Annotated in this window: 66 protein-coding genes, 2 pseudogenes and 1 riboswitch; of the genes and pseudogenes, 42 read left to right on the top strand and 26 right to left on the bottom strand. The window is 72.3% G+C overall.

Features of this window, described 5'->3' with window-relative positions; all coding sequences use genetic code 11:
- The first annotated feature begins 74 nt into the window (after positions 1-74).
- Both HZS56_RS12015 and HZS56_RS12020 read left to right on the top strand, forming a co-directional pair.
- On the top strand, positions 75-1,289 hold the full coding sequence (locus tag HZS56_RS12015) for an acetyl-CoA C-acetyltransferase (protein ID WP_216720665.1): 1,215 nt from the start codon (positions 75-77) through the stop codon (positions 1,287-1,289).
- 184 nt (positions 1,290-1,473) lie between these two features.
- On the top strand, positions 1,474-3,714 hold the full coding sequence (locus HZS56_RS12020) for a 3-hydroxyacyl-CoA dehydrogenase NAD-binding domain-containing protein (RefSeq protein WP_216720666.1): 2,241 nt from the start codon (positions 1,474-1,476) through the stop codon (positions 3,712-3,714).
- Between the two features lie 143 nt (positions 3,715-3,857).
- On the opposite strand, the gene HZS56_RS12025 is transcribed toward HZS56_RS12020, so the two are convergent.
- Positions 3,858-4,634, bottom strand: a complete 777-nt coding sequence (locus HZS56_RS12025; RefSeq protein WP_216720667.1) for a MerR family transcriptional regulator — start codon at positions 4,632-4,634, stop codon at positions 3,858-3,860.
- A gap of 418 nt (positions 4,635-5,052) precedes the next feature.
- Here HZS56_RS12025 and HZS56_RS12030 point away from each other — a divergent pair, with 418 nt between their 5' ends.
- Both HZS56_RS12030 and HZS56_RS12035 read left to right on the top strand, forming a co-directional pair.
- Positions 5,053-6,522, top strand: a complete 1,470-nt coding sequence (locus HZS56_RS12030) for an amino acid permease (RefSeq protein WP_216720668.1) — start codon at positions 5,053-5,055, stop codon at positions 6,520-6,522.
- Positions 6,523-6,593: 71 nt separating this feature from the next.
- Positions 6,594-7,079 (top strand): macro domain-containing protein, encoded by a 486-nt coding sequence (locus HZS56_RS12035; RefSeq protein WP_216720669.1) that lies wholly within the window; start codon positions 6,594-6,596, stop codon positions 7,077-7,079.
- Positions 7,080-7,088: 9 nt separating this feature from the next.
- Here HZS56_RS12035 and HZS56_RS12040 read toward each other — a convergent pair whose 3' ends face one another.
- Positions 7,089-8,588 (bottom strand): M1 family metallopeptidase, encoded by a 1,500-nt coding sequence (locus tag HZS56_RS12040; RefSeq protein WP_216720670.1) that lies wholly within the window; start codon positions 8,586-8,588, stop codon positions 7,089-7,091.
- A 651-nt stretch (positions 8,589-9,239) separates the two neighbouring features.
- On the opposite strand from HZS56_RS12040, the pseudogene HZS56_RS12045 reads away from it, so the two are divergent.
- Both HZS56_RS12045 and HZS56_RS12050 read left to right on the top strand, forming a co-directional pair.
- Positions 9,240-9,638: pseudogene (locus HZS56_RS12045) on the top strand (carboxypeptidase); the annotation flags it as partial.
- Positions 9,639-9,718: 80 nt separating this feature from the next.
- Positions 9,719-11,461 carry a BCCT family transporter gene (locus HZS56_RS12050; protein WP_216720672.1) on the top strand — a complete coding sequence of 581 codons (1,743 nt, stop codon included), beginning with the start codon at positions 9,719-9,721 and terminating at the stop codon, positions 11,459-11,461.
- A 152-nt stretch (positions 11,462-11,613) separates the two neighbouring features.
- On the opposite strand, the gene HZS56_RS12055 is transcribed toward HZS56_RS12050, so the two are convergent.
- The gene (locus HZS56_RS12055) at positions 11,614-12,576 is read right to left on the bottom strand and encodes an FAD-dependent oxidoreductase (protein ID WP_216720673.1); all 963 of its coding nucleotides are present in this window, start codon (positions 12,574-12,576) and stop codon (positions 11,614-11,616) included.
- 102 nt (positions 12,577-12,678) lie between these two features.
- On the opposite strand from HZS56_RS12055, the gene HZS56_RS12060 reads away from it, so the two are divergent.
- Positions 12,679-14,322 carry an ABC-F family ATP-binding cassette domain-containing protein gene (locus HZS56_RS12060; protein WP_216720674.1) on the top strand — a complete coding sequence of 548 codons (1,644 nt, stop codon included), beginning with the start codon at positions 12,679-12,681 and terminating at the stop codon, positions 14,320-14,322.
- 99 nt (positions 14,323-14,421) lie between these two features.
- Here HZS56_RS12060 and HZS56_RS12065 read toward each other — a convergent pair whose 3' ends face one another.
- The 3 genes from HZS56_RS12065 to HZS56_RS12070 all read right to left on the bottom strand — a co-directional run bounded on the left by HZS56_RS12065 (position 14,422) and on the right by HZS56_RS12070 (position 18,099).
- The gene (locus tag HZS56_RS12065) at positions 14,422-16,791 is read right to left on the bottom strand and encodes a Tex family protein (protein ID WP_216720675.1); all 2,370 of its coding nucleotides are present in this window, start codon (positions 16,789-16,791) and stop codon (positions 14,422-14,424) included.
- Between the two features lie 116 nt (positions 16,792-16,907).
- Positions 16,908-17,039, bottom strand: a complete 132-nt coding sequence (locus HZS56_RS38150) for an LPFR motif small protein (protein WP_308408061.1) — start codon at positions 17,037-17,039, stop codon at positions 16,908-16,910.
- A 178-nt stretch (positions 17,040-17,217) separates the two neighbouring features.
- On the bottom strand, positions 17,218-18,099 hold the full coding sequence (locus HZS56_RS12070; RefSeq protein ID WP_216720676.1) for an SCO6745 family protein: 882 nt from the start codon (positions 18,097-18,099) through the stop codon (positions 17,218-17,220).
- A 111-nt stretch (positions 18,100-18,210) separates the two neighbouring features.
- On the opposite strand from HZS56_RS12070, the gene HZS56_RS12075 reads away from it, so the two are divergent.
- Positions 18,211-19,173: a GlxA family transcriptional regulator gene (locus HZS56_RS12075; protein WP_216720677.1), complete on the top strand. Its 963-nt coding sequence runs from the start codon at positions 18,211-18,213 to the stop codon at positions 19,171-19,173.
- Between the two features lie 184 nt (positions 19,174-19,357).
- Entirely contained in the window at positions 19,358-19,993 is a 636-nt protein-coding gene (locus HZS56_RS12080) for a DJ-1/PfpI family protein (RefSeq protein WP_216720678.1), read from the top strand.
- Here the strand turns inward: HZS56_RS12080 and HZS56_RS12085 are convergent.
- Positions 19,980-20,735 (bottom strand): enoyl-CoA hydratase/isomerase family protein, encoded by a 756-nt coding sequence (locus tag HZS56_RS12085; RefSeq protein ID WP_216720679.1) that lies wholly within the window; start codon positions 20,733-20,735, stop codon positions 19,980-19,982. The two genes, HZS56_RS12080 and HZS56_RS12085, sit on opposite strands and share 14 nt — an antisense overlap.
- Before the next feature lie 204 nt (positions 20,736-20,939).
- On the opposite strand from HZS56_RS12085, the gene HZS56_RS12090 reads away from it, so the two are divergent.
- A complete protein-coding gene (locus HZS56_RS12090; RefSeq protein ID WP_216720723.1) occupies positions 20,940-21,401 on the top strand; it encodes an ATP-binding protein in 462 nt (153 codons plus the stop codon).
- Between the two features lie 40 nt (positions 21,402-21,441).
- Here HZS56_RS12090 and idi read toward each other — a convergent pair whose 3' ends face one another.
- Together idi and HZS56_RS12100 are read right to left on the bottom strand one after the other, a co-directional pair.
- Complete coding sequence (idi, locus tag HZS56_RS12095) at positions 21,442-22,035, bottom strand: isopentenyl-diphosphate Delta-isomerase (RefSeq protein WP_216720680.1); 594 nt, start codon at positions 22,033-22,035, stop codon at positions 21,442-21,444.
- Between the two features lie 422 nt (positions 22,036-22,457).
- Positions 22,458-23,396 carry a cation diffusion facilitator family transporter gene (locus HZS56_RS12100; RefSeq protein ID WP_216720681.1) on the bottom strand — a complete coding sequence of 313 codons (939 nt, stop codon included), beginning with the start codon at positions 23,394-23,396 and terminating at the stop codon, positions 22,458-22,460.
- Between the two features lie 479 nt (positions 23,397-23,875).
- Between HZS56_RS12100 and HZS56_RS12105 the strand changes: the two genes are divergently transcribed.
- The 20 genes from HZS56_RS12105 (at position 23,876) to HZS56_RS12195 (ending at position 45,160) form a co-directional block, all read left to right on the top strand.
- Positions 23,876-25,702 carry a DUF5941 domain-containing protein gene (locus HZS56_RS12105; protein ID WP_216720682.1) on the top strand — a complete coding sequence of 609 codons (1,827 nt, stop codon included), beginning with the start codon at positions 23,876-23,878 and terminating at the stop codon, positions 25,700-25,702.
- A complete protein-coding gene (locus HZS56_RS12110; protein ID WP_216720683.1) occupies positions 25,699-26,451 on the top strand; it encodes a phosphocholine cytidylyltransferase family protein in 753 nt (250 codons plus the stop codon). Before HZS56_RS12105 ends, HZS56_RS12110 begins: the two co-directional genes overlap by 4 nt.
- Entirely contained in the window at positions 26,439-27,500 is a 1,062-nt protein-coding gene (locus HZS56_RS12115) for an iron-containing alcohol dehydrogenase family protein (protein WP_216720684.1), read from the top strand. Before HZS56_RS12110 ends, HZS56_RS12115 begins: the two co-directional genes overlap by 13 nt.
- Positions 27,478-28,257, top strand: a complete 780-nt coding sequence (locus HZS56_RS12120) for a CDP-alcohol phosphatidyltransferase family protein (protein WP_216720685.1) — start codon at positions 27,478-27,480, stop codon at positions 28,255-28,257. The genes HZS56_RS12115 and HZS56_RS12120 overlap by 23 nt, the downstream gene beginning before the upstream one ends.
- Before the next feature lie 8 nt (positions 28,258-28,265).
- Positions 28,266-29,138: a glycosyltransferase family 2 protein gene (locus HZS56_RS12125; RefSeq protein ID WP_216720686.1), complete on the top strand. Its 873-nt coding sequence runs from the start codon at positions 28,266-28,268 to the stop codon at positions 29,136-29,138.
- A 98-nt stretch (positions 29,139-29,236) separates the two neighbouring features.
- Positions 29,237-30,166 carry an ABC transporter permease gene (locus tag HZS56_RS12130; RefSeq protein ID WP_216720687.1) on the top strand — a complete coding sequence of 310 codons (930 nt, stop codon included), beginning with the start codon at positions 29,237-29,239 and terminating at the stop codon, positions 30,164-30,166.
- Positions 30,159-30,944: an ABC transporter ATP-binding protein gene (locus HZS56_RS12135; protein ID WP_216720688.1), complete on the top strand. Its 786-nt coding sequence runs from the start codon at positions 30,159-30,161 to the stop codon at positions 30,942-30,944. The genes HZS56_RS12130 and HZS56_RS12135 overlap by 8 nt, the downstream gene beginning before the upstream one ends.
- A 359-nt stretch (positions 30,945-31,303) precedes the next feature.
- Positions 31,304-32,233 carry a squalene synthase HpnC gene (gene hpnC / locus HZS56_RS12140; RefSeq protein ID WP_216720689.1) on the top strand — a complete coding sequence of 310 codons (930 nt, stop codon included), beginning with the start codon at positions 31,304-31,306 and terminating at the stop codon, positions 32,231-32,233.
- Complete coding sequence (gene hpnD / locus HZS56_RS12145; RefSeq protein ID WP_374201131.1) at positions 32,230-33,180, top strand: presqualene diphosphate synthase HpnD; 951 nt, start codon at positions 32,230-32,232, stop codon at positions 33,178-33,180. Before hpnC ends, hpnD begins: the two co-directional genes overlap by 4 nt.
- Positions 33,180-33,338 carry a DUF6380 family protein gene (locus tag HZS56_RS38155; protein ID WP_253914112.1) on the top strand — a complete coding sequence of 53 codons (159 nt, stop codon included), beginning with the start codon at positions 33,180-33,182 and terminating at the stop codon, positions 33,336-33,338. Before hpnD ends, HZS56_RS38155 begins: the two co-directional genes overlap by 1 nt.
- The gene (gene hpnE, locus HZS56_RS12150; protein ID WP_216720690.1) at positions 33,335-34,771 is read left to right on the top strand and encodes a hydroxysqualene dehydroxylase HpnE; all 1,437 of its coding nucleotides are present in this window, start codon (positions 33,335-33,337) and stop codon (positions 34,769-34,771) included. Before HZS56_RS38155 ends, hpnE begins: the two co-directional genes overlap by 4 nt.
- 68 nt (positions 34,772-34,839) lie before the next feature.
- The gene (locus HZS56_RS12155; RefSeq protein WP_216720725.1) at positions 34,840-35,904 is read left to right on the top strand and encodes a polyprenyl synthetase family protein; all 1,065 of its coding nucleotides are present in this window, start codon (positions 34,840-34,842) and stop codon (positions 35,902-35,904) included.
- 112 nt (positions 35,905-36,016) lie between these two features.
- Positions 36,017-38,128 (top strand): squalene--hopene cyclase, encoded by a 2,112-nt coding sequence (shc, locus tag HZS56_RS12160; protein ID WP_216720691.1) that lies wholly within the window; start codon positions 36,017-36,019, stop codon positions 38,126-38,128.
- Positions 38,128-38,769 (top strand): phosphorylase family protein, encoded by a 642-nt coding sequence (locus HZS56_RS12165; RefSeq protein WP_216720692.1) that lies wholly within the window; start codon positions 38,128-38,130, stop codon positions 38,767-38,769. The genes shc and HZS56_RS12165 overlap by 1 nt, the downstream gene beginning before the upstream one ends.
- A gap of 6 nt (positions 38,770-38,775) precedes the next feature.
- Complete coding sequence (gene hpnH / locus HZS56_RS12170) at positions 38,776-39,798, top strand: adenosyl-hopene transferase HpnH (RefSeq protein ID WP_216720693.1); 1,023 nt, start codon at positions 38,776-38,778, stop codon at positions 39,796-39,798.
- Positions 39,799-39,802: 4 nt separating this feature from the next.
- Positions 39,803-40,957 carry a flavodoxin-dependent (E)-4-hydroxy-3-methylbut-2-enyl-diphosphate synthase gene (gene ispG / locus HZS56_RS12175; protein ID WP_216720694.1) on the top strand — a complete coding sequence of 385 codons (1,155 nt, stop codon included), beginning with the start codon at positions 39,803-39,805 and terminating at the stop codon, positions 40,955-40,957.
- A gap of 28 nt (positions 40,958-40,985) precedes the next feature.
- The gene (gene dxs, locus HZS56_RS12180) at positions 40,986-42,950 is read left to right on the top strand and encodes a 1-deoxy-D-xylulose-5-phosphate synthase (protein ID WP_216720695.1); all 1,965 of its coding nucleotides are present in this window, start codon (positions 40,986-40,988) and stop codon (positions 42,948-42,950) included.
- Positions 42,951-44,336, top strand: coding sequence for an aspartate aminotransferase family protein (locus tag HZS56_RS12185; protein WP_216720696.1), 1,386 nt, complete (start codon positions 42,951-42,953; stop codon positions 44,334-44,336).
- A gap of 84 nt (positions 44,337-44,420) precedes the next feature.
- The gene (locus HZS56_RS12190) at positions 44,421-45,035 is read left to right on the top strand and encodes a helix-turn-helix domain-containing protein (protein WP_216720697.1); all 615 of its coding nucleotides are present in this window, start codon (positions 44,421-44,423) and stop codon (positions 45,033-45,035) included.
- Positions 45,032-45,160 (top strand): DUF6126 family protein, encoded by a 129-nt coding sequence (locus HZS56_RS12195; protein WP_216720698.1) that lies wholly within the window; start codon positions 45,032-45,034, stop codon positions 45,158-45,160. The genes HZS56_RS12190 and HZS56_RS12195 overlap by 4 nt, the downstream gene beginning before the upstream one ends.
- Positions 45,161-45,166: 6 nt before the next feature.
- Here the strand turns inward: HZS56_RS12195 and HZS56_RS12200 are convergent, their stop codons facing one another.
- Positions 45,167-45,964 (bottom strand): tyrosine-protein phosphatase, encoded by a 798-nt coding sequence (locus HZS56_RS12200; RefSeq protein WP_216720699.1) that lies wholly within the window; start codon positions 45,962-45,964, stop codon positions 45,167-45,169.
- A 425-nt stretch (positions 45,965-46,389) separates the two neighbouring features.
- Positions 46,390-46,549, top strand: a riboswitch (cyclic di-AMP (ydaO/yuaA leader).
- Positions 46,550-46,553: 4 nt separating this feature from the next.
- Here HZS56_RS12200 and HZS56_RS12205 point away from each other — a divergent pair.
- From HZS56_RS12205 to HZS56_RS39260, 4 genes and pseudogenes are all read left to right on the top strand, one after another.
- The gene (locus HZS56_RS12205) at positions 46,554-47,501 is read left to right on the top strand and encodes a M23 family metallopeptidase (protein ID WP_216720700.1); all 948 of its coding nucleotides are present in this window, start codon (positions 46,554-46,556) and stop codon (positions 47,499-47,501) included.
- Between the two features lie 203 nt (positions 47,502-47,704).
- The gene (locus HZS56_RS12210) at positions 47,705-48,490 is read left to right on the top strand and encodes an SGNH/GDSL hydrolase family protein (RefSeq protein ID WP_216720726.1); all 786 of its coding nucleotides are present in this window, start codon (positions 47,705-47,707) and stop codon (positions 48,488-48,490) included.
- Between the two features lie 153 nt (positions 48,491-48,643).
- A complete protein-coding gene (locus HZS56_RS12215) occupies positions 48,644-49,837 on the top strand; it encodes an MBL fold metallo-hydrolase (protein ID WP_216720701.1) in 1,194 nt (397 codons plus the stop codon).
- Between the two features lie 360 nt (positions 49,838-50,197).
- Positions 50,198-50,338, top strand: a pseudogene (locus HZS56_RS39260) (YopA family protein); the annotation flags it as partial.
- A 39-nt stretch (positions 50,339-50,377) separates the two neighbouring features.
- Here the strand turns inward: HZS56_RS39260 and HZS56_RS12220 are convergent.
- Genes HZS56_RS12220 through HZS56_RS12255 form a run of 8 tightly spaced genes read right to left on the bottom strand, consistent with a single transcriptional unit; the run spans position 50,378 to position 59,561 of the window.
- Positions 50,378-51,910, bottom strand: a complete 1,533-nt coding sequence (locus HZS56_RS12220; protein WP_216720702.1) for an amidohydrolase — start codon at positions 51,908-51,910, stop codon at positions 50,378-50,380.
- Positions 51,907-52,542, bottom strand: a complete 636-nt coding sequence (locus tag HZS56_RS12225) for an FMN-binding negative transcriptional regulator (RefSeq protein ID WP_216720703.1) — start codon at positions 52,540-52,542, stop codon at positions 51,907-51,909. The genes HZS56_RS12220 and HZS56_RS12225 overlap by 4 nt, the downstream gene beginning before the upstream one ends.
- Before the next feature lie 51 nt (positions 52,543-52,593).
- On the bottom strand, positions 52,594-53,643 hold the full coding sequence (locus HZS56_RS12230) for an ABC transporter ATP-binding protein (RefSeq protein WP_216720704.1): 1,050 nt from the start codon (positions 53,641-53,643) through the stop codon (positions 52,594-52,596).
- On the bottom strand, positions 53,633-54,658 hold the full coding sequence (locus HZS56_RS12235) for an ABC transporter ATP-binding protein (protein WP_216720705.1): 1,026 nt from the start codon (positions 54,656-54,658) through the stop codon (positions 53,633-53,635). Before HZS56_RS12235 ends, HZS56_RS12230 begins: the two co-directional genes overlap by 11 nt.
- A gap of 4 nt (positions 54,659-54,662) precedes the next feature.
- Positions 54,663-55,571, bottom strand: a complete 909-nt coding sequence (locus HZS56_RS12240; protein ID WP_216720706.1) for an ABC transporter permease — start codon at positions 55,569-55,571, stop codon at positions 54,663-54,665.
- On the bottom strand, positions 55,564-56,487 hold the full coding sequence (locus HZS56_RS12245; protein ID WP_216720707.1) for an ABC transporter permease: 924 nt from the start codon (positions 56,485-56,487) through the stop codon (positions 55,564-55,566). Before HZS56_RS12245 ends, HZS56_RS12240 begins: the two co-directional genes overlap by 8 nt.
- The gene (locus HZS56_RS12250) at positions 56,484-57,944 is read right to left on the bottom strand and encodes a M14 family zinc carboxypeptidase (protein ID WP_216720708.1); all 1,461 of its coding nucleotides are present in this window, start codon (positions 57,942-57,944) and stop codon (positions 56,484-56,486) included. Before HZS56_RS12250 ends, HZS56_RS12245 begins: the two co-directional genes overlap by 4 nt.
- A gap of 57 nt (positions 57,945-58,001) precedes the next feature.
- Positions 58,002-59,561, bottom strand: a complete 1,560-nt coding sequence (locus HZS56_RS12255) for a peptide ABC transporter substrate-binding protein (RefSeq protein ID WP_253914114.1) — start codon at positions 59,559-59,561, stop codon at positions 58,002-58,004.
- A 204-nt stretch (positions 59,562-59,765) separates the two neighbouring features.
- Between HZS56_RS12255 and HZS56_RS12260 the strand changes: the two genes are divergently transcribed.
- The gene (locus HZS56_RS12260; RefSeq protein ID WP_216720709.1) at positions 59,766-60,719 is read left to right on the top strand and encodes a transposase; all 954 of its coding nucleotides are present in this window, start codon (positions 59,766-59,768) and stop codon (positions 60,717-60,719) included.
- Between the two features lie 487 nt (positions 60,720-61,206).
- Here HZS56_RS12260 and HZS56_RS12265 read toward each other — a convergent pair whose 3' ends face one another.
- The 3 genes from HZS56_RS12265 to HZS56_RS12275 form a co-directional block, all read right to left on the bottom strand.
- Positions 61,207-62,997 carry a caspase, EACC1-associated type gene (locus HZS56_RS12265; RefSeq protein WP_216720710.1) on the bottom strand — a complete coding sequence of 597 codons (1,791 nt, stop codon included), beginning with the start codon at positions 62,995-62,997 and terminating at the stop codon, positions 61,207-61,209.
- A 2-nt stretch (positions 62,998-62,999) separates the two neighbouring features.
- A complete protein-coding gene (locus HZS56_RS12270; protein WP_216720711.1) occupies positions 63,000-63,380 on the bottom strand; it encodes an effector-associated constant component EACC1 in 381 nt (126 codons plus the stop codon).
- 105 nt (positions 63,381-63,485) lie between these two features.
- Entirely contained in the window at positions 63,486-65,069 is a 1,584-nt protein-coding gene (locus tag HZS56_RS12275; protein WP_216720712.1) for a glycosyltransferase family 39 protein, read from the bottom strand.
- Between the two features lie 126 nt (positions 65,070-65,195).
- Between HZS56_RS12275 and HZS56_RS12280 the strand changes: the two genes are divergently transcribed.
- Together HZS56_RS12280 and HZS56_RS12285 are read left to right on the top strand one after the other, a co-directional pair.
- Complete coding sequence (locus HZS56_RS12280; protein ID WP_216720713.1) at positions 65,196-65,876, top strand: response regulator transcription factor; 681 nt, start codon at positions 65,196-65,198, stop codon at positions 65,874-65,876.
- Positions 65,863-67,416, top strand: a complete 1,554-nt coding sequence (locus tag HZS56_RS12285) for a sensor histidine kinase (RefSeq protein ID WP_216720714.1) — start codon at positions 65,863-65,865, stop codon at positions 67,414-67,416. Before HZS56_RS12280 ends, HZS56_RS12285 begins: the two co-directional genes overlap by 14 nt.
- A 68-nt stretch (positions 67,417-67,484) precedes the next feature.
- Here HZS56_RS12285 and HZS56_RS12290 read toward each other — a convergent pair whose 3' ends face one another.
- The 3 genes from HZS56_RS12290 to HZS56_RS12300 form a co-directional block, all read right to left on the bottom strand.
- Positions 67,485-68,378 (bottom strand): endo alpha-1,4 polygalactosaminidase, encoded by an 894-nt coding sequence (locus HZS56_RS12290; protein WP_216720715.1) that lies wholly within the window; start codon positions 68,376-68,378, stop codon positions 67,485-67,487.
- A gap of 267 nt (positions 68,379-68,645) precedes the next feature.
- Positions 68,646-68,984, bottom strand: a complete 339-nt coding sequence (locus tag HZS56_RS12295) for a chorismate mutase (protein ID WP_216720716.1) — start codon at positions 68,982-68,984, stop codon at positions 68,646-68,648.
- Positions 68,985-69,059: 75 nt separating this feature from the next.
- Positions 69,060-69,905 (bottom strand): methyltransferase domain-containing protein, encoded by an 846-nt coding sequence (locus HZS56_RS12300; protein ID WP_216720717.1) that lies wholly within the window; start codon positions 69,903-69,905, stop codon positions 69,060-69,062.
- A gap of 198 nt (positions 69,906-70,103) precedes the next feature.
- On the opposite strand from HZS56_RS12300, the gene HZS56_RS12305 reads away from it, so the two are divergent.
- The 4 genes from HZS56_RS12305 to HZS56_RS12320 are packed head-to-tail and all read left to right on the top strand — an operon-like array spanning position 70,104 to position 75,007.
- Positions 70,104-71,612: an ABC transporter substrate-binding protein gene (locus tag HZS56_RS12305; RefSeq protein ID WP_216720718.1), complete on the top strand. Its 1,509-nt coding sequence runs from the start codon at positions 70,104-70,106 to the stop codon at positions 71,610-71,612.
- A 4-nt stretch (positions 71,613-71,616) separates the two neighbouring features.
- Complete coding sequence (locus tag HZS56_RS12310; RefSeq protein ID WP_308408062.1) at positions 71,617-72,591, top strand: ABC transporter permease; 975 nt, start codon at positions 71,617-71,619, stop codon at positions 72,589-72,591.
- Complete coding sequence (locus HZS56_RS12315) at positions 72,588-73,535, top strand: ABC transporter permease (RefSeq protein ID WP_216720719.1); 948 nt, start codon at positions 72,588-72,590, stop codon at positions 73,533-73,535. Before HZS56_RS12310 ends, HZS56_RS12315 begins: the two co-directional genes overlap by 4 nt.
- Positions 73,532-75,007: an ABC transporter ATP-binding protein gene (locus tag HZS56_RS12320; RefSeq protein ID WP_216720720.1), complete on the top strand. Its 1,476-nt coding sequence runs from the start codon at positions 73,532-73,534 to the stop codon at positions 75,005-75,007. The genes HZS56_RS12315 and HZS56_RS12320 overlap by 4 nt, the downstream gene beginning before the upstream one ends.
- A 196-nt stretch (positions 75,008-75,203) precedes the next feature.
- Here HZS56_RS12320 and HZS56_RS12325 read toward each other — a convergent pair whose 3' ends face one another.
- Together HZS56_RS12325 and HZS56_RS12330 are read right to left on the bottom strand one after the other, a co-directional pair.
- Positions 75,204-75,401 (bottom strand): ferredoxin, encoded by a 198-nt coding sequence (locus HZS56_RS12325; RefSeq protein ID WP_216720721.1) that lies wholly within the window; start codon positions 75,399-75,401, stop codon positions 75,204-75,206.
- Between the two features lie 129 nt (positions 75,402-75,530).
- Entirely contained in the window at positions 75,531-77,198 is a 1,668-nt protein-coding gene (locus HZS56_RS12330) for a (2,3-dihydroxybenzoyl)adenylate synthase (protein WP_216720722.1), read from the bottom strand.
- Between the two features lie 121 nt (positions 77,199-77,319).
- On the opposite strand from HZS56_RS12330, the gene HZS56_RS12335 reads away from it, so the two are divergent.
- On the top strand, positions 77,320-82,313 hold a 4,994-nt coding region (locus HZS56_RS12335), incomplete at its 3' end, for a non-ribosomal peptide synthetase (RefSeq protein ID WP_308408063.1).

The raw sequence follows: 82,313 nt of genomic DNA on the forward strand, positions 1-82,313 counted from the left end.
GGTACGGAGCCGGGGCCCCGCCCCGGCTCCGTACCCGACCCCGCAGAGCACAACTCCCAGTGAAAGGCCTGCCAGTGAGCACCGAAGCGTACGTGTACGACGCGATCCGCACCCCGCGCGGACGCGGCAAGGCGAACGGCGCCCTGCACGGCACGAAGCCGATCGACCTGGTCGTCGGCCTCATCCACGAGATCCGCGCCCGCTTCCCCGGCCTGGACCCGGCCGCCGTCGACGACATCGTGCTCGGTGTGGTCGGCCCGGTGGGCGACCAGGGCTCCGACATCGCGCGCATCGCGGCGATCGCCGCGGGTCTGCCGGACACGGTGGCGGGCGTCCAGGAGAACCGCTTCTGCGCCTCGGGCCTGGAGGCCGTCAACCTGGCGGCGGCGAAGGTCCGTTCAGGCTGGGAGGACCTGGTGCTCGCGGGCGGTGTCGAGTCCATGTCCCGCGTCCCGATGGCCTCGGACGGGGGTGCCTGGTTCAACGACCCGATGACCAACCTCGCCACCAACTTCGTCCCTCAGGGCATCGGCGCCGACCTGATCGCCACCCTGGAGGGCTTCTCCCGCCGCGACGTCGACGAGTATGCCGCCGTCTCCCAGGAGCGCGCGGCCACCGCCTGGAAGGAGGGGCGCTTCGACCGCTCCGTCGTGCCGGTGAAGGACCGCGCCGGCCTCACCGTCCTCGACCACGACGAGCACCTCCGGCCCGGCACCACCGCCGACTCCCTCGCGAAGCTCAAGCCGTCCTTCGCCGACATCGGGGAGCTCGGCGGCTTCGACGCCGTGGCGCTGCAGAAGTACCACCGGGTCGAGAGGATCGACCACGTCCACCACGCGGGCAACTCCTCCGGCATCGTCGACGGCGCCTCCCTCGTCGCCATCGGCTCCAAGGAGGTCGGCGACCGCCACGGCCTCGTCCCGCGTGCCCGGATCGTCTCCGCCGCCGTCTCCGGCTCCGAGCCCACCATCATGCTCACCGGACCGGCCCCGGCCACCCGCAAGGCACTGGCCAAGGCAGGACTGACCATCGACGACATCGACCTCGTCGAGATCAACGAGGCGTTCGCCGCAGTCGTCCTGCGCTTCGTCAAGGACATGGGCCTGTCCCTGGACAAGGTCAACGTCAACGGCGGCGCGATCGCGCTCGGGCACCCCCTCGGCGCCACCGGCGCGATGATCCTCGGCATGCTCGTCGACGAACTGGAGCGCCAGGACAAGCGCTACGGCCTCGCCACCCTGTGCGTGGGCGGCGGCATGGGCGTCGCCACGATCGTCGAGCGCCTCTGACCCCCGCCGGCCTCTCCTGACGGCCTCCCGGCGGCTTCGCCCGATGGTCTTCCCCGACTGCCTCGCTCGCGCCTCTTCCGACGGCCTCACTTCCGACAGCCTCAGTTCCGACGGCCTCACTTCCGACAGCCTCTCCCGACGGCCCTTCCCGACGGTCACGACGGATCACCTGGAGCACACCCTCATGAGCACCGAGCCCACCACCATCCGCTGGGAACAGGACGACACCGGCGTCGTCACCCTCGTCCTCGACGACCCCGACCAGTCCGCGAACACCATGAACCAGGCGTTCCGCGAGTCGCTGGCCGCGGTCACCGACCGCCTGGAGGCCGAGAAGGACTCGATCCGCGGCGTCGTCGTCACCTCCGCCAAGAAGACCTTCTTCGCCGGCGGCGACCTGCGCGACCTGATCCGCGTCACCCCGGAGACCGCCCAGGACCTCTTCGACGGCGGCATGGCCATCAAGCGGAACCTGCGCCGCATCGAGACCCTCGGCAAGCCCGTCGTCGCCGCCATGAACGGCGCGGCCCTCGGCGGCGGTTACGAGATCGCCCTCGCCTGCCACCACCGCGTCGCCCTCGACACACCCGGCTCCAAGATCGGCTGTCCCGAGGTCACCCTCGGTCTGCTCCCCGGAGGCGGCGGCGTCGTCCGCACCGTCCGGATGCTCGGCATCGCCGACGCCCTGCTGAAGGTCCTCCTCCAGGGCACCCAGTACAACCCGCGCCGCGCCCTGGAGAACGGCCTGGTCGACGAGGTCGCCGACAGCCGCGAGGACATGCTCGCCAAGGCCCGCGCCTTCATCGACGCCCACCCGGAGTCCGCCCAGCCCTGGGACAGGCCCGGCTACCGCATCCCCGGCGGCACGCCCAGCAACCCCAAGTTCGCGGCCAACCTCCCCGCCTTCCCTGCCAACCTGCGCAAGCAGACCAACGGCGCGCCCTACCCGGCGCCGCGCAACATCATGGCCGCCGCCGTCGAGGGCGCCCAGGTCGACTTCGAGACCGCCCAGGTCGTCGAGGCCCGCTACTTCGTCGAGCTGGCCGCCGGACAGACCTCGAAGAACATGATCCAGGCCTTCTTCTTCGACCTCCAGGCGGTCAACTCGGGTGCGAACCGCCCGAAGGGCTTCGAGACCCGCGAGGTCACCAGGGTGGCCGTGCTGGGCGCGGGGATGATGGGCGCGGGCATCGCCTACTCGTGCGCCCGCGCGGGGATCGACGTGGTCCTGAAGGACGTCTCCACGGCGGCGGCCGTGAAGGGCAAGGGCTACTCCGAGAAGCTGTGCGCCAAGGCCGTCGCGAAGGGCCGTACGAGCCGGGAGGAGGCGGACGCCCTGCTCGCCCGGATCACGCCGACCGCCGAGGCCGCCGACCTGGCGGGCTGCGACGTGGTGATCGAGGCCGTGTTCGAGGACACCTCGCTCAAGCACAAGGTGTTCCAGGAGATCGAGCATGTGGTGGCCCCGGACGCGCTGCTGTGCTCCAACACCTCGACGCTGCCCATCACGGCGCTGGCCGAGGGTGTCGAGCGGCAGGGCGACTTCATCGGGCTGCACTTCTTCTCGCCCGTCGACAAGATGCCGCTGGTGGAGATCATCAGGGGCGGACGGACCGGGGACGAGGCGCTGGCCCGCGCCTTCGACCTGGTCCGGCAGATCAGGAAGACACCGATCGTGGTCAACGACTCGCGCGGCTTCTTCACGTCCCGCGTCATCGGGCACTTCATGAACGAGGGCGTGGCGATGGTCGGCGAGGGCATCGAGCCCGCGTCCGTGGAACAGGCGGCGGCGCAGGCCGGTTACCCGGCGAAGGTGCTGTCCCTCATGGACGAGCTGACCCTCACCCTCCCGCGCAGGATCCGGGGCGAGACGAGGCGCGCCGTGGAGGAGGCGGGCGGCACCTGGACCCCGCACCCCGCCGAGGCCGTCATCGACCGCATGGTCGACGAGTTCGAGCGGCCCGGTCGCGCCGGGGGCGCCGGGTTCTACGAGTACGGCGAGGACGGGAAGCGCGCCGGGCTCTGGCCGGGGCTGCGGGAGCACTTCACCCGGCCCGGACACGAGATCCCCTTCGCCGACATGCAGGAGCGCATGCTCTTCTCGGAGGCGCTCGACACCGTCAGGCTCCTGGAGGAGGGGGTACTGACCTCCGTCGCCGACGCCAACATCGGCTCGATCTTCGGCATCGGTTTCCCGGGCTGGACCGGCGGCGTCCTGCAGTACATCAACGGCTACGACGGCGGTGCCGATGCCGATGCCGGAGCCGGAGCCGGAGCCGGAGCCGGAGCGGGGGCCGGGGTGGGCCTGCCCGGCTTCGTTGCACGCGCCCGCGAGCTGGCCGACCGCTACGGCGAGCGCTTCGCGCCGCCCGCGCTGCTGGTGGAGAAGGCCGAGAAGGGGGAGGTCTTCACGGACGGCCGCTGAGGCAGCCGCGGCGGGGACCCGGACGACGCCGCTCCGGTCCCCGCCACCTCCGCTCCGGTCCCCGCCGTCTCAGTTCCTCGCCACCTCCGCCCCGGTCCCCGCCGCGTCAGCCCTTCGCCACCGCCGCCGCGGCCCTCGCCGCCTCAGCCCCCGTCGCCTCCGCCTCGGTCCTGGTCGTCTCGGCTGCCCTTGCCCTCTGCTCCGTCCGCGTCCAGCCACTCCCGCAGTGCCTCGCGCAGCGACCGCTGGAAGGTCGTCAGAAGTGCCTGCACCACCAGCGGGTGCATGTGCGCCGACAGGGACCGCACCTCCGGCGCGTCGCGTTCGGCCACCGCGTCGCGCAGCAGCCGCGACAGATCACGCGCCGCGGCCCGCGAGTGCTCCAGCAGGGCGCTGCGGGCGGCGAGCACCGTCTCGGGGGAGAAGGGCACGTCCAGCAGCTCGACGCCGAGCCTGAGCAGCCCGGCGTCGACCCGGTACGCGTCGCCGCCCGGCGGGTCCGCCTCCGTGACGCGGGTGACGACGTCCATCGCCGCCAGCCGGTCCACCTCCGCGTCCGTCAGCGGCCGGCCCGCCCGCCGGTGCAGCTCGTCACGCGTGACGAGCTCGACCGTCTCCGGCGCCCAGGAGGCGACCACCGCGCGGTGCAGCGCCAGCTCGTGGGGGCTCAGGCCGTCCGGCAGCCGGTTGAGGTAGCGCTCGATGGCGGCCAGGGTCATGCCCTGGTGCTGCAGCTCGTCGATCAGCGCGAGCCGGGCCAGGTGCTCCCTGCCGTAGTGGCCCACCCGGCGCGGACCGAGCACCGGCGGCGGCAGCAGCCCTCTGGTGCCGTAGAAGCGGACCGTCCGCACCGTGACGCCGGTCCGCGCGGCCAGCTCGTCGATCGTGAGGGTCGGCTCCTCGGTGTCGGTCGTCGTCATGTGCAGCAGTATCGCTGTCTCACCAGCACTGTGAAACCTCTCGCGCCCCTCCGGATCACCTCCTGCCGCGTCGTCGTCGGTTGCCGGGGCTCCGCCCTTTCGCCCTCCTCCGCCTTACAGCCGCACGCTCCCGCCATGTTCGGCTTCGCTCGCGCGGGAGGGACCCCCGTCGCCCCGCTCGGGTCGGCAACAAGGCACCGCAGCCTGGAGCCGGCCTGATCCAAGCGACGCCCCCTGGTGCAGGCGGTGGGCGGATCTTGTGAGAAGTCACGCTGTGTGGCACGCGACACCGCATGCGCTTGCGGCGTCGTGGGAAGGTGCCGTCCTGGTCTGTGCCGTCACTGGGTGGTGCGGGCCCGCAACAGGTACGGACGACTCGGGCGCACCCTGCCCGAGGCACCAGAGAGTGGAACCACCCGTGAGCAAGGACGCCGTCGACACGGCACAGGCCGCCGCCCCTCCGCAGGCGGCCGGGACCATCCCCGCGGACGCGGGCGACGCCGGTTACAGCAAGGACCTCAAGGCCCGCCACGTCAACATGATCGCCATCGGCGGCGCGATCGGCACCGGCCTCTTCCTCGGCGCCGGCGGGCGCCTGCGCGACGCGGGCCCGGCACTCGCGATCGCCTACCTCGTCTGCGGCGTCTTCGCCTTCTTCGTCGTCAGGGCCCTCGGTGAGCTGGTCCTCTACCGTCCCTCCTCCGGCTCGTTCGTGTCGTACGCGCGCGAGTTCCTCGGCGAGAAGGGCGCCTACGTCGCCGGCTGGATGTACTTCCTGAACTGGTCGACCACCGGTATCGCCGACATCACGGCGATCGCCCTCTACACGCACTACTGGAGCATGTTCACGAGCATCCCGCAGTGGGTGCTCGCCCTGGTCGCCCTCGCGGTGGTCCTCGCCGTGAACCTCATCTCCGTGAAGATCTTCGGCGAGATGGAGTTCTGGTTCGCGATCGTCAAGGTGGCCACGCTCGTCGGCTTCATGCTGATCGGCGTCTTCCTGCTCGCGACCCAGCACGATGTGGGCGGTCACACCCCGGGCCCGAGCATGATCACCGACCACGGCGGTCTCTTCCCGCAGGGTCTGATGCCCGTCATCGTCGTCATGCAGGGCGTGATCTTCTCCTACGCCGCCCTGGAGCTGGTCGGCGTCGCCGCGGGCGAGACCGCCGAGCCGGAGAAGGTCGTCCCGCGCGCGGTCAACTCCATCATGTGGCGCGTCGCCCTGTTCTACGTCGGCTCGGTCGTCCTGCTGGCCCTGCTGCTGCCGGGCTCGCTCTACTCCGGCGACGAGAGCCCGTTCGTCACCGTCCTGTCGAAGATCGGCGTCCCGGCGGCAGGGGACGTGATGAACCTGGTCGTCCTCACCGCGGCGATGTCGTCCCTGAACTCCGGCCTGTACTCCACCGGCCGCATCCTGCGCTCCATGGCGACCGCAGGCTCCGCGCCGAGGTTCACGTCCGTCATGAGCCGCAGCCAGGTCCCCTACGGCGGCATCCTGCTCACCTGCGCGGTCTGCGTCCTCGGCGTCGGACTGAACTACCTGGTGCCGAGCAAGGCCTTCGAGATCGTGCTGAACGTCGCCTCGCTCGGCATCATCAGCACCTGGGTGATCATCATGATCTGCCACCTGGTCTTCGTCCGCCGGGCGCGCTCCGGGCTCGTCACCCGCCCGCGGTTCCGGCTGCCGGGCAGCCCCGTCACGGAGAGCGTCACGATCGCCTTCCTGCTGGCCGTGCTGGTCCTGATGTGGAACGACGCCGAGGTCGGCCGCAAGACACTCCTCCTCGTCCCGGTCATCGCGGTGATGCTGGTCGCGGGCTGGTTCGGCGTCCGACGCCGGGTCACGGAGAACGCCCGACGCGAGCGCGCCGGGCGGCCCGAGTAGCACGAGGACCGGGACGGAGCAGCACGAAGACTGCGGGGGGTGCTGTCGGTGGCGGCCTCTACGGTGGCGTCATGTCAGGAATCAGGTATGTCCGGGGTGATGCCACCGTGCCGTCGGTCAAGGGCGTCAAGCTGATCGCCCACGTCTGCAACGACCTCGGCGGCTGGGGCAAGGGCTTCGTCCTGGCGGTCTCCCGCCGCTGGCCCGAGCCGGAGGCGGCCTACCGCGTCTGGCACCGCGACCGCGCGGCCAACGACTTCGGTCTGGGCGCCGTGCAGTTCGTGCAGGTCGAGCAGTACGTGTGGGTGGCCAACATGATCGGCCAGCGCGGCACGCGCACCGGAAGCAAGGGCGTCCCCGTGCGCTACGAGGCCATCGACAGGGCCCTCGGCCACGTGGCCGACCGGGCGGCCGAGCTGAAGGCGTCCGTGCACATGCCCCGCATAGGCTGCGGCCTGGCCGGCGGCAAGTGGTCCCGTGTCGAGCCGCTGATCACCGGGCGGCTGACGGAACGCGGTGTCCCCGTGACCGTCTACGACCACGGGGACGGCGTCTAGCTCGGAGCGTCAGTGTCCGTGCTCGTGGATGCCGTTCGTCGCGGCGATCTTCCGCCACGAACGGGGCTGGGCGGGCGTGCCGGACGCCTTCGCGAGGGACTGTGCGCGGGCGGTCGCGGCGTCCGGCTTCGACGGCTGGAACAGCCAGGTGTCGAACAGCGCGGCCAGCGGTGTGCCGGACACCTCCTCGGCGTACCGCTGGAAGTCGGCGACCGAAGCGTTGCCGTGGGCGTACTTGGCGGGCCATCCCTTCAGGACCGTGAAGAAGGCCTCGTCGCCGATCTCGTTGCGCAGCGCCTGCACGGCGAGTGCGCCCCGGTCGTAGACGGCGGTGTCGAACTGGTTCTCCGGCCCGGGGTCACCCGGCTTCACCGTCCAGAACGGGTCGTCCGCCGGGTACGAGGCGTACGTGTAGTCCGCCAGCTCCTGCGCCGTGCCCTCGCCCTCGTGCTCGGACCACAGCCACTGGGCGTAGCGCGCGAAGCCCTCGTTGATCCAGATGTCCTTCCAGCCGCGCAGGGAGACCAGGTCGCCGTACCACTGGTGGGCCAGCTCGTGCACGACGACGGACACGTTCGACCCGTTCGCGAACTGCCGCGGGCTGTAGAACGGCCGGGTCTGGGTCTCCAGCGCGTACCCGGTGTCCGTGTTCGGCACATAGCCGCCGAGCGCGTCGTAGGGGTAGGGGCCGAAGTACCCGCTCAGCCAGTCGGCGACCTCCGCGCTCCGCTCGACGCTGGCCCGCGCCGCGCCGTCGTTCGCGCCCAGGTCCTTGCTGTAGGCGTTGACGACCGGGATGCCGCTCTCGGTGGTGCCGGTGGTGAGGTCGAACTTGCCGATCGCCAGCGTGGCGAGGTACGTGGCCTGCGGCTGGTCCGAGCGCCAGTTCCAGCGCGTCCAGCCCAGCCGCGAACTGGTCGACTGGAGGGTTCCGTTGGAGATCGCCTGGGTGCCGTCCGGCACCTGCACCGACACGTCGTAGGTGGCCTTGTCCAACGGGTGGTCGTTGCTGGGGAACCACCAGGCCGCCGCCTCGGGCTCGTTCGCGGCGACCCCGCCGTCCGGGGTGCGGTGCCAGCTGGTGAAGCCGAACGCCTGCTTCGAGGACGGCACACCGCTGTAGCGGACGACCACGGTGAGGGGCGTGTCCTTGTCCAGCGGCTTCGCCGGGGTGATCTCCAGCTCCTGCTCGCCCGAGGTCGTGAACGACGCCTTCGCACCGTTCACCCGGACCTCGCCGACGTCCAGCAGGAAGTCGAGGTTGAACCGCGACAGGTCCTCGGTGGTGCGGGCCAGGATCGTCGCCGTCCCCTCCAGCCGGTCCGTGTCCGGCTGGTACTTCAGGCGCAGGTCGTAGTGCGAGACGTCGTATCCGCCGTTGCCGTAGGCCGGGTAGTAGGGGTCGCCGATGCCCGGAGCGCCGGGGGAGTGGGCCGCCGCCGACGCGGGGACCGCCAGCATGAGGGTGGCGGCGCCCAGTGCGCCCGGCACGATGAATCTGAGGTGCACGAAAGCTCCAAGTCGTAGGGGCACGAAGACTGTTCGGAGCCTATTCAGCTCCCCTGCACGTCGTCATGTCCACGGTCACCTCTGTCACACGATCGCCATCCGGCCGTCATCGGTCACTTCCTGCCCCCTTCTGTACAGAAGTCGGCCGATGTACCGTCCCGCGCATGCCGGTACGCACGCGCCGAAAGATCCGGAGGCCCCTCGGCAGGGGATCCTGACGCCGTCACGCCGTCACGCCGTCACGCCGTCACGCCGTCACGCCGTCACACCGTCACGCCGTCACACGAGGCGGGGCGCGCCGCGCCGGCACATCGGCCCGCCCGCCGTGCATCCGCGGCACCGCCGCGACTGCGCCGCCCGCCGCCCCTGCCCGCCGCCGCGAGCCGGCCCCCGTACGACCCACCGCGCACCGAAGGGAGCACGATGCACCGCCCGAGTGCTCTCGCCGTGACACCGCGGCCCTCGTCGCGCCCCCGCTCACCGCGCCGGCCCACCCGGACGACACACCGCACGCCACCCGCCCCGCACCGGCTTCGAGAAGACGCACGGCGCCCGCTGGACCACCCAGCCCGAGGAGCAGACGCCGGCCGCCGCGGCCGACCGGGCGAGCGACCGGGTCACCGTCGACCGCATCGGCACCACCCGGCACTTCCTGGAGCGCACCGCTGTGCGGTGGACTCCCTGCTCGTGGCCCTGGACGCCGTCCTCCGCCTCGCCGACCGGCGCCGCGGCCGGATCGAGGCGGCGACCGCGGCGGCCCGGCGGGCCGGAGGCCGGGACAAGGGGGTCGTGTACCTCGGCGGCGCGGACAACGACCCGGCCGGACCCGCCGAGGCCGTCAAAGACCCGACCTGCGGCCACCCGCGGACGTCTTCCCAGTACACAGCGATTCGGGAACAACTCGCCCTGCACGGTGTACATGTGCGTCCGGCCGGGGAGAAGGGCGCCTATGTGCCGCTGCGCCAGCCGCTGCGGGCGCTGGTGCCTCTGCTCCTGGACGAGCGGGCGACGTATCACCTCACGGCGGGGGAGCCGGACACCCACTGCTGAGAAGGTGAGATGCGCGTCGCGCGTGGTAACGGGGCGGCGGAGGACTATTTTCTGCCTGACCGACTTGAAAGGTGCCGCCTGTGACGCAGGATCGACCAAGTGAGCGACCAAGCGACAAGGAACAGCACGAGCGAGGCACACTGCCGGGCTCGGAGGCAGGCCTGCCGGGGCAGGAGCACAAGCCCCACACCGACCGCATCGTCTTCGGTGTCACGGCCGCTCTGACGCTCGCGTTCGTCGTCTGGGGCGGGGTCGCCACCGACTCGCTGGAGGACGCCTCCAGCAGCATGCTCAGCGGGCTGATGCACAACGGCGGCTGGGCGTTCACCCTCGCCGCCTCCGGTTTCGTGGTCTTCGCCCTCTGGCTCGCGGCCAGCCGGTACGGCCGCATCCACCTCGGCGCGGAGGGCGAGGAGCCCGAGTTCCGCACGGTGTCGTGGATCGCCATGATGTTCAGCGCGGGCATGGGCATCGGCCTGATGTTCTGGGGCGTCAGCGAGCCGCTGGCGCACTACACCACGGCCCCGCCCGGCACCAGCCCCGCCGACTCCGGCGAGAGCATGGAGTCGGCCATGGCCACCACACTGTTCCACTGGACGCTCCATCCGTGGGCGATCTACGCGGTGGTCGGGCTCGGCATCGCCTACAGCACCTTCCGCAGGCGCCGCAGGCAGACCATAAGCGCCGTGTTCACCCCGCTCATCGGTGAGAAGCACGCCAACGGCGCGAGCGGCCGGGTCATCGACATCCTCGCCATCATCGCGACGATCTTCGGCTCGGCGGCCTCCCTGGGCCTCGGCGCGCTCCAGATCGGCTCCGGCGTGGAGAAGCTCGACTGGATGGACAAGGTCAGCACCGGACTGCTGGTCGGCATCATCGCGGTGCTGACGGTGGCGTTCGTGGCGTCCGCGATCTCCGGTGTCGAGAAGGGCATCCAGTGGCTGTCCAACACCAATATGGTGCTGGCCCTGCTGCTCGCCGTGTTCGTCTTCGTCGCGGGCCCGACCATCCTCATCCTGGACCTGCTGCCGACGTCGATCTTCGGCTTCCTCGGCGACCTGCCCCAGCTGGCCGGCCGCACCGAGATCAGCGGCGGCGAGGGCGTCGCGGACTGGCTGGGCAGCTGGACGGTCTTCTACTGGGCGTGGTGGATCTCCTGGACGCCCTTCGTCGGCATGTTCATCGCCCGCATCAGCCGGGGGCGGACCATCCGCCAGTTCATCGGCGGCGTCATCCTCGTCCCCAGCGTGGTCAGCCTGATCTGGTTCGCGATCTTCGGCGGCTCGGCCATGAAGCTGCAGGAGCAGAACCGGCTGGGCGACGACACGAGCCCCGAGGGCCGGCTCTTCGCCGTGCTGCAGGAGTACCCCATCGCCACGGCCAGCAGCCTGCTGGTGATGATCCTCGTGGGCATCTTCTTCGTCTCGGGCGCCGACGCGGCCTCCATCGTGATGGGCACCCTCTCGCAGAAGGGCGCGCTCGAACCCAGCCGATGGGTCGTGGTCTTCTGGGGTGTGGTGACCGGTGCGGTCGCCGCGATCATGCTCCTGATCGGCAGCGGCGAGGCGGACGCGCTCACCGGTCTGCAGAACCTCACGATCCTCGCGGCGGCGCCCTTCGTCATCGTGATGATCTTCATGTGTATCGCACTCATGCGCGACCTGCGCCGTGACCCGCTCATCGTGCGCGGCGAAATGGCGTCCGAGGCCGTCGGACTGGCCGTCATCGAGGGACACAAGCAGTACGAGGGCGAGTTCGAGATCCGGATCGGCCCCGGCCCCGGCACGGACGTGGAGGGCGACCCGATCGGCCGGCACGACTGACGCGGCCGGCACCGACGGGTGCGGGAGGCGGGCGATCGAGGGCGGACCCCGGACGGGGCCCGGACCTCGATCGCCCGCCTCTGTCAGTACCTCGATCGCCGGCCCCGGTCGGTTGCGCCGGTGCGCCGGTCCTCCCCCTTCTGCCGCCTCCGTCAGTTCTGCCGGCGGTCGGCGAGCCCGGCAGCCTCCTGCGCGCAGCCCCAGGCCACGGTCACGCCCGCGCCGCCGTGACCGTAGTTGTGCACCAGCAGCCGCCCGTCGGGCAGCGTCTCGCGCTCCAGCCGCACCGCGTGCCGGGCCGGCCGCAGCCCCACCAGGTGCCGCAGCACCCGTGCCTCCGCGATCTCGGGCCGCAGGGCCGCGCACCGGCGCAGGATCGCCTCCGCGACACCGGGGTCCGGCTCGGCGGACCAGTCGTCCTCCTCGGCCGTCCCGCCCAGCAGGAGCCGGCCGGGCTGCGGAAGGAAGTACGTCGTCGCACCGGAGGACTGGTCGGCCGAGACCAGCCAGGTGCGGATGCCGGGATTCTCGACGACGACCAGTTGTCCGCGCACCGGGCGCACCGCAGCATCGGGCACCAGCTCCCGCGCGCCCAGTCCGGTGCAGTTGACCACGACCGGAGCCCGCACCTCGTCCAGACCGGCCACCGCGCGCGTCTCGACCACCCCGCCCGCCGCCAGCAGCCGCTCGCGCAGCCACGGCAGATGAGTCGACATGTCGATGAGCGGCAAGCGTGCCCACAGGCCCGTACCGGCGTACTCCGCGGCCGTCGACGCGCGCAGCCCCGGCAGCCGGGCGGAAGCCCAGGCACCCACCTCGTCCAGACCGGTCTCGCCGAGCACCCCTTCGACCATGCGCACGCCCGTCCGGCCGGGGCTGGCCGCCAGGTCCTCGTACACGTCCAGGGAGTGCAGCGCCCACGTCTGCGCCAGCGCGACCGGCTCGATGCGGTACGGCCACCACAGTCCGCCCGCGACCACCGAGGTGGTCCGCTCCACGGGCTCCCGCGTCCACAGCCGTACCCGCCTGCCGCGTTCGGCGAGCACGACGGCGGTCGTCAGCCCGATCACCCCGCCGCCGACCACGACGACCTCGTCATCCAGTTCGGTTTCCACACCGGCGACGTTAAGGCCTGCCCGGCGGATCATGCCACGCCGGAACCGGGCAGAGAGCGGGCACCCGCCACGATCCGGGCACCCTCTAAGATCTACGGTCTGATGACTGCCACCCTCGTCGCCAAGAACCTCGCCGCAGGCCACGGCGACCGCTCCCTGTTCACCGGGCTCGACCTCGTGGTCGCCCCCGGCGACGTCATCGGGCTCGTCGGGGCCAACGGCGCGGGCAAGTCCACCCTCCTGCGGATGCTCGCCGGCCTCACCTCCCCCGACCGGGGCGACCTGAGCCTGTCCCCGCCGGCCGCCACCGTCGGCCACCTCCCGCAGGAGCCCGAGCGCAGGCCGGGGGAGAGCGTCCGGGCGTTCCTGGCCCGCCGTACCGGCGTCACCGAGGCCCAGCGCGCCATGGACGACGCCACCGCGGCCCTGGTCGACGGCGCTCCCGGCGCCGACGACGCCTACGCGACGAGCCTGGAGCGCTGGCTGGCCCTCGGCGGCGCCGACCTCGACGACCGGGCGGCGGAGGTGGCCGGCTCCCTGGGCCTGGCCGTCGGCCTGGACCAGCCGATGACGTCCCTGTCCGGCGGCCAGGCGGCCCGCGCGGGACTCGCCTCCCTCCTGCTGTCCCGCTACGACGTCTTCCTGCTCGACGAGCCGACCAACGACCTCGACCTGGACGGCCTGGAGCGCCTCGAACGCTTCGTGACCGGACTGCGCGCGGGCACCGTCGTGGTCAGCCACGACCGCGAGTTCCTCACCCGCACCGTCACCAAGGTCCTCGAACTCGACCTCGCCCAGCAGCAGATCAACCTCTACGGCGGTGGCTACGACGCCTACCTGGAGGAACGCGCGGTGGCCCGCCGGCACGCCCGGGACGAGTACGAGGAGTACGCCGGCAGGCGCGCCGCCCTCCAGGACCGCGCCCAGACGCAGCGGGCCTGGATGGACAAGGGCGTCAAGAACGCGCGGCGCAAGGCGGGGGACAACGACAAGATCGGCCGCAAGTTCCGCAGCGAGGCCAGTGAGAAGCAGGCTGCCAAGGCCCGTCAGACCCAGCGCATGATCGAACGCCTGGAGGTCGTCGAGGAGCCGCGCAAGGAGTGGGAGCTGCGCATGGAGATCGCCTCGGCGCCCCGCTCGGGGTCGGTGGTCGCCACCCTGCGGGAGGCGGAGGTCCGGCGCGGCGGGTTCACGCTCGGACCGGTCTCCCTCCAGATCGACTGGGCGGACCGGGTGGCGGTGACGGGAGCCAACGGCGCGGGCAAGTCCACCCTCCTCGGTGCCCTCCTGGGCAGGGTCCCGCTCGACGCCGGACACGCGGCCCTCGGCTCCGGCGTGCTGCTCGGCGAGGTCGACCAGGCCCGGGGGCTCTTCCACGGCCCGGAGATCCTGCTGGACGCCTTCCGCGCCGCCCTCCCGGACACGGACCCGGCCGACATCCGGACCCTCCTGGCCAAGTTCGCCCTCAAGGCCGACCACGTCGTGCGTCCGGCGTCGACCCTCTCACCCGGCGAACGCACCCGGGCCGCCCTGGCCCTGCTCCAGGGCAGCGGCGTCAACCTGCTGGTCCTGGACGAGCCGACCAACCACCTGGACCTCCCGGCCATCGAGCAACTGGAATCGGCCCTGGACAGCTACGAGGGCACGCTCCTCCTGGTCACCCACGACCGCCGCATGCTCAACGCGGTGAGGGTGACCCGCCGCCTGGAGGTGGCGGAGGGCAAGGTCACGGAGCTCTCCGCCTAGGGGGCGTCGTTTGGAACAGGTCGGCTCCAGGCAGCGGCATCCGACCCGGCGCCTCAGCGCCGGGTCGGCCCGCCCGCGGGCCCGGTCTCAGGTTCGTACCTACGCCAACCCGGCCCGCCGCAGGGCGTCAGCCATCGCCCCGTTCGCCGGAGCCGTGCCACCGCCCGAGGGCCGGCCCTTTCCACCGCCGGCGGCCTTCCGCTGCCGGGGCGGCTTACCGCCCCGCTCCCGCTTCTGCTCCCCCCGGGGCCCCTGCGCACCCTGCGGAGCAGCCTCGTCGTCCAACCGCAGCGTCAACGAGATCCGCTTGCGCGGGATGTCGACGTCCAGCACCTTCACCTTGACGATGTCCCCGGGCTTGACCACGTCCCGCGGGTCCTTCACGAACGTCTTCGACATGGCCGACACGTGCACCAGCCCGTCCTGGTGCACACCGACGTCCACGAACGCCCCGAACGCCGCGACGTTCGTGACGACGCCCTCCAGCACCATCCCGGACGACAGGTCGGCGATCTTCTCCACGCCCTCCTTGAAGCTGGCCGTCCGGAACGCGGGCCGCGGGTCGCGCCCCGGCTTCTCCAGCTCCTTGAGGATGTCCGTGACCGTCGGCAGCCCGAACGTCTCGTCCACGAACTCGTCCGGCCTCAGCGACCGCAGCACGGCCGTGTTGCCGACCAGCCCGGCCACCTCCTGCCCGGTGGTCCGCACCATCCTGCGCACCACCGGATACGCCTCGGGGTGCACGCTGGACGCGTCCAGCGGATCGCTGCCGCCCCGGATCCGCAGGAACCCCGCGCACTGCTCGTACGCCTTGGGGCCGAGCCGCGACACCTTCTTCAACTCGGTGCGGGAGCCGAACGGCCCGTTCGCGTCACGGTGCGCGACGATGTTCTCGGCGAGGCCGGAGGTGATGCCGGAGACCCGGGAGAGCAGGGGGGCCGACGCCGTGTTGACGTCCACGCCCACCCCGTTCACACAGTCCTCGACCACCGCGTCCAGCGAGCGCGACAGCTTCACCTCGGACAGGTCGTGCTGGTACTGACCGACGCCGATGGACTTCGGGTCGATCTTCACCAGTTCCGCCAGCGGGTCCTGCAGCCGCCGGGCGATCGACACCGCGCCGCGCAGCGAGACGTCCATGTCCGGGAGCTCCTGCGAGGCGAAGGCGGACGCCGAGTACACGGAGGCCCCCGCCTCGGACACCATCACCTTGGTGAGCTTCAGCTCCGGGTGCCTGGAGATGAGCTCCCCGGCCAGCTTGTCGGTCTCCCTGGACGCCGTGCCGTTGCCGATGGCGACCAGGTCGACGGCGTGGTCCTCGGCGAGCCGTGCCAGCTTGGCGATCGCCTCGTCCCACCGGTTGGCCGGGACGTGCGGGTGGATCACGTCGGTGGCCACCACCTTGCCGGTCGCGTCGACCACGGCGACCTTCACGCCCGTACGGAAACCGGGGTCGAGGCCGAGCGTCGCGCGGGTGCCGGCCGGGGCGGCCAGCAGCAGGTCGCGCAGGTTGGCGGCGAAGACGTCGACCGCCTCGTCCTCGGCGGCCGTGCGCAGCCGCAGCCTGAGGTCGATGCCGAGGTGCACCAGGATGCGGGTGCGCCAGGCCCAGCGGACGGTGTCCCCGAGCCACTTGTCGGCGGGCCGCCCCCGGTCGGCGATGCCGAACCGGTTCGCGACGATGCCCTCGTACGACGACGGCCCGTCCGTGGCCTCCTCCGGCTCCAGGACGAGGTCGAGCACGTCCTCCTTCTCGCCGCGCAGCATCGCGAGGATCCGGTGCGAGGGCAGCGCGGTGAAGGGCTCGGCGAAGTCGAAGTAGTCGGCGAACTTGGCACCGGCCTCCTCCTTGCCCTCCTTGACCCGGGCGGCGAGCCGGCCGCGCCCCCACATCCGCTCCCGCAGGTCGCCGATCAGGTCGGCGTCCTCCGAGAACTTCTCCGTGAGGATCGCCCGGGCACCGTCCAGCGCGGCCTGCGGATCGGCCACTGCCTTGTCGGCGTCCACGAACGCGGCCGCCGCGGCGAGGGGTTCGACCGTCGGGTCCGTGAGCAGGCCCTCGGCCAGCGGCTCCAGACCCGCCTCCCGCGCGATCTGCGCCTTCGTCCGCCGCTTCGGCTTGAACGGCAGGTAGATGTCCTCCAGGCGCGCCTTGGTCTCCGCGCCGCGGATGCGCGCTTCCAGCTCCTCGGTGAGCTTGCCCTGCTCACGCACCGAGTCGAGGATCGCGGTCCGCCGCTCCTCCAGCTCCCGCAGGTAGCGCAGCCGCTCCTCGAGCGTGCGCAGCTGCGCGTCGTCGAGCATCTCGGTCGCTTCCTTGCGGTAGCGCGCGATGAAGGGCACGGTCGAGCCGCCGTCGAGCAGCTCCACCGCGGCCTTCACCTGCCGCTCCCGTACGCCGAGCTCCTCGGCGATCCTGCTCTCGATCGACCTTGCGTCGGTGGCCGCGCTGGCCCCGGGTGTCGTCACGATCCCGTACCGCCTTCTCACTGAGGTTGCGCGGCAATTGTGGCAGGCGGCACCGACAATCGGGGATCAGGGCGCCGTCCGGGCCGGTCGGACCGGACGGCGCCCTGATCCCCGGGTCACACCCCGCGGCCCCGGGCGGTGGACGAGGCACCGCCGAAGAGCCGGGCCAGCGCCCGGAAGGGAAGCGTCACCACGGTGGCGACCGCGCCACCGATCTGGCGCAGCACGTCTGCGACGGCACGGAACACGACAAGCCCCTTTCGTCCTGCGCCCGGCCCCGTCGGCCGGGCGCAGTACGGGTACCTCCGGACCGGCCCGGCATGCCCGTTCGTACGCCCGGCCATGTCCCCGCGGCCGTCGCGTGATTCCGCGGCCGTCGCGGAGTCCGCGGCCGTCATGCGTTCCGCGCCACCGGCTCCGCCGGTGTCACCCCTTGCCGAGCAGGTCCGCAGGGAAGGCTCCCGCGCCGAGTGCCGTGCGCACGAAACCCGTTGCGAGTTCCGTCAGGCGTGCCACACCCTCAGGGCCGAGGTGCGCGTAGGGAGCCGCGTCCAGCCGGTCGGTCTCCCGCTCGACCTCGGCGCGCAGGGCCGAGCCCTCCTCGGTCAGTTCGCCCGCCCCGTCGACGAGACCCCGCTCGCGCAGCCGGTCGGTCGCGGCGTCCCACTCCTCCCGGGTCCAGCCCCGGGTGGTGAAGACCCACTTCGGGGCGATGCCCTTGCCGGTCGCGGTGTGCGTCACCACTGCCTCCAGGCCGTCCAGGCCGGCGGTCAGCAGGGCGGCGAGGTGGCCGTCGCCGCGGTGCTCGCGCAGCAGGGTCGCCGCGTGCCACAGGGCCAGGTGCGGCGCCTCGGGCACCGGCAGGTCCGCGTGGGCGGCGTACAGCGGACGGGCGCTGCGCGAACAGGCCTCGGCGGCACGCAGGGCGAGGGTGGCCGCCTCGGCCATCTCCGCGGAGGCCAGAGCCTCCTCGCCCAGCAGCCGGCGCAGGGTCGCGTCGACGGCACGCGTGCGTGCCGCCAGGGCCTGGCCGGGTGTGACCGTCTCCCACACGGCGGGCACGTGCCGGGCCACGAGGTCGTGCTTGTAGTTGTAGAACGCGGCCGTCACCGCACCGGCGCCCACCGGGCCGAGCGCCGCGGCGCGCACCGCGAAGTTGACCGCCCGGTGGTCGGTGACCCCGAGGGCGCCCAGCTCCCGGCCCAGGTCGGGCGAGAAGTAGTGCGTCGAGTGCAGTGAGTTGAGCGCGCTGGTGCAGCGGCGGCCGACGCGCGGGTCCGTGGCGGTGTCGGTGGCGGCAGTTGTCATGCCGCGCAGGTTACCAACCGGTCAGTACGTCCTCCAGTGCGCGGGCGCATGGCAGGAAAAGCGGGGTACTCGTCATTGCGGTCATCGCCGGGTGGGCGAAGAATCGTGGACATGGCGCAGCGAACCGTCCTCCTCGTCCTCTTCGACCAGGTCCAGAGCCTCGACGTCACCGGCCCCGTGGAGGTCTTCGCGGGCGCCGAACGGCACGTACCGGGGACGTACCGCATCCGCACGGCCTCCCTGGACGGGGCGCCCGTGCGCACGTCCAGCGGTCTGACCGTCGTACCGGACCAGGCCCTCGCCGACGCGCCCGAGCCGCACACCCTGGTCGTGCCCGGCGGCCGGGGCACCAGGGACGCGGACCCGCGGCTGACCGACTGGGTGCGCGAGCACGGGCCACGCGCCCGGCGGCTGGTCTCGGTCTGCACCGGCGCGATCCTGCTCGCCCGGGCCGGCCTTCTGGACGGCCGGCGTGTCACCACCCACTGGGCCTACAGCGACCGGCTCGCGCGCGACCACCCGGCCGTGGAGGTCGACCCCGACCCGATCTACGTCCGCGACGGGCGGGTGGCCACGTCCGCGGGCGTGACCTCCGGCATCGACCTCGCCCTCGCCCTGGTGGAGGAGGACCTGGGCCGGGACGCCGCGCTGGCCGTCGCCCGGCACCTGGTCGTGTTCCTGCGCAGGCCGGGCAACCAGGCCCAGTTCAGCGCGCAGCCGGCCGTCCGGACCGCACGGCGGGCGCCGCTGCGCGAGCTCCAGCAGTGGATCACGGAGCACCCGGGCGCGGACCTGGGCGTGGAGTCGCTCGCCGCCCGCGCCGGTCTGTCGCCCCGTCACTTCGCCCGTGCCTTCCAGGCGGAGACCGGCACCACGCCCGGCCGGTACGTGGACCGGGTCCGGCTGGAACACGCCCGGCGGCTGCTGGAGGACGGCGGCGACGGCGTCGAGTCCGTCTCCCGCGCGAGCGGCTACGGAACGCCCGAGGCCATGCGCCGGGCCTTCGTCAAGGCCCTCGGTACCTCTCCGGCCGAGTACCGCCGCCGCTTCCGCCCCGCACCCGCCGTCCCCTGACGGCACCGGGAACCGGACGGGGACCGGACGACAGCCCTTCGAGCCGCGCACCCCGAGCCACGGCATCCCGAGTCACGGCATCCTGAGCCGCGCACCCCGAGTCACGGCCCCCCGAGCCGCAGCGCCCGTACGGCAACGCCCTGTACGACAACGCCCCGAACGACCGTGGAAGGAAAGGGAACCCATGCGGATCGCCATCGTTCTCTTCGACCGCTTCACCGCCCTGGACGCGGTGGGCCCGTACGAGACCCTCGGCCGGCTGCCCGGCGCGGAGACCGTCTTCGTCGCCGAGCGGTCCGGCCCCGTCCGCACCGACACCGGAAGCCTCGCGCTCGTCGCCGACCGGACCCTGGCCGACGTGCCCGCCCCCGACGTCGTCGTCGTCCCGGGCGGCCCCGGGCAGACCCCGCAGATGGAGAACACGACCCTGCTGGACTGGCTGCGCGCCGCCGACGCCGGCAGCACCTGGACCACGTCCGTGTGCACGGGCTCCCTGCTGCTCGCCGCCGCCGGACTGCTGGAGGGCCGCCGGGCCACCTCCCACTGGCTGGCGCTCCCCGTCCTCGAACGCTTCGGGGCCGAACCGACCGGTCAGCGGGTGGTCACCGACGGCAAGTACGTCACCGCGGCCGGGGTCTCCTCGGGGATCGACATGGGCCTGACGCTGCTCGGCCGGATCGCGGGCGACGACCACGCCAGGGCGGTCCAGCTGATGACCGAGTACGACCCGCAGCCGCCCTACGACGCCGGGTCCCCGGACAAGGCGCCCGCGCACCTCGTGGAGGCACTGCGCGAGGGGAGCCGGTTCACTCCGGCGTAGGCGCGCGCCAGCCGAAACGCGGCTGCCGGCGCTCCAGGAAGGCGGCGACCCCCTCCGCGGTGTCGCCGCTGCCGCGTGCCTGCGCGGCCCAGTGGGCGTCCCGGTCCCTGCGCCCGTCCGCGAACTCCTTCGCCGCGGCCTGCGTCAGCAGGGAGCGCGAGGCCAGCACCCGGGTGAACCCGGCCACCCGCCCGTCCAGTCCGTCCTCCGGCAGCACCTCGTCCACCAGGCCGGTGCGCAGCGCCCGCCCGGCGTCGATCAACTCGCCGCTGAACAGCAGGTACTTCGCGGTGGCCGGCCCGGTCAGCGCCACCAGCCGCCGGGTCGCGGACGCCGGATACACGACCCCCAGCCTGGCCGGGGTCACGCCGAACAGTGCGGACTCGGCGGCGAACCGCAGGTCGCAGGCGGCCGCCAGCTGCACCCCGCCGCCCACGCAGTGTCCCCGCACCGCCGCCAGCGTGGGCTTGGGGAACGCGGCGAGGGCCTCCTCGGCCCGTACCGCCAGCAGCTGGGCCTCCTCGGCCGACTCCCGCAGCGTCGAGATGTCGGCCCCCGCGCAGAACGTCGCGCCCTCACCGGTGAGGACCAGTGCCCGTACCGCCGGATCGGCAGCCAGGGTGTCGAGCAGCTCGGGCAGCGCCCGCCACATCGCGGACGTCATGGCGTTGCGCTTGGCCGGATGGCGGACGGTGACGGTGGCCACCGAGTCCTCGACCCGGTGCAGCAGCTGCGGCTCCATGGACCGGATGCTATCCACTGATCTCTTCGCTTCGAGCGGGCAGGGAGCCAGGACAGGAACGGTCCCGTAAGCGACCATGTCGTACGGCATCGATCAGAACCGCTCGATATCTGCTGACTTGTGTTCAGTGCTCGGGTGTGGAGGGACGCGTTACCAACACTCAGAGGTGTGGTGACGATCGAGCCCAGGGGTGGCGACCGGACGATGGACGAGACCGGGCCCGCCGGGCCGCTGCCGTACGAGGGCGTCTGGCGGTTCACGGCCCCCGCCGTGGACGCCTCGGTTCCGCAGGCGCGGCACGCCGTGCGGGACCTGCTGCTGCGCCAGGGCGTCCCCGTCTCCGACGACGTGACGCAGGCCCTCCTGCTGATCGTCTCGGAACTGGTCACGAACGCGGTCCGGCACGCGGCAGTGGTGTCGCCGGAGCTCGCCGTCGAAGTGGCCGCCGGCCCCGAGTGGGTACGGGTGGCGGTGGAGGACGACCACCCCTACCGCCCGACCGCCCTGGAGACCGACCACGGGCGGACGGGCGGACGCGGGCTGCTCCTGGTCCGCGAGATCACCCGCGAGGCGGGCGGGGCCTGCGACGTGGCGCACACCGCGAGCGGCGGCAAGGTGATCTGGGCCGCCCTGCCGCTCAAGCACGCGCCCGGACGGGGCCTCTAGTTCCCACGTCCAGTCCCCACGTCCGGGCCGGTGCCGGGCCTCACCAGTCGGCGGAGGGGCCCGTCAGTTCGCGGACGGCCGGCCGGGCGGCGTCCAGCACCGTCATGAACCAGGCCGAGAAGGCGTCCTGCGCATGCCGTTCGGCCAGTTCGGCCGGGGAGACGAAGGCCGCCTCGGCCACCTCCTCCGGATCCGGGCGCAGTTCGGCCTGGACGAGGCCGACGAACAAATGGTTGTACTCCTGCTCGACCAGCCCGGAGTCCGGGTCGGGGTGGTTGTAGCGCACCGTGCCCGCCTCGGCGAGCAGCGACGGCGAGACGCCCAGCTCCTCGTACGTCCGCCGGGCCGCCGCCGCGAACGGTGCCTCGCCGGGGTAGGGATGACCGCAGCAGGTGTTGGACCACACGCCGGGGGAGTGGTACTTGCCCAGCGCCCGCTGCTGGATCAGCAGCCGCCCCCGCTCGTCGAAGAGGAACACCGAGAACGCGCGGTGCAGCTGCCCCGGTGGCTGGTGCGCGGAGAGCTTCTCCGCGGTGCCGATCGTCACGCCGTTCTCGTCGACCAGTTCCAGCAAAATCGCGTCTGCGGTGCCGTTCGACGAACTGTGCGTCGCGGTGGCAGGAGTGATCGGCATACCCATCCTTCACATCGGTCCTCGCGCCCCAAGTGTGCCGTACCGGTCCGGCACTCCCGGCACTTCCCGGCACGCCCGCATGTCCCGTGTGCCCGCAGGGGCGGCCGGACGTGACCGGTCGGACACCGAGGAAGGGCTCCGAAGGGTGAGCGTGCCCGGCGCCGCCGTCCGGGAACCGTCCGGCACACGGCCGGGGTGAAAGCCGGGGGAGGCCGGTGGTGAACGGACGGCGGACCGCAGCACCCGACGGCGCACCCCGGCGCCCGCGCGCCCCAGGCGCCCGCGACGTTCCGTCCCTGCGCCGGGCGACGTCCCGTCCCTGCGCCCGCGACGCCTCCGCCCCTGAGCCCTCGCTCAGCCCCTTGCCCTCACGCCCCCCTCTCGCCCCCTCGCTCAGCCGCTCAGCCGCCCCGCGCCCCCGCTCAACGGCACAGCCGCGCCTCGTGCTCCGCGTGACCGCCGGGCTCCAGCTGGAAGGTGCAGTGCTCCACGTCGAAGTGGTCGCCCAGGCACCCCTGCAGTTCGTGGAGCATCTTCTCGTGGCCGATCGCGCTGAGCGCCTCGCCGCTCACCACCACGTGCGCCGACAGCACCGGCATGCCCGAGGTGATCGTCCAGGCGTGCAGGTCGTGCACGTCCTCGACCCCGTCGAGTGCCAGTATGTGGGCCCGAACCTCGGCGATGTCCACGCCCTTGGGCGCCGCCTCCAGCAGCACGTCCAGGGTCTCGCGCAGCAGCCGCCAGGTGCGCGGCACGATCATCAGGCCGATCACCAGGGAGGCGACCGGGTCGGCGGGCTGCCAGCCGGTGGCCAGGATCACCAGCGCCGACACGATCACCGCCAGGGAACCCAGCGCGTCCGCCGCCACCTCCAGGAAGGCGCCCCGCACGTTCAGGCTCTCCTTCTGCCCCCGCATCAGCAGCGTCAGGGAGATCATGTTCGCCACCAGGCCGATCGCTCCGAAGACCACGGTCAGGCCGCCCGCCGTGTCGGCCGGTGTGACGAACCGCTCGACCGCCTCGTACAGCACGTAGCCGCCGACACCGAGCAGCAGCAGGCAGTTGGCCAGGGCCGCCAGGATCTCGGCGCGGGCGTAGCCGAATGTGCGGCGGTCGCTCGCCGGGCGGCTCGCGAAGTGGACGGCCAGCAGCGCCATGCCGAGCCCCAGCGCGTCCGTCGCCATGTGCGCGGCGTCGGCGATCAGCGCCAGCGAGTCGGCGAGGACCCCGCCGACGATCTCGACGACCATGACGGTGAGGGTGATCGCCAGCGCCACCCGGAGCCTGCCGCGGTACGCGGCGGTCGCCGTGCCGCCGGCGTGCGCCCCGTGCGCATGCCCGTGATCGTGCCCAGCCCCCATGAGAAAGCCGCCTCCCTGTCCGTCCGGCGCCGTGTCCGGAGGCCAAGTGAACTACGGGTAGGGGGTATCGGGCAACGCGGCACTGAACACCGTTGTCATGTGCTCTGACCTGCGAAAACGTTATGCAGGTCACGGCCTTGGCGAGCGCCGTGCGGGCAATGTGGAAGCTTTTATTCCGCCAGGTGGGCGACCGGACGGGCAAGGGCCCGCCCCGAGCGGGTGCGGGTATCAGCGGCCCCGGGCGATGCCCGTGATGCCCGGTCTGGGAGCGCGGTTTGTCGGGCGGGCCCCGGATCCACGATGATGATCGCGGCAAAGGCGGGTCCAAGTGACGTCGACCGACCGTGAAACGGGCGGTGAACACGGTGTTCCGGGCATCCGATACCCTCTGCCGACACGATGCCCGGGTGCCGCAGGCAAGGGCGCTCCACCATGCACAGGCCCGACGTCCTGACGTCGGCACCAGGAAGTGAGTTCGGTTGCCGACCGCCATCCTCACCGGTCAGCCGGTCCCCGGTTCGTCGATCGAGGGCGAACTGCGGTCCCTGGGTTTCGACGTACGCCCCGCAACCGGTACCGCCGACACCGAGACCCTGCTGGCCCGGGTCCCGGCCGCGGACCGGGTCGCCGTGGTCGACGCCCGCCTCGTCGGCCACCGGCACGCCCTGCGCCTCGGACTCACCGACCCGCGCTTCCCGCTCGCCGCCATCCCGGGCGCCGTCACCGCCCAGCCGGCGGCCCGCCGGGAGCTGACCCGCGCGATGGCCCGGGAGAACTCCGCGGGGGGCGGCACCGCCCTCGACGTCGACAGCCTCGCCGACCGGATCGCCGCCGCCCTCGACGCCGACGGCGCCGCCGTGCACCGCCCCGAGCTCGGCACCCTCGTCGCCGCCGTCCCCACCGACCCGCAGGCCCGCAACGAGGCACGGCAGGCCGTCGCCGCCGTCGACGACGAGGCCGTGCGCCTGAAGTCGGCGGTCAAGGCCCGCGACGGCTTCGTGACGACCTTCTTCATCAGCCCCTACTCCCGCTACCTCGCCCGCTGGTGCGCGGGGCGCGGCCTGACGCCCAACCAGGTCACCACCGCCTCGCTCGCCACCGCGCTCGTGGCGGCGGGCTGCGCGGCCACCGGCACCCGGGCCGGTTTCGTCGCCGCCGGAGTCCTGCTCGTCGGCTCCTTCGTGCTCGACTGCGCCGACGGACAGCTCGCCCGCTACTCCCTGCAGTACTCCACGCTCGGCGCCTGGCTCGACGCCACCTTCGACCGGGCCAAGGAGTACGCCTACTACGCGGGACTCGCCGTGGGTGCCGCCCGCGGCGGCGACGACGTGTGGGCACTGGCCCTGGGCGCGATGATCCTCCAGGCCTGCCGGCACGTCGTCGACTTCTCCTTCAACGAGGCGAACCTCGACAGCGAGGCCGTCGCCATAGGAACCAGCCCCACCGCGGCCCTCTCCCACCGGCTCGACACCGTCGGCTGGACCGTCTGGCTGCGCCGCATCATCGTCCTGCCGATCGGCGAGCGGTGGGCCATAATCGCCGTCCTCACGGCGGTCGCCACCCCCCGGATCACCTTCTGCGCACTGCTGATCGCCTGCGCCTTCGCCGCCGTCTACACCACCGCGGGCCGCGTCCTGCGCTCGCTGACCCGCCGGGCCACCCGGACCGGCCGCGCGGCGAAGGCGCTCGCCGACCTCGCCGACTCCGGCCCGCTCGCCGAGGCCGCCGCCCAGCGGCTCGGGACGACCGCGCGCCGGCTGCCCGGCCTCGCCGCCCCCGGCCTCGCCCTGCTCGGCGGCGGTGCCGTCGTCGCGGCGGCGGCGCTCACCGACTTCGGCAGCCCCTGGCCCGTGGCCGGCGCGCTCGTGTACGCCGCGGCGTCCGCCCTCGCCGTCGCCCGGCCCCTCACGGGCGCCCTCGACTGGCTGGTGCCGCCCTTCTTCCGCGCCGCCGAGTACGGCACGGTCCTGGCACTGGCGGCCACATCCGACGTGAACGGGGCGCTTCCGGCGGCTTTCGGGCTGGTGGCCGCGGTCGCCTACCATCACTACGACACGGTCTACCGCATCCGCGGCGGCGCGGGGGCGCCGCCGCGGTGGCTGGTCCGGACGGTCGGGGGGCACGAGGGCCGCACGCTGGTGATCACCGTGCTCGCCGTGCTGCTCACCGCCCCGCAGTTCAAGGTCGCGCTCACGGCTTGTGCCGTGGCCGTGGCACTCGTGGTGCTCGTGGAGAGCATCCGCTTCTGGGTCGCCGCCCACCAGGTCGGCGCACCCGCCGTACACGACGAAGGAGAACCCGCATGATCGGCCTCGTGCTGGCGGCCGGCGCCGGCCGGCGTCTGCGTCCCTACACCGACACCCTGCCCAAGGCACTGGTGCCGGTCGGCCCCGAGGGGGCGGAGGACAGCATCACGGTCCTCGACCTGACCCTGGCGAACTTCGCCGAGGTCGGCCTGACCGAGGTCGGGATCATCGTCGGCTACCGCAAGGAGGCCGTGTACGAGCGCAAGGAGGCGCTGGAGCAGAAGTACGGCGTCAAGCTCACCCTGATCGACAACGACAAGGCCGAGGAGTGGAACAACGCCTACTCCCTGTGGTGCGGCCGCGGCGCTCTCGAGGACGGCGTGATCCTCGCCAACGGCGACACCGTGCACCCGGTCTCCGTCGAGAAGACCCTGCTCGCCGCCCGCGGCGACGGCAAGAAGATCATCCTCGCCCTCGACACGGTGAAGAACCTCGCCGACGAGGAGATGAAGGTCGTCGCCGCCCCCGACAAGGGTGTGCAGCGCATCACCAAGCTGATGGACCCGGCCGAGGCCACCGGCGAGTACATCGGCGTCACCCTCATCGAGGGCGAGGCCGCCGCCGACCTGGCCGACGCGCTGAAGGCCACCTTCGAGCGCGACCCGCAGCTGTACTACGAGGACGGCTACCAGGAGCTCGTCAACCGCGGCTTCAAGGTCGACGTCGCCCCGATCGGCGACGTCAAGTGGGTCGAGATCGACAACCACGACGACCTCGCCAAGGGCAGGGAGATCGCGTGCCTGTACTGACGAGGCTCATTCCGTCGCCGGTCGTCGTGGACATCCGCGCGGGTGCCCTCGACGACCTGGGGGACGTGCTCGCCGACGAGCGCATCTCCCACTCGGGCAAGCTCGCCGTGGCCGTCAGCGGCGGCTCCGGTGCCCGGCTGCGCGAGCGCGTCGCCCCGTCCCTGCCCGGCGCCGACTGGTTCGAGGTCGGCGGCGGCACCCTGGACGACGCGATCAAGCTGGCCGGTGCCATGAAGGGCGGCCACTACGACGCGGTCGTCGGTCTCGGCGGCGGCAAGATCATCGACTGCGCCAAGTTCGCCGCGGCACGCGTCGGACTGCCACTGGTCGCCGTGCCCACCAACCTGGCGCACGACGGTCTGTGCTCGCCGGTCGCCACCCTCGACAACGACGCGGGCCGCGGCTCCTACGGCGTACCGAACCCGATCGCCGTCGTGATCGACCTGGACGTCATCCGCGCCGCCCCGGCCCGCTTCGTGCGCGCCGGCATCGGCGACGCCGTCTCCAACGTCTCCGCGATCGCGGACTGGGAGCTGGCCAACCGGGTCAAGGGCGAGCGCATCGACGGCCTGGCCGCCGCGATGGCCCGCCAGGCCGGCGAGGCCGTGCTCCGCCACCCCGGCGGCATCGGCGACAACGAGTTCCTCCAGGTGCTGGCCGAGGCGCTGGTCCTCAGCGGCATCGCCATGTCGGTCTCCGGCGACTCGCGGCCGTCCTCGGGCGCCTGCCACGAGATCAACCACGCCTTCGACCTCCTCTTCCCCGAGCGCGCGGCCGCCCACGGCGAGCAGTGCGGGATGGGCGCGGCCTTCGCGATGTACCTGCGCGGGGCCCACGAGGAGTCCGTCCACATGGCCGAGGTGCTGCGCCGGCACGGTCTCCCGGTCCTGCCGGAGGAGATCGGATTCACGCCCGGGGAGTTCGTCCGGGCCGTGGAGTTCGCCCCGCAGACCCGCCCGGGCCGCTACACGATCCTCGAGCACCTCGACCTGAAAACCAACCAGATCAAGGACCTGTACGCCGACTATGTCAAGGCCATCGGTAGCTGAACTACGCCCGGTCGTCCATCCCGCGGGAGTCAAGGACCGGCGCAGCGGTGAGCACTGGGCGGGACGCCTCTACATGCGTGAGGTCTCGCTGCGGATCGACCGCTACCTGGTGAACACCAGGATCACCCCCAACCAGCTCACGTACCTGATGACCGTCTGCGGCGTCCTGGCCGCCCCGGCACTGCTCGTGCCGGGCATACCGGGCGCCGTGCTCGGCGTCGTCGCGGTCCAGCTCTACCTGCTGCTGGACTGCGTCGACGGGGAGATCGCCCGCTGGAAGAAGCAGTACTCGCTCGGCGGCGTCTACCTGGACCGGGTCGGCGCCTACCTCACCGACGCCGCCGTCCTGGTCGGCCTCGGCCTGCGCGCCGCCGACCTCTGGGGCACCGGCCGCATCGACTGGCTGTGGGCCTTCCTCGGCACCCTGGCCGCGCTCGGCGCCATCCTCATCAAGGCCGAGACCGACCTGGTGGGCGTCGCCCGGCACCAGGCCGGCATGGAGCCGGTCAAGGAGGCCGCCTCCGAGATCCGCTCCTCCGGCATGGCACTGGCCCGCCGGGCCGCCGGGGCGCTCAAGTTCCACCGGCTGATCCTCGGCATCGAGGCGTCCCTGCTGATCCTCGTCCTCGCCATCGTCGACCAGGCGCGCGGCGACCTGTTCTTCACCCGCCTCGGCACCGCCGTACTCGCCGGCATCGCGCTGCTGCAGACGCTGCTGCACCTGGTGTCCGTCCTCGCCTCCAGCAGGCTGAAGTGAGCGGGGCCATGAAGGTCGGCGCGGTCGTCATCACGATGGGCAACCGTCCCGAGGAACTGCGTGCCCTGCTCGACTCGGTCGCCAAGCAGGACGGCGACCCGGTCCAGGTGGTCGTGGTCGGCAACGGCGCGCCCGTCCCGGAGGTCCCGGACGGCGTGCGCACCGTCGAACTGCCCGAGAACCTGGGCATCCCCGGCGGCCGCAACGTCGGCATCGAGGCCTTCGGCCCGGACGGACGGGACGTCGACGTCCTGCTCTTCCTCGACGACGACGGCCTCCTCGCCCGCACCGACACGGCCGAGCTGTGCCGGGAGGCGTTCGCGGCCGACGACGAGCTGGGCATCATCAGCTTCCGCATCGCCGACCCGGACACCGGCGAGACCCAGCGCCGGCACGTGCCGCGGCTGCGCGCGTCCGACCCGATGCGCTCCTCCCGGGTCACCACCTTCCTCGGCGGCGCCAACGCCGTACGCACCCGCGTCCTCGCCCAGGTCGGCGGGCTGCCGGACGCCTTCTTCTACGCCCACGAGGAGACCGACCTCGCCTGGCGGGCCCTCGACGGGGGCTGGATGATCGACTACCGGTCGGACATGGTGCTCAACCACCCCACGACCGCCCCCTCCCGGCACGCCGTCTACCACCGCATGGTCGCCCGCAACCGCGTCTGGCTCGCCCGCCGCAACCTCCCCGCGCTCCTGATCCCGGTCTACCTCGGCGTCTGGATGCTGCTGACCCTGCTGCGCCGCCCCTCGCGGCCTGCGCTGAAGGCCTGGTTCGGCGGTTTCCGCGAGGGCTGGTCGACCCCGTGCGGCCCCCGCCGGCCCATGAGGTGGCGTACGGTGTGGCGGCTGACCCGGCTGGGCCGGCCCCCGGTGATCTGACAAGCTCGTACCCGAGAGCGTTCCGGCCCCGTCCGGGGCGACAGGTCCGTGCCGGGCCCGCGCGGCCGGGCATTTTTCGAAGACGAAAGTTTCCACCAGTGAGTGAGACAACGCACGACGGCACGGTCGCCATGACCAAGCCCGTGGCGCCCGACGAGGGCCTCACCCCGGCTCAGCTCGCCGCCCGGCACGGGCTGTCCGTGAGCGGTGCCCGACCGTCCCTCGTGGAGTACGTCCGTCAGCTCTGGGGGCGGCGGCACTTCATCCTGGCCTTCTCCCAGGCGAAGCTGACCGCCCAGTACAGCCAGGCCAAGCTCGGCCAGCTGTGGCAGGTGGCCACGCCGCTGCTGAACGCGCTCGTCTACTTCCTGATCTTCGGCCTGATCCTCAACGCGGGCCGCGGCATGCCGAAGGACGTCTACATCCCGTTCCTGGTGACGGGGGTGTTCGTCTTCACCTTCACCCAGTCCTCGGCGATGGCCGGCGTGCGTGCCATCTCCGGCAACCTCGGCCTGGTGCGGGCGCTGCATTTCCCGCGCGCCTCGCTGCCGGTGTCGTTCGCGCTGCAGCAGCTCCAGCAGCTGCTGGCCTCGATGATCGTGCTGTTCGCGGTGGTCATCGGTTTCGGCAGCTACCCCGCGCTGTCCTGGCTGCTGGTCGTGCCGGTGCTCGTCCTGCAGTTCCTCTTCAACGTGGGCCTCGCGCTGGTCGTGGCCCGGATGGGCGCCAAGACGCCGGACCTGGCCCAGCTGATGCCGTTCATCATGCGGACCTGGATGTACGCGTCGGGCGTGATGTTCTCCATCCCGATCATGCTGGAGGACAAGCCGGCCTGGCTGGCCGACGTGCTGCAGTGGAACCCGACCGCCGTCTACATGGACCTGATGCGCTTCGCGCTGATCGACGGGTACGGCTCCGGGAACCTGCCGCCGCACGTGTGGGCGGTCGCGCTCGGCTGGGCCGTGGCCCTCGCCGTGGGCGGCTTCGTGTACTTCTGGAAGGCTGAGGAGAGGTACGGCCGTGGCTGAGCAGCAGGACGAGCGGGTGCCGACGGTCATCGCGGACGAACTGCACATCGTCTACCGCGTCAACGGCGCCAAGACCGGCCGGGGCAGCGCGACCGCCGCCCTGAGCCGCATGCTCAGACGGGGCTCCGACGACGCGGCGCGGGGCGTGCGCAAGGTGCACGCCGTGCGCGGCGTCTCCTTCACCGCCTGGCGGGGCGAGGCCATCGGCCTGATCGGCTCCAACGGCTCCGGCAAGTCCACCCTGCTGCGGGCCATCGCCGGTCTGCTGCCCGCCGAGCGAGGCAAGGTCTACACCGACGGCCAGCCCTCCCTGCTCGGCGTCAACGCGGCCCTGATGAACGACCTGACCGGCGAGCGGAACGTGATCCTCGGCGGTCTGGCCATGGGCATGACCCGTGAGCAGATCAAGGAGCGCTACCAGGACATCGTCGACTTCTCGGGCATCAACGAGAAGGGCGACTTCATCACCCTGCCGATGCGCACGTACTCCTCCGGCATGGCCGCCCGGCTGCGGTTCTCCATCGCGGCAGCCAAGGACCACGACGTCCTCATGATCGACGAGGCGCTGGCCACCGGCGACCGGAAGTTCCAGACCCGCTCGGAGGAACGCATCCGGGAGTTGAAGAAGGAGGCCGGCACGGTCTTCCTGGTCAGTCACAACAACAAGTCCATCCGCGACACCTGCAACCGCGTCCTGTGGCTGGAACGCGGCGAACTGCGCATGGACGGCCCGACCGACGAGGTCCTCAAGGAGTACGAGAAGTTCACGGGCAAGTAGCCCGACACGCCGGGCCCTCGCCGCAACTGTTCCGGCGAGGGCCCGCGTCTGCAAAGGAAACGTCAACTCCTGGCGTTCCCAGGAATCTTGAACCCAATCGGTGTGTTGTTGTGATGTGCGGTGCCCCCCGACGGACGGCCGTCAGTTGTACAACGTAAGCTGTACCGGTCCCGATACGCGGCACATGGGGTGATAATGCCCGACACCCTCGTGCGGGCCTGTCGCGCGGGCAGCCGGGCGGCGTGTCCGAAATAGTGTGTATTGGGTAGGCAGTGTAGAACGGGAGATGTGACGGCAATGGCGACGGAAACTCCCCAGCTCCGCGAAGCGTGCGCCGTCCCGGCCCAGGGCAGCCCGCGATGACGGTCACCGACCCGGCGCAGGCCGCCGACCCCGAGCGCGCCACCCTCGCCAAGGCCGCGCACGAGAACTTCCCCGTCGCCCCCTTCTTCCTGCCCCGCGGCCGGCGCGCCGACCTCATGGCCGTCTACGGCTTCGCCCGCCTCGTCGACGACATCGGCGACGGAGACCTCGCCCCCGGCGGCGCCGACGCCCGCCTCCTCGGTGTCCCGGCCGAGCACGCCGACGACCGGCTGCGGATGCTGGACGCCTTCGAGGAGGACCTGCATCGTGTCTTCGGCGGTTCCGGCGGTTCCGGCGGTTCCGAAGGAGCCCCCCGCCACCCGCTGCTGCGCCGCCTGGTGCCCACCGCGCGCCGGTGCGCGCTGACACCCGAGCCGTTCCTCGGCCTGATCGCCGCCAACCGCCAGGACCAGCTGGTCGCGCGCTACGAGACCTACGACGACCTGCTCGCCTACTGCGAGCTGTCCGCCAACCCGGTCGGCCGTCTGGTCCTCGCGGTCACCGGCACCTCGACACCCGAACGGATCCGCCGCTCCGACGCGGTCTGCACCGCCCTGCAGATCGTCGAGCACCTCCAGGACGTCGCCGAGGACCTCGGCCGGGACCGTGTCTACCTGCCCGCCGAGGACATGAAGCGTTTCCACGTCCAGGAGGAGGACCTGGCCGCCCCCACCGCCAACGCGTCGGTGCGCGCCCTGATCGCCTACGAGGCCGGGCGCGCACGGGACCTGCTGAATGAAGGCGCCCCCCTGGTGGGTAGCGTTCACGGCAGGCTGCGCCTGTTGCTCGCGGGATTCGTGGCGGGGGGCCGAGCGGCGCTCCACGCGATCGCCGCGGCGGATCACGACGTACTTCCCGGCCCGCCCAAGCACGGCAAGGTCCAGTTGCTGCGCGAGGCGGGCGTGGTCCTGCGAGGAGAGGGGTGATCGAGGCCGTGGAGTCGTCAGCGGACATGCCGGCACCGGTGCTCGCCGCCTACAGCTACTGCGAGGCCGTCACCGGCCGGCAGGCGCGCAACTTCGCCTACGGCATCCGGCTGCTGCCCACCCCCAAGCGGCGGGCGATGTCGGCGCTGTACGCGTTCTCGCGCCGCGTCGACGACATCGGCGACGGGGGACTGCCGGCCGACGTCAAGGTCGCCCGGCTGGAGGAGATCCGGGCGGTCCTCGCCCGGATCCACGAGGGCGCGGTCGACGAGGACGACACCGACCCGGTCGCCGTCGCCCTCGCGCACGCGGCCCGGCAGTTCCCGATCCCGCTCGGCGGACTCGACGAGCTGATCGACGGCGTCCAGATGGACCTGCGCGGCGAGACGTACGAGACCTGGGACGACCTGAAGGTCTACTGCCGCTGCGTGGCGGGCGCCATCGGCCGCCTCTCGCTCGGCGTGTTCGGTACCGAACCGGGGGCGCGCGGCGCCGAGCGCGCCCCCGAGTACGCCGACACGCTGGGGCTCGCACTCCAGCTCACCAACATCCTGCGGGACGTCCGTGAGGACGCCGAGGCCGGCCGGACCTACCTGCCCGCCGACGACCTCGCCAAGTTCGGCTGCTCGGCCGGGTTCGAGGGGCCGAGACCGCCGGAGGGCTCCGACTTCACCGGACTCGTGCACTTCGAAGTGCGCCGGGCCCGCGCCCTTTTCGCCGAGGGCTACCGGCTGCTCCCCATGCTCGACCGGCGCAGCGGCGCGTGCGTGGCCGCCATGGCCGGCATCTACCGCCGCCTCCTCGACCGGATCGAGCGCGACCCGGAGGCGGTGCTGCGCGGCCGGGTCTCGCTCCCCGGACGCGAGAAGGCGTACGTCGCCGTGCGCGGCCTGTCCGGTCTCGACGCCCGGCACGTCACCCGGCGGACCGTCAGGAGGCGCGCCTGATGGTCACCCCCGGCACACTCGACCCCTCCCGGTCACCCGGTGCTCCGGGTGCCGCACGGCGGGCAACCCTCCGGTGGCGGCCGGCGTCCCTGACTGAGACGGTCTGCCGTATGCCGGTCACACACCACGGCGACCGGACAGGGAAGGGCGCACCATGACGCAGGGCAACGGGACGGGCGACGGCGGGCAGCTCACGGACGTCTCCGCCCTGCGCCCGGGCGGGCACGCCGTCGTGGTCGGTGGCGGACTCGCCGGGGTCACCGCCGCACTCGCGCTCGCCGACGCCGGAGTGCGCGTCACCCTGCTCGAAGGGCGGCCGCGCCTGGGCGGGCTCGCCTTCTCCTTCCAGCGCGGCGGCCTCACCGTCGACAACGGTCAGCACGTGTACCTGCGCTGCTGCACCGCCTACCGCTGGTTCCTCGACCGGATCGGCGGCGCGGCGCTGGCGCCGGTGCAGGACCGTCTCGACGTGCCCGTTCTCGACCTGGAGCGGCCCGAGGGCAGACGGCTCGGCAGACTGCGGCGCGACGCGCTGCCCGTGCCCCTGCATCTGGGGCGCAGCCTGGCGGCCTACCCGCACCTCTCCCTCGCCGAACGCGCCTCGGTGGGGCGTGCCGCGCTCGCGCTCAAGGGGCTCGACCTCGCCGATCCGACCCTGGACACCCAGGACTTCGGCAGCTGGCTGACCGCGCACGGCCAGTCGGCGCGTACCGTCGAGGCCCTGTGGGACCTGGTCGGGGTCGCCACCCTCAACGCGGTCGCGGGCGACGCCTCGCTGGGGCTCGCCGCGATGGTGTTCAAGACCGGTCTGCTGTCCGACCCGGGAGCGGCCGACATCGGATGGGCCCGTGTCCCGCTGGGTGAACTGCACGACCGGATGGCCCGCAGGGCGCTCGACTCCGCGGGCGTGCGTACCGAGGTCCGTACACGCGTCACCTCCGTCTCCAATAACGAGAACGGGGGCTGGAGCGTTCAGGTTCCCGGCGAGACGCTCGAAGCGGACGCGGTCGTCGTCGCCGTACCCCAGCGCGAGGCCCACGACCTGCTGCCCGACGGCGCGCTCGACGCTCCGGAAAATCTTCTGGCGATCGGCACCGCGCCGATCCTCAACATCCACGTGGTCTACGACCGCAAGGTGCTCGCGGCGCCGTTCCTCACGGCCCTCGGCACCCCCGTGCAATGGGTCTTCGACCGCACCGAGGCCTCCGGGCTGAAGGAGGGTCAGTACCTGGCGCTGTCGCAGTCGACGGCGCAGAACGAGATCGACGAGCCCGTGTCCGCGCTGCGCGAGCGGTACCTGCCCGAGCTGGAGCGGCTGCTGCCCCGCACCCGGGGTGCCGAGGTGAAGGACTTCTTCGTGACCAGGGAGCGCACCGCGACCTTCGCTCCCGCCCCCGGCGTCGGCCGCCTCAGGCCCGGCGCCCGCACCAAGGCACCCGGCCTCTACCTGGCCGGAGCGTGGACCGCCACCGGGTGGCCCGCGACCATGGAGAGTGCGGTTCGCAGCGGCGTCGGAGCGGCCGGCGCCGCGCTCGGCGCCCTGGGCCGGTCCCGCGGCATCCTCCCCGACTTCTTCGAGGAGGCGGCGTGAAAGCCGACCCCCGTGGGACCGACTCCCGCACTCCCCCCACCCCCACTGGAGGAGAGACTGTGCCCACTGTGCCCCCGGCCCCGACGGCCGATCGACGGACCACGGTGGACGTGACCGCGCTCCTGGAGCGCGGCCGGACCCTGACCACGCCGGTCCTGCGGGCGGCCGTCGACCGCCTGGCCCCTCCCATGGACACGGTCGCCGCCTACCACTTCGGCTGGATCGACGCCGCGGGCAACCCCGCGGAGGGCGACGGCGGCAAGGCCGTCCGGCCCGCACTCGCCGTGCTCTCCGCCGAGGTCACCGGTGCCGCGCCCGAGACCGGCGTGCCCGGCGCGGTGGCCGTGGAACTGGTCCACAACTTCTCCCTCCTGCACGACGACCTGATGGACGGCGACGAGCAGCGCCGCCACCGCGACACCGTCTGGAAGGTGCACGGCCCCGCCCAGGCCATCCTGGTCGGCGACGCCCTGTTCGCCCTCGCCAACGAGGTGCTCCTGGAACTGGGCACCGTCGAGGCCGGCCGCGCCACCCGCCGGCTGACCAGCGCCACCCGCGCCCTGATCGACGGCCAGGCCCAGGACATCTCCTACGAGCACCGCGACCGGGTCAGCGTCGAGGAGTGCCTGGAGATGGAGGGCAACAAGACCGGCGCCCTGCTCGCCTCCGCCAGCTCCATCGGCGCGGTCCTCGGCGGCGCCGACGAGCACACCGCCGACGTCCTGGAGAAGTACGGCTACCACCTGGGCCTCGCCTTCCAGGCCGTGGACGACCTGCTGGGCATCTGGGGCGACCCGGACGCCACCGGCAAGCAGACCTGGAGCGACCTGCGTCAGCGCAAGAAGTCGCTGCCGGTCGTGGCCGCCCTCGCGGCCGGCGGGCCCGCCTCCGAGCGCCTCGGCGAGATCCTCGCCGCCGACGCCAAGACCAGTGACTTCGCGAACTTCTCCGAGGAGGAGTTCGCGGCCCGTGCCGCCCTCATCGAGGAAGCGGGCGGGCGGGAGTGGACCGCCGACGAGGCGCGTCGCCAGCACACCATCGCCATCGAGGCCCTCGACGCCGTCGACATGCCCGACCGGGTGCGGGACATGTTCACGGCCCTCGCGGACTTCGTCGTCGTACGAAAGAGATGATCATTATCGGTCGAATAGCCCTCGCGTAGTCGCCGGCCGGTGTCGTGGAGACACGAGCACCGGCCGACGGCGGACCCAGCAGACGTATCACACACTGCACGAAGGGGAAGCCATGACAGCGACGACCGACGGAAGCACCGGGGCCTCCCTGAGGCCCCTGGCAGCCTCGGCCAGCGACACCGACATCACGATCCCCGACACGGCGGCCGGGGTACCCGAAGCCGCCGCACGCGCCATCCGGCGCGCCACCGACTTCCTGCTGTCCCGGCAGGACGCCCAGGGCTGGTGGAAGGGCGACCTCGACACCAACGTCACGATGGACGCCGAGGACCTGCTTCTGCGTCAGTTCCTCGGCATCCAGGACGAGGAGACCACGCGCGCCGCCGCCCTGTTCATCCGCGGCGAGCAGCGCGAGGACGGCACCTGGGCCACCTTCTACGGCGGCCCCGGCGAACTCTCCACCACCATCGAGGCCTACGTCGCCCTCCGCCTGGCCGGCGACGCGCCCGACGCGCCGCACATGGCGCGGGCCTCGGAATGGATCAGGTCCCGCGGCGGCATCGCCTCCGCCAGGGTCTTCACCCGGATCTGGCTGGCCCTGTTCGGCTGGTGGAAGTGGGAGGACCTGCCCGAACTCCCGCCGGAACTCATCTACTTCCCCACCTGGGTACCGCTCAACATCTACGACTTCGGCTGCTGGGCCCGGCAGACCATCGTGCCGCTCACCATCGTCTCCGCGAAGCGGCCGGTGCGGCCCGCGCCCTTCCCGCTGGACGAACTCCACACCGACCCGGCCCGGCCCAACCCGCAGCGGCCCCTGGCACCGGCGGCCAGCTGGGACGGTGCCTTCCAGCGCATCGACAAGGCCCTGCACGCCTACCGCAAGGTGGCCCCGCGCCGGCTGCGGCGCGCCGCGATGAACACCGCCGCCCGCTGGATCATCGAGCGGCAGGAGAACGACGGCTGCTGGGGCGGCATCCAGCCCCCCGCCGTCTACTCGGTCATCGCGCTCTACCTGCTCGGCTACGACCTCGAACACCCCGTGATGCGCGCGGGGCTGGAGTCCCTGGACCGTTTCGCCGTGTGGCGCGAGGACGGGGCCCGGATGATCGAGGCCTGTCAGTCCCCGGTGTGGGACACCTGCCTGGCCACCATCGCGCTGGCCGACGCGGGCCTGCCCGAGGACCATCCGCAGCTGGTCAAGGCCTCCGACTGGATGCTGGGCGAACAGATCGTGCGCCCCGGCGACTGGTCCGTGAAGCGTCCCGGACTCCCGCCGGGCGGCTGGGCGTTCGAGTTCCACAACGACAACTACCCCGACATCGACGACACCGCCGAGGTGGTCCTCGCTCTGCGCCGCGTCCGGCACCACGACCCGGAACGGGTGGAGAAGGCGATCGGCCGCGGGGTGCGCTGGAACCTCGGCATGCAGTCGAAGAACGGCGCGTGGGGCGCCTTCGACGTCGACAACACCAGCGCCTTCCCCAACAGGCTGCCGTTCTGCGACTTCGGCGAGGTCATCGACCCGCCGTCCGCGGACGTCACCGCGCACGTCGTCGAGATGCTCGCCGTCGAGGGGCTCGCCCACGACCCGCGCACCCGCCGCGGCATCCAGTGGCTCCTGGACCACCAGGAGGCGGACGGCTCGTGGTTCGGCCGCTGGGGCGTCAACTACGTCTACGGCACCGGGTCGGTGATCCCCGCCCTGACCGCCGCCGGACTGCCCGCCTCGCACCCGGCGATCCGCCGCGCGGTGCGCTGGCTGGAGTCCGTGCAGAACGAGGACGGCGGCTGGGGCGAGGACCTGCGCTCCTACCGGTACGTCAGGGAGTGGAGCGGCCGGGGCGCCTCGACCGCCTCGCAGACCGGCTGGGCGCTGATGGCCCTGCTGGCGGCGGGGGAGCGGGAGTCCAAGGCCGTGGAACGCGGCGTCGCATGGCTCGCGGCCACCCAGCGGGAGGACGGCTCCTGGGACGAGCCCTACTTCACGGGCACCGGCTTCCCCTGGGACTTCTCCATCAACTACCACCTCTACCGCCAGGTCTTCCCGCTCACCGCCCTCGGCCGGTACGTGCACGGAGAGCCCTTCGCCAAGAGCGCGACCGTGCCCGCCGTGACGGAGGCCGGGGTGACGGACACCGCCGCGTCCGGGGCGGCGTCCGGGACGCGCGCGTCCGGGGCACCCGTGGCTGAGGCTTCCGTGGCCGAGGTGAAGGGCCGCTGATGACCCCGCAGACCGGCCCGCCCCCGCTGCTGATCGCCTGCGCGCTCGGCATCGAGCACCTCGCCCTGCGCACCGGCGACCGCGGCGCGGCCGGCGGGCCGGTCACCGTCCTGCGCACCGGCATGGGACCGAAGGCGGCCGAACGCTCGGTCACCCGGGTCCTCGCCGACCCGGCCCTCGGCGGCGCCGCCGTGCTCGCCACGGGCTTCTGCGCGGGACTGGCCCCCGGCATGCACCCCGGCGACCTGGTCGTCGCCGAGGAGACCCGGGACCCGCGCTCGACCGTCGCCTGCGTCGCGACCGACCGGCTCGTCAAGGAACTCGCGCGAGCCGTCCCGGGGCGCACCGTCCACACCGGGCCGCTGACCGGCTCCGACCACGTCGTCCGCGGCCCCGAACGCGCCGATCTGCTCGCGACCGGCGCGATCGCCGTGGACATGGAGTCCGCGGCCACGCTCCTGGGCGCCGTCCGCACGGGCCCGCGCCCCGTTGCGGCCGTCCGGGTGGTCGTGGACGCTCCAGAACACGAACTCGTCCGGATCGGCACAGTACGCGGTGGAATATCGGCTTTCCGCGTCCTTCGATCCGTACTACCCGCATTTTTCGAATGGCACCGTTCTTTGCTGCTCCCCCGGAGGTGAGCCCAGATGGCCATGCCGCTGCGCCAGTCCGTCAAGGTCGCTACATACCTGGCCGAACAGAAGATTCGCCGACGGGACAAGTTCCCGCTCATCGTGGAGCTGGAGCCGCTCTTCGCCTGCAACCTGAAGTGCGAGGGGTGCGGCAAGATCCAGCACCCCGCCGGAGTCCTCAAGCAGCGCATGCCGGTCGCACAGGCCGTCGGAGCGGTGCTCGAGTCCGGTGCGCCGATGGTCTCCATCGCCGGCGGCGAGCCCCTGATGCACCCGCAGATCGACGAGATCGTGCGGCAGTTGGTGGCCAAGCGGAAGTACGTCTTCCTGTGCACCAACGCCCTGCTCATGCGCAAGAAGATGGACAAGTTCAAGCCCTCGCCCTACTTCGCCTTCGCGGTGCACATCGACGGGCTGCGCGAGCGGCACGACGAGTCCGTGGCGAAGGAGGGCGTGTTCGACGAGGCCGTGGAGGCCATCAAGGAGGCCAAGCGGCGCGGCTTCCGGGTGACCACCAACTCGACCTTCTTCAACACCGACACCCCGCAGACCATCGTCGAGGTGCTCAACTTCCTCAACGACGACCTCAAGGTCGACGAGATGATGATCTCGCCCGCCTACGCCTACGAGAAGGCGCCCGACCAGGAGCACTTCCTGGGCGTGGAGCAGACCCGCGAGCTGTTCAAGAAGGCCTTCTCCGGCGGCAACCGGGCCCGCTGGCGGCTCAACCACTCCCCGCTGTTCCTCGACTTCCTCGAGGGCAAGGTCGACTTCCCGTGCACCGCCTGGGCGATCCCGAACTACTCCCTCTTCGGCTGGCAGCGCCCCTGCTACCTGATGAGCGACGGATACGTGCCCACGTACCGGGAGCTGATCGAGAAGACCGACTGGGACAAGTACGGCCGCGGCAAGGACCCGCGCTGCGACAACTGCATGGCGCACTGCGGCTACGAGCCCACCGCCGTCCTGGCCACCATGGGATCGCTCAAGGAGTCCCTGCGCGCCATGCGCGAGACCGTCTCCTCGAACCGGGAGTGACGCGATGACCGCCATCCCCTTGGGGCTTCCCTGGGTACCGGTCCGGCCGATCGCCGAGCGGCGCGTGTCGCGGCGGATCCAGGTCGGGCCGGTGGCGGTCGGCGGCGGGGCCCCGGTGTCGGTGCAGTCGATGACGACGACGCGTACCTCCGACATCGGTGCCACGCTCCAGCAGATCGCCGAGCTGACGGCGTCGGGCTGCCAGATCGTGCGGGTGGCCTGCCCCACCCAGGACGACGCGGACGCGCTGCCCGTGATCGCGCGGAAGTCGCAGATCCCGGTGATCGCGGACATCCACTTCCAGCCCAAGTACGTCTTCGCCGCGATCGAGGCGGGCTGCGCCGCGGTCCGGGTGAACCCGGGCAACATCAAGCAGTTCGACGACAAGGTCAAGGAGATCGCCAAGGCGGCGAAGGACCACGGCACGCCGATCCGCATCGGCGTCAACGCGGGCTCGCTGGACCGCCGGCTGCTGCAGAAGTACGGCAGGGCGACCCCCGAGGCGCTGGCGGAGTCGGCGTTGTGGGAGGCGTCCCTCTTCGAGGAGCACGGCTTGGGGGACATCAAGATCTCGGTCAAGCACAACGACCCGGTGGTGATGGTCGAGGCCTACCGCCGGCTCGCCGCGCAGTGCGACTACCCGCTGCACCTCGGCGTCACCGAGGCGGGCCCCGCCTTCCAGGGCACCGTCAAGTCGGCGGTCGCCTTCGGCGCGCTGCTTTCCGAGGGCATCGGTGACACGATCCGCGTCTCCCTGTCGGCCCCGCCGGTGGAGGAGATCAAGGTCGGCATCCAGATCCTCCAGGCACTGGGGCTCAGGGAACGCCGGCTGGAGATCGTCTCCTGCCCGTCCTGCGGCCGCGCCCAGGTCGACGTGTACAAGCTGGCCGAGGAGGTCACGGCCGGTCTGGAGGGACTGGAGGTGCCGCTGCGCGTCGCGGTCATGGGCTGCGTCGTCAACGGCCCCGGCGAGGCCCGCGAGGCCGACCTCGGAGTCGCCTCCGGCAACGGCAAGGGGCAGATCTTCGTCAAGGGCGAGGTCGTCAGGACCGTCCCCGAGTCGAAGATCGTGGAGACCCTCGTCGACGAGGCGATGAGGATCGCCGAGCAGATGGAGAAGGACGGCGCGTCGGGGGAGCCGGCCGTCACCGTGAGCTGAAGCACCACGGACCGAAGGGGGCCCGAGCGTGACGATTCTGGAGAGCATCCGGGGACCACGCGACCTGAAGGCGCTGTCCGAGGCGGAACTCGGTGAACTGTCCGACGAGATACGTGACTTCCTGGTGCATGCGGTCGCCCGCACCGGCGGTCACCTCGGACCCAACCTCGGCGTGGTGGAACTCACCGTCGCCCTGCACCGGGTCTTCGAGTCGCCGGACGACCGCATCCTGTGGGACACCGGCCACCAGAGCTACGTGCACAAACTCCTGACCGGACGCCAGGACTTCTCCAAACTGCGCAGCAAGGGCGGCCTGTCCGGCTACCCCTCGCGCGAGGAGTCCGAGCACGACGTCATCGAGAACAGCCACGCCTCCACCGTCCTCGGCTGGGCCGACGGCCTCGCCAAGGCCCGCCAGGTGCAGGGGGAGCGCAGCCACGTCGTCGCCGTCATCGGTGACGGAGCGCTCACCGGCGGCATGGCCTGGGAGGCCCTGAACAACATCGCGGCGGCCAGGGACCGGCCGCTGATCGTCGTCGTCAACGACAACGAACGCTCGTACGCGCCGACCATCGGCGGCCTCGCCAACCACCTCGCGACCCTGCGCACCACCGACGGCTACGAGCGGATGCTGGCCTGGGGCAAGGACGTCCTCCAGCGCACACCCGTGGTCGGCAACACCGTGTACGAGGCCCTGCACGGCGCCAAGAAGGGGTTCAAGGACGCCTTCGCCCCGCAGGGGCTCTTCGAGGACCTGGGGCTGAAGTACCTCGGCCCGATCGACGGGCACGACATCGGCGCCGTCGAATCGGCGCTCAGGCGTGCGAAACGCTTCCACGGGCCGGTCCTTGTGCACTGCCTCACCGAGAAGGGCCGCGGCTACGAGCCGGCGCTGCGCGACGAGGAGGACCACTTCCACACGGTCGGGGTGATGGACCCGCTGACCTGCGAGCCGCTCAGCCCGTCCAACGGGCCGTCCTGGACCTCGGTGTTCGGCGAGGAGATCGTCCGTATCGGCGAGGAGCGCGACGACGTGGTGGCGATCACCGCCGCCATGCTGCACCCCGTCGGCCTGGGGCCCTTCGCCGAACGGTTCCCCGACCGGGTCTGGGACGTCGGCATCGCCGAGCAGCACGCGGCCGTGTCCGCCGCCGGACTCGCCACCGGCGGACTGCACCCGGTCGTCTCCGTCTACGCCACCTTCCTCAACCGGGCCTTCGACCAGCTCCTGATGGACGTGGCACTGCACCGTTGCGGCGTCACCTTCGTTCTGGACCGGGCGGGCGTCACCGGTGCCGACGGCCCCTCGCACAACGGCATGTGGGACATGTCCGTGCTCCAGGTCGTCCCCGGGCTGCGCATCGCGGCCCCGCGCGACGCCGACCAACTGCGCGCCCAGCTGCGCGAGGCGGTCGCCGTCGACGACGCGCCGACGCTGGTGCGCTTCCCGAAGGAGTCCGTCGGACCCGCCGTACCCGCCGTGGACCGGATCGGCGGCCTGGACGTCCTGCACGCCGCGGACCGGCCGCAGGTGCTGCTCGTGGCCGTCGGCGTGATGGCGCCGGTCTGCCTCGGTGCCGCCGAGCTGCTTCAGGCCCGCGGCATCGGCTGCACCGTCGTCGACCCGCGCTGGGTCAAACCCGTCGACCCCGCGCTCGCCCCGCTCGCGGCCCGGCACCGTCTGGTGGCCGTCGTGGAGGACAACAGCCGCGCGGCCGGGGTCGGTTCGGCGGTGGCACTGGCACTCGGCGACGCCGAGGTCGACGTCCCCGTACGCCGCTTCGGCATCCCCGAGCAGTTCCTCGCGCACGCCAAGCGCGCAGAGGTGCTCGCGGACATCGGCCTCACCCCGGTCGACGTCGCCGGGCGGATCAGCGCCGGCCTGGCCCTCGCCGAAGGCGGCGGGGAACAGGCCGGGGAAGAGGCCGGGGAAGAGGCAGTGGAACAGTCCGGCGACCGACGGATCGTCGTGCCAGCGCAAGGAGAGAACTGAATGACCAAGGAGTTCGACCTCGCCACGCTCCTGGCCGAGCGCGGGGGCGAGCGGTACGAGCTGCACGCCAAGCACCTCAACCACCAGCTGCCGCGCATGCTGCACACCATCGGCTTCGACAAGGTCTACGAGCGGGCCGAGGGCGCGCACTTCTGGGACGCGGACGGCAACGACTACCTGGACATGCTCGCCGGGTTCGCGGTCATGGGACTGGGCCGCCACCACCCGGTCGTCCGCAAGGCGCTGCACGACGTACTCGACGCCTCACTGGCCGACCTGACGCGTTTCGACTGCCCGCCGCTGCCCGGACTGCTGGCCGAGAAGCTGCTCTCCTACAGCCCGCACCTGGACCGGGTCTTCTTCGGCAACAGCGGCACCGAGGCCGTGGAGACCGCCCTCAAGTTCGCCCGGTACGCGACCGGCAGACAGCGGATCCTGTACTGCTCGCACGCCTTCCACGGACTGACCACCGGCTCCCTCTCCGTCAACGGCGAGGACGGTTTCCGCAAGGGCTTCGCGCCCCTGCTCCCGGACACCGCCGTCCCGCTCGGCGACCTGGACGCCCTGGCACGGGAGCTGAAGAAGGGCGACGTGGCCGCGCTGATCGTGGAGCCGGTCCAGGGCAAGGGCGTGCACGAGGCCCCGCCCGGCTATCTCCGTGCCGCGCAGGAGCTGCTGCACCGGCACAAGGCGCTGCTGATCGCCGACGAGGTGCAGACGGGACTCGGCCGCACCGGGAAGTTCTACGCATACCAGCACGACGACGGGGTGGAGCCCGACCTGGTCTGCGTCGCCAAGGCGCTGTCCGGCGGATACGTGCCGGTGGGGGCCACCCTGGGCAAGGAGTGGATCTTCCAGAAGGTGTACTCCTCGATGGACCGCGTGCAGGTCCACTCGGCGAGCTTCGGGTCCAACGCGCAGGCCATGGCCGCCGGGCTCGCCGTGCTGTCCGTGATGGAGAACGAGGAGATCGTGGCGAACGCCGCCGCGGTCGGCGAGCGGCTGAAGTCGCGGCTGGCCGGGCTGGTGGACCGCTACGAACTGCTCGCCGACGTCCGGGGCCGGGGCCTGATGATCGGCATCGAGTTCGGCCGGCCCAGGTCCCTGAAGCTGCGCAGCCGCTGGACCATGCTGCAGACCGCGCGCAAGGGCCTGTTCGCGCAGATGGTGGTCGTGCCGCTGCTGCAACGGCACCGGATCCTGACCCAGGTGTCCGGCGACCACCTGGAGGTGATCAAGCTGATCCCGCCGCTGATCGTCGACACCGACGACGCCGACCGGTTCGTCGACGCCTTCACGGAGGTGATGGAGGACGCGCACCATGGCGGTGGCCTGATGTGGGACTTCGGCAAGACCCTCGTCAAGCAGGCGGTCGCCAACCGCTGAGCCGGGGCCCTGCCCCACGACCAGGCTCTTTACCTGAGAGGCAAGAAATTTGCCCGCTAGGCAATATTGAGGCTGAATGGAGGCATGAGCTCCTCCGAGACCGGCCCGGACGAAGGGGCGGTCGCCGTCGTCGCTCCCCAGCTGCGTGAGCTGCGACGGCGGGCGGCCCTGACCCTGGAGGCCGCGGCCCGCTCCGCCGGGCTGTCGCCCGCCCACCTCTCCCGCCTGGAGACCGGCCGGCGGCAGCCCTCGCTGCCCATGCTGCTCTCCCTCGCCCGGGTCTACGGTACGACCGTCGCCGAGCTGCTCGGCGAGACGACCGCCGACCGGGACGCCGTCGTGCGCGCCGCCGACATGGAGCCCACCGCCGCCGGCGGCTGGACGTACTGGCGGGCAGGGGGCCCTGGACGCGGCATGCAGACCCTGCGCGTCCGGGTGCCCTACGGCTCACAGGGCGACATCGTGCGGGTCCATCCCGGCGAGGAGTGGCTGTACGTCCTCAAGGGCCGCCTGCGGCTGCGCCTCGGGGACACCGAGCACCGGCTCGCCGCCGGAGACAGCGCGCACTTCGACTCCCTGACCCCGCACCGGATCGCCGCGCGGGACGCCGACGGGGTCGAGCTGCTCTTCGTCCACACCCTGCTGCAGAGCCCGACGGCCACGCTGTGCCTCGGCCCGACCCCCGGAGAGATGCCATGAGCAGCATCCAGGACAAGTTCCCGCGTGCCCTGTGGGTGCGTCTGTTCATCTACATCGCCCTCGGGCACGTCTTCGGCGGCTTCCTCTACCTGCTGTTCGAGGTCGGGGCCAACTCCGCGAAGTAGCCCGGCTCAGTCCAGCATCCGGCCGCGCAGCCGCTCCCGGGTCTCCGGCGTCAGGCGCAGGCCCTTCTCCAGATACGCGTCGACACCGCCCCAGGTCTCCTCGACGGTGTCGAAGGCCGCCGTCAGGTACGCGGTGCGGGCGTCGAAGAGCGGGCTGAGCAGCTCCATGACCTCGGGAGAGTAGGCCGAGGCGGCGGAACCGCTGCGGCGCACCCGGTAGCGGCGGTGCGTGGCGTTCGACTTCAGGTAGTCCTCGACGACGGCTTCGCGCTCGACGCCGAGGGCGAGCAGGGTGACCGCGACGGACAGGCCCGCGCGGTCCTTGCCGGCCGAGCAGTGCATCAGGGCGGGGACGCTGTCCTGCGCGAGTGCGTGCAGCACCCGGGAGTGCTCCGCCGTACGCTCCTTGATGATCCTCCGGTAGGAGTCGGTCATCCGGTCGGCGCCCTTGTCGCCGGAGAGGATCCCGCGCAGCTGGTCGAGGTCGCCGTCGCGGACCATCGCCCAGAACTCGGCGCCGTCGGCCGGGTCGCTCAGCGGCAGGTTCACGTTGCGCACGCCCGGCAGTCCGACGTCGGGGCCCTCCAGCCGCTGGTCGGCCGCGTTGCGGAAGTCGAAGACCGTGTGCAGACCCAGGGAGGCCAGGAAGACGGCGTCCTCGGCGGTCGCGTGCGCGAGGTGGCCGCTGCGGAACAGCACCCCCTGCCGCACCCGCCGTCCGTCCACGGTCGGCAGGCCGCCCAGGTCCCGGAGATTGCGCACACCGGTCAGCTCGGGCTCGGTCGAGGGGACCTGCTGCGTCACGGGGGCTCCTCCCACTCCGCCCCGCCGGCGCTGGTCGCGGGCGGGCGCCACTCGACGATACGGCATCCCTCCGGCACGACAGCCGCCGACGAAAGGGGCATTGGGGCGAGAAAAAGCCTTCTGCCCGAATTGACGCCTTGATGGTAAGTGGGCCTGAAATGGCGGAAGGTGGGCCGGTGGGGCGTGAGCAGCGTCATAGCAGTGACGGTGCGTTGTCGGTCATGTTCACGTAATGCAACTGGTTCTCAAGGGAATTCGAGTCGACCGGCTGTATTGAAATCGACGCAGTGTCACCGGTAATTCCCGTAAAGGATCAATCGGAACACCGGTCGCGGGAACCTCTCGCTTGTCCCCGTGCGTCCCGGTCCCTTACGTTCACGACCGATCCGGACGGACGCCTAATCCTGCCGCCGACCGGACCCCGCACTCATCGACCACCCGTACACGGCAGGAGCGGGGGACCCACAGGTACGACTGCCTGTTCCGGTTCCCGGAACGGCTTGGGGTAAAGCCGCGGTTTCCGCCGCGGCCGGGCATCTCCAGCCCGCACCCGACAGCTCACCTCGCAGGCGCCGGAGAGGAATTCGCCATGCCCGCGAAGGGTAAGCACCGCCGTACCAGGGCCATGCGCCTGACCCGCACCATCGCCGTCGCCGGCACCGGCGGCGCCGCGCTCGCACTTCCACTGATGGGCGCCGCCGGCGCCCATGCCGCTCCCGCGCACTCCGTTTCCGAGCAGGCCGCGCAGTCCGTTCCGGCGTCGGCCGAGAAGGCCGCCGCCGGTGGTTCCGAAAAGAACTCGGACGCGCGGACCTACACCGTGAAGAACGGCGACTATCTTTCGAAGATCGCCGACGAGCAGGACGTCGACGGCGGCTGGAAGAAGCTCTACTCGGACAACCGTGAGGCCGTCGGTTCGGACCCGTCGCTGATCCACCCCGGTCTCGAGCTGTCCATCGGCGGACCGGCCGCCAAGCCGTCGGCCCCGTCCTCCGCGGAGGCGGAGAAGCCCGCCGAGAAGCCGGCGGAGAAGCCCGCGAAGAAGTCCGCCGAGAAGCCGGCCGAGCAGTCGTCGGCGCAGAAGTCGACGGAGGCCGAGAACACCTCCTCCTCCGACACCGGCACCTCCGGCGGCTTCACCTCGCCCGTCGCGGGCGGCACCGTGGGCACCCCGTACCACCAGTCCGGCAGCATGTGGTCCAGCGGCTACCACACCGGCACGGACTTCGTCGTCCCGACCGGCACCTCGCTCAAGGCCGTCGGCGCGGGCACCGTCGTCTCCGCCGGCTGGGGCGGCGCCTACGGCAACCAGGTCGTCATCCAGCTCGCCGACGGCCACTACGCCCAGTACGCCCACCTGTCCTCGCTGTCCGTCTCCGCCGGCCAGTCGGTGACGGCGGGCCAGCAGGTCGGCCTCTCGGGCGCCACCGGCAACGTGACCGGCCCGCACCTGCACTTCGAGATCCGCACCACGCCGGACTACGGCTCGGACGTCGACCCGCTCGCCTACCTGCGCTCGCACGGCGTCTCCGTCTGACGGACCCCGTACGCGGCCTCCGCGCCACCGAAGGCCGGACCCCGATCCCCGGGTCCGGCCTTCGGTGTATTCCGGAATTGACGAACACTTTAGGCGTGGCTTTTCTCACCGCACGTCAACCCCTTCCTACGGTCGCGTAGGTCACAATCCACGGTGAATCATGGGCCGATGTGGCAGACGATGCGAAGAGTGACAGCAGAACAGTGATCGGGTCGTACGTGGCGGTGGGGGACAGCTTCACCGAAGGCGTCGGCGACCCCGGGCCCGACGGCTCGTTCGTCGGCTGGGCCGACCGGCTCGCCGTGCTGCTCGCGGACCGGCGTCCGGAGGGCGACTTCACGTACACCAATCTCGCCGTCCGCGGCAGGCTGCTCGACCAGATCGTGTCGGAACAGGTCCCGCGGGTCGCCGGCCTCGCACCCGACCTGGTCTCGTTCGCGGCGGGCGGCAACGACATCCTGCGGCCCGGCACGGACCCCGACGAGGTGGCCGAGCGGTTCGAACTGGCGGTGGCCGCGCTGACCGGCGCGGCCGGCACCGTCCTGGTGACGACCGGGTTCGACACCCGCGGGGTGCCCGTCCTCAAGCATCTGCGCGGCAAGATCGCCACGTACAACGGGCATGTCCGCGCCGTCGCCGACCGCTACGGCTGCCCGGTGCTCGACCTGTGGTCGCTGCGCAGCGTGCAGGACCGCAGGGCCTGGGACGCCGACCGGCTGCACCTGTCCCCGGAGGGCCACACACGCGTGGCGCTGCGCGCGGGACAGGCCCTCGGTCTGCCCGTCCCGGCCGACCCGGACCAGCCCTGGCCGCCCCTGCCGCCCCGCGGCACGCTGGACGTCCGGCGCGACGACGTGCACTGGGCGCGCGAGTACCTGGTGCCGTGGATCGGACGCCGGCTGCGCGGCGAGTCGTCGGGCGACCACGTGACGGCCAAGGGAACGCTGTCGCCGGACGACATCAAGATGCGGATCGGTGCGGTGGCCTGACCCGCACGGGCGCCGGAACGCTTTTCCGGTTGCACCGGTCCCGGGGGAACCAGGAGCCGGCACCGGTCGTTCGAGGTGACGTCGGACCGGACGGCCGTGGCGTCGGGCCGGACGACCCCTGTTGAGATCTGACCTACTCCACCTGGAGGTACCGTGGCCGGTTTCCGTTCCCCGAGTGCCGGGTTCCGCGTGCCGCGTCCGGCGGCCTTCGGCGCGGACCCGAGCGGCGAGCGCATGGCGCGCATCCGCAGATCGCCGCACTTCCGTGACGGCGTCTTCCAGAACCCCGGGGGCACGGCACGGACCCGGCCCTCGGGATCGGTCGCGGAACTCGCCAAGACCTACGTCGACAAGGACACGCGGCAGCGCCGGGCCCCCCGCGGTCCCGTCCCGGTCCACGCCACCACGCTCGCCGACCTCGCCCGGCCGCCCGCCTCCGGACTCCGGCTGACCTGGATGGGACACTCCAGCGTGCTCGCCGAGATCGACGGGCAGCGGGTGCTCTTCGACCCCGTGTGGGGCGAGCGCTGCTCCCCGTTCCCCTTCGCAGGACCCAAGCGGCTGCACCCCGTGCCGCTGCCCCTCGCGGCCCTGGGCCGGGTGGACGTGGTCGTCATCTCCCACGACCACTACGACCACCTCGACCTGCCCACGATCAAGGCCCTGGCCGGCACGGACACCCTCTTCGCCGTCCCGCTCGGTGTCGGCGCCCACCTCGAACACTGGGGCGTGTCCCCCGACCGCCTGCGCGAGCTGGACTGGCACGAGGAGACGCGGGTCGGCGGCCTCACCCTGACCGCCACCCCGGCCCGGCACTTCTGCGGGCGCGGGCTGCGCAACACCCAGCACACCCTCTGGGCGTCCTGGGTCGTCGCCGGGGACGAGCACCGCGTCTACCACAGCGGAGACACCGGCTACTTCGAGGGCTTCCGCGACATCGGCGCCGCCCACGGCCCCTTCGACGCCACGATGATCCAGCTCGGGGCGTACTCGGACTTCTGGCCGGACATCCACATGACACCGGCCGAGGCGGTACGGGCTCACCTGGACCTCCAGGGAGGCGAGCCCCGGGGTGCCCTGCTCCCCATCCACTGGGGCACCTTCAACCTGGCCCCGCACGCGTGGGCGGAGCCGGGGGAGTGGACGAAGGACGCTGCCGAGGAGGTCGGGCAGGCGGTGGCGTTTCCGCGGCCGGGGGAGCCGTTCGAGCCGGCGGGGGAACTGCCGGGGGACGCGTGGTGGCGTGCGCTGTCGGGTCCGATCGCGCACCCGTGGCGGCGTCCCCGGGGCGCTGAGGGTGTGGCCGAGACGAGCAAGGGCGATCTCGACCTCGCCGGGGAGCGGTGAGGCCGGCCGGGGACAAGACGGGGGAGGGGGTGCGGATGCCGGAGTGTCTCCCTGCTGACGAACGGCGTCGTCTGCTGCGAGCCTTGGACGGAGCGCCCCGCGTGGAAGTGCGAAGCCACAGCTCAGTGCTTCAGGTCCTTGCCGTCCCTGGAAGGGCGTCTCGGGTGGTCGTCCGAACGCGCGTCGTGCTTCGATGAGCTTGCAGAAGGGAGTTGGCTGGGCGGCGCTCGGCCGCACTCCCGGCCGCTTTCGGTAGCAGCGTCCAAGGACGCGGCGCATGTCTGCCTCGTCACCTTGGCTCGATGCCGTGACTCCCGTGTCGCCGGTGTACCCCTTCAACGTGCCAGGGGAGCCGATGGCGTGCGTCAGGCCGGCGTCTATGCCATGACCCACGTGACGGGCATCCGCCGACTGAACGGGACCACGTTCACGGCCGCCGGGGTCACCCCGGTCCTCAGCGGCCTGCACGTCGGGGTGTCCTCCGCGTTCGGCCGGTGGATGGCCCGCCCTGCCCCGGCCGACGCGGCGGTGTACCGCGCGTCAGGACGTGCGGTGGGTCCAGACACCCGCCAGCATGGTCGCGTGCACCGGCATGGCCCGCAGGGTGGCGGTGTCCGCGGTCAGCGGGTCGGTGTCGGTGATCACCAGGTCCGCGTCGTCGCCGGCCCGGATCAGCCGTCGGCCCCGGGACGAGGCGGCGAGGGCGGCCGTCACCGGGATGCGCTGTTCGGGGTGGAACGGCGGGCGCTCGTCGTCGGTCCGCTCGACCGCCGAGGCGATGGTCAGCCAGGGGTCGAGCGGGGCAACGGGGGCGTCGGAGCCGAGTGCGAGGTCGGCTCCGGCGGCCAGCAGGTCCGCGAAGGCGTAGGCGCGGTGGGTACGGCCCGCCCAGTGCCGCCGCGCGACGTCCCGGTCGTCCACGGCATGGGTGGGCTGGACGCTGACGGTGACCCCCAGCTCGGCGAAGCGCGGCACGTCCTTGGCGGCCAGGAGCTGGCCGTGCTCGACGCTGCCCCGGCAGCGCACCGTTTCGAAGGCGTCCAGGGCCATCTCGTTGGCGCGGTCCCCGATCGCGTGCACGGCGGGTGTGATGCCGTGCCCGGACGCGCGGCGCAGCAGCGACACCAGCTCCCCGGGGGAGACCTCCTCCAGTCCGCGGGCGTCGGGTGCCTCGGGATCCCGGTCCGGGTACGGGTCGTGGCACAGCGCGGTGCGGGTGTTGAGGGATCCGTCGGTGAGCAGCTTGAACGGCCCGACCTCCAGCAGACCGCCCGGTACGGGCAGCAGCCGACCGGTGCGCAGGCCGCGGGCGATCGCGCCCTCCAGCTGCGGGAGCCAGATCGAGGCGGCCACCCGCAGCGGGAAGGTCCCGGTGCTCTCCTCGCTCATCCGCCGGGTCCAGTCCGTGATGTTGTCCGCGTACTCGAAGTCGACGATGCCGGTGACGCCCCGGGCGGCGGCGGCAGCGGCGGCCTCCCGGACCCACTGGTCCGTCACCCGCGCCGGTACGGCGGTGAGTTCGGCGATGGCTCGCATGCTCTCGCCCTCGAAGAGCAGGCCGGTGGGGTGACCGCCGCGCCCCACCGTCGCGAGCGCGGCCGAGTTGAGCCAGGCACAGTGGAGATCCATGCTGATCAGCAGGGTCGGCCGGTCCGGGACGAGGGCGTCAAGGAGGTCCTTGTGCGGGGTGTCGGGCCACAGCGCGTCGCGGAAGCCGTAACCGATCAGCGGCTCGTCGGCCGGCAGGCCCTCGGCCCGGCGCCCGGCGGCGTCCGCCGCGTCCCGGGCCGAGCCTGCGCCGGACAGGTCGAGGCGGCGGCGTACACCGGCCCACTGGACCATGTGGACGTGGGCGTCCCACAGCCCCGGCAGCAGGGTGCGTCCGTCGAGGTCGAGGTCCTCTCCCTCGGCCTGCGGGGCGGTGCCCGCCGGGTGGACGGCCGTGACCAGGCCGCCCTCGGTCCGGACGTCGCTCAGCGGCCCGCCCGCGCCCAGGTGCACCCGGCGCAGGGTGACGGGGGGTGCGGTCCCCCGCGCGTCGTCGGCCGGCACGGTGGTGGTGGTCGAGGTCACGGGGTCCTCCGTATGTCGCGCATGGCACGGGCGAGTTGGGGATGAGCGTAGGGCTGGTCCGACTCGAGGGCCGCGGCCAGGCGCCGTACGACGTCCTCGGACTCGTCCTGGCTGAGTTTCGCCTTGGCCGTCAGGCGCGCGGCGGGCAGCCGGAATCCGGTCACCCCCGGGGCGATGCGGTGGGCGTAGTCCTCGACCCGGGCGAGCCGCCAGGGCTCGGGGAAGTGGTCCTCGAAGTGGTCCACGGTGTCGGACAGGACGTCGTAGGTCTCGTCGGGGGCGAGGATCTCGGGCCGGCCGTGGACGTGCAGGACCGTGAAGTTCCAGGTGGGGACGTGCGGTGTCTCCTCGTACCAGACGGGCGAGAGGTAACCGTGCGGTCCTTGGAGCACCACGGCGACGTCGTGCGAACCGAGTTCGTGCTCCAGGGCGTCGGTGCGGGCCAGGTGCCCGAGCAGGGTGAGCGTGCCGTCCGGGGCGTCCGGTGCGGTGCGCTCGACGAGCACCGGCAGATGGGAGACGACCAGGCCGCCGTGCTCGGTGTTGCTGATCAGGGTGGCCCAGGGGTGGGCGTGGGCGAGGTCGCGGATCCATCCGGGGTCGTCGACCCGGAAGATCTCCTGTTGCAGCATCTGTTCCGTCCGTCAGTCGTTCTCGGCGGTTGTTCTCGTCGGCGGTTCTGGTCAGTCGTTCTCGGGAAAGTGGCAGGCGACGCGGCGCTCGCCGCCGGGCTCGGTCGGGGTCAGCACGGGCCGCTTCTCGGTGCAGACCTTCTCGCTCTTCCAGCAACGGGTGTGGAACGGGCAGCCGGCCGGCGGCCGGGCCGGGCTCGGCGGGTCGCCCTGGAGGACGATGCGCTCACTCTCGCCCCGGCGGCGCGGGTCCGGCTCGGGGACGGCGGAGAGCAGGGCGCGGGTGTAGGGGTGCGCGGGACGGCCGTACACCGTGTCGCGGTCGCCCTGCTCCACGATCCGGCCCAGGTACATGACGGCGACCTCGTCCGCGATGTTGCGGACCACGGCCAGGTCGTGGGCGATGAAGACGTACGAAAGACCGAAGGTCCGCTGCAGTTCCTTGAGCAGGTTCATCACCTGCGCCTGGACCGACACGTCGAGCGCGGACACCGGTTCGTCGCAGAGCAGGATCCTGGGACGCAGGGCGAGTGCGCGGGCGATGCCGAGCCGCTGGCGCTGGCCGCCGGAGAACTGGTGGGGGTGGCGGTGCCCGTGGTCCGGGTCGAGGCCGACCATCTCCATCAGTTCGCGGGCCCGGGCCGACCGGCTGTGTTTCGCCTCCGGGGCGCGGTGGACGTCCATCGGCTCCCGGACGATCTCCAGGGCGGTCATCCGGGGGTCCAGTGACGTGTACGGGTCCTGCATCACGAGCTGGATGTCGCGCCGGCGGCGCCGCAGCTCGGAGCGGGGCAGGCCGAGCAGGTCCCGCCCGTCCACACGTACCGTGCCGGAGGTGGGCCGGTCGAGGGCCAGCAGGAGCCGGGTGAGGGTCGACTTGCCGCAGCCGGACTCGCCGACGAGCCCCAGGGTGCTGCCGCTGCGCAGGGCCAGGTCGACCCCGTCGACGGCGCGGACGGTCGCCCGGCCGCGGCCGATGCCGAACGGGCCTCCCGAGGTGTAGTGCCTGACCAGTCCGCGCGCCTCCAGCAGCACGGGCGCAGCCGGTGCGGCGGCGGTGACGGTCGGGCTCTTGCCGGTGTCGGTGACGTCATCGGGCACTGGAGGCCTCCAGCGGGTAGTGGCACGCGACGAGCCGTGCAGGCGGGGCCGGGAGCAGCGCCGGCTGCCGCGTGGCGCAGGAGTCGCGGGCGGCGGGACAGCGCGGGCGGAAGGAGCAGCCGGGCGGCAGGGGCCCGGGGGCTGGGGGAGTACCGGGAATGGGGGTGAGATCGTCCGGCGGCCCCTCCAGGCGGGGCAGGGCGGCGAGCAGGCCCTCGGTGTAGGGGTGGGCGGGCCGGTCGTAGAGATCCTCGACCGGTGCCTGCTCGACGATGTGCCCGGCGTACATGATGGCGACCCGGTCGGCCGCGGTGGCGGCGAGGCCGAGGTCGTGGGTGATCAGCAGCAGTGCGGAGCCGGTCGACTCGCGCAGTTCGGCGAGCAACTCCATGATCTGGGCCTGCACGGTGACGTCCAGGGCCGTGGTCGGTTCGTCCGCGATCAGGACGTCGGGGGAGAGAGCGAGGGCCGAGGCGATCATGATGCGCTGGCGCATGCCGCCGGAGAACTGGTGGGGATAGTCGCGGTAGCGGCGGGCCGGATCGGGGATGCGGACCCGGGCCATCAGCTCGACGGCGCGGGCGCGGGCCTCGCGGCGGCCCACCTGCTCGTGAGCGCGGATCACCTCGGCGATCTGGAAGCCCACGGTGAGCGTGGGATTGAGGGCGGACAGCGCGTCCTGGAAGATCATCGCGATGTGCTTGCCGCGCCGTGCGCGCAACGCGTCGGGGTGGAGGGCGAGCAGGTCCGTGCCGCGGTGGCGGACGCTGCCGCCGACCTCGGCGGTGGTGGCGGGCAGCAGGCCCATCAGCGCCATCGCCGACAGGCTCTTGCCGGACCCGGACTCGCCGATGAGGGCCAGGGTCTCGCCCTCGTGCAGGGTGAAGGAGACACCGCGCACCACCCGCCGGGACCGGGGCGCGCCCGGAGTCCCGGACAGCAGGTCGACGGTCAGGTCCTCGGCCTCCAGAAGAGGCTGCGGCTCGGCGGGTGTGCCGCCGGTCGTGGTCGTCACGGGGTCACCGTCCTCTCGGGTCCAGGGCGTCGCGCACGGTGTCTCCGAAGGTGATCAGGACGAACACGGTGAAGGAGAGGAACAGCCCGGGGAAGACGAGCAGATGCGGATGGGTGCGGAAGGAGTTCTGCGCCCCGGCCAGCTGAAGTCCCCAGGAGATCGAAGGGGACTGGAGTCCGACGCCGAGGAAGGTGAGCGAGGCCTCGGCCACGATGACCCCGCCCACGGTGATGGTGGCGAGGACCAGCGCCGGGGTGAGCGCGTTGGGCAGGACGTGCCTGCGGACGATGTCCCAGGGGCCGGCGCCCAGACTGCGGGCCATCACGACGTAGTCGGCCTCACGCACCGAACGGACGGAGGCGCGGACCACCCGGGTCATGGTCGGCCAGCCGAACAGCGCCAGTACGGCGGCCACCGTCGGTATGTCGCGGGTGGGCAGGGTGTTCAGGACGACGATCGCTCCGAGCAGGAACGGGAAGCCCAGGAACACGTCGGTGAGCCGGGCGACCACGCTGTCCACGATCCGGCCCGCCATGCCGGCCAGGCAGCCGAGGACGAGCGCCACGGCGAGCGAGGCGGCGGTGGCGAGGAAGCCCACCCCGAGCGAGGCGCGCGCCCCGTGCACGACGTTGGCGTACAGGTCGCAGCCCTGCACGTCGTAGCCGAAGGGGTGCCCGGCGGACGGGCCCCGCGCGCTGTGCGTGAGATCGCAGACGGTCGGGTCGCCGTGGCCGAACCAGCCCGCGAAGAGCCCCGGCGCGGCCGCGACGAGGAGGAGCAGCAGGACACCGGCCCCGGTGAGCAGGAAGGCGGGCCTGCGGCGCAGTGTGCGCCATCCGGCGCCTGCGGAGGAGACCGGCGGGGCGGCGCCGTCCGGGGACGTGTCCGCCGGCGCGGTCAGGGTGTCAGTCATGGCGGATCCTCGGGTCCAGAAGGCTGTTGAGGAGGTCGACCAGCACGCTCGCGGCGAGGAAGATCAGGATGAGCGCCGTGGACACCCCCACCACCGTCGGCCCGGCGTGTCCACGGACGGCCTGGAAGAGCAGCTGGCCGATGCCGGGCAGGTTGAAGACCCCCTCGATGATCACGGTGCCGCCGAGGAGGTAGCCGAGGTCCACGGCGAGAAAGGTGACGGCCGGGATCAGGGAGTTGCGCAGGACGTGCACGCCGACCACCCGGCGCCGGGTGAGCCCCTTGGCGACGGCCGTACGGACGTAGTCGGCGCGCAGGTTGTCGATGACCTCGGCGCGCACCAGCCGGGACACCGAGGCCAGTCCGAAGGCCGCCACGCACAGGGCCGGCAGCACATAGCCGGCCGGCCAGCCCTCGGTGGTCCCCGCGACCGGGAACAGGCCGAACTTCACCCCGAGGACCATCTGCGCGGTGTAGGCGAGCACGAACACCGGGACCGAGGTGGCGCCGATGGTGAACGCCAGCACCGTGCGGTCCGTCCAGGTCCCCCGGCGCAGCGCCGCCAGGACGCCGAGACCGATGCCGACGACGGCCTCGATCACCCAGGCGGTCAGGGCGAGTTTGATCGTGACCGGCCAGCGGTCGGCCATCTGGTCGGCGACCGGCCGGCCGCTGAAGTCCGTGCCCAGGTCGCCCTGGAACAGTCCGGCCAGGTAGTGGCCGTACTGGACGAACAACGGGTCGTCCAGGTGGTGCTGTTCGCGCAGTGCCCGCACCACGCTCGGGGCCAGCGGCCGGTCGCCCGCGAGTGCGGCGACGGGATCGCCGGGCAGCACATAGGTCATTGCGTAGATGACCAGGCTGATGCCGAAGAAGACGAGCAGCGCCTCCAGCAGGCGGCGTACGAGGTAGGTCATCGTGGTTCCCCGGTGCGCTCCGGGCGGGCCGCGGTGGTGTCGGCCGCGCGCGCGTGGTCCGCGGCGGCGAGCAGCGCCCCGTACTGGATGCCGGCCAGCGTGGAGATCGCGATGGGCTCGCCGGTGACCCGGTCGGCCTCCCGCTCCCAGATCTCGTAGGTGGCGAGCAGTTCCCGGTGGCAGCGGCGCACCTCGGGGGTGGCGGTGCCCGCGGCCAGTTCGGCGCCAAGGGCGCGCAGCAGCATGCCGCCGACGCGGATGCGGAAACTGTGCACGCTCGCCTCGCAGTCGTGGCGTTCGGCGACGGTCGCGGCCCGGTCCGGCAGGTCGTCCACGCGGGCCGACTCCAGGGCGGCGACCTCGGTCAGCGAGGGCACGAAGTCGCGTACGGCGCGCAGGAAGGGAGTCGCGATGGTCAGGTGGGGGCTCGCCCGGTCGAGGATGCCGCCCAGGAAGGTGCCGGTCTCGTCCAGGGCGCGGGCCCGGTGCGCGACCACGTCCGCGTACCGCTGTTCGGCGGGCGAGTCGTCGTCCGCGTCCGGGTGGCTCCAGTGGGGGACCTCGGTGACGAAGTAGAAGGTGCCGTACTTCTCGGCGTACGCGGCACTGGACGAGCCCGCGATCTTGCCGGCCGCGTCGGCGCCGAGCCCTTCGAGGTAGTCGTAGGCGTCCTTCATGTCGATGCAGCCGTAGACCGCGGGGGCGTGGCGCGGGGCGTGGGCCGCCTCGGGCTCGCCGGTGGCGAGCGGCATGCCGAGGGAGGCCGGGATGTCGGCGAGGAGCGGGTACAGGTCGGGGGCGGGCCGGTTCAGGTAGTAGTAGACGCCGCCCGTCTCGCAGTTGTGCAGGGTGGTCAGGAAGCGGGGGCGGGTGGCGTCCAGGAGCCGCATCAGGGCGAGCGTCTCGGGCAGGACGCGGTCGAAGTAGGCGTCCTTGTAGGAGAACGGGAAGGTCCACTCGACCTGCTGGTCGCCGGCCGGCCGGTAGAAGTGGCGGCCGTAGGCGCGTTTGTCGGCGGGGACGGCGAACCAGCCCTCGTTGAGCCGGGCGCCGTCGGGGTCGATGCAGGGCACGATGTGCCAGGCGCCGCCGAAGTGGGCGCGCAGGTCCGAGTCCTCGCACAGGGCGGTGGCGAGGTGGAGGGTGGTGACCGCGCCGACCGGCTCGTTGGGGTGGACGCCGCCCACGACGACGTAGCCGCCGCCCTCCTCGGCGGTGGGGCGGTCCTCTGCCACCGTGAAGCAGTACAGGGGCTCACCGAGCGCGGAGGTGCCGACGCGGCGCTCGGTCACCAGCGCGGGATACCGGTCCGCCAATTCACGGAAACGGGCGACCAGTTCGTCCACGCCCGGATAGGCCTGGGCCGGCGGGACGGTCGCCGCGTGCCGTACCCAGGCGTCGGGGCCCGGTGCGAAGGGGGTGGCGGAGGCGGCGGATTCTGACGTCGCGGCTGTCATACGGGTACGGATCTCCCGAGGCGTAGGGGCGGGCGTGCGGCGGGCAGCCGGGGAGGGTCAGCCCGTGACGGAGATGCGGGCGAGTTCGACGTCGGCGGGGCCCACGGTCACTCCGGACACCCGCTCCGTGGCGGCGTAGACGTAGCTGCCGAAGAAGAGCGGGACCACGGGGAAGTCCTTCAGGATTTCCTTCTGGGCGTCGTTGTAGAGGCGCTGTGCAGCGGTCGGTTCGGTGGCGGCGTCGGCCTGCCGGAGCAGGTCGTCGACGGCCTTGTCGCCGTAGTTGCTGCACATGCAGCCGCCGCTCTCGGTGAAGACGCCCTGCAACGTGTTCTGCATGCTCGGGTACAGGGCGCCCCAGTGGGCGTGCGAGAGGCCGGTGATCTTCTTGCCGAGCACCTTCTCGCTGAACTCGGCCCAGTCGGCGGTGGGTTCGGCCCGGACCTCGTCGATGCCCAGGTTCTGGCGGATCTGGTTGGCGATCGCCTTGTACAGCTCGTCCAGGCCGAGTCCGCCCGGGTAGGTGATCGTGAGCTGCCCGGACCAGCCACCCGCCTCGGCCAGCAGCTTCCTGGCCGCCGCCGGGTCGAAGGCGCAGGCGTCGCACAGGCCGGTTTCCGCCCCGACCTCGGAGGGCGGGGTGAGGGAGGTGGCCGGGGTGTACAGGCCGCCGTAGATGGCCTTGTTCACCGCGTCCCGGTCGATGGACATCGACAGCGCCTTGCGCAGCCGCACGTCGTCGTACCGTTCGTCCTTCAGGGGCAGCGTCATGAACTCCAGCGACGGGGCCTCGTAGGTGTGCAGGCGGTCCCCGAAGTCGGCCTTCGCCTGGCCGTACTTGCTGACCGGCACGCCGATGACGTCGGTGTTGCCCGCGAGCGCGTCGGTGTAGGCGGTGTTGAGGTCGGCGTAGGACTTGAAGGTGATGGCGGGTGCCTCCGGCCTGGTGCCCCGGTAGGCGTCGTAGGCGGTGACCGTGGCGCCCTCGTCCTCCTTCCAGGCGGCGTCCATCTTGAAGGGGCCGTTGCCGACGGGCGCCTTGTCGTAGCCCTCGGGGTCCTCGAACGCGGCCTTCGGCAACGGGTAGAAGCCGGTCTGGCTCGGGGTGAGACGCAGTGGGAACTGGCTGTCGGGGCCGGAGAGGGTGACCTTGAGGGTGGTGGCGTCGACGACCTCGACTCCGGAGAGGGTCTTGGTCTTCGGCTTGCCCTCGGCAGGGTTCAGCGCCTCGTATCCCTCGATCCCGGCGAGCTGGCCGTTGCCCGCCCAGCCGTTGGGACCGTAGGCGGTGGCGTTCCAGGCGTCGGCGTAACTCCGGGCGGTGACGGGCTCGCCGTTGTGGAAGGTCCAGCCGGAGCGGAGCTTGATGGTCCAGTGGCGGGCGTCGGAGGAGGTCACCGACTCGGCCTGGACGTAGCTGGTCCTGCCCTTGTTGTCGACCTTGACCAGCGGTGCGAACAGCACCCGCACCTGGTCGTAGCCGACGGTGGTACGGCCGGGGGTGAGATGGTCGGGCTCGCCGACGGCGACCGAGAATCCGCCGGCGGCGGCGCCCCCGTCCGTGCTGCCGCTGCCGCCGGAGCAGCCGGCCAGCACGAGAACGAGGGGAAGGGACAAGCTTGCCGTGACCGTGAGCATGGATGTTCTGCGCAAGACGACTCCCTGGAGGAGAGGGCGGGCGCCGTGTGCCGGACCGGGAGACGGGCCGGATTCGGGGTTCTCAACGCGACGCGTACCGGGATACTGGGTGTCGCTGAGATGCCATGTCAATGCAAAAGTGCAAAACTTTTAGCATGAGATGAAAGTTTACTGGGAGGCAACATGGTCGGCGACGACGCCGGGGACGGCACCGTGCGCGACACCGACGGGCGTCAGGACACGGGGGGCTGGAGCCGCGAGCTCTTCGTCGAGGAGGTCGGTCTGGTCTGGGAGGGCGCGGGCAGCGGGCGCATGGACGGCCGCATCGTCGCCTACCTCCTGATCACCGACGTTCCCTACGTCTCCTCGGCCGAGCTGGCCCGGGAGCTGAAGGTGAGCGCCGGCTCGGTCTCGCTCGCGACCCGCCGGCTGGTCGAGGCGGGGTTCATCAGGCGCCACGCGGTGCCCGGCAGGCGCGGCCACTACTTCCGCGTCGACGACGACGTGTGGGGGAGCTTCCTGGCCGGCGAACGGCGGCATCTGGACCGGCAGGAGGAGCTGGCCGTCGAGGCGCTCGCGCTGCTCGGTCCCGAGGAGGAGGCGCCACGCCGCAGGCTGGGCAACATGCGCGACTACATGCGCTGGATCCGCGGCAGCCACCACGATCTGCTGACGCAGTGGAAGGCCTATCAGGCGCAGGCCGACGACGTCGTTCAGGCGCGGGAGGGGCGGGGCGTGTCCGCCGGCGAGCACGCCGGCGTCGCCGTTTCGCGGGCGGAGGCGCCCCGCGGCCGCTCCTCGGCCGCGCTCGACCCGGCGCTGGCCCGGCGCCTGGTGCCCGACGTGCTGTGGGAAGTCGCGGCGCCCCTGCTGCCCGCTGCCTCCGAGGACGAGCGCGCCGCCCTCACCGCGGTCGTCTACGTCCTCACCTCGGGCTGCGGCTGGCAGCAACTCCCGTCCCATTTCGGCGTCTCCCACTCCACCGCGCACCGGCGCTTCACCGCCTGGAGCGAGGGCGGGCTCTGGCAGCGCTGGCCTGCCGCCGCCCACGCGGCACAGGTGGACGCCGCCGACCTCTCCTGGTGCGAACTGGTCTCCGAAGCGGCCCTGGTACGCCGGACCGGCAGTCGGATGTAGGTTGGCCCTGCCTTGCTTTCCGCCCCGGCGCTCCCCGGCCCTCGCTTCCATCACGGTGACGTACAGTGCGCCACGCACTCCGGCATTCGGCGCCGCGGGACCTGGAGGGACACCGCATCGGCGTGCGCGCCTACTCGGTGAGCACCGGCGTGTGGGTGCGTGGCGTCCTGCGCGACGAGTACGGCGTGGACATCGACACGATCACCTGGATGGTCGACGACGACCACCTCGAGGGCAGGGTGCCGGCCAACGTCGAGCGGGTCACCGACGGCCGCTCGCTGGGCGAGCTGCTGCGCGCGGGGCAGCTCGATGCCGCGCTGACCGGCAACGCCGGACCGGACGGGCCGGGGCGCCCAAGGCCGGCTGGACGGCGGCGGCGGACCGGAGACCGGCGCGGCCACCGGACAGCTGGTGGAACTCCTGGAGCGGCTTGCGGGGCGCACTCGTCACCGTGGGCCCGGACCCGGCGTCACACCGGTGGTCCGGCTCACTTCGCGAGCTTGTCGACCACGTCGAGGTTCCTGTCCAGCCAGCCGCGCACCGCGTCCTTGGGGTCTTCGTCGGCGTCCTCGGCCCCGTGCACCGCGTACTCCAGGCTGCCCAGCTGGTCGCCGGTCAGACGGAAGTCCTTCAACCACTTCGCGACCTGCGGATGTTGCTGGGTGAAGCCCTTGCGGCCCATCACGTGGAAGTCCTGGTTCCCACAGTCCAGGACGTCCTCCGGGTCCTCCAGAGTGGTGAGTTCGTACTCGGTGAACTCCCAGTGCGGGAACCGCAGCAACGCCGCGGTGGGCCGTTTCCCCTCGTAGGCGGAGGTGAGGTCGCTCGGTGACTCCTGCTCGCTGAGGGCAGCGGAGTGACTGTCGAACGCGACCTCGTACTTCGACGCCAGCTCCTTCTCACAGACGGCGGACGACTCGTCGGGTTCCCGCTGGGCGGTGGAGCCGTACGGTCCGAGCCAGCCGTCCCACGGGTTCTTGTCGCCGAGGTCGGCGATGGTCTCGACACCCTCGACGTAGCCGGGGACGACGACCTGCAGCGTGCTGGCCCTGAACCAGGGGCCGAAATCCTCCAGCCCGCCGCCGTCCTGCTCCAGGTGGGCCGAGTCGCCCGGCAGACGGGCACCGGCCTGCAGGTCGACGGACCCTTCCGCCTGCTCGGCGAACAGCTCGCTCGGCTCCCGGTCCTGCTCCGGCTCCTCCAGCCGGGGCCGGTAGCCGCGCCGCTCCAGCAGCTCGCGCCACAGGTACGCCACGGCCTTGCCCTCGTCCCGGTCGACGTAGCCCAGGGTGATCACCGGACCGTCGTCGTCCTTGTCGGCCTTCGCGTACCAGGTCATACCGCCGATGAGCGTCGCGAAGGTGGTCAGTCCGGCCACCACCGGCACCCAGCCGCGCCGTTTTCGCGTCGTGCCGGGCGCTGCTCCACCGTGGTCCGGAACCGGCCGCGAAGGCGCCGCCGGAGGACCGCCGGCCTGCTTCGGCGCGGCGGTCCGGGGGGCGGGGTCAGCCGGTGTGCCACGGGGGGCCGGCGCGCGGGCCGCGCCCGGCCGAGCGGTGTTGCGGCTCAGTGCCAGCCGGCCGGCGGTGTTGCGGTCACGCTTCTGCGGCAGGGGCCGGCCCTTGGCGCGCAGCGAGGCGCGCAGGGCGGTGTAGACGCTGTCCAGGTCGAGCAGTTCCGGGCCGTCCGGCACACCGTCCTCGAGGAGACGCAGCAGCTCACCGGTGAAGGCCGTGTAGGTCTCGCCGCGCGGCGCGAGGGCGAAACTCGTCTCCGGAGAGGCGGCGAGCAGGTAGCTTCCCTCGATCTCCGCCTGGTCCGCGATCGCTCCGGTGCCGTTCATCGTGCCCAGTGCCCGGCCGCTGAAGCAGCAGTCCAGGATGACGACATGCCGCCGTGGGCGGCCGGTGAGGACCACGTCGCGCAGCGCGTCGTAGGGCACTCCGGTGTAGGACCGGCCCTGCTGGGAGTCGGGCAGGCCGAGGAAGAGATCGCCGCGGGTCTCCTCCAGGAGTCCGTGCCCGGCGAAGTACACCAGGAGGGTGTCGGTGGCCTCCTCCGCCGCCGCGCGCACGGCGTGCAGCACTTCGGTCCAGTCGCCGGGGTCGGCGACGACCGTGCAGTGCTCCTCGGCCAGCCGCCAGGAGTCGTCGCCGCGCAGGACGGCCGACAGGCCGGCGAGATTGTTGGCCACCGCAGGAAGGTCGTCGAGGTGCGTGTAGCGGCTGGTACCGATGAGGACGGCGCGGGAGCCGGTCGCGTCGGGCAGCAGCCCCACCGCTACTGTCCTTCCCCCTGGTGTCCCTCGCCTTGCGTGTCGTCGTCCGCGGCCTCCTCCAACACCCGGATGAGGCGGCTGACTTCCTCGTCGCCGCCGTTCTCCACGACCACGGTGGTCCCGCCCCGCTGGACGGTGACGCGCCGGCGCGCGGGCCTGGTCTGCCGCCAGGTGCTCAGCGCCAGCGCGAAGGAGGCGGCGCTCCAGGCGTTGTCGGTGACGAGCTGGAGCACCTCCGCGAAGGCGCCCATGCTTTCCGGGCCCGCCGGGGCGGCAGGCATCGACACCCGCGCGCCGCGGCGCACTGCGGCGTCCTGCCGCAGCCAGTCGTACAGCGAGCGAAGTTCCTGCTCCCCACCGTCCACCCGCACCTCGACCCGCACGCTGCCCCCTTCGTGCCTGGGCGTCACCGGGACGCCCGGGCGGTCGACTTCATGGTGTGTGAAGTCATTCTGCCTTGTCCCCTGTGCAGCGTGTGCCTGCTGGTATCACCGTTCGCAGCAGTAGCCGGGCGGGACGGAGGACGGGCTCCGGACCGGATCCGGGACCGGCCTGCGGGACGGGACGGGGGCGTGCAAGCGGGAGTGGACGCGGGAGCGGCCGTGGACGCGGACGTAGACGGTGACTCGTGCCCCGTTGACCCGGCTGGTGCCGTACTCGCGGAAGTGGCGCCGCAGGGTGCTTGTCTTCGCCGCCTCCCGAGGGTCGGTCAGCGGGTGCGCACCGGTCGCGCGGACCACGACGATCCGCTCGTACCGCAGCATGCGCGCCGCGATGCTCCGGGCGGGAAGCTCGACACCTGCGAGGGTGTTCGACGAAACGGGGTCCTGTGCCAGGGCCAGATCCGTCAGCGCGGCGGTGTCCTCGGGGTCGGCCGCGGTCAGGATCCGGTGCCGGCCGGTGAGGTAGAGCAGCCCGTCGCCCGGGCGGCCCTGCTCGCGCACCGCCGCGCCGACCGCGGTGACGTTGTCGCTCCGGCTCTCGGGCGTCCTCAGCGACAGGCTCGGCGGGACGAGCGCGGCCAGTGCGGCGACCGCCGCGACCCACACAAGCCGGGAAGAGCGCCGCAGCCCGGAGAAGTGGTCCAGCGAGGCGCCCAGCAGCAAGGCGATCCCGATATTGCTGTACACCACGTACCGGTCGACGAAAAGGGGCTTGACCAGCGAGGCGATCAGCAGCAGAAGGCCCGGCAGCACCAGGATCGGCACAGCCAGCGCGGAGAGCCGCAGGGGACGCCCCCTCAGGCCCACGGGCACCAGGGCACACACCACTCCCAGGACCGCCACCACCAGGAAATAGCCGACCCGTACCGGCCCGTCGATCCAGGACACCTGCTCCGACTGCCGCGCACTGAGGACCGCGAGCGGCAGCAGCCCGGCCACGACGCCCGCGGCGGCCACGCTCCACGCCCTCAGCGCCGGTCGCGGTACACGGGAGACGACCAGTGTGACGCCGTGCGCCACCAGGGCCAGGACGGCGAACTCGTGCAGCAGGCAGGCAAGCAGCATCGTGGAGCCGTAGACCGTCCACCGCCACCGGGAGCGGTGCGGGACGCCGGCCACGAGCGCACAGGTGGCCCAGGTGACCAGCGCACAGACCATGGCGTACGAGCGGCCTTCCTGCGCGTACTTCTGCACCTGGGGAAGGAGCGCGAACACCAGCCCGGCCAGCAGCCCGGCGCGGGGCCCCGCCAGGCGCAGCGCCAGGAGCCCGACTCCGCTCGCGGCCACGGCCATGGCCAGTACGGACGGCAGCCGCAACGTCAGCAGCCCGCCGCCGAAGAGGCCGAAGAGCTCGTGCATCAGGACGTAGTAGAGGGCATGGACCAGATCGATGTGCTGGACGGTGTGCCATATCTGCGCAAGGTCGCGGTGTGCGAGCTGGTGGGTGACGGACTCGTCCTGCCACATGGTGTTCTGCCGGCGGATGCCCCAGAGCCCCAGAGCGACGGTCAGCACCGCGGGCGCGAGGACGGCAACGGCGGTGCCCGGCTCCGGTGCCCGCCGACGGGCGACGGGCACGGGACGGGAGACCGGCCTGGCCACGGGGGCGGTGCGTTCATCGAGGGACATCGGCGGCGGGACCTTTCAGCGGTGGCGGGAAACGCCGCCAGCGTGCCCGGACCCCGCTGACCGGAGACTGACCCAACCTGACCGGCCGATCAGGAACGCGGGCCGGCACTGTGCAAGGCTCACCCCATGCGCATCCTGGTGGTCGAAGACGAGGTGGACCTCGCCCACACCCTGCACACCGGTCTGACGGCCGAGGGCTACAGCGTCGACCTCGCCCACGACGGGCGGCAGGGACTGTGGATGGCCCGGACCGGCGAATACGCCCTCGTCGTCCTGGACCTGATGCTGCCCGGACTCAACGGCTACAAGGTCTGCGCCCAGCTGCGCCGCGAGGGCAACGCGACCCCCATCCTGGTGCTCACCGCCAAGGACGGGGAATGGGACCAGGCAGAGGCCCTGGACACGGGCGCCGACGACTACCTGGCCAAGCCCTTCTCGTACATGGTGCTCGTCGCACGGCTGCGGGCCCTGGTCAGACGAGCCGCCGCGGTCGCCCCGCCCGTCCTCGCCGTGGGCGACCTCTCGTTGGACGTCGCGGGCCGGGTCTGCCGCCGGGCCGGGACCCGGGTGGAACTGACACCCCGGGAGTTCGCCGTGCTCGAAGTGCTGGCCCGCCGCGCGGGGCAGGCGGTCTCCAAGGCGGACCTGCTCTACCACGCGTGGCCCGACGAAGCCCTCGATCCCAACCTGGTGGAGGCGCGCGTGAGCGCCCTGCGCAAGAAGGTGGACGCCGCGTTCCGCCGGCAGTCCCTGCAGACCGTACGCGGCACCGGATACCGGCTGGTGGACGACCGTGAACGCGACTGAGCCGCGCCGCCGCTGGTGGCCGCGTTCGGTGAGGGCCCGCGCGGCCCTGGCCGCCGCCTGCGCCGCCGCGGTCGTCCTGGCAGGCACCGGCTGGTGGATACACCGCGACGTCCACCGCGAGGGCGGCCGGGTCGCCGAGGAACAGGCCCAAATACAGCTCCGGGCCCTCGTCGACCAGCTGACGGAGGGCGTGGTTCCCGTTCGCAGGAACGCCGTGCCGTACGAGGTCGTCGCGAGCGGCCGGCGACCCGCCGTCGCCTACGGCGGAGGGATGGAGGATCTCGGTCCCGGAAGCCGCCACGTGCTGCCCGCCCCCGTCCCCTCGGAGGCCAACGACTCCGCGGTCCTGACGATCCTCCCCATGCGCATACCGGAGCGCCGCGAGGACAGCAGGGGCGACGGAACCGGCCTGGCCGGCCAGGAGCACATGGTCATGTACGCCGATGTCCGCTCCGGCGAACTGAGCGGCGCCGAAGCCGCCGCTCTGGGCGTCGCCACCGACGCCACGCTGCGGGCCTACGTGGTGGTGCTTCCGGACCGGGCCGAGGCGCTCACCCGGACCACCGACCGCCTGCTCCTGCCCGCCGGGCTCGTCAGCCTCGTACTGATCGCCGCAGTCGCCTACTTCGCCGTGCGCATCGCCCTGCGGCCGGTCGAAGCCATCCGCGTCCTCACCGCCTCGGTCACCGCGACCGATCCCCGCGAACGCGTCACCGTCCCCGCCACCGGGCACGAGATCACGGCCCTGGCCACCACCATCAACACCACGCTTCAACGCCTGGACAACGCCGCCGCACAGCAGCGCCGCTTCGTCGCGGACGCCGCCCACGAACTGCGCAGCCCCCTCACCACACTGCTGGCCAGCCTGGAAGTCGCGCTGGCCTACCCGGAGCGCACCGACTGGCCCGCCACGGCCACCACCGCGGCCCGGCAGACCCGCCGCCTCCAGGCCCTCGCCGAAGACCTGCTGCTCCTGGCCCGCCTCGACACCCGCGCCCCCGCAGCCGACCCCGGAACCGTCGACCTGACCGCCCTCGCCCGCCGGCTGACCGAGCAGTACCGGCTGCCCGAACGGGAGTTGACCCTCGCCTGCGACAGCACCGCCCCCGCACCCGCGCACGGGAACCTCGACGACTTCGAACGGCTGCTGCGCAACCTCATCGACAACGCCGCCCGCCACGCCGCGCACCGCATCCAGATCACCGTCCGCAACGAGGACGACCGGGTCGTCCTCACGGTGCACGACGACGGACCGGGCGTGCCCACCGAGGACGCCGAGCGCGTCTTCGAACGCTTCGTCCGGCTCGACGACGCCCGCTCCCGAGACCAGGGCGGCACCGGCCTGGGCCTCGCCATCGCCCGCGACCTGGCGCACCGCCACGGAGGCACCCTCACCCTCGCCCCCCGCACCCTCGGCGCCTGCTTCGAACTGCACCTGCCCCGAGCCTCACCGGGGCGGGACGACGAGGCGACGCCCACCGCCGGCCCGGTCGCGCCGGCGCTGCCCGCACCGCCGCCGCCCGCACCGCCCCGCGGCTGAGGCCGACCGCCCCGGGGGGGGCACGCTTTCACACGCCTCGCCCGGGGCGGCCTGCCACGGCACCGGATCTACTGGTAGTCGGCGCAGGTTTTGCGGAGGTACGGGGCGGGGTCGCCGTTCTCGTCCTCGCCCACCTCGCCCGGGGCCACGACATCCCGGTCGCGCTGCACCACGCTCACGCGGTCACCGTACTCGCAGGCGTTCGCCATGCCCTCGTCGGTGTACTCGATCATGATGACGTCGTTGCCGAACTCCTCCGTGTAGGCGGCGCACTCGTCGTATACGTTTCCGTCCTCGTCCAGTTCCTTCTGGTCGCCGCACTCCTCCGCGATGGCGAAGTCGAGGCCGTTCTCCTTGTGGTTCGCGGCGAGTTCCACGGTGTTCTTCTGGCCGACGGCCAGGCCCTTGTCGTGACCGTGGGCGGACAGCATCCGGATGTAGGCCTGGGCGTCGTCCTCGGAGATCCTGCCCTCGACGATCTCCCGGGTGAACGTGTCGTAGTTGTCCAGCTCCAGGGCGTCGAACCCGCTGTCGGCGCAGGTGTCGATCTGCTTGGTGATCTCCTCGGCGATGTCCTGCCGCTTGCTGTCACTGGTGATGTCGAGGATCGCCTCGTCCCAGTCCGGGTCGATGAGCGGCTCGCCGTCGTTCTTCTTGAGCAACAGGTCCTGCTCCCAGTCGTCCGGGCCGCCCTCCTCCCCGATCTTCTGGGTCTGGAAGGCGTTGACATAACAGATGTTGTACAGCCCCTGGGCCGGCGATTCCTTCCAGTCGCGGCTGACCACCGTCACGCCCTCGGGCGGGGTGTACGGCTTGCCGATCTGGTAGTCGAAGTCGGCGTGGGCCGGGGGCGGGGCCGGCTCGGCGGCCTCGGCACTGGGGATGAACACGGCCGCGCCGCACGCGGCCGCGGCGCACGCCGCGAGGATCACTCGGGAACGGGTTGATGCCAGAAGGCGCATGGAGAAGCTCCGTGGTGCGGGGGTACGTCCCCGCCTCGGTCGCCTTGGGGCGACCTGGCGACTCGGTCCGGACTTGCGGCGGCGACGACCGCCCACCGGCTGGGCGTACCTCTGGTGCCGGAGTGCTCCGACTCCGGCGTGACAGGAGTAAAGCGGTCGCCTCCATGAGCGTCAAGCGCAGCCATTTGCATAGCGGTTCACGTGATTCTTCACACTCCGCAACGGCTTCTCCCGCCGATGGCGGCGCCTGCTTCGGCCGACGCGGTTTCACCCCGTCCGGGGCCGGTCCGCGTCGGTGGCCGCGGCGGTCGTCTGCGGACGTCTCGCCGGTGCGGGCTCCGGTCCGCGGGCGGGTGGCCGGCGTCGTCCCAGCTCCGTCAGGATCATCGCCAGGGCGGTGCCGGGTCGTCCCAGTGCCGCGCCGTACCGCTGCAGGACGTCGTTCTCCCGGGCGAGTTCGACCGCCGGCCTGCCGGCGGCCCGACGGCAGGTGACCAGCTCCGCACCGAGTTCGCTACGCCGGCGGACCAGTTCGATGATGTCCGCGTCCAGCTCCGCGATGTGGGCGTGCAGGCTTTCGGCGAGGCTGTCCGTGGCCCTGGCCATGCGAGAGTGCCTTTCCGTGCGGGGTCGTTGAGGATCGCCGCTCCGCGGTGTCGCCGGCAGCGGGCCTGCCGAGGGTCAGCGGCGGCCGGTCACCAGCAGCGTGGGGTGGATCATGTAGTAGCCCGGCTCGTCGGCCACGTACTCCGGGTGTCCGGGCGTCAGCAGGGCTTCGGCCCGTGCGATGTCCTCCTCGGTCATCCCCGCCTCCTTCCCCCGCGCCCGGGCGCCCGCCAGCAGTTGGGGCCACACGGCGTTCTCCAGGTAGGGGCGGACCGCCGGGTCGGCGTCCGCGGGGAAGGCGGTCCGGGGCAGGACGTCGAGCCGTACGTCGCGCAGGCCGGCCGCGGTCATCCAGTGCACGTGGCGTGCGTAGTGGTGCGAGCCGTCGGCGGGGATGCCCCAGTCCAGCTCCGAAGCGGTCATGAGCTGCCGCTCCAGGCGGGCGTGACCGGGAAGGAACGTCGAGCTGTAGTAGTTGCTGGTGAAGAGCGCGAGCACGCCGCCCGGCGACAGGGCGCCGGCCAGCCGGGCGACCGCCGCGGCGGGATCGTCGACGTTCCCCGGCCAGATGACGTCACTCGCCCAGATCGCGTCGAAGCGGTCCCCTCCGGCGGCCCTCGCGGCGACCTGGAGGAGGTCGGCCGCCTCGGTGTGCACCTGGCCGAGGACGCCTTCCTCCTCCGCGTGCCGGACGGCCAGCGCGAGCGCGCTCTCGTTGCGGTCCACACCCAGGACCCGGGCCTGCGCCCCGGCGGCACGGGCCAGGGCGACCAGGCCGCCGCCCCCGCCCGTGCCGACGTCCAGGATGCGGTGACGGCCCTTCAGCCCGAGCAGACCGACGGCCTGCTCGACGACCGGCGCCATGAACGCCCGGTTGGCCTTCAAGTACGCGACCAGTCCTGCCTCGTTGTCATTCGCCATGACCGGCAGACTATGTGAAAACCATTTTCATGTAAACCTTAACGAGAACGATTATGGTTTCCATATGATGGGTGCGGGCGTCGCCTGTGGCTGTACCCGGGTGGTGGCGAGTCCGCGTCCGCGTCCGGGTGCGCGTCCGGTCGGGCCTTGTCGTAAGTGATCTTTCCGTAGTGACCTTTCCGTAAGTAGGGACATACTGTGAGCAACTTCTCCCGTCGCGCCTTCCTCGGGTTCGGTGCCCTGACCGCCGCAGGTGTCTCCGGGGTACTGACCGCCTGCTCCTCCTCGGGCGCCGGTGGCGACGCGGCAGGGGCGACCCTGCGCGCGGCCTTCGCCGGTGGCGGATCGAGCGAGACGTTGAACTACTTCGTCGGCCCGACCGCCCTCGACTTCGTCCGGGCGCGGCTGGTGCACGCCCCCCTCGGGGCCATCGACGCGAAGCAGCCGGACGGCGTGAGCTACGGGATCCTGGAGTCGATCGAGATCAGCGACGATCTCACGTCGTACACCCTGCGGCTGCGTGACTCCGTCACCTTCACCGACGGATCCCCGGTGACCGCCGCCGACCTGCTGCACTCGCTGAGAGCGCCCGACGAGTTGGAGGGACTGCCCTTCACCCGCCTGGTCGGGCGCAACTTCGACCTCGCCGCCGCCCGCAGGCTCGACGCACGCACCCTGCGCCTGCCGACGGCGCAGCCGATCGCGGACGGACGGCTCCTGCTGTGCCAGAGCATGCTGGTCATCAAGGACGGCACCACCGAGTTCACCCCGAAGACGCCGTCCTGCGGGCCGTTCGTGATCGAGGCGTTCGAGCCCGGACAGCAGACGGTGCTGCGCCGCAACCCCGACTACTTCGGCGACGACGTGCACCTGGACGAGATCCACCTGCTGTCCGTGGGCGACGCGGAGGCGAGGGCCAACGCGCTGCGGGAAGGACAGGCCGACTTCGTCAGCGGCGTCTCGCCCTTCAACGCGCGGGAGCTGGCGAAGGCCGACGGGCTCACCGTGAGCGCCGGCGAGCCCCCGTACGTGTCGAACCTGCGGTTCGAGATGAACCTGTCGCACGAGCCGTTCAAGGACGAGCGGGTGCGCCGGGCGTTCCGCCTCGCGGTCGACCGCCAGGCCATCGTGGACACGGTGTACTTCGGCCGCGCGGAGATCGGCAACGACGTCCCGGCGCTCGGCTTCCCCAGCTACGACACCGGCCTGGAGCAGCGACGCCACGACCCGGAGGAGGCCAAGTCGCTGCTGCGCGAGGCCGGTCACGAGGGGATGCCGATCGAGCTGACCGCCGGTCCCGAACTGACCGGCATGGTCGAGACGGCCACGCTGGTCGTGGAGAACCTGCGGGCCGTCGGGGTGAAGGCAAGCCTGAAGGAACTGCCGGCCGGGCAGCTCTTCGCCGACTACGAGGCCTACCAGCGCCTCCCGTTCGCCGCCGGGTACAACCCGTCGGCACCCTTCGAGGCCAATCACACCCCCGGCACCTTCCCCGACATCGACAAGCTGGTGGCCACCGCCCGCAGCGCGCCGGCCGAGGGCGACCGCACAGCGGCCTCGCACAAGGCGCAGGGCCTGCTGTGGGAGAAGGGCAACGAGATCGTCCCGGTCTTCGTCCCCACCGTGGACGCCCACACCGACAAGGTGAGCGGTGTGCGCTCGCTCCAGTTCCCGGACCTCTCGGCCGCCGAACTCGCCTCGGCGTGATCGCGTGATCCGGTTCGGGCTGACCCGCGGCGTGACGGCCGTCGCGATGATGCTGCTGCTGTCCGCGGTGCTCTTCTTCTCGACCGAGGCACTGCCCGGGGACGCGGCGGGGGCCGTCGCCGGCGCGGACGCCACGGACAGCGAACGGGCGGAGATCCGCGAACGCCTGGGTCTGGACGACCCGGCGGTGACGCGCTACGTGACCTGGCTGGGCGACGCGCTCACCGGCGACCTCGGCCGCTCCTCCGCCGCCGGCCGGCCGGTGGCCGAGGTGCTCGCCTCGCGGTTCGGCAACTCGGTGGTGCTGGTCGGACTCGCGGTGGCCGCCATCGCGGTGCTCGCCACGGTGTTCGGACTGGCCGCAGGTCTGCGGGCGGGCCGTCTCGGGGACCGGCTGCTGTCGTCGGTGACGGTGACGCTGATCGCGCTGCCGGAGTTCCTGGTGGCCACCGGGCTGGTCGTGGTGCTGGCCCATCAGGCCGGTCTGTTCCCGGCGGTGTCGACCTTCCCCCCGGGGGATTCCTCCTGGCAGCATCCGGACATGCTGGTGCTGCCCGTGACCGCCCTGGTTCTGGGGGGTCTCGGGGTGGCGACCCGGCTGGTCCGCGCAGCGGTGGTCGGCGTCGCCGGGAGCCCCGCGATCGAACAGGCCCGGCTGAACGGGGAGTCGGGCGTGCGGCTGGCGTGGTCCTACGTGCTGCCGGCGGCCGCCGCCCCCGGGATCCAAGGGCTGGCCGTGATGGCGGCCGGGCTGCTCGGCGGCAGCCTCGTCGTCGAGACACTGTTCAACTATCCGGGCGTGGGCAGTGAGCTGGCCCGTGCCGTCACCTACCGGGACGTCGCGATGGTGCAGGGGCTCGGGCTGGCCCTCGCGGGCTCCGCGCTGCTGATCCTCTTCGTGGGCGATCTGCTGGCCGGACTGCTCAATGTCCGGTCCCGCCCCGGGGCGTGGCGCCGGGCGGAAGGGGGTGTGTCATGAGACGCGCGAAACGCGCGATGCCCGGACGGCTGCTGACGGCGGCGCTGCTCCTGACGGTCCTGGTCGCGCTGGCCGGGCCGTGGCTGCCGCTGCCCTCACCGACCGAGCGGGTGGGCATGCCCTTCGAACCGGCGAGCTGGTCGAGGCCGTTCGGCACCGACATGCTGGGGCGCGACGCGCTGGCCAGGACGGCGCACGGCGGGCGGACCCTCGTCCTCCAGGCGCTGGCGGCGACCGTGCTGGGCAGCGTCGTAGGGCTGGCCGTCGGCACCTTCGCGGGGCTGGCCCGCGGCGGCCCCCTCAAGGGGGTGCTGCGCGTCGTGGACGGTCTGGCGGCCATGCCCGCACTCCTGATCACGCTGTTGATCGCGGCGGGCAGGCCGGGGAGCGACGTCGCCGTCCTCGTGGCCGTCACGCTGGTGAGCCTGCCGTTCTCCGTACGGGTCGTCGGCGCGGCCACCGCCCGGCTGGCCGACCTGGCCTACGTACGCACCGCGCTGGCCCGGGGGGACAGCAGGTTCGCGGTCGTCCGCCACGACATCCTCCCGAACATCGCCTCCGAGGCGTGGGCCGAGGCCGGTCTCCGTTTCATCGCCGCCACGCAGCTCTGCGCGACGGCCGGTTTCCTGGGCCTGGGCGCACCGGCGCCGGCCGCCAACTGGGGGCGGCTGGTCCGGGAGAACGCGGTGGGCGCGGGGACCCAGCCGTGGCCGGTGCTGGCTCCCGCCCTGCTGCTGGTCACCCTCGCGCTCGGACTGAGCCTGGCCGCGGACCGCCTAACGTCTCCTGCCGGGCGGCCGAGGGGAGACCGTCTCGTGTCTCGCGCCGGGCGGCTGGGAACGCACGGCCTCACGTCTCCTGCCGGGCGGCCGGGGAGAGGCCGTCTCATGTCTGCCGCCGGGCGGCTTCGAAAAGTTGGAAGAGAACGGAACAGCGCGCGATGAATCTGGTGGAGGTCGCGGACCTGAGCCTGTCGTCGGCCGAGCGGACGGTGCTCTCCGACTGCTCGCTGACGCTGCGGCCGGGGGAGCGGGTCGGTCTGGTCGGCAGATCGGGATCGGGCAAGACCGCACTGGCACACGCCCTGCTGGGCTATACGAGGCCGGGGCTGGCACGCGTCGGCGGGACGGTCCGGATCGCCGGCCACGACCCGTTCGCACCCGGCGGCGCGCGACGGGTGCGGGGGCGGCTGGCCGCGTACGTGCCGCAGGACTGCGCCAGCGCGCTGCCCGCCGAGCACCGTGTCGGACGGGTGCTGGACCGTGCGGCCCGCCGGTCCGGAGTGGCCCGCGCGCACCTGGCCGCCTTTCGCAGGAACGCACTCGAACAGCTGGGGTTGCCACCGGAGTTGGCACATGCCTTCCCCCACCAGATCTCCGGCGGCCAGGCCCAGCGAGTGGCCCTCGCCTCCGCTCTGGCCGCCGGCGCGGAGCTGATCGTCCTGGACGAGCCGACGAGCGGCCTCGACCCGGGCACGACGGAGGACCTGATCGACCTCCTGCGCACGTCCGTCGGTGACGCCGCCATGCTGGTGGTGAGCCATGACCTGGACGTGGTCGACCGGCTCACCCACCGCCGCGTGGCCATGACCCACGGCAGACTCGCCGACGCCGGTGACCGCGGTGCCACCGCGGGGCTCGATGCCCGCCTGCGGCCGTCCGAGGAGATGCGTGACGCACCTGCCGCGGAAGGAAAGGCGTGTGTGCTGCGGGTCGAGGGCGTCCGGGGAGGGCCGGGCGGACGGCCCGTGCTGAGAGAGGTGGACCTGACACTGGACGCCGGTGAGTGCGTGGCCGTCATGGGCGCCTCCGGGGCGGGCAAGACCACACTGGCGCGGGCGTTGGCGGGCATGCTGGAACCGAGCGGCGGCCGCCTCTGGCTGAACGGCGCGCCCCAGCCGTGGTCCGTCGTCCGCAGACCGGCGGCCGACCGGCTCTCGGTGGCCCTGGTGGACCAGGACAGCCGGGCCGCGCTCAACCCGCGTGAAACCGTCGGCAAGGCCCTTGAGCGAGCCCGTCGCGCAGCTGCCCGCGGCGGTCTCACCCCGCCCCCGGCCGCCGATCTGCTCAGCGCGGTCTCCCTGCCCGCGAGCGCGGCGGACCGCCGCCCGGACGAGCTGAGCGGAGGGGAACGCCAGCGGGCCAGCCTCGCCCGCGCCGTCGCCGCCGGGCCGCGCGTGCTGCTCTGCGACGAAGTGACCGCGTCCCTCGACGGCGTCACCGAGCGGGACGTACTCGACATGCTGGCGGCCCTGCGTGGGGAACGGGGCCTTGCCGTGCTCCTCATCACCCACAGCAGGTCCGTCGCCGCCACGGCGGACCGGTGCCTGGTGTTGGCGGACGGCATCCTCGGGCCTCCGGCCACACTCCGACTCCGGCCGGATGCGGGTACGGAGCAGGCGGCCTACGGTACGTGAGCTACGGGGCGTGAACCGTACGGGACTTGGACCGTACGGAGGCCTCGGCGAGGGTGCTGCGTCCGGGGTGCGGCACAGGGCCGGGCTGCGGCACAGGGCCGGGTTGCGGACCGGGCGCCGGCGCGCACGGGGTGAGCGGCGCGGCGTGGTGCCGGGCGCCGCCTCGTCCCGTCGCGCCGCCCGTCCCGTGAAAGGGTCATCCCTCGTGCAGTGCGAGAGCCCCCGCGGGGCACCGGTCCACCGCGTCGCGTACGGCGTCCAGTTCCGCGGGTGAGGGATCGGACGTCAGGAGCACGACCAGCCCGTCCTGCAGGTCCTGGTCGAACACGCCCTCGGCGGACAGTACGCACTGCCCTGCACCTATGCAGAGATCGCGGTCGGCGGATATGCGCATCGGGTTTCCTCCCCGCCCGTCCGGGCACTGCCGGACGGGACTTTTTCGCTCCAGGACCGTCGCTCCAGGACCGTCGCTCACAGGACTGTCGCTCTCGGACCGTCGGTCCGGTCGGTGTGACGGGGGCCGTCAGGCCCGCCCGTCCTCGCGTCGCGCCAGCTCCCTCAGCGCGTTCTTGTCCGTCTTCCCCACGGGAGTCAGCGGCATCCGTGCGACCGCCTCCACCCGGTCCGGTGCCTTGTAGGCGGCCAGCCCGCGTTCACGGAGGAAGGAGGTCACCTCCCGGGTGCCGGGTGCCGGGCCCGCGCACACGACGAACGCCACGGAGCATTCGCCGAGTTCGGCATGCGGCGCGGCCACGACCGCCGCGGACTCGATGCCGGGGTGGGCGAGCAGGTGCTCCTCGACCTCGGTGGCGTCGATCTTCTCGCCGCCCCGGTTGATCTGCTCCTTGACCCGCCCGACCACGCTGAGGTGCCCGGTGGGGAGCCGCCGGACGAGGTCGCCGGTGCGGTAGTAGCCGTCCTCGGTGAAGTGCGTCCGCGCCAGCTCGGGGGAGCGGTAGTAGCCGCGCAGCGTGTACGGGCCCCGGGTCAGCAACTCGCCGACGTCGCCGTCGGGTACGGCCTGACCGTCCCCGCCGAGCACGAGGACCTCGTCGTGAGGCGAGACGGGACGGCCCTGGGTGGTGCAGACGACGTCGTCCGGGTCGTCGAGGGCGGTCAGGTTGAGCAGGCCTTCCGCCATGCCGAACACCTGCTGGAGCCGGCAGCCGAGCGTGGGTCCGATGCGTCGCGCGAGACTGTCGGCCAGCCGCGCGGCACCGACCTGGAGGACGGCGAGGCTGGAGAGATCGCGGGGGGCGTCCTCGAACTCGCGCAGCCAGTACGGCACCAGCGGCGGGTTGACGGCGGTGACGGTGACCCTCTCGCGCTCGATCAGTTCGAGCGCGGTGCCGGGGTTCGGGCTGGGGGAGAGCACCACGGTCCCGCCGGCCTGCAGGGTGCCCAGGACGCCGGGGCAGCTCATCGTGAAGTTGAAGGCGATCGGCAGGACGGCGAGGTAGACCGAGTCCGCGTCGAGCCGGCACACCTCGGCCGCGGCCCGCGCGTTGTAGGCGTAGTCCTGGTGCGTCCGCGGGATGAGCTTGGGGGTGCCGGTGGTGCCGCCGGACAGCAGGAGGAGCGCCAGGTCCCCGGGGGCGACGGGCGGCTCGGGTGGTGCGACGGCGGGCGCCTGCGCGGCGGACAGCGTCTCGTAGGGGAGGAAGCCGGTGTGGTCACCCGGGTCACCGACGACGATCGTGTGCCGCAGTGACGGATGCCCGGCGCCCAGGTCCGCGGCCAACGGACGGTAGTCGAAGCGGGCGTACCGGTCGGGGATCACGTAGGCGACCGCCTCGGTGGTCCGGGCGAGGTGGGCGATCTCGTGGCGGCGGTGACCGGGCAGGGCGTGCACCGGCACGGCACCGAGCCGCTGCAGGGCGAACCACAGCAGTACGAACTCCGCGCGGTTGGGCAGCTGCACGATCACCCGGTCGCCCCGGCGCAGCCCGAGCCGGTGCAGGGACCGGTGCAGTGCCTCGACGTCGGCCTCGAGTTCGGCGTAGGTCCAGCGGCGGTCGCCGTCGACCAGGGCCGTGGCCCGCGGACGCTCCGAGGCCTGCCGGGCCGGGAGGTCGCCGAAGACCTCGTCGCGCCAGAGACCGGCATCGCGGTAGCGCTGTGCGGCCTCGGACGGCCAACCCGGCCAGTCCGGTGCGCCGGACGGGGCCCGGGGGACCGAAGTCGTGCCCATATTTCCTCCATGGTGCGGAAGTTGCGGCTGGTGAAAACGTCGACCGGCGTCTAGGCTAGGCTAAGTGAACATGATTGTCATTTGACAATACGACGGTGTGATGAGGGAGGGACCGGAACTCGTGAGCGAAGCGCCTGCACCGGGACGAGCGGAGCTGGGGGACTCGGAGGTGCTCGCGGCGGTCGCCGCCGCGGTGGACGTCCCCCGCGCCGAAGTGACACTCGACGCCGACCCGTTCGAGCTCGGACTCGACTCCCTGGGGCTCATCCGGCTCACGGCCGACTGGCGCCGGCAGGGCGTCGGGGTCAGTTACGAGCAGCTCGCCGAGGCGGCGACCCTTCGGGAGTGGCTGGCCGTTCTCAGCGCCGCCCCGGCCACGGCGCCGTCGGACGAACCTGATGAATCCGACGGACCCGATGGATCGGACGGGACGGAGCCGGGCGCGGCCGGTCCGGCGGCGGACGCGCAGGAGCGGGACGAGGCGCCTTCGGACGGTGCGTTCCCGCTGGCCGTCATGCAGCACGCCTACTGGATCGGCCGCCAGGACGACCAGCCCCTCGGCGGCGTCGGAGCGCACTTCTACGCCGAACTCGACGGGACCGGCCTCGACCCCGACCGCCTGGCCGCCGCCGTGACCGCACTGCGCCGGCGGCACGAGATGCTCCGGGTCCAGGTGCTCGACGACGGCCGGCAGCGGATCCTGCCCGAACCCGTGCAACCGGCGATCACCGTGCACGACCTGACCCGGGAGACGGGAGAGGGCCCGGACGAGGCGCTGGACCGGCTGCGGGACCGCTACACCCACCGGCGGATGGACGTGGAACGGGGCGAGGTCTTCGACGTCGCTCTCAGCCTGCTGCCCGGCGACCGCACCCGCCTCCACATCGATCTCGACATGGTCGGCGCCGACGCCGCCAGCATGCGGGTCCTCCTGGCGGACCTCCAGCATCTCTACGACGCCCCGGACACCCCGCTGCCGGACATCGGCCACAGCTACCGGGAGTATCTGCGGGAGAGCCGGGCCCGCCGGAAGGCCGACGTGGCGGCGGCCCGCGACTGGTGGCGCGAGCGGCTGGACGGACTGAGCGCGCCGCCCCAACTGCCCGTGGCCGTCGACCCGCTCGACCCGGAGTCCGCCGCACCGCGCTACCACCGGACCGTTCGCCTGCACCACCATCTGCCGGCCCGGCGCAAGCAGGTGCTGCTCGAGCGGGCCAGACAGCACCGGGTGACCCCGACGGCGGTGCTGGCCGCCGCCTTCGCCGAGGTGCTCGCCGCCTGGAGCGCCGAGCCGAGGTTCCTGCTCAACCTCCCGCTCTTCGACCGTGACCTGGGCCGGCCCGGCACCGAGCTGCTGATCGGCGACTTCAGCAGCTCCGTCCTGCTGGACGTGGACCTCACCGCCGAGCGCCCCTTCGCCGACTCCGCACGGGGCATCCAGACGGAGCTGCGCCGGACCATCGCGCGCGGCTCGTACTCGGGCGTCGAGGTCCTGCGGGACCTCTCCCGCGCCGCAGGGGGCACGCCCGTCCTCGCGCCCGTCGTGTACACCAGCGCCCTCGGCCTCGGAGAGGTCTACGACCGCCCGGTGCGGGAGACCTTCGGCGAGCCCTCCTGGATCATCTCGCAGGGCCCGCAGGTGTGGCTGGACGCCCAGGTGACCGAGCTGGACGGCGGGCTCCTGCTCAACTGGGACGTCAGGGAGGAGGTGTTCGCGCCCGGCGTGCCCGCCGCGGCCTTCGACGCCTACCGGAACCTGCTCGAGACCCTGCTGGACGACGAGGACGCCTGGGCCCGCCCCGTGGGGCCCCTCCTGCCCGCCGGCCAGGCCCGGGTCCGCGAGCGCGCCAACGACACCGACGCGCCCCCCGTGGCCGAGCGCCTGCACGAGGGGTTCCACCGGGCCGCGTCCCGGCACCCCGAACGGGTCGCACTGATCGACGGGACGGGCCGCCACCTCACCTACCGCGAACTCCGGGACGCGGCCGGACGCGTCACGGCCCTGCTCACCGACGCCGGTGTCCGCCGGGGAGACTCCGTCGCGGTACGCCTGAGCCGGGGAGCCGGCCAGGTCGCGGCGGTGCTCGGCGTGCTGGGCGCCGGCGCGACCTACGTCCCCGTCGGCGTACACCAGCCCGCCGAGCGAGCGGCGCGCGTCCTGGCGGCCGCCGCCGTGACGGCGGTGCTGACCGACGCGCCCGACGTGCCCGAAGTGCCAGACGTGCCCGACGTGCCTGACGCGGCCGACGTGCCCGACGCGCCGGCCGCGACGGAGCCCGACGCCCGGACCGGCGGCGGTGCGGTCCCCGTCCTCACCCTCGACGCGGCCGAGGCCCTGGAGCCCGTGCCCCCGGTGCTGGACCAGCCCGTCTCGTCGGTCGCCTACACGATCTTCACCTCCGGGTCCACGGGCACCCCGAAGGGCGTGGACGTTTCCCACGGCGCCGCGATGAACACCCTCGCCGCGATCAACGCGCGCTTCGGGGTGGGGGCGTCCGACCGCGGACTGGCCCTGGCCGAGCTGGACTTCGACATGGCCGTCTACGACCTGTTCGGACCGCTGTCGGCGGGCGGCTCGGTCGTCCTGATCGACGAGGCCGCCCGGCGCGACCCGCAGCACTGGGTCCGGCTGCTGCGCGAGCACCGCATCACCCTCGTCAACTGCGTCCCCGCCCTCCTCGACATGACCCTCACCGCGGCCGAGGCCGACCCCCGGGGACCGGGCGACACCCTGCGGCTGGTCCTGCTCGGCGGCGACTGGGTCGGCATGGACCTCCCGGGACGCCTGCACGCCCTGGCACCCGACGCGCGGTTCGTCGCGCTGGGCGGCATGACCGAGGCCGCGGTCCACTCGACGGTCTTCGAGGTCGACGAGGTCGACCCGGACTGGGCCTCCGTGCCCTGGGGCGTCCCCCTGCCCAACATGCGGGCCCGCGTGGCCGACGCACGGGGCAGGGACTGCCCGGACTGGGTCGCGGGAGAGCTGTGGATGAGCGGCGCCGGGCTGGCCGAGGGCTACCGCGGCGACGCCGACCGCACCGCCGAGAAGTTCGTCCTGCACGAGGGCAGGCGCTGGTACCGGACCGGCGACCGGGCCCGGTACCGCTCCGACGGCGTGCTGGAGTTCCTCGGCCGCGTGGACCACCAGATCAAGCTGCGCGGACACCGCATCGAACTCGGCGAGGTGGAGGCCGCGGCCGCCGGCCGGCCCGACGTCTCCGGCTGCGTGGCCCTGGTGACCGGCCGGCCCGCCCAACTGGCGCTCGTCGCCGCCGGCACCCCGACGGACCGGCCCACCGAGAACGGTCTGCGGGACAGCCTCGCGCAGCACCTCCCCGCCTACATGGTCCCCTCCCGCATCGAGATCGTCGACGCCCTGCCGCTGACCGCCAACGGCAAGCCCGACCGCAAGAAGGCCGCCGCGCTGGTCGAGGCGGAAGCGGCGGCCTCCGGACACGATCCCGGCGAGCCGCCCCGGGGCTGGGCGGAGACCACCCTCGCCCAGGTCTGGTCCGAGACCCTCGGCGCCGCCCGTATCGGCCGCGACGACGACTTCTTCGCACTCGGCGGGGACTCCCTGCTGGCCACCCGGGTGATCGCCGCCCTGCGCGCACGCGACGTCGGAGGCGCGCGCGTCGCCCAGCTGTTCGGCCGCCCCCGGCTGGCCGACTTCGCCGCCACCCTCACCCGGCAGAAGCACCGGGCCGCGACCCTGGACGGCGGCGACCCGGCCCACCGGTACGAGCCGTTCCCGCCGACCGACGTGCAGCGCGCCTTCTGGATCGGCCGCGACGACCGGTTGCCGCTCGGCGGCGTGGGCACCTACCACTACAGCGAGTTCGACGGCGTCGACGTCGACCTGGACCGCGTCGAGCGTGCCTGGCGGACCCTGATCCGGCGCCACGAGATGCTCCGCGCGGTCTTCGACGAGGAGGGCCGGCAGCGGATCCTGCGCGAGGTGCCCCGCTTCACCATCCCCGTCACCGAGGTCGCCACGGAGGACGAAGCCGCCGACGTGCTGGCCGGTCTGCGCGCCGAGTCGTCCCACCGGCGCCTGGACCCCACCAGGTGGCCCCTCTTCGACCTCCGGGCCGTGCGCTACCCGAGCGACGGCCGCACCCGGACCCGGCTGGCCGTCGGGCTCGACTACATCGTCCTCGACGGCGCCTCCATCATGGCGCTCTACGCGGAACTGGACGCCCTCCACGCCGATCCGGACACCGAACTGCCCGTCATCGACATCTCCTTCCGGGACTACGTCCTCGACGTCGTCCCGGAGAAGGACGACGTCGAGCGGGCCCGCGCGTACTGGCTGCGCAGACTGGACGACCTGCCGCCCGCCCCCGAACTGCCGCTCGCCGGCGACCCGGCGGCGGTGGACCGCCCCTGGTTCACCCGCCGCAGCCGGCCCCTGGCGGCCGACCGGTGGGAGACCCTGAGGGAACGGGCCAGGCAGCACGGGCTGACCCCCTCGGTGGTGCTGCTGATCTGCTACGTGGAGGTCCTGGCGGCCTGGAGCGACCAGGCAGGGGTCACCGTCAACCTGACCCTGTTCAACCGGCTGCCGGTGCATCCCCACATCAACCGCCTGGTCGGCGACTTCACCTCCGTCTCCCTGATCGGCCACGAGCCCCGGCCCGGCGAGAACTGGCTCGACGCCGCGCACCGGCTCCAGCAGGTCATGGGCGAGGACCTGGACCACCGGGAGGCGTCCGCCATCTGGCTCATGCAGGAACTCGCCCGGCGTACGGGCACCGTGGACGCCGCCATGCCCGTGGTCTTCAGCAGCACGGTGGGCGTCGGCGACCGCGCGACCAAGGACCTCAGCGGGGCCTTCCCGGCCAAGGTCTTCGGCATCTCGCAGACGCCGCAGGTCATGCTCGACAACCAGGTGACGGAGTCCTCCGGCGGCATCCTGGTGAGCTGGGACGCCGTCGAGGAGCTGTTCCGCCCCGGCGTGCTCGACGCCATGTTCGACTCCTACTGCCGCATGCTCGGCCGGCTGGCCGACGAGGACTGGCAGCACGGCCCGCTGCCCGCCGCGCTGCCGCCCGGGCAGAAGCAGGCGCGGGAACGGACCACCGGCGCCGCACGGCAGCAGGAGCGCCACCGTGT

The sequence above is a fragment of the Streptomyces mayonensis genome, assembly GCF_018982965.1.
GTDB lineage: Bacteria > Actinomycetota > Actinomycetes > Streptomycetales > Streptomycetaceae > Streptomyces > Streptomyces mayonensis.

Bases quoted from the DNA above. Each gene is read 5' to 3' on its own strand.
- HZS56_RS12320 (WP_216720720.1), top strand. From the start codon at position 73,532: ATGAATCTGGTGGAGGTCGCGGACCTGAGCCTGTCGTCGGCCGAGCGG.
- HZS56_RS12315 (WP_216720719.1), top strand. From the start codon at position 72,588: ATGAGACGCGCGAAACGCGCGATGCCCGGACGGCTGCTGACGGCGGCG.
- HZS56_RS12330 (WP_216720722.1), bottom strand. From the start codon at position 77,198: ATGGGCACGACTTCGGTCCCCCGGGCCCCGTCCGGCGCACCGGACTGG.
- HZS56_RS12025 (WP_216720667.1), bottom strand. From the start codon at position 4,634: ATGACGACGACCGACACCGAGGAGCCGACCCTCACGATCGACGAGCTG.
- hpnH (WP_216720693.1), top strand. From the start codon at position 38,776: ATGGCCATGCCGCTGCGCCAGTCCGTCAAGGTCGCTACATACCTGGCC.
- ispG (WP_216720694.1), top strand. From the start codon at position 39,803: ATGACCGCCATCCCCTTGGGGCTTCCCTGGGTACCGGTCCGGCCGATC.
- hpnE (WP_216720690.1), top strand. From the start codon at position 33,335: ATGACGCAGGGCAACGGGACGGGCGACGGCGGGCAGCTCACGGACGTC.
- HZS56_RS12275 (WP_216720712.1), bottom strand. From the start codon at position 65,069: ATGTCCCTCGATGAACGCACCGCCCCCGTGGCCAGGCCGGTCTCCCGT.
- HZS56_RS12100 (WP_216720681.1), bottom strand. From the start codon at position 23,396: ATGGGGGCTGGGCACGATCACGGGCATGCGCACGGGGCGCACGCCGGC.
- HZS56_RS12260 (WP_216720709.1), top strand. From the start codon at position 59,766: ATGGTCGGCGACGACGCCGGGGACGGCACCGTGCGCGACACCGACGGG.
- HZS56_RS12325 (WP_216720721.1), bottom strand. From the start codon at position 75,401: ATGCGCATATCCGCCGACCGCGATCTCTGCATAGGTGCAGGGCAGTGC.
- HZS56_RS12090 (WP_216720723.1), top strand. From the start codon at position 20,940: ATGGACGAGACCGGGCCCGCCGGGCCGCTGCCGTACGAGGGCGTCTGG.
- HZS56_RS12085 (WP_216720679.1), bottom strand. From the start codon at position 20,735: ATGGAGCCGCAGCTGCTGCACCGGGTCGAGGACTCGGTGGCCACCGTC.
- HZS56_RS12120 (WP_216720685.1), top strand. From the start codon at position 27,478: ATGTCAAGGCCATCGGTAGCTGAACTACGCCCGGTCGTCCATCCCGCG.
- HZS56_RS12205 (WP_216720700.1), top strand. From the start codon at position 46,554: ATGCCCGCGAAGGGTAAGCACCGCCGTACCAGGGCCATGCGCCTGACC.
- HZS56_RS12290 (WP_216720715.1), bottom strand. From the start codon at position 68,378: ATGCGCCTTCTGGCATCAACCCGTTCCCGAGTGATCCTCGCGGCGTGC.
- hpnC (WP_216720689.1), top strand. From the start codon at position 31,304: ATGACGGTCACCGACCCGGCGCAGGCCGCCGACCCCGAGCGCGCCACC.
- HZS56_RS12125 (WP_216720686.1), top strand. From the start codon at position 28,266: ATGAAGGTCGGCGCGGTCGTCATCACGATGGGCAACCGTCCCGAGGAA.
- HZS56_RS12295 (WP_216720716.1), bottom strand. From the start codon at position 68,984: ATGGCCAGGGCCACGGACAGCCTCGCCGAAAGCCTGCACGCCCACATC.
- HZS56_RS12080 (WP_216720678.1), top strand. From the start codon at position 19,358: ATGCGGATCGCCATCGTTCTCTTCGACCGCTTCACCGCCCTGGACGCG.
- HZS56_RS12035 (WP_216720669.1), top strand. From the start codon at position 6,594: ATGTCAGGAATCAGGTATGTCCGGGGTGATGCCACCGTGCCGTCGGTC.
- HZS56_RS12240 (WP_216720706.1), bottom strand. From the start codon at position 55,571: ATGACTGACACCCTGACCGCGCCGGCGGACACGTCCCCGGACGGCGCC.
- HZS56_RS12185 (WP_216720696.1), top strand. From the start codon at position 42,951: ATGACCAAGGAGTTCGACCTCGCCACGCTCCTGGCCGAGCGCGGGGGC.
- HZS56_RS12060 (WP_216720674.1), top strand. From the start codon at position 12,679: ATGACTGCCACCCTCGTCGCCAAGAACCTCGCCGCAGGCCACGGCGAC.
- HZS56_RS12190 (WP_216720697.1), top strand. From the start codon at position 44,421: ATGAGCTCCTCCGAGACCGGCCCGGACGAAGGGGCGGTCGCCGTCGTC.
- shc (WP_216720691.1), top strand. From the start codon at position 36,017: ATGACAGCGACGACCGACGGAAGCACCGGGGCCTCCCTGAGGCCCCTG.
- HZS56_RS12195 (WP_216720698.1), top strand. From the start codon at position 45,032: ATGAGCAGCATCCAGGACAAGTTCCCGCGTGCCCTGTGGGTGCGTCTG.
- HZS56_RS12165 (WP_216720692.1), top strand. From the start codon at position 38,128: ATGACCCCGCAGACCGGCCCGCCCCCGCTGCTGATCGCCTGCGCGCTC.
- idi (WP_216720680.1), bottom strand. From the start codon at position 22,035: ATGCCGATCACTCCTGCCACCGCGACGCACAGTTCGTCGAACGGCACC.
- HZS56_RS12020 (WP_216720666.1), top strand. From the start codon at position 1,474: ATGAGCACCGAGCCCACCACCATCCGCTGGGAACAGGACGACACCGGC.
- HZS56_RS12225 (WP_216720703.1), bottom strand. From the start codon at position 52,542: ATGCTGCAACAGGAGATCTTCCGGGTCGACGACCCCGGATGGATCCGC.
- HZS56_RS12280 (WP_216720713.1), top strand. From the start codon at position 65,196: ATGCGCATCCTGGTGGTCGAAGACGAGGTGGACCTCGCCCACACCCTG.
- HZS56_RS12110 (WP_216720683.1), top strand. From the start codon at position 25,699: ATGATCGGCCTCGTGCTGGCGGCCGGCGCCGGCCGGCGTCTGCGTCCC.
- HZS56_RS12070 (WP_216720676.1), bottom strand. From the start codon at position 18,099: ATGACAACTGCCGCCACCGACACCGCCACGGACCCGCGCGTCGGCCGC.
- HZS56_RS38155 (WP_253914112.1), top strand. From the start codon at position 33,180: ATGGTCACCCCCGGCACACTCGACCCCTCCCGGTCACCCGGTGCTCCG.
- HZS56_RS12300 (WP_216720717.1), bottom strand. From the start codon at position 69,905: ATGGCGAATGACAACGAGGCAGGACTGGTCGCGTACTTGAAGGCCAAC.
- HZS56_RS12250 (WP_216720708.1), bottom strand. From the start codon at position 57,944: ATGACAGCCGCGACGTCAGAATCCGCCGCCTCCGCCACCCCCTTCGCA.
- HZS56_RS12075 (WP_216720677.1), top strand. From the start codon at position 18,211: ATGGCGCAGCGAACCGTCCTCCTCGTCCTCTTCGACCAGGTCCAGAGC.
- HZS56_RS12245 (WP_216720707.1), bottom strand. From the start codon at position 56,487: ATGACCTACCTCGTACGCCGCCTGCTGGAGGCGCTGCTCGTCTTCTTC.